The following is a 111,768-nucleotide window of genomic DNA, read 5'->3' as shown; positions in this document are numbered from 1 at the left end:
ATGGAACGGCGGGTGTACGAGCGGGCGCGCGATCTGCGGGCCGGACTCAACCACACGCTCGCCGGGGCCGCCGGCTCGGGTTCCACGGCCGACCTGGCGTCGGTCACCGCACCGACCCTGGTGGTGCACGGCACCGAGGACCCGATGTTCCCGCCCGCCCACGCCGAAGCAACCGCCGCCGCCATTCCCGGCGCCCACCTGGTCATGATCGAAGGCATGGGCCACACCTTGCCCAAGGCGCTGGACGACCACCTGGCCGACGAGATCCTGCACCACACGCCACGCGCATAGCACCGGGCCCGGACCGTCCGGCTCAGCGCCTTCCCGCGTAGCCGTACAGCGCCAGTGCCGACCAGGCCCAGCCGGTCATCGGGCGGCTGCCTCCTCGGCAGGGGCGCAGCAGGCACAGCCTGGAGCGCAGCCGCAGCCGTCCTGGCTCGTCGCCTCGTCTGTCGTCATCGTTCCCATGGGCACTGCGCAGCAGTTGTCGCCGCGCCATGCCTCACGTCCTTCCTTGACCGCTACGGCGGCGATCACCAGGGCCGCGATCGGGTCGGCCCAGCTCCAACCGAACAGGGAGTTGGCGAGCAGACCGACGAGGAGGACGGCCGAGAGGTAGGTGCAAAGGAGGGTCTGCTTGGAGTCGGCGACCGCGGAGGCGGAGCCGAGCTCGCGTCCGGCGCGGCGCTGGGCGGCGGACAGGAACGGCATGATCGCCAGGGACAGGGCGGCCAGAATGATGCCCGGAGTGGAGTGTTCGGCCTCACCCGGGCCTGCCAGCGCGCGGACGGAGTCGACGGCGACGTACGCGGCCAGGGCGAAGAACGAGAGCGCGATGATGCGCAGGGCCGTCTTCTCGCGTGCCTCGCGTACGGCGTGGTCGGAGGCTGAGAACTGCCAGGCCACGGCCGCCGCTGAGGAGACCTCGATCACCGAGTCCAGGCCGAAGCCGATCAAGGCGGTGGACGAGGCCATGGTGCCGGCGGTGAGTGCGACGATCGCCTCGATGACGTTGTAGGTGATCGTGGCGGCGACGAGCAGACGTATGCGGCGGGCCAGTTGGGTGCGCCTGCTCGGCGTGGCGCTGAGGGGAATCGGGGTCTCCATCAGCAGCAGCCCTTTTCGTCGGCCTCCACGCACGTGCGCTCGGCCTCGACGGCGAGGACGGCGTCGCGCAGGTCGTCCAAGGCGTGGCCGAGGCGGGCATCGGCCAGTTCGTAGCGCATGCGCCGGCCTTCCGGGACGGCGACGACGATGCCGCAGTCGCGCAGGCAGGCGAGGTGGTTCGACAGCCTTGTGCGGGAGATCTCCAGCCTGTCGGCCAGGTCGGCCGGGTGGGCCGGCGCCTCGCGGAGGGCGAGCAGGATGCGGCAGCGGATCGGATCGGCCAGCGCACGGCCGAAGCGCGCCAGGGCGTCGATGTCGGAGGCGATGCTCAGCATGGCCCCGACAGTACACAGAAGCGTGGATTCAGGAAAGCGTGGATTATCGCCCGGTGGACCAGTCAGGCGGCGTAGCTGAGCACCGCGGGGCCTGCCGGGGCCGTGGTGCGGGCCACGGCCGCTTGCACGGGACGGGCGGTGCGAACGGTGGGCGCGGACTGCGCGCGGTTCCGCGTGAAGACGACGAGGCGCAGCACCGTGAACCGTGCGACACCGGCGAGTGCGGAGGCGGACAGGTAGACCACCTGTTCCAGCACCGCACCGGGCGCCGCCACCATCTGCTGCAGGACAAGCATCGCCGCGCAGGTCACCGCGTATGCGGCCGCCGCGGACCCGGCCGATTGGGCATGCTGGCGCCAGGTCGCGCGCCTGCCCGCGCCGAAGGTGAAGCGGGCGTGCAGCTCGGTGGCGAGGAGCGTGGAGACCACGGTGATCAGGGCGTTGGCCAAAGCCCAGGGGATCCAGGAGGCGAGAACCGCCACGGCGAAGCTGGAGGTGATCCCCACCCCACCGCCGCAGAGCACGAAGCGGGTGAAGGCGGTGAAGGCGGCGGGCGCCGCCTGCTCCTGGCTCTGTGCTGTCTCCATGATCCGCCCCTTCTGATGGCTCACTCCGCGAAAACGCGCACCCCTCGGCCCTGTGCGGCCGACAAGTTCCTGCCGGTGACGCCACTATGGCACATAAGTGGTGTCACATCGAGCCTATATAGCGCCACGGAGTGGAAGTCGGTCGCGGCATGCAGGCCGGAAACTCGCAGCTGCTTCGAAGCGCGCCGCAGGCGCGGAGGGGGCCGTGGTGTGGGCCAGCGCCTCCGCGCGCCTGAACTCCTGTTGATGTCGGGCCATCCCCCATGCGCCGCAGCGGTCACAGCGGCCACAGCGGCGCCGGGTGGCGCGCTTTGGTGCCATTCCGTGCTCCCGGAAGTGCGTGAGTGCGCCTGGCGCCACGCTGACTCTGGGCGGCGCCAGGCCCTCGTTCTCGCAGCTCAGGGTGATTGCCATCCATCCCGCCCCACGTGAAGTGTCACTCGGCCTTGCATGTGGCGCCACTGCGGTGCCATGATGGCGTCATGGACCTCACCCCGTATGTCGACAAGCTCCGCCGCGAACTCGCGGTGGCCGCCGAAGCCGGCGGCGACGAAGCCCGAGAGCTGGCCGAGAGGCTCATCGCGCCCCTGGAGTCGGCGACCCGCCTGACCATGCTCAATGTGCTCTCCGCCGCGATGGACGAGATCACCCGCGATCTGGCCCCCGGCTCGGTCGACGTACGGCTGCGCGGGCTCGACCCCGACTTCGTGGTGACACCGCCGCCCACCGACGGCGGCGCCCCCGCGGAGCCGGCCGCGCCCGTCGAACCTCTCAGGGCCTCGGCTCCGGCCGACGGCGACGAGGGCGGCACAGCCCGCGTGAACCTGCGCCTGCCGGCCCACCTCAAGGCCCGCGCCGAGGAGGCCGCGAGCCGCGAGGGCCTGTCGGTCAACGCGTGGCTGGTGCGCGCCGTGTCGGCCGCGGTCGACGGCGGCACCCGGCCGCGTACGCCGGAGAAGACCCAGACGGTCGGACAGAGCTTCACAGGCTGGGTGCGCTAGCCGCGCCCCCACATCGGCACCACTTCACCCACACCACGTCCCACCAGCGGGGACGGCTCAAGGACTCAAGAGGACGGGACAGCCATGCCTTCTTTCGACACTCCCGACACGATCTCGGTCACGGCGCGCGTGGAGGCCGGTTCCCTCCAGCTCACCGCGGGGGACCGCCGCGACACGGTCGTCGATGTGCGGCCTCGCGACCCGAAGAAGGACCTGGACGTACGGGCGGCCGAGCAGACCGAGGTCACCTACGCGGGCGGCGTGCTGACGATCAGGACGCCCAAGGGCAATCTGCTCGGGCTCGGCCGCACCGGCACGGTCGACGTGACGGTCGAACTGCCCGCGGGCTCGCGCATCGACATGACCGGCGCCTGGGCCCAGGTGCTCGGCGAGGGCCGGCTCGGCGAGGTCAGTGTGAAGACCTCGTCCGGCGACGTCCGTCTCGACACGACGGGTCCACTTCAGCTGACCGCGTCGCACGGCTCGATCACCGTGGACCGGGTCGAGGGCAGGGCCGAGATCACCACCAGCTCCGGCAGTCTGCGCGTCGGCCGCGTCGACGGCCCCGCCGTCCTGAAGAACTCGCACGGCACCACGACCGTCGACGCCGCGCTCGGCGAGCTGCGGGTGAGCGGCGCCAACGGCGACATCGAGATCCGGCGCGCCGAGGACTCGGTCACCGCCACCACCGCCCACGGCACCCTGCGGGTGGGTGAAGTGGCCCGCGGCACCGTCCAGTTGGAGACCAATTACGGCGCCATCGAGGTCGGCGTCCGCGAGGGCACGGCCGCCTGGCTCGACGTCAGCTCGGGCTCCGGCCAGGTGCGCAACACGCTGACCGCGTCCGAGAGCCCGGAGCAGACCGAGGACACGGTCAAGGTCCGCGCCCGCACCAAGTACGGCAACATCGACGTCCGCCGCGCCCGGGCCTGAGCACCACATCGTCAGCCGGCCCCTCCCCCCCCTCACCATTCAGCCTTCGATCGGAGGGCCCCATGCCTTCTTCTGTCATGTCCACGTCCAGACGGGGTGACGGTCCGCAGTCGCCGGCCGCCGTCTCCACCGTCGGTCTGCGCAAGTCCTACGGCGACAAGACCGTCCTGGACGGCATCGATCTGCACATCCCTGCCGGGTCCGTGTACGCCCTGCTCGGGCCCAACGGCGCCGGCAAGACCACCGCCGTGAAGATCCTGTCCACGCTCATCACCGCCGACGGCGGCCAGGCTCAGGTCGCGGGCCACGACGTCGCGACCTCCCCGGACGGGGTGCGCGCCGCGATCGGTGTCACCGGGCAGTTCTCCGCCGTCGACGGTCTGATCACCGGCGAGGAGAACATGCTCCTCATGGCGGACCTGCACCACCTGTCCAAGAGCGAGGGGCGGCAGGTCGCCGCCGAGCTGCTGGAGCGGTTCGACCTCACCGAGGCCGCGAAGAAGCCCGCCTCCACCTACTCCGGCGGGATGAAGCGCCGCCTGGACATCGCCATGACCCTGGTCGGCCGGCCGCGGATCATCTTCCTGGACGAGCCGACCACCGGCCTCGACCCGCGCTCCCGCCACAACATGTGGCAGATCATCCGCGCACTCGTCTCCGACGGCGTCACCGTCTTCCTCACCACCCAGTACCTGGAAGAGGCCGACGAGCTCGCCGACCGCATCGCGGTGCTGAACGACGGCAGGATCGCCGCCGAGGGCACCGCCGACGAGCTGAAACGGCTGATCCCCGGAGGGCACGTCCGTCTGCGCTTCACCGACCCGTCCGCCTACCGGAGAGCCGTCTCCGCCCTGCGTGAGGTCACCCGGGACGACGAGGCGCTGGCGCTGCAGATCCCCAGCGACGGCAGCCAGCGCGAGCTGCGTTCCATCCTCGACCGGCTGGACTCCGCCGGCGTCGAGGCCGACGAGCTGACCATGCACACCCCCGACCTCGACGACGTGTTCTTCGCCCTGACCGGCGGCACCGACCAGCCCAAGGAGGCCGTCCGATGAGCACCCCCCTGGCTACTGCCCGCCCGGCCCGGCTCTCCCTCGCCCTGCGCGACTCTTCCACGATGCTGCGCCGCAACCTCCTGCACGCGCGACGCTACCCGTCCCTCACCCTGAACCTGCTGCTCACGCCGATCGTCCTGCTGCTGTTGTTCGTCTACGTCTTCGGCGACGTGATGAGCGCGGGCATCGGCGGTGGCGGCGCCGACCGCTCGGAGTACATCGCCTATCTCGTCCCGGGCATCCTGCTGATGACCATCGGCGGCACCCTGGTCGGCACCGCGGTGTCCGTCTCCATGGACATGACCGAGGGCATCATCGCCCGTTTCCGCACGATGGCGATCCACCGCGGTTCCGTGCTCATCGGACACGTCATCAGCAGCGTGGTGCAGTCGGTCATCAGCGTGACTCTTGTCGGCGCCGTCGGCGTCGCCATCGGCTTCCGGTCCACGGATGCCACGGCCCTGGAGTGGATCGCGGCATTCGGGCTGCTCGCGCTGTTCGCCCTGGCGTTCACCTGGATCGCGGTCGGGATGGGCATGGTCAGCCCCAGCGCCGAGGCAGCCAGCAACAACGCGCTGCCGCTGGTCTTCCTGCCGCTCATCTCCAGCGCCTTCGTCCCGGTCGACGCGATGCCGGGCTGGTTCCAGCCGATCGCCCAGTACCAGCCGTTCACGCCCGCCATCGAGACCTTGCGCGGACTGTTGCTCGGCACCGAGATCGGCAACAACTGGTGGATCACCATCGTCTGGTGCGTGGGCCTGGCGGCGCTCGGCTACCGCTGGTCGAAGGCGGTGTTCAACCGCGACCCGAAGTGACCGCGCGCACTGCCTCTCCGGCAGTTCGTCCCGCTCGGGGGCGGCATGCTCCGACACCACGTCGGCGTATGCCGCCCCCGCGGCCCTGGTCCACACCGGGTGCGGCGCCGAGGGAGATCCGGAGCTTGCCGCGTGCCATGTCATCCCTCGAAGCGGTAGCCCATGCCCGCTCCTTCAGCTCGTCAGCCTTTGGCCACGAGGTCCTTGAGCGCGATGTTGAGTTCGAGCACGTTGACCCGGGGCTCGCCGATGAAGCCGAGGGTGCGGCCCTCGGTGTGGTCGTCGACGATCGTCTGCACCTGGGCGACGGTGAGGCCGTTGCGCTCGGCGACGCGGTGGACCTGGAGGTCGGCGTAGGCCGGGGAGATGTCCGGGTCGAGGCCGGAAGCGGAGGAGGTGACCGCGTCCGCGGGGACGTCCTCCGGCTTGACGGTGTAGCCGGGCACGGAGTTGTCCTTGACCACCGTGGCCTTGGCGTCCTCGACCTGCTTGACGAGCTCCTTGTTGTCGGCGGCCAGGTTGGTGGCGCCCGACAGAAGCAGCTTGTACTGCGTGTTGACCGAGTTCTCGCCGAGCCCGTTCGCCGGGCGCGGCTGGAAATACTCCAGGCTGTAGCCCTGCTGCCCGATGAGGGACGAGCCGACGACCTTGCCGCCCGCCTCGGCCTCGGAGCCGTTCGCCTTGCCGGGGAACAGCCCTTGGGCGATGCCGGTGACGACCAGCGGATAGATGACGCCGGTGACCAGGGTCAGCACGAGGAGGGCGCGCAGGCCCGCTCCGAGCAACCGGGCGGTGTTCACAACGGAGTTGTTCATGGTCCTTCACCACGCTTTCGAGGAATTACAGCCCGGGGATCAGAGAGATGAGCAGGTCGATGAGCTTGATGCCGATGAACGGGGCGATCAGCCCGCCCAGTCCGTAGATCGTGAGGTTCCGCCGCAGCATGCGGTCCGCGCTGACCGGCCGGTACCGCACGCCCTTCAGGGACAGCGGCACCAGCGCGATGATGATCAGCGCGTTGAAGACGACGGCCGACAGGATCGCGGAGTCCGGCGAGGACAGGCCCATGATGTTGAGCTTGTCCAGGCCCGGGTAGACCGCGGCGAACAGTGCCGGGATGATCGCGAAGTACTTGGCGACGTCGTTGGCGATGGAGAACGTCGTCAACGCGCCCCGGGTGATGAGGAGTTGTTTGCCGATCTCGACGATCTCGATGAGCTTGGTCGGATTCGAGTCGAGGTCGACCATGTTGCCGGCCTCCTTCGCGGCCGACGTGCCCGTGTTCATCGCCACGCCGACGTCGGCCTGGGCGAGGGCCGGGGCGTCGTTGGTGCCGTCGCCGGTCATCGCGACGAGCTTGCCGCCCGCCTGCTCGCGCCTGATGAGGGCCATCTTGTCCTCGGGGGTGGCCTCGGCGAGGAAGTCGTCGACACCGGCCTCCTCGGCGATCGCCTTCGCGGTCAGCGGGTTGTCGCCGGTGATCATGATGGTCTTGATGCCCATGCGGCGCAGTTCCTCGAAGCGCTCCCGCATGCCGTCCTTGACCACGTCCTTGAGATGGATGACGCCCAGGACGCGGGCGCCCCGCTCGTCGTCCACGGCGACCAGCAGCGGGGTCCCGCCCGCCTCGGAGATGCGGTCGGCGATCTCGTCCGCGTCCTTCGCGACCGTGCCGCCCTGCTCCTCGACCCAGGCGATGACCGAGGCCGTGGCGCCCTTGCGGATCTTGCGGCCGTCGACGTCGACACCCGACATGCGGGTCTGAGCGGTGAACTCGATCCATTCGGCTGGTGCCAGCTCGCCCTGGTGGCGCTCGCGCAGCCCGTACTTCTCTTTCGCCAGGACGACGACCGAGCGGCCCTCGGGTGTCTCGTCGGCCAGCGACGACAGCTGGGCCGCATCCGCGACCTCCGCTTCCGTCGCCCCGCACACCGGCACGAACTCGGCGGCCTGCCGGTTGCCGAGGGTGATGGTGCCGGTCTTGTCGAGCAGCAGCGTGGAGACGTCACCGGCGGCCTCGACCGCCCGGCCCGACATGGCCAGCACGTTGCGCTGCACCAGGCGGTCCATGCCGGCGATACCGATCGCGGACAGCAGCGCGCCGATGGTGGTCGGTATCAGGCAGACCAGCAGCGCGATCAGCACCACCATCGTCAGGTGCGTACCGGCGTAGTCCGCGAACGGCGGGAGCGTGGCGCACGCGAGGAGGAAGACGATGGTCAGCGAGGCGAGGAGGATGTTCAGCGCGATCTCGTTGGGCGTCTTCTGCCGTGCCGCGCCCTCGACGAGGCTGATCATCCGGTCGATGAAGGTCTCGCCCGGCCTCGTCGTGATCTTGATGACGATCCGGTCGGACAGCACCTTCGTACCGCCGGTGACGGCCGAGCGGTCGCCGCCCGACTCACGGATGACCGGGGCCGATTCACCGGTGATCGCCGACTCGTCGACCGACGCGACGCCCTCGACGACGTCGCCGTCACCGGGGATGACGTCCCCGGCCTCGCACACCACGACGTCGCCGATGGTCAGCTCGGTACCGGGGATCCGCTCTTCCGAGCCGTCGGTGAGCAGTCGGCGGGCGATCGTGTCGGTCTTGGCCTGCCGCAGGGTGTCGGCCTGCGCCTTGCCGCGGCCCTCGGCGACCGCCTCGGCCAGGTTGGCGAAGACCACGGTCAGCCACAGCCAGACGCTGATCGTCCAGCCGAACCAGTCGCCCGGGTCCTGGAAGGAGAAGACGGTCGTCAGGACCGAGCCGATCCACACCACGAACATCACGGGCGACTTGACCATCACCCGCGGGTCGAGCTTGCGGAAGGCGTCCGGCAGGGACCTGACCAGTTGCCTCGGGTCGAAGAGGCCCGCACCTGCACGGCCCGCGGCGGGCTCGGGCCCGGTGGGAGCGTCGCTGTGCGGCGCCCGGGTGGGAGTGGCTGTGGACATGGAGTCCTCTGACTTCTCTGTACGGGTGGTCATCACGCCAGCCCCTCGGCGAGCGGGCCCAGTGCGAGGGCGGGGAAGTACGTGAGACCGGTGATGATGAGGATCGCGCCCACCAGCAGTCCGGTGAACAGCGGCTTCTCGGTGCGCAGGGTGCCCGCGGTCACGGGCACCGGCTTCTGCCCGGCGAGCGAGCCGGCCAGCGCCAGGACGAACACCATCGGCAGGAAGCGGCCCAGCAGCATCGCGAGTCCGGTCATGGTGTTGAACCAGTCGGTGTTGGCGTTCAGTCCGGCGAAGGCCGAGCCGTTGTTGTTCGACGCGGACGTGAAGGCGTAGAGCACCTCGGAGAAGCCGTGCGCGCCGGAATTCAGCATCGAGTGCGGCGGGGTCGGCAGGGCCATGGAGACGGCGGTGAAGACGAGCACCAGTGCCGGGGTGATGAGGATGTAGCAGGCGGCCAGCTTGATCTCGCGGGTGCCGATCTTCTTCCCCAGGTATTCCGGAGTCCGGCCGACCATCAGGCCGGCGATGAACACCGCGATGACCGCCATGATCAGCATGCCGTAGAGGCCGGAGCCGACCCCGCCGGGCGCTATCTCGCCCAGCATCATGCCGAGCATGGTGATGCCGCCGCCCAGACCGGTGAACGAGGAGTGGAAGGAGTCCACCGCTCCGGTCGAGGTGAGCGTGGTCGACACCGCGAAGATCGAGGACGCCCCGACACCGAAGCGGACCTCCTTGCCCTCGTAGGCCCCGCCCGCGGCTTGGAGCGCCGGGCCGTGGTGGGCGAACTCGGTCCACATCATCAGGGCCACGAAGCCCAGCCAGATCGTGAACATCGTGGCGAGGATCGCGTATCCCTGCCTGACCGAGCCGACCATGACCCCGAAGGTGCGGGTCAGCGCGAACGGGATCACCAGGATCAGGAAGATCTCGAACAGGTTGGTGAAGGGCGTCGGGTTCTCGAAGGGATGCGCGGAGTTGGCGTTGAAGTAGCCGCCGCCGTTGGTGCCGATCTCCTTGATGGCCTCCTGCGAGGCGACCGCGCCGCCGTTCCACTGCTGGGATCCGCCCATGAACTGGCCGACCTCGTGGATGCCGGAGAAGTTCTGGATGACACCGCAGGCCACCAGCACGATCGCGGCGATCGCCGCCGCCGGCAGCAGAATCCGCAGGGTGCCGCGCACCAGGTCGGCCCAGAAGTTGCCGAGCTCACCGGTACGGGACCGCGCGAACCCGCGTACGAGAGCGACCGCGACGGCCATGCCGACGGCCGCGGAGACGAAGTTCTGCACGGCGAGACCGGCGGTCTGCACGACGTGCCCCATGGTCTGCTCGCCGTAGTACGACTGCCAGTCGGTGTTGGTCACGAACGACACGGCCGTGTTGAACGACTGCGCCGGATCGACCGAGGAGAACCCCAGCGAGCCGGGCAGAACGCCCTGGAGCCGCATCAGCAGATAGAGGAAGAGGACGCCGACGGCCGAGAAGGCGAGGACGCCGCGCAGGTACGCGGACCAGGTCATCTCGGCGTCGGGGTCGGCACCGATGGCCTTGTAGACCCACTTCTCGACCCGCCAGTGCTTGTCGGACGAGTAGACCCTGGCCATGTAGGTGCCCAGGGGGATGTAGGCGAGAGCCAACGCGGCTGTGAGCGCGAGCAGCTGGAGCACGCCGGCGAGGACGGGACCCATCGGGCTCAGAACCTCTCCGGGAAGATCAGGGCGAGGACGAGATAGCCCAGCAGGGAGACGGCCACCACCAGGCCGACGACGTTCTCGGTGGTCACAGCTTCGTCACCCCCTTGGCGACGAGAGCCACCAGCGCGAACGCAGCGAACACGGCGACGACGAAGGCCAGATCGGCCATCGCGAACTCCTGGAGTGAGGTTCGGTGAAACGGACGATTCGAGGAAAACGCCTCTTCGGCCGGTTCGGGTCCGCCCTTGACGGCTCTCATACGGCGGGGCCCACGCCCTTGACGGAACTCTGACGCCGCCGGCTCGGGCAGCCGCTGCCGCTGCCGCTGCCGCTGCCGCAGCCGCTGCCGCTGCCGCAGCCGCAGCCGCAGCCGCTCCGGCTCGGTCTCCGCGATCAGAACGGTGACGCGCGTGCCCGGCCCGGCGGCGGCCACCCCACGGACGTACGCGGCGATCGGACGCCCCAGACTGCGCCGCTCACTCGACAGCCGGACCAGACGCACACCGGGATCCCAGTCCGCCCACTTCCGGTCGACGGCCCGCCGCGTTTCCCAGGCGGAGGTGACGGGCTCAGCCGCCGACGTGGATACCGGGGCGGCGGTCGGGGTCGGGTTCGTTGCTGCGGATGATCTCGCGGGTGACCGGGGCGGTGTCACCGCGGCCGAGGAGGAAATAACGGATCATGTGGACCAGGGGGCTGCCCTCGGCCCAGGCGAAGTAGCAGTGCGGCCGCACGCCGGTGGCGTCGCGCAGGGCGAGCAGGATGGCGGCGATGGCGTTGGGGGCGGCCGGCGCCTCGGCGCGCAGGATGCGGTAGCCGTCGACTTCGACGCCGTGGACGGTGAGGGTTTCGCTGAAGTCGGACGGGTCGACCACGTCGATCTCCAGGAAGATCACGTCAGCCGGGCCCGGTACCGGGTTGGTGCCGCGCTGTTCGCGTTCCTTGGCGCTGTACTCGGCGAAGTCGCCGGCCTGACGGCGGTTGGCGATGATGTTGATGGACTCGTCGTGGGCGAGGGTGTCGGCGATGAACCGGCGGGCGGCCTCGTCGAAGAGGATGCGGTCGGCGCGCAGTTCGGTGGTGCGCGAGACGCGGGAGATCAGCGACACGACGATGATGCCCAGGATGAAGAAGCCGGAGATGGCGATGCCGTCGGGCTTGTCGACGATGTTGGCCACCAGCGCGTAGAACAGGACCGCGGTGAGCAGGGCGAAACCGACGGTAGTCGTGCGTCGGCGGTTGCGCGCGACGAAGACGGTCACGGCGAAGGCGCCGGAGACCATCATCGCCAGGATCCCCGTCGCGTAGGCACCGGCCTGGGCGTCGACGTCGGCGTCGAAGGCGATGGTGATCAGGATGCACAGAGCCGTGTAGACGATGACGACCGGACGCACCGCGCGTCCCCACTCGGGGGCCATGCCGTAGTCGGGCAGATAGCGGGGAACGATGTTGATCAACCCCGCCATGGCGGACGCACCGGCGAACCACAGGATGAGGATGGTGCTGATGTCGTAGGCGGTGCCGAATGCCTCGCTGACATGCTCGTGCGCCAGCCAGGCCAGTGCCCGGCCGTTGGCCGCACCGCCGGGCTCGAACTCCTTCTCCGGAATGAGAACGGTGGTCACGAAGCTGGCGGCCAGCAGATAAACGCTCATGATCACAGCGGCCGTCGTCAGAAGACGCCGGGCGTTGCGGATCCGCGAGCGCAGCCGCTGCTCGGCGTCGGCACCGTCGGCCGCCACGAGCGGCATCATGCTCACTCCCGTCTCGAAGCCGGACAGACCCAGCACCAGCAGCGGGAAGGCCAGCAGTGCCGGACCGGCGAGGTCACCGAAGCCGCCTCCGCCCTCGAGCAGCGCGTCGGTCCAGGCCGTCAGCGCGCCGTCCGTCGTGAACACATGGACCATGCCCACACCGATGACCACCGCGTTGAGCGCGAGGAAGACGGCGACCAGCGGGATGGCGACACTGACCGCCTCACTGAACCCGAGCAGGAAGACACCTCCCAGCACCAGCAGCAGCCCCACGGTCAGGGCGACCTCGTGGCCATGGAGCACGGAGGGGAAGAAGGGGTTCTCCATCACGTGTACGGAAGCGTCCGCCGTGGACAAGGTGATGGTGATGATCCACGAGGTGGCCACGAAGCCGAGCAGGACCAGCACGAACAGCTTGCCCCACCAGAACGGCAGCAGGTCCTCCAGCATGGCGACCGATCCCGCGCCGTTGGGGCTCTCCTTCGCGACCTTGCGGTACATGGGCAGCATCCCCAGCAACGTCAACGCCACGATCAGCAGCGTCGCCAGAGGGGAGACGGCCCCGGCGGCCAGAGCGGCGATCGCCGGCACGTAGGCCAGACTGGAGAAGTAGTCGACCCCGGTCAGGCACATCACCTTCCACCAGGCGTGCTGCTCGGCGTGACTCTCACCGGCCGCCGGCCCGACCGGCTGCACCTGGTGACGCAGCAGCCACCGCGCCGCCTTGCCTGTCGGCTGTGTCCGCAGAGCCGGACTGTCCACCGACTCCGGCATTATCGGCCGGTCGCCACCACTCATGTCCGCCATGCCCTTCCTTGTCTGACCACCCATCGACGCAGCAGCCACCGCCCTGACGGCACCGCAACGATCACCGAGTATGCGGCCTCCCGGCCCGCCACCCAGTACCGAGGCACGTATGAGCCGGCCGAGGGCGGGACTTACGTGCGGGACGACCCCGCATCAGCGCCGGCGATCCGGATGCCGCGGTCGGAGCGGGCTTGACCTTGACGCTGGGTCAACCCTCCATCCTTCCGGCAGGAGCTTCCGCGCAGTCGCCTGGAGCAGCTCCTCGAAGGAGGCAGATGACCATGACGGCCCGATCCATCGCCCATCCGGCGATTCGCGTGCAGGGTCTGGAGAAGTCGTACGGGAAGCTCGAAGTACTGCGCGGCGTGGACTTCGACGTCGCGCGGGGCACTGTCTTCGCCCTGCTCGGCTCCAACGGGGCGGGCAAGACCACGACCGTGAGAATCCTCGCCACGCTCCTGAAGTCCGACGCGGGGACAGCCAGCGTCCATGGCTTCGACGTCGCCACGCAACCGACGAATGTGCGGGAGTCCATCAGCCTCACCGGGCAGTTCGCGGCCGTCGACGAGATCCTCAGCGGGTGGGAGAACCTCGTGCTCGTCGCCAGGCTGCGCCACCTCAAGGACCCGGGCGCGATCGCGGATGACCTGCTGAGGCGTTTCTCGCTGACCGACGCCGGCCCGCGGAAGGTGTCCACGTATTCGGGCGGTATGCGCCGTCGGCTGGACATCGCGATGAGCCTCATCGGAAATCCGTCCGTGATCTTCCTGGACGAGCCGACGACCGGACTCGACCCCGAGGCGCGCATCGAGGTGTGGCACGCCGTCAAGGAGCTCGCCGAGTACGGCACGACGGTGCTGCTCACCACGCAGTACCTGGACGAGGCTGAGCAGCTCGCCGACCGGATTGCGATCCTCCACCAGGGTCGGATCATCGTGAACGGAACCCTTGCCGAGCTCAAGCAGCTCTTCCCGCCCGCCAAGGTCGAGTACGTCGAGAAGCAGCCGAGCCTGGAGGAGATCTTCCTCGCGGTCATCGGCGGCGCCGGAAAGAGCGACGCCACCGGCACGACAACCGGGGGACAAGGATGACCTCGTACTTCTTCAGCGACACTGCCGCACTCACGGGGCGGACCCTGCGCCATGTCACACGCAGCATGGACACCATCATCACGACCGTCATCACGCCGGTCGCCATGATGCTGATGTTCGTCTACGTGTTCGGCGGCGCCATTGACACCGGGCCGGTTTCGTACGTGAACTACATGCTGCCCGGCATCCTTCTCATGACCATCGCATCGGGCATCTCCTACACGGCATACCGGCTGTTCACCGACGTGAAGAGCGGGATCTTCGAGCGATTCCAGTCCATGCCGATCGCGCGCTCAGGTGTGCTGTGGGCGCATGTCGTCACCTCGCTGGTCGCCAACCTGATCGCGCTCGTGCTCGTCGTGGGCGTCGCTCTGCTCATGGGCTTCCGCTCAGGGGCAGGAGTGTCGGCATGGCTCGCGGTCGCCGGCATCCTGCTCCTGTTCACCCTGGCGCTGACCTGGCTCGCCGTCATCCCAGGGCTCTCCGCGTCGTCGGTCGAGGGAGCGGGCGCGTTCGCCTACCCGCTCATCTTCCTGCCGTTCGTCAGCTCGGCGTTCGTGCCCACAGAGACGATGCCCGGCCCGGTGCGCTGGTTCGCCGAGAACCAGCCGGTGACGTCGATCGTCAATACGATCCGTGCCCTTTTCACAGGGCGGCCGGTCGGCGACGACATCTGGACCGCTCTCGCCTGGTGCGTCGGCATCCTCGTCGTGGCGTACGTCTTCGCGATGGCCGCCTATCGTCGGAAGATCGCCTGAGGCAGTCTGAGACCCATGCTCACCATCAGCCAGATCGCGGCGTACGCCGGGGTGACGGTGCGGGCGGTACGTCACTACCACCGAATCGGGTTGCTGCCGGAGCCCGAGCGGGACCGGTCCGGATACCGGACCTACGACGCTGCCGCGGTCGTGCGACTGATCCGGATCCGCACCCTCGCAGACGCCGGCGTGCCGCTGGCCCGGGTGCAGGAACTCCTCGACGCCGGCCCGGAGGAGTTCGCCGGCGGCGTCCACGAGATCGACAAGGCCCTGCGCGCCGAGATCCGGCGGCTGCAGGACACTCGCAGCCGACTCGCCAGGCTCGCCGCCGGAGAGCACCTGGCGCTCCCTCAGAGCGTCGTGGACTACCTCGACCGGGTGCGCGGTCTCGGCGTTGAGGAGCGGTACATCGAGATGGAGCGGGATGCCTGGATCATGATCGCTGCCCAGGTGCCGCATTCGATCGATTCCGTGATCGCCAAGAAGCACGAGGAGCTGGACGACCCCGACATGGTGAAGCTCTACAGCCTTCTCAGCGGGGCACTCGACTGGCCGGCCGAGGACCCGCGGATCGTCGAGGTCGCCGACATCATGGAGCGCCTGATGATTCGCGCTGTGGAGGCCGGCGAGGTGGGTGCCGACGACGGCATCGACGACCAGTTCGTCGACCTGCTGGACTCAACCATGGTCGAGTCGTCACCGCACGCCGCGCGGCTGTTGGCGATCCTGGAGGAGCGGGGCTGGAGGGGCTGGACCCGCATCGAACGCGTGCCTGCCGACAGACTCAACACCCAGCTGCCGCCATCATGAAGCCACGTCAGGGGCCGGAATCCACGCTCGAGGCCGCCTGGCGGCAATTTCATCTGCACGTAGGGCATGCGGTGAGCATGCCCGCACCCAAACTGGACTAGACGACAAACAAACCCCAGGCCCGTGACCTGGGGGCTTCAACCTGGAGCGGGTGGCGAGCATCGAACTCGCGCTCTCAGCTTGGGAAGCGACGGCGCTTGCGCGGGCTCCATGGCTCTGACCAGCACAGATAGCTGTACCCTGGGGTGGTCGCGTGGGCCGGCCAGATGCGGATCACGCGCCGAACCTCGATCCGCTCGCGCCATGCCGGGGTCCGGCGGCTCGGTGTCCACGGCGCCCAGTTGCTCGCGACGACAGTCGTACGTCGGGCCAGGCCCCGGTGGGCTGCTCTCCGTCGGCGAGGAAGGCGCTCCTTGCTGTCGCGAAGGCGGTGTGCGCGCTGCGCCCGCACACCGTCATGCCCTGGGACGCGGCCATCGCCACAGCGTTGTACGGCGTTGGTCCGGACGTGTGCCTGATGTTGCTGCATCTGAGCTGACGTCAAAGGCTGGTGTCGATCAGGATCTGCTGGGCCTGCTTGGGGTTGCCGGATCGGACCGCTTCGGTCATCGCGGCTCGCGCCGCCTCGGGGGGCGTGTCGGGTGGGACCACGAGCAGGGAGAAGTGGTCCTGGTCCCCTCGGGTCACGAGCGCGGTGTCGTCGCCCACGGAGAAGACGTCGATATGCACCACACGGTCGTCGACGGTCATCCGCGTCGGTAGTTCGTCCCAGGCCGCGGAGTCCAGGCCGATCCGTGTGATCGGCCCGAGACGCTCGGTCAGTGCGCTGATCAGCCCGGGCAGTTCGGAGTCGAGACTCCTTGAACGGGGCCACCACGCGCCGTCGAGGATGCTCTGGCGTTCGTGAGTGGTGGTGAGCCGCAGAAGCGCCGTTCCGGGACGCACGGATTCGTGCGCACCGTCCGCCAGCAAACCTGCCGGAGGCGGGGAATCGGGGTCTGGCATCGTGCTCACCTGCCTGTTCGGGGCCTCCTCGCGTCCACGCTACTCCTGGGGTGTCAGGCGTGGTCGCCGAGCACGGCGGTCATGATCGGTTCGGCCGCCTCCTCGGTGGTGTCGGGCGGCACGACCAGCAGGTCCCAGCGGCCATGGCCGGGGGCGAGCAGGACGACGGTGTCCGGGGCGTGCGCTGCGACCGCCTTCCGCAGTCGTACGACCTGGTTGGCGACGAGCATCCGGCCAGGTGCCGCGGACCAGGCCGCTCCGTTCACCGTGACGCCGGCGATGTGTCCCCAGGCGCGCGGCAGTGCGGCGAGCAGCTGCGGAAGCTCCGCCAGGAGATCGTACGAACGTGGCCACCACACCCCGTCGAGGCGACGCGGCAGCGCGCTGTGGGGCGCGAGCCGCAGGCGGAGGAGAGGGCGGATGGACGGTACGGGAGGTGCCGGCGGTGCGGGTGTCGCTGTGGTGGTCATGGTGTTTCCTTCGACGGATGGCGGCCGAGGGGTCGATCTGGCCCCTGTCGACGCCGCGCCGGGCGTTGGTGGGGCCGACGTGGTGCAGGTCATCCGCGTCGAAGTCGGGCGGCAAAAGGCTGCCGTGATGCGGAACCTGTCCCGGCGATGAACCGCCCGGAGCCGTGGTGCGCCGGGAGCGAAGCCGGTCCGTCGCCGGTGTGCGTCGCGCCCTCGGTTCCTTCAGCGCACCTGGCGGGAAGCGAGAAGGGGGTCACGGACCGTAACAGTCGCGGGAGCGGAGAGGGGGGTCCAGGGGCGTCTCGGTGCTCCGCCCTCGTCTTCCCACTGCTCCATCTGCCCCTGCTCGCGTACGGCCTCGTCGTCGGCGTGGAGGCGTCGCTCGGCCGCCAGGAGCTCGCTCGCGGTGAGGTGGAGCGCGGGGTCGGCCGCCGCGGCCATGAGCCGCGCGGCCGTTGCTGTCTCCGTCCGGGGCGGGACGACGAGCAGGTCCCAGCGTCCGACGCCGTACGAGAAGAGCCGGATCATGTGCGGGTCGAAGCCGGAAGCGAACCACGCGGCCTTCACCGTGTGCCCGGGCACGGGCAGGTCGCAGGGCGCCGTCGGCCAGGTGTCGCGGTGGGACGCCATGCGCGACACGCGTCCTCGCGTCGCGTCGAACGCCTCGGTGAGCGCGGGTAGTTCGGCCATCAGGTCATCGGTGCGGGGCCACCAGGCGCCGCAGAGGGGGCCGGGCGGGAAGGTCGGCGGGCGCAGGGCGAGCCGGGCAGGGCGCGGTGGCGTGCGTACCGGGCGGCTGGGGGCGCGGTCGCCGGTCCTCGGCGGTGGGCCCGTGCCGGTGTGGCGGTTCATGGTCTCGGTTCCTGTCCTCGGGCGGCCGTCCTGCGACTGCCGGTGCTGCTGGGCCGGCGTCAGCCAGGCTCGTCGGTGTGGGCGCGCCGTGCGTGGGTGTGGCTGGTGGCCGGCCAAGGCGACGGGGCAAAGGTCTCTTCGCCGGCATGCCCGGTGTCGACGGTGAGATGGAGCAGGGTGCCCTGCCCGTCGGGGCCCGCGGGGTAGCTTCGGGGCTCGTCGCAGCGGAGGTACAGGCGCAGCAGCTGCGCCACTCGTTGGGCGATGTCGGGGCTGGCGGCGATGATGCGGACCTCCGCGAGGTCGCCCAAGGAGAGATCGCCATCGGCGGTCCCGTACGCCGGCGGATCTTCGCTTGTGCCGTGACTGGTGCTGGTGCTGGTGCTGGTGCTGGTGCTGGTGCCGGTGCCGGTGCCGGTGCCGGTGTCGGTACCGGTACCGGTGCTGTGGCTGCGGCCGCGGCGGGGCGCCGCGGGCATGGACGTGACCTCTGTTGTGTCGGCCATTTCGGTCTCAACGCCCCCCGGTGTTCCGCTGGTTGTGCGTCGTCCGTTCCCGGTGGCGGCGCGGCCGGAAGCGCCCCCGCCCGCCGTCGCGATGGTCGCGACGCTCGTGACCGGCGGAGGGGGTGGAGTGCGGTGCAGGCGGCGGGGTGGTGCCGGCGGCTCGGTCGGCGGCGGTTGGGGGGCCGGGCAGGAAGCGGCTGTAGGAACGCAAGGCGATCCTCTCGCTGTGTGCGGAGTTGAGCCGGTGGATCACGTACGCTCCCCCGGCGATGAGCACGAGGAGCGCGGCAATGGTGAGGGGGATGTCCATGGCCGTCACGACCTGACGGTCGGTCGAACGCGAGTAGAGCTTGGGAGCAGCGGGCCCGCCGTCCCTCGGGCGCGTGGTGGCGCACTGGTGCCGGTGGTGCCGTTCGTGCTCGTGGCGCCCGTGGTGAAGAGCTGCAGTACGGCCCTGCGCGGGTCGGGCTCCGGCCACGCTTGGGCGGCGGAGAAGGAATCGAAGGCCGGGGCCATCGTGCTGACCTGTCTCCGGAAGCTCCTGCGCTGCGCGAGGCTTCCGGCGAAGTGTCTCGCCGAGGACGAGACCAGCGCGGAAGCCGGTGTGCGACATGCCCTCGGTACCTCCACCGTACTCCCGCGCGTCCCCAGCTGTCGGGAAGCGGACGGAACCGCCGTACCCGCCGCGGCGTTCTCGTCCACCGTCGGTCCCGAAGGGGGGCACGGCCGCGGGAGTACGGTTGAAGACACCGAGGGCGTCGCGCGCCGACTCCGACACCGGTGCCGCTCTCGGCGACCGACGACGCCGGGCCGGATCCGTCCGTGCCCGAGCAGGGCTTGCCTCATGACCGTGAACGTGCCGGCTGCGCCGACGACCACTGAACTCCTCGGGCGTCCCGTCGGTTCGCACCCGCCCGCGACGCGGAAGCCCGGCCCGAGGCCGGAACGGGGCTCCTCGCCGAAGGAAGGGCAACGCGTCCGTCCGCTGACCCGGCGTCAGATCGAGGACCATCTGCAGGAACTGGGTGATCTGTACGCGGAGACGTCCGGCGGCGGCCCCTGGGCATGGAACCAGGCCCGCGGTGCCTTCCTGCGGCGGCTCGCGGCCGACGCACGGCGACCGGGGTTCGAGCTGCTGATCGCGGAGACCACCGAGCTGACCGGATGCGCCTACGGCTTCCCCGTACGCGGCGACGGCCCCTGGTGGGAGGGCTTCGACGGATACCTTCCGGGGCGGCTGCTCCGGCTTGCCGCGTCCGGACGCCTCTTCGTGATCTCCGGGATCCACGTCCCCTCCCGGGTACGCCGACAGAACCAGGACCGTGCCTGGAACCTCGCCCGGCGCCTGCAGAAACGGCTGCTCACCGACCACGGTGCCGCCGTCGCCGTCACGCTGGTGAAGCGCTCCGACCACAGGACCGTCGAGGCGCTGCGGTCCTGGGGATGGCGGTACATCGAAGGCGACACACCTCGGACGGCCCCGCTCGGCCCGTTCCGCGTCCTGGTCCTCGAGACCTGAGCACCACGTCCCGCGCCACGGCGGTCACGGCGACGGCAGGCGCAGGGCCAGGAGGGCCACGTCGTCGGTGCTGCCGGGCGGCATGCGGGCGGGCAGCTGGTCGCACAGCGTGTCCAGCGGTTCGTGGGCGAGCGCGAGGGCGTGGTGGCGCAGACGGGCGAGGCCGGTGTCCAGGTCGCTGCCGGGGACCTCGATCAGGCCGTCGGTGTAGAGCAGGAGAGTGGAACCCGGTGGAAGGGACTGCGCGGCGCTCGGCCTGCTGCCGCCGGTGCCCGGAGGGGCACCGAGGAGGAGTCCCTGTCCCGCTTCGAGGTACTGCGCCTGTCCGTCCCGGGTCAGCAGGAGGGGCGGCGGATGCCCCGCGCTGGTCCACCGCAGCGTCCACGGACCGGTGTGCGGGTCGCCTTCGAGCAGGGCGAGGACGAGGGTGGCCATGGGGACGGTGGTGATGGCGGGCATGGCGTCGTCGAGGCGGTCGACGACGGCGCCGGGCGGGCCGCTGTGGTCCCAGGCCAGCGAGCGCAGGATGCCGTGCAGTTGCGCCATTCCGGCCGCCGCGGTCAGGTCGTGACCCACGACGTCGCCGATGACCAGCGCGAGCGTGCCGTCCTTCCGCTCGAACGCGTCGTACCAGTCGCCACCGACCTGGGAGCCGGCCGGAGCGGGCTGGTAGCGGGCGGCCAGCCGCAGGCGGCCGGGCTGGGGCAGTGGGGCGAGGAGGTTGCGCTGCATGGCCTCGGCGACGGCGCGCTGGCGGCCGAAGCGGCGGGCGTTGTCGATGACCAGGCCGACCCGCCGGCCGATGTCACTCACCACTGTCAGGTCGTCCGCGTCGAAGGGGTGGGACGGGTCCGTGCGCAGCAGCGTCAGGGCGCCGGTGACCTGCCGCCCGGAGCCCAGCGGCACCGTGACGGCGGACGTCGCACGAGCGGCCCGCAGGAAGCCGCTGTGGACGGCGGCCAGGGCGGAGGAGGCCGGTGCGGCCACGTCCGCCTCGTGCTGCAGGACGGGATCACCGCCGTTCAGCACCTGGACCAGAGGGGAGCCGGCCTCCTCCCCGGCTTCGGGTAGGCGCTCGCGCCAGTCCTCCTGGGCGGCGTCCCGGCCCTCGGGGCCCGTCACCGCCACTCGGTGGACCTGGCCGGAACCGACCCGGAGGTCCACCGCCGCCCAGTCGGCGAGGCGGGGCACCAGCAGGCGGCCCAGCCGGGCGAGGGCCTCATCGGTCTCCAGAGTCTGACCGAGCACGTCGGTGATCTCCGCGACCAGCGTCAGCCGCTCGGTGAGGTCCTCCAGGGCACGTGTGTAGGCAGCACGCTCCCGACGCGCGCTGCGGTCGCCGGCGGCATCGGTCAACAGCACGGCCATGCCCATGAAGGCGCCGTCGTCCCTCAGGGGAGAAGCGGACCAGGAGATCGCGATCAGGCGACCGTCCCCGCGCAGACAGATGTGGCCCTCCCCGCGTGCCTCGGCCCTCTCGGCCACGGCCCGCAGCAGCGAGCACCGCTCCCGGGGGACCCTGCCGCCGTCCGCATCCCGGTGCAGCAGGTCGTGTGCGTCCTCCCCGCGCATCGCCGGGGCGGCGCGGCCGAGCAGCCGCTCGGCCGCCGGATTGACCGCGAGGATCCGTCCGGCGGGATCCACCACGACCAGGGCCGTGCCCAGTTGCCCGACGACCAGCTGCCAGAATCCCCTCTCGGCCGCCGGCCGGCTCCCCTCGTCTCCCGCACCTTTCACCGTGCCACCCCCTTCGTCAGGGAAACCCTCGCCGAAGCCCGCGGGCGCATCGGGGGACCGACACACCAGTGGATCGATATTCCCCCGACTCGGCACGGATCAGTTCGGCGACGTCGCGCGGCCATGTCGTTCCCCCGGCGCGAGACGCTGCGACCACCCTGCTGCGGCACGGGCTCAGGCTGCCGGAACAACTCCCCTCCGGAACGCATGGGAGCGTCCCTCCGTTGTCCGCAGGTCTGTCGGGCCTGTTCGAGGAGTACGCTGGATTTACCGAGGATATTTCGAACACCGGCTTCCAGGCTCGTGTCGTTTTCGGCGATTCAATATTCCGGGCCGACCCTGGTCGGCCCGGGGCAGGGTTCGCGTCATGACTGCGACCATTTCCCACCCGCCGACGACCGAAGCCGATGACCGGCTCCCCTCGCTCTCTCCGCGTCTGTCGCTCGCTCCCATCGGCTCAGCGCCGGCTCTGCTGGACGGCGCCTGGTGGCCCCGCTCCCGCGATCTCGAGGCGGAACTCCCGTCCCTGACCGCCGTGCTGGAACCGCTGTGGGGGCGGATCACCCGCGTCACGGTGAATCCCACCCAGTGGCCGGTCGTCCCACACAAGGTGCCCGTCGCCGGGCGCGTGGTGCACGTCGGCTGGTTCCGTGACGAGCAGGACCCGCATGAACTGCTGTTGCTCTCCTACCACGTGGGCCGCTGGAACCTCTTGGTCGTCCCGCCGCAGACGGCTCCCGACTCGGCCGCCTGGCTGATGGCCGCCGCGAGCGACCCGCGCGGTACGTCGAGCGCGAGCCGATTGATGGAGGAGGCGGCGCGTCTGCGGACGCTGCGCGACGCCGACCGGGCCGTGGAAGCGGTCTGGGACTCCGAAGGAGGGCACGGGTCCCGCGACGCGGCCGCACCTCCACGGGTGCCGGCCATGACCGGCACGGTGTGGCAGCAACCGAGGGGAAGGTGAGGACGGTGGAGACCTTCGTGACCGTGGCCGTGATCGTGGGACTCATCGTGGTCGGGGCGTTCCTCATCCGCCTGCTGAACTCGCAGCACGGCGACCGTATGGCCGGCGTCCATTACGGCCGCACCGGGATGCCTGTCGCGGGACCGGCTCCGTCGGCTCGGCGAAGGGCCCGCGGCAGGGCGACGACGAGCGGCACCCGCCGCCCCGACCGCCCCGGGCTCGGCGCACGCGGGCGACTCCGCCCCCGCGCCCGTGAAGGAGCGAGCCCGACCCTTCCGGCAGGCTCGTCCAACCCGTCACCCGACGGACGGAACTGACCGCACCGACAGCACAACCCGCAATCCGTGGCCCCGGCCGCAGCCGCACACACGACAGGCCGGGGTCCATCCGCGTCCGATGTCCGCAGGCCGGGGCAGCCGACCCTCCAGGACACGACGCCCGTCGGGCGCGGACCGTCTGTCCGGTTCGTCGCGCACCCCGGACGGCGGTCCACCACGATGCCCGCCCTGGGCTCGTGGAAGGGCCCTCCACCTCCCCCGACCCTGGGCCACCTCATCCGCGACGAGTGGGGCGATCAAGCCCGGCGGCAGCTCGTGGCACGGCCCAGCAGCACACCCAGCATCCGTTTTCGTCGAACCCCTCCGACCGGTCCACCCCGACCCTCACACAAAGCTTGGGCAGAAGGGGGACCTCCCGCCACCGTGGTTCTCATTGCACCATTTCGCCCTGGATTGTTTACAAAGCGGACGACGGGGAGCCAGAGTCGAGTGGGGGCAGGAGGCAGCCATGACCGTCCTCGCGGCGTTCCTTCTCGTCATCGGGACGATGTTGATCCTGGTGGGGTCGATGTTGATCCTGGTCGGGACGGTCCTGATCTTCCTCGGGGCACTGCTGATCCTCATCGGGATCGCCCTGGCCGCTGTTGCGGCCTTCTTGCTCATCCGGAGAGCGCTGAGGCGGGAGGAGTAGGGACGGCCGGACCGGAGCAGGGCCGGACCGGAGGTACGTCGAAGGCATCGGGCGCAGACATCGCGATGTCGCTCGCCTCGGGCGGAGCATGCATCCGCCTGAGCAGCGGCACTGGCACATCTGACACTGCTGCTTTGTCGACGTGACCTGTCCGCCTTTGCAGGGCACGCGGAGAGCGAGCCGCCCCGAACCCGTCTACACGACAAGCAACCCCAGGCCACTGGCCTGGGGTTTTCATCATGGAGCGGGTGACGAGAATCGAACTCGCGCTCTCAGCTTGGGAAGCTGCGAGCATCGGAGGCCGACTTGGAGGTTGACCTGGGCGGACGACTTCGAGGCCCCCGTCGTCCTCGCTTGCTTTCACCGTGCTTCCCCGCTGTTCCGCTCTATCTGGTGCGCTTGTGGTGCACGTGGACTCCATGCCTGGATCACGCCTGTGTCATCAAGTCGGTTCAGTTCCGCGTCGGTGGCCTCCGGCCGGAGATGAACGTCGAAATCACAGCCCTCGTCGCAGAACACCATGGCAGAGGGCGGGGGCGCGAGCAGGGCCGCAGGGCGGTTGCACGACGCGCCTGGCGGGCGATCCGGCGCAGGCGGTGCCCGTCGCTCCGGCGGGCGCGTCCCCGGCGATCCAGTGGACGCCCCGCCGGCGATCTAGCGGGTGGCCCGCCGGCGATCTAGCGGGTGGCCCCGGTGTGCTCCTGCACAGTCGCCGCCTCGCTCGCCGCCGTCCCGGCCCCCGGCTCGGCGCTCTTCCTCCCGAACCCGCGCCGGCCCGGCAGGACCGCGAGGACGATCAGTGTTCCGGCGGCCATGATGATCCCGCCGATGAGGCTGGTCTGGGCGACACCGTGGGCGAAGGCCTGGTGGACGGCGTCCACGGCGGCCTGGGCCTGCTGGGGCCCGGCGGAGGGATCCTGCGCGACCCGCTCCGCGACGGCCAGGCCACCACCGACCGAGTCCTTGGCGATCTCCATCGCCTCCGCCGGGAGCCGGTTGCCCACCAGGTCGGTCAGCTCATCGCGGTAGGCCGTGCCCAGCAGTGAGCCCAGCACCGCGATGCCCAGCGCCCCGCCCAGCTCGAGCGCGGTGTCGTTGACACCGCCGCCGACGCCCAGTTCGGACTCGGGGAAGGAGCCCATGATCGTGTCGGTCGCCGGGGATATGGCCAGTCCGAGCGCGAGGCCCAGCATCATCAGCGGCGCCAGGAAATCCCCGTACGTCGACCCCTTGTCGATCTGGGTGAGCAGGAACATGCCCGCCGTGCCGACGGCCAGGCCGGTCACGGCCATCACCCTCACCCCCAGCTTCGGGGCGAGCAACCCGGTCACCGCGGACCCGAGGAACACCGCACCGCCCAGCGGCAGCAGCCGTACACCCGTTTCCAGGGCGCCGTAGCCGAGGACGAACTGCAGGAACTGCGTCGAGTAGTAGATCACGGCGAACATACCGAAGAAGAAGAACAGCACCGCGAGCATCGAGCCGCTGAAGGGCCGCAGCGCGAACTTTCGGACGTCCAGCATCGGGTGCGGGTGCCGCAGCTCCCAGGCGACGAAGGCGACCAGACCGGCACCGGCGACCACGGCGGCGGTGACGGGGCCGGCGCCCCAGCCGGAGTGCGGGCCCTCGATGGCGGCGTAGATCAGGGAGCCGACGGTGACGATCGACAGCAGACCGCCGACGTAGTCGATCCGGCCCATGCCCTCCGCCTTGGACGGCGGTACCAGGGCGAGCGCGCCGAACACGGCGAGGACGGCGATCGGCACGTTGATCAGGAAGGTCGAGCCCCAGGCGTGGTCCTCGAGCAGCCAGCCGGAGACCAGCGGGCCGACGGCTACCGCCACCCCGGAGGTCGCGGCCCAGGCGGTGATGGCCTTGGCGCGCTCGCTCCGGGGGAAGGTCGCGACCACCAGGGAGAGCGTGGCCGGCATCACGACCGCGGCACCGACACCCATGATCGCTCGGGCCACGATGACCAGCGAGGTCTCGTCGACCATGCTCCCCATCACCGAACCGCCGGCGAAGATCAGCAGACCCAGCACCAGCGCGCCGCGCCGGCTGTACTTGTCGCCGATCGCGCCCAGCACCAGCATCAGCGCCGCGTACGGAACGGTGTAGCTGTCGACGACCCACTGCAGATCACTGCTGCTCAGGCCCAGGTCGGTGGTCATGTCGGGGGCGGCGACGATCAGCGACGTGTTCGCCATCACCGTGATCAGCAGGCTCAGGCACAGCACGAGCAGCGCCCACCAGCGCCGCGCGTAAGGCCCGGCCATTTTCTCCACGGGGGTGTTCGCAAGGAAGGACATCAGTAGCTCCTGAGAGGGACGGGGCGGACGAGCGGAATCACTTGATTGCCCGTGAGGGAAGCGGGCGACGGGCTGAGATCTCAGGGCTTCGAGATCATCCTGTGGCGCCTTTTGGGCTCCCCTCGGCGATCCCTTGGAGGGCCGCGTCGGTGTCCGCGACGGCCAGCATCCTGTTGATGTCGGCGCCGGCCAGTGCGCCGGCCGCTGCGGAGGCACCGACCTGGGCGACCAGATCGGTGGCGTTGCCGGCCACCCACACACCCGGCACCTCGGTGGTGCCGGCCGTGCCGGAGGCGAAACCGCGGCCCGTAGGCAGGTCCTGCACCGGCAGGCCCAGACCTTCCAGCCCCTGGGTGCGGGCCTGCATCGGCGCGGCGACCGCGAGGACGCGGCGGGCCACGACCTGGCCGTCGGCCAGGCGCACCCCGGCGAGGGCACCGTCCTCGTCGTTGACGACCTCGGTGACCGGGGTGTCGATGACGCGGATGCCGCGGGCGGCGAAGCGGGCGCGGCTGTCCTCGTCCAGGTCGGTGCCGTGGGTGAAGTAGGTCAGGTACTCGGTCAGCTGACGGAACAAAAACGCGTGGCCGATGGAGGCCGGGCCGGTGGCGAGGATGCCGATGGGCTCATCGCGCACCTCCCAGCCGTGGCAGTACGGGCAGTGCACCACACTGTGCCCCCAGTGCTCGGCGAGCCCGGGCACCTGTGGCAGCACATCCGTGAGGCCGGTGGCCACCAGGATGCGGCGGGCGGTGATGCGGCGGCCGTCGGCCAGGGTGACGGTGAACCGAAGGTCCCCGTCCGCCGACGGTGCGGCTGACTCGGCCGAGACCACCTCGCCGAACACGACGCGTCCGCCGTACTGGCGCACCTGCTCCCGGCCCCGTCGAAGGATCTCGGGCGGCGGGGTGCCGTCCAGGGCGATGAGGCCGTGCACGGCCTCCGCGGGCGCGTTGCGCGGGGAGCCGCTGTCGATCACGACGACCGAGCGGCGGGAGCGGGCGAGGATCAGTGCACCGTTCAGCCCCGCGGCGCCCCCGCCGATCACCACCGCGTCGACGGTCCCCTCGGCCAGTGCGTCGCTCACGTACGGAGGAGTCGTCACAGCCATGGCCTCCTGCCTTTCCTTGTCAGTCATGGTTCGGTCAACCCTTCGAGTTCTGGGTGGTTGGAGGGGGCAGCTGTTCAGGAAGCCCGGGATGTGGTCGGCGACCGTCCTGGGCTGTTCGAGGTGCAGGAAGTGCCCCGCGCCGAGGACAGCCCGACGTTCGTGATGTACAGATCCAGATCCAGTCCGGCGGTGAAACCCGCCGTCGCCAGGATCGCGAGGATCAGACCGGGCCTTGCCGGCCTGGAGGCGTCGCAGCGCCGGGCGGCGCGGAGGAGTTCAAAAGCATGGGTTGCTCTCCATCGCGCCAGGCGTACACACCCTGTCCGGTGAGCTCAGGACGGTTGTGTACTGAACAGTCAGAAACCTAGATGGTTCTGTACTGGGTTGTCAATAACGGTGGGTCGCTTTACCTTCGATGTATGGCGAGACCACGAAGCTTCGACCCCGACCACGTCCTCCACGCCGCCGAGCGGCAGTTCCGCACCTCGGGCTACAACGGCACGAGCGTCGACGACATCAGCGCCGCCACCGGCCTGGGCCGCGGCAGCCTCTACGCCGCGTTCGACGGCAAGCACGGCGTGCTGCTGCAGGCGATGGCCGGCTACTACGCCCGGCTGGGGCAGTTTGCGCCGAGGGCGCTCGCCGGACCGGACGAGGGCGCCATGGAACGGCTGCACGCGTACTTGCTCCGCGCCGTCCACGGGGTGCCACTCGCCGCCGACGTACCCCCCGCCCCCGACCGGGCGGCGGCGGCCTGCTTCGCCGCCAAGATGGCCCTGGAGATCGGCGCCTCCGACTCGGAGGTGAAACGCCTGGCCAACGACTGCTTCTCCGTGCTCGCGACGGCGGTGGCCGAGTGTGTGCGAGCGGCGCAGCGCAACGGCGACATCGACCCAGACGCGGATCCCGACGACCTTGCCTACCTTCTGCTGACCATCATCCGCGGGACCGATGTCGTAGGCGCGTACGGCCACAGCTCCGACCGCCTGACCTCGATCGCGGAAAGCGCGTTCGCCTTGCTGCCCCGCCCGCGCCACCACTGACAAGGACACGGCCGGCCTCGTTGCACAGGCATCTCATGCGGTCGGCCCACTTCGACGCCGCGGAGGCACGGCCCGTAGGTTTACGCGCCGCCGTGACCTCGTGTGTTGGCGCGTGCTGTGGGGTTCCGGGGGTTCCGGGGTATGCGGGGTGGGCACTGCTCGGCGCTTCGGACGTGAGGCGGTTCCATGGATGCCGCTGCCCCAAAATGAGGGCCAAGACCCGCTTGCCGACCGTCTGATCAGGGCGCATCCGCTGCCGGCGACTCACCACTGCCACCGTATGAGCTGCCCCCTTCCCCCTGGCGGTGCCGCTCACCGCACGGAGGAGCGGAGCGACGACGGATGCTTGACCACCTGGTGCGAGCCGAGCGTGCGAAGTGCCACACAGACGACCCCGCGCACCACAGTGAGGAGGCTGCCGAGAGCTAATGGTGCGGTTGTGGTGCGCGACCGGTCCGCCGGTCTGGACAACAAAGAACCCCCGGGTCTCTGACCTGGGGGTTTCACATGGAGCGGGTGACGAGAATCGAACTCGCGCTCTCAGCTTGGGAAGCTGATGTTCTACCATTAAACTACACCCGCGTAAGACGCCGACCGGAGTCGGTGTCGAATGCCCGCTCACTCTACCTCATGCCAGGCCCCCGGTGTTTGTGCCCGTGGGGCCTGAGGGCGTTTCAGGGATGGGATGCGGCTGCGGGGGAACGGAGTTGGGGCGTACGGTGGAGGGGCGTAAGAGGGCCCGGGCGGGACCGGAGTGCCGCCTGTAAGGCCGTCCCTTTGATCCCGTACTGTGGCTTTTGTCGTCAGGCAAGCAACAGCCAGACGCGGCTCTTGGGGAAGGGACTCTTGGACTTGATGGAGCGCACCGTCGTCCGTTGTGCCGATGGGCACGTGTTCAGCACCGCTTCGTTCCCGATGCAGCAGGCCGAGCGGCTCGGCCCCGGGCGGCTGCTTCGGTGCCCGCGATGTGCGCGGCTCCGGAGCGTGGTGCCCGTCAGCTACCAGAAGCGGTAGCGGCGGCAGCAGCTGCGGCGGCAGCAGCCGTAGCAGCAAGTGACGGACACAGCAGTCAGCAACAGGCGCAAGGCGCGCGGAGACGTCCGGTTGTGGTCGCTCCGCGCGCCTTGCGTATCCTCGGGGCGTGCTTCTCTCAGACAAGGACATCCGGGCCGAGATCGACGCCGGACGGGTGCGGATCGATCCGTATGACGACGCGATGGTGCAGCCGTCGAGCATCGATGTGCGGCTGGACCGCTACTTCCGGGTGTTCGAGAATCACCGGTACCCGCACATCGACCCCGCCATCGAGCAGGCCGATCTGACCCGGCTCGTGGAGCCGGAGGGGGACGAGCCGTTCATCCTGCACCCCGGGGAGTTCGTCCTCGCCAGCACGTACGAGGTCATCACTTTGCCCGACGATCTGGCCTCCCGGCTGGAGGGCAAGAGTTCGCTGGGGCGGCTGGGGCTGGTCACGCATTCGACGGCCGGCTTCATCGACCCCGGCTTCAGCGGGCACGTGACCCTGGAGCTGTCCAACCTCGCCACCCTGCCCATCAAGCTCTGGCCGGGCATGAAGATCGGCCAGCTGTGCATGTTCAAGCTGAGCTCGCCCGCCGACTTCCCGTACGGCAGCGAGCGGTACGGGTCCCGCTACCAGGGCCAGCGCGGGCCGACCGCCTCCCGGTCCTTCCTCAACTTCCACCGGACCCAGGTGTGAGCGACCCCAGCGACCCCAACATGAGTGACGCAGGCATGAGTGACGTGCGCGAGAACCTGACCTACGAGAAGTTCGGCGTCGCCGTGCGCGAGCTCGCGCAGGCCATCGCCGATGACGGCTACGAGCCGGACATAGTCCTCAGCATCGCCCGCGGCGGCGTCTTCGTGGCCGGAGGGCTCGCCTACGCCCTCGACTGCAAGAACATCCATCTGGTGAACGTCGAGTTCTACACCGGTGTGGGGACGACCCTCGAGATGCCGGTCATGCTCGCGCCCGTGCCGAACGTGATCGACTTCTCGCAGAAGAAGGTGCTGATCACCGACGACGTCGCCGACACCGGCAAGACGCTCAAGCTGGTCCGCGACTTCTGCCTGGACACCGTCGCCGAGGTGCGCAGCGCCGTCGTCTACGAGAAGTCCCAGTCGCTCGTGAAGTGCGAGTACGTGTGGAAGCGCACCGACGACTGGATCAACTTTCCCTGGAGTGTCTTGCCTCCAGTACATAAGTATGGTGAAGCCGCTAAGCCCAACAGGGAGGCTCTCTGAGCAGTTCGATGTTGGTGCTCTGCCGGAGACCCCGGGAGTGTCAGTGCCGACAGATATGCTTAGTGCCGTCCACTTCCGGTCCATCCCGAGCTTCGGACTCAAGGGCCGAAGACCCCAGTACGCCAGGGGTTAGCACGACCGGACTGGAAGTGTGACATGGCAGAACTGCGGAAGCCGGAAGAGCCGAGCGGTGATCAGGGGAGGGGCCCCACGAGGGCCGAGATACTGATCGCCGTACTCATGGCCATTACGGCGATCGCAGGCTGTGTGGAGCAGCTGGCGCGCTAGCGTGCCGACGTTGAGTGGTGCACCGGACGAAGGCAGGGCAAAGCAAAGCGAGCCCGGCCGTTGCTTAGTCGGCCGGACCCGCTTAACGACTCCGCGCATGAGCCCGGACCTGGCGGCAACCAGGGCCGGGCTCCTCTGCATGGAGCCAAACTCTGTGTGACCTTGTGTAACGGCATCCTCGCGGACGTGGTGTACATAAAGCCTTAGTGGACACCTCGACTATAGCTCGCTGGTCTCAGCCGTTCCTAGCTAGGGCGCAGTGGACCTCTACAAGGCTCACTCCCCATGGATCTGCCTGAGCAGGCACGTTCGGTAGGGACCTGCGAAGCTTCGGCGAGTGCCTGCCCCGTCTCCTCGCCCACCACTCACCCCAGCTCCCATCCCGTACGCCGTCGACCCACACACCGTGGAGCGGGCGTGGTTCATGGCGTCCAGGTGGAGCGCGCCACTGTACGAACGACCTGGACGCCATGGGCCGCGTCTGCTCGGCTCTGCCTGGGTCGATGGCGTACGGGATGGGAGCCTCTCGCGCATGCCACTACGGACTCGCAGTCGGGAGCGGCGCCCCCTCCATCCCGGTGCCGGCCGACCCCCCGCCGGAGGCACTGTTCTGACCCGCGGGCGTTGTGTGAGGTGATCGACTTATGGCTACCGGCCTTATCCACGCGTTGGCGCGCGTCGGCGCAGCCCGCCGGAGCGGGCCGAAGGCAGGAGCGGCGGCGGAGCGGAGCCGGGAAGCGCGCCCGGCGGAGCGGAGCGCAGCCGGGCGCCTTGATGAGGTAGAGAAACTCGTAACAGCTTCGCTCAGGCCTGGTCAGGCTGAAGGTGCATCTGTGGTCAGGAGTCGGCTCGTGAATCCGGCTCGGCAAAGGCGCTCGTACGCTTCGAGCACGTCGGCAGGTAGTGGCTGGTCGATCATGAATCCCTGCTCTGGGTAGATCATCAACCTCTGAAGCGCACCGACCAGCATGTCGATCACCAGACGGGCGTCACCGATCGAGTCGGCGTACTCGTCCAGCGTCATAGGGCTGGAGGCGCTGACGACCTCGACTCCGGGCCAGAGCTTCCGCGCGGTCGCGTATGCCCGCCGCTCCTCGTACGGCTTGCTGATCAGGAGCACCGAGGACACCTCAACCCCGGCCTCCTCCAACAACTCTCGTGAGAAGCGGATGTTCTCGCCCGTGTTGCGGGCACGAGGCTCGACCAGAACGTCACTGCTGGGGACCCCGAGTTCCACTGCCCGCTCTCGGTAGTGGACGGCCTCGCCGCGGGGCATGCGTTCCCGTGTCGTGGGGCTCGTGGCACCGGTGAAGAGGAGCAGAGGGGCCATGCCGTGCTTGTACAGGTCCACTGCCGTGTCAGCAACGCCCAGGTCGTGGCTGCCGAGCCCGATTGCCACCGAGCATGGCCGGGGCGAGTGACCCATCTGGTGGTAGTCCCACACGCGTCGGGCGTCTGCCCAATCCTGTGTCGAGATCACTGCTGCCCCTCCCTGTCCTTCGCTGAGTCGGGCACCTTGAAGTCGTACTCCCATGCGAAGCGCGACGCCGCGTGTACCCCAATGGCGAATTCCACGACGGTGCCCTCGGCCGTGTACGTCGTTCGGTGCAGTTCGACGACCGGTTCGCCCGGCGGTAGCTGCAACTGCTTCACCTCGTCCGGTGTAGCAGCACGGGCAAAGAGTCGCTCCGTCATGTGATCGACCTCCACCTGATGGGCTCGACCGTCACCCGCGACGTCACCACGGGGCAGGTTCTGCACTCGTACTCGACCGACACCGAGCCCGGCGGCCGGCTCCGGGTCGCCTGCGGCAACCGCCGCGCATCCCGATGCCCGGCCTGCGCCTGGACTTATGCGGGCGACACCTACCACTTGATCCGCGCCGGCCTCGTCGGCGACCCGGCCAAGGGCACCCCCGCACACGATCCGGGACCACCCCCGGGTCTTCACCACCCTCACCGCGCCCTCGTTCGGCCCGGTCCACAACCGCCCCGGCAACCGGACCTGCCGCTGCGGCACCCGCCACAGCGAGGACGCACCGAACTCGGCACCCCGCTCGACCCCACGACGTACGACTACGCCGGCGCCGTGCTGTGGAACAACCACGCCTCCGAGCTGTGGCGCTACTTCACGATCTACCTGCGCCGCGAGATCGCCAAGCGAGCCGGACTGACCCAGAAGGACGCCAAAGAACAGTCCCGCGTCTCCTTCGGCAAAGTCGCCGAGTACCAGAAGCGCGGAGCCGTCCACTTCCACGCCGTAATCCGCTTCGACGGCCCCGACGACCCGCCGCCGGCCTGGGCCACCCTCGACCTGCTCACCGACTCCATCCATGCCGCCGCTGCTCGAGTAGCGGTCGACGTGCCCGCCGCAGGGGACCAGCCCGCCCGCACGCTGCACTGGGGCAAGCAGCTCGACGTACGCCCCATCCGGGCCTTCGGCGACGGCGAGGACATCACCGAACAGGCCGTTGCCTCCTACGTCGCGAAGTACGCCACCAAGGCAGCCGAGACCACCGGCACCGTCGACCGCCGCATCGGCAACAAGGAAGCGCTGGTCCTGGTCGGCGTGCCCGACCACCCTGCCCGGCTCATCGAGGCCTGCCTCGACCTGCACCCGCTCTACCCGGACCGCAAGCTCCGGGACTGGGCTCACATGCTCGGCTTCCGCGGCCACTTCTCCACCAAGTCCCGCCACTACTCCACCACCCCCGGCGCCGTCCGCCAGACCCGCGCCGACTACCGCGCCACCCAGCAACGCGAAGCCCTCGGCCTGCCCGACCCCGACGAGGAAGCAACCACCCTCACCCTCGCCCACTGGACCTACGTCGGCCACGGCCACACCCCCGGCGAATCCTGGCTCGCCGCCAATATCCGCCGCGACATCCAGCACAACCGCGAGATCGCCCGCGAAGAACTGGCAGGAGGTGCCTTTGATGAGTCAGACCGATAGCTCGCAGTCCCGAAAGGCCACGTCCAAGCGTGAGGTGATGACCACGGACGAGTGGCTTCGAATGCACCTTCGCCGCGCTCCCGAGCGGGACGAGGAGTGGGTTCGTCGCGCCCTCGTTTTACACGGGTGGGCCTGATCGTCAGTGCCAGACAGGCTCGATCAGACTGGGGTCGAACTTCCGTCGACCGCGCCCCGCAGGATGGATGATCACGGCTGAGAGGCTGTGCAACACGATCTCCTGTTGGCGCTCGACAGGAAGCGCGAAGAACTTGTCGACGGAGAGCTCAGCCGCATCGTTCTTGGCCTCGGCCTGCTTCTGCTCCTTGTAGAAGCGGGCCCGCTCCAGTTTCAGCTCGTCGCGCAGTCGTTCCTTGGCCGGCAGGAGCTGCAAGAGAGTGGCAACTGTGATCTGCTTGGAGCGCTCAGCCTCGATGAGCTGGGCGATCTCCTGGGTGACCTGCTCCAACTCGGCCTCTTTAGGCCAACGTTGTTCGCCCTGGATCGCAGTGACCGATGCTCGTGCACGCTGCTCTTCCAGTACAAGCTGAGCGATCAGGGTGTCGACGGGTTCGCCCGTCCGGCCCACCTTGCCGCAACCGCCGTTCACCACCGAGCACTGATAGCTGAACCTCGCGGCATTGGAGCCCGTTTCCCACCGCTGGTTGATCTGCCCTCGGATCTTGGTCTTGCAAAGGCCGCAGCGAGCGATGCCAGAGAGCAGGTACTTGCGCGCGAGGGACTTGCCGGGGCGCTTCTGCTTCCGCTCAGCGATCGCGGCGCACACGGCCTCCCACTCTTCAAGGGTGTTGATCGGCTCCCAGTCGCCCTTGATCGGTCGGCCGTCGTCACCGTTCAGGATCTCGCCGTGGTACGTCCGGTAACCCACCAGTCTTGGGCTGGTCAGGATGTGTTCGACGTGGTGGTGGGCCATACGCTTCGTGCCCGCGCGGGGGTTGCCCAAGCCCTGTTCCTGCCATCGCGTTCGGATGGTTCCGATGCGGACGCCGGCCAGGATTTCGCGCTGAGCCTCGCGGATGGCCTCGGCGGCTTTGGAGTCGACCTTGCTGCGGTCCTCCCTCTGCCAGCCGTACGGCGCCGGCCCGCCGCTGTCCTTGCCCTGTTGCGCCAGCTCCAGGTGCTTGCGCTTGATCCGGCGTGAGGCGTCGTGCGACGACTTGTTGGCGAACGCCACCATGATGCGGGCCATCGTCCGGCCGTCGGGTGTCCCGAGGTTGATGTCGTTCGTGACGGTGGCGAACTCCAGGCGGGGGCGCTCGTCGAAGATCTCGATGAGTCGTTCCAGGTCCCGCGGCTGCCGTGCAAGGCGGTCCAGGTCGTAGGCCACAATGCCGTCGATCAGGCCGGCACGGAGGTCCTTCAGCATGAGCTCGAACTCGTCGCGGACGACGTTGCGCTTGAAGGCTGATACGTCGTTGTCCTCGTAGGCCTTCACAACCTGCCATGACCTGAGGTCTGCGAGACGCTCGCAGTCCCGCTGCTGGCGGGCGACTCCTAACGCCTCGCCCTCGTCGTCCCGCGAGATCCGGGTGTAGACCCCCACCTTGCGTGCCACGATCAGCCCCCTGCCTCTGAGCAGGTCAGACTACTACCGTCATTGAGTCAAGTCAGCCTGGTTCATGACCACCCATGGTGACAGTGGATCAAGCACTATGACATCAGTTGGACTGTGAGGGCGTGTTTTCCCCTCACTTATGCTCTGCGGCATGGCTCAAGACCGACCGGATGTTCCAGTGGCCATGAGGCGCGCTGTTCTTGTAGAAGCAGGTCATCGATGCGCTATCCCGACGTGCCGTCAAACGCCTGTTGAATTAGCTCATATTGTGCCGTGGGTGAAAGTGAAAGAGCACTCTTTCGCTAACCTCATTGCGCTGTGCCCTACATGTCATACGCGCTTTGATAGAGGCGACATTGACAGGCAGTCGATGTTGCAATACAAGGCGAACTTGGAGGTGCTCAACGGTAGATATACGGACGTCGAAAGGCAGATCCTAAAAGTTTACGCTAGGCGGTGGGTTGAGCTCGACGAGGATTGCGAAAACGAAGAGTCGTTCATCACCAAGTTCCGTAAGCTTGTGAGGGAGGGAGCTATCGGGTTCGGGGATATCGCCATTCATGAAGGGATGTGGTGGCTTTTGTCAAATTTGCTGGACGACGGGATCGTCGAGCTAGGTTACTCCACAGAGGAGATGCGGCGAGGGCGTTGGGTGCGAAATTCGGTGGCATTAACGGCGAAGGGTTTCGAACTGATCGAGCGTATGGCTCGCGCGGAGCCTCTTTAGCGTCCCCTGATGTAGCTAATTGCTGTTATGCCAAGGGTGACAACGGCTGCTACGGCGCCGAACATTGCGGCTACGCCGTCGGCGCTAGATGCACCTGACGCGAGAGCTACCGCTAGGACTGCCACGCCTACGGTAAGGGAAACGCTTAAAATCAGCACGATCAAAAGAATGATGCTGCGTTGAGGGTCACGCGCCATAGGTCTTCACTCCCGCTGCTACACAGGCAAAAAGAATGAGCAGGCCGACCGCATTCGATACGACCACGTGGATCCAGCTTTTAATGGCTCCACTGCCGTCGTAGCAGAGGATTCGAAAGGTAAAAGGCATGACCATCCCTCCGAGTACCAACGCTATTATTGCGGCAAACACGTACGATGTTCCAATTGGCTTACCTTCTTGTGCGGCGCCGAGTAGGAACAGGAAAAGTGCCGACACTGCAGTGACTACCCAGTCAATCCAGAAAACTGCATCGTCGAGCGTCAATGCATGTCTTCTGCCGGTAGTTGGTTCCCGTGAAACTAACTTGAACCAACTTTGCATACCCGACACCGCAAAGGCGAGCACGAGTGTGAGGAGCCAGGCTGGCAAGCAATCCCCCCGGAGGCAAGTATCCACCTGAACTCCCTCATGATGGCAGAAGGGCACAGGTTATTGCGGGGCATGTGAGTAAGACGTTGTTGCCGGGCTGGGGTTCGATCCAAAACAGTCATTGAGTCAAGATTGCCTGAGTGTCGAACCGCCCGTCGTGCGGCGGGCGGGGCAGGTGCTCGACGCCTGACCAGCAGGAAAAGGCAAAAAGAGGGGCTCCCACCGTGGGAGCCCCTCTCTCGTACCTGCGGAGATCTCAGACCGTGCCCAGCTTCACGATCGACAGCAGCGCGATCAGCTGGATCGCCGACGCGCCCAGCGCCTTCGGCCAGGGCAGGTCGTGGGAGCGGCCCACCATGAGGGTCAGCAGGACGCCGCCCGCGACCCACGTGGCCCAGCCGAGCAGCTGGACGAACATCGCGTCGCCGCCCGCGAACATCGCGAAGACCAGGCGGGGCGCGTCCGTGAGGGACATGATCAGCATGGACAGGCCGACCGTGGGCTGCCAGGCGCCGTCGCCGCCGAGCTGGCGGGCCAGGGTGTGGGTGACCACGCCCAGGACGAACGCGCTGAGCACCATCGCGACGGCCGTCGTCAGGACGATCGGCACCGCGTTCGACAGTGTGGCGTTTATCGCATCCTCGCGGGCGCCGTCGAAGCCGAAGACGGCGAGCAGGCCGTAGAGGAACGTGACGACGAGGGCCGGGCCCCACATCGAGTAGTCCCGCATCTGGAGGAACGTCTGGTTGGGGGCGAGGACGATCCCCCTGAGCAGGGCCTTCCAGTGCAGGCGCGGGCCGACCGGGCCGGGCGCCGGGGCCGCCGAGCCGGCGCGGTAGGTGTCGCCCTGGGTGTAGGGGTCGTCGCCGACCGAGAAGGCCTGGGTGTGGCCCGGGTTGTTCGCCGCGTACGGGTCGGCCGGACCCTGCGGGCCGGACGGGTACGCGCCGTCACCGAAGTACTCCGGCTCGCCCTGGCCGCCGTAGCCGCCGCCGTGTGCGGCGTTCGGCTGCGGCCACGTGGGGCCGCCGCCGTTGCCGTACGGCTGCTGCTGCGGGTACGGCTGCGGCGCCGGCGGGGAGCCGTACGACGGTCCCTGCGGCGTCTGCTGCCCGTACGGAGGGTTGTGCGGTCGCGTCTGAGGAGCGCCGTTGTTCCGGCCGCGTCCGATCCTGAATCCAGCCACGTCTTCGAACGTACCTGGTCCCCGGCGGTCGCGTGCCGGGCCCGGGCTTCCGGGCCCGGCTTTGCGGCCGAGCTGTGACATCCCTTAAGGGGAAGGGGCTTTGGGCATCCGTGGGGTGTCGGGGTTCGGCCGTACGGGCCTCGCCCCGGGGCCGCGGGAGTGAGCCCGGCGGATTCGCCCGGCCCCGCCAGAGGCCCCGGCGGATTCGCCCAGCCCCGGCGGAGGCCCGGCGGATTCGCCCAGCCCCGGCGGAGGCCCGGCGGATTCGTCCGGTCCCGGCGGAGGCCCCGGCGGGTTCGTCCGCCCCCGCCGGGCCCCGGCGGATTCGCCCGGGCACACTCCGCCGGTGTCAGTCGGGAAGGGTGCCGCCCAGTTCCGGCAGGGCGATCGCGCCGGTCTTCGTCGGGACCGTGCTCGTGCCGCGCATGAGCAGCGCGCCGCTCGCCGCGCCGATGGCCAGGTCTGCCTTGCCGTCGGCGGTCAGGTCGCGCAGGCGGAGGGTGTAGCCGAAGGCGGTGTGGGAGTCGGCCGGGCCGAGCACCGTCTGGGCGATCCACGAGGAGCGCGCGCCGCTGAGGCCGCCGGAGCCGCCGCGGAAGACGTGGACGCCGCCCTGGTCCTGGTCGCCCGCGACGTCCTCGTGCGGGACGCCGACCGCGAGGTCCGCGTAGCCGTCGCCGTTGGTGTCGGCGGCCGAGATCGCGTAGCCGAAGTCGTCGTCGGCCTCGGGGCTGCCGGAGACGCCGGAGGTGGCCTGGGTGAGGGTGACCGAGGTGCCCGGGCCCGACGACGTGCCGCGCCAGACGGTGACCGCGCCCTTGCCGTTGTCCTTGTCGGGCACGCCGAGGGCGATGTCGCCGTAGCCGTTCTTGTCGAAGTCGCCGATCACAGGGCTCGGGTAGAGGCCCTCCTGCCGGTCGCTGAGGGTCTTGGACGCGCCCGAGGCGAGGCCGGAGGAGGTGCCCTTCAGGTACCAGGCGCGTTCGCGGATCCGGCTGTCGTCGATCTCCGTGCCGATCACCACCAGGTCGGTCTTGCCGTCCCCGTCGACCTTTCCGGCCGCGAGGGCGGTGGAGTACCAGCCGCCGGATTCCTTGTCGATCTTGCTGACCTTGCCGGTGGTGCCCGACTTGGTGAAGGGGCCGCGGTACAGCCACGCCTCCTCGCCGCCGATCAGGGCCAGGTCGGGGGAGCCGTCGCCGGTGAAGTCGCCGGTGGCCAGGTCGCGGCCGAAGTGGCCGGCCGCGCCGCCGAGCGGGGTGATGGTGGTGCCGCCGGACAGGCCGGTCTTGGAGCCCCACAGGACGGTGACCGTGCCGCGGTAGTCGTCGCTGCCCACGTGCTCGAACGGGTTGCCGACGACGAGGTCCGCGTAGCCGTCCTTGTCGAGGTCGGCGCTCGCGAGGGACGCGCCGAACTGGTCGTCCTCCTCGCCGGAGCCGGGGACGCCGGCGCTGTCCTGGTGGAGGAACTTCGGGTGGGCGGTGTCGAGGCCGGTGGTGGTGCCGTGCACGACGGTGATCGTGCCGCCCTCGCGGTCGACGTCGTTGTAGCCGCCGTAGGCGAGGTCGCGGCGGCCGTCGCCGTTGAAGTCGTCGTAGTGCTTGGCCGGTGCCGCCAAGGCGGGGCCGGTGAGGAGCACGGGGGTGACGCCGGTCGCCAGCAGGGCGGCGACCAGGGCGGTCGTGGTGGATCTGCGCATGCCGTCTCCCTGGCCGGTCAGCCGATGAGGTTGGCGCCGAACGCGCCGTACGAGCGGGTCTGGCCGAGGCTGCCGGGGCCGAAGGTGCGGGCGCCGTCGGTGACCGGGCCGGTGGCCGAGCCGCGCAGGGCCGTGATCGCGCCGATTCCCTCGTCCTCGAAACCGGCGGTGATCGTGAACTCGGCGTGGCCGTCCTTGGTGACGTCGGCCAGCAGGGTCTCGGAGCCGAAGTAGTCCGTGGCCTCGGCGGTGCCGGGGACGCCGGCGGTGTTCTGGGTGACGGTGCGGGCGCCGGTGCGGGAGACGCCCGAGGCAGAGCCGTTCATGAGGATCGCGGCGCCGGCGTCCTCGGTGGTGCCGATGTCCTCGAAGCCGACGCCGATGGCGAGGTCGCCGTAGCCGTCGCCGTTGGTGTCGCCGATGGAGACGGAGCCGCCGAAGTTGTCGCGCTCCTCGTCGGCGCCGGGGACGCCCGGGGAGTCCTGGGTGAGGTCGGCCATGGGCGCGTCGCCGTTGACCGGGCCGCCCTCGGAGCCGCGGATGACGACGACCCGGCCGCCGAGGCTGCCGGTGTGGTCGCTGCCCTTGCTGAAGACGTTGCCGACGGCGATCTCGTCGTGGCCGTCGCCGTCGATGTCGCCGAGGGCCAGGGAGGTGCCGCCGTTCAGGGCCCGGGGGGCCGTGGTGTCCGGGCCGGTGGGGGAGCCGAGGTAGGCGACGCCCTTGGACCAGCTGCCCGTCTCGTCGTCGTCGGTGAAGACCCGGTAGGTGAGGACCAGGTCCGACCTGCCGTCGGCGTTGGTGTCGCCCGCCTTCATGGCGTCGACGATCCACGCCGGCTCGGGGGTGGAGATCTTCTGCGTGGTGCCCGTGGTGCCGGTGGTGGTGAACGGGCCGCGGACGATGTGGACGTCGTCGGTGTCGGTGGCGACGGCCAGGTCCTGCGCGCCGTCACCGTCGAAGTCGCCCGCGGTCAGCTGGTTGCCCCAGTTGTTGTGGGCGGAGACGGCCGGGTCCTTGACGGTCGTGCCGTTCCGCAGGCCGTTCGCCGAGCCCCACAGGACGGTGACGGTGCCGCCGTCGCCGTCGGTGCCGTCGCGGTCGCCGGGAGCGCCGACCGCGAGGTCGGTGTAGCCGTCGCCGTTGAGGTCGGCATGGGCGAGCGCGCCGCCGAAGGTGTCCTCGTTGCCGGCGTCACCGGGCACACCGGCGGTGTTCTGGCTGATCACGGTGCGCTTGGCCGGGTCGAGGCCGGTGGCGCCGCCGTAGATGACGGCGACGTAGCCGGCCATGCCCTTGTCGGCGACCTTGGCGTAGGGGGCGGCGAAGGCCACGTCGCCGTAGCCGTCGCCGTTGAAGTCGGCGGTCGGGCCGGCGGCGGGTGCGGCGGTGGCCGCCGTCGCGGGCAGGGCCGTGAGCAGGCCGGTGGTGAGGGCCGTGGCCAGGAGGAGGGTGCGCTTGCGCATCGGGATCCCGTCGGGTCGTCGGTCGTCGGTCGTCGGTCGTCGGTCGTCGGGTCGGAAGTGGTGGTGATCAGGAGGTGAGTGCGGTGCCGTAGCCCGGGGTGCCGGCCGTGGAGATGCCCGTGGTGCCGGGGCCGAAGCTCGTCGAGCCGGTGGCCGTCGGGCCGGTGGCCGTGGCGCGCAGGGACCAGATCGCGCCGTCGCCGGCGTTCTCGCCCGGCGCGGAGACGGTCAGGTCGGCGCGGTGGTCGCCGGTGTGGTCGGTGAGCGTGACGCGCTCGCCGAAGCGGTCGCCCTGCTCCGAGGCGCCGGGCACCCCGGCGGTGTTCTGGCTGTACGACGTGGCGCCCTTGGTGGTCAGGCCGGACGCCGAGCCGTACAGCACGGTGACGGCGCCGGCGGAGCCGTTCTCGCCCGCGGTGCCGATCGCCAGGTCCGCGTAGCCGTCGCCGTTGACGTCGCCGATCGAGACGCCGCTGCCGAAGCGGTCGCCCTTCTCGGCGGCGCCGGGCACCCCGGCGGTGTCCTGGGTGAGGACGAGCGGGGCGCGGCCGCTGTCGCGGCCGTCGGGTCCGCCGTAGACGACGGTGACCTTGCCGCCGAGGGCGCCCTCGGGGTCGGCGGAGGCCTCCCGGTCGTTTCCTACGGCGATGTCGTCGTGGCCGTCGCCGTCGATGTCGCCGACGGCGGAGACGAACCCGGCGGGCAGCTTCTGCAGCCAGTCGGTGTAGTTGCTGATCTTCATGTCGGCGAGGGAGGTGGTGGCGGCGCCGTCGTGCGCGGCGCGGCCGTGCAGGACCACGTGGGGGTGGCCGTCGCCGGTGACGTCGCCGGAGGCGAGGTGGGTGATGCCGTTCGAGGACGACCACCCGGCGCTGCCCGAGCCCGAACCGCCGTTGGAGCCACTCGTCCCGGTGATCGGGCCGTTCACGAGGGAGAGGGTGGTCGGGCCGGTGGAGCCGACCGCGACGTCCACGTCCCCGTCGCCGTCGAAGTCGCCCGCGTCCAGGGCCCGGCCGTAGCGGTCGTAGTCGGTGCTGAAGAAGCTGAACAGCGTACGGGCGCCGGACAGGCCGGACGCCGATCCCCAGACGATGGTGACGGTGCCGTCGTTGTTGTCGCTGTCGTCCTCGCCGGGCGTGCCGATCAGCAGGTCGGCGTAGCCGTCGGTGTTCAGGTCGGCGGAGGCCAGGGCGGAGCCGAACGCGTCGTCGGTCTCGGCGGCACCCGGCATGCCGGCGGTGTTCTGGGTCAGCAGGGTGCGCGTGGAGGTCTTCGGGCCGCTGGTGCTGCCGTAGACCACCGACACGGCACCGGCCTTCGCCTGCCCGGCGACGGTGGCGCCCGGCGCGCCGATCGCGAGATCGGTGCGGCCGTCGCCGTTGAAGTCGTAGGGGGCGGCGGCCGGCGCGGCGTGCGCGGCGGGGGCGGAGAGGGTGAGGGCGAGCGGGGTCAGGGCCGCTGCGAGGACGGCGGCGGTGATACGGGTGCGCATGGGTGCGGGTGCCTCACTGTGGGGAGTCGGCGGGACGTCACTGGGCCACGGCCGAGCCGAGGTTGACGATGCCCTTGAGGGAGAGGGCGCTCGTGGTGATGCCCTGGGCGCCGGTCGTGGTCAGGCCGGACGCGGAACCGCGCAGGGTCCACAGGCCGCCCGTGGAGTTCTCGCCGTGGACGCCGACGACCAGGTCCGCCTTGCCGTCCTTGGTCACGTCGGTCAGGCCGACGGCGGAACCGAAACGGTCGCCCGTCTCGGCGGAGCCGGGCACCCCGGCGGTGTCCTGGGTGTACGACTTCACGCCGCTGTCGGTCTTCAGGCCGGAGGCGGAGCCGAACAGCACGGTCACCGAGCCCGCGTCCGTCGCCGAGCCGACGTCCTCGCCCAGGGCGGAGACCACGACGTCGGCGTACCCGTCGCCGTTGATGTCGCCGGTGCTCACCGCGCTGCCGAAGCCGTCCTCGGCCTCGGCGGCGCCGGGCACGCCCGCGGTGTCCTGGTGGACGACGGTCGGCTGCTGCGCCGGGTCGGGGCCGTTCGGGCCGCCGTACCAGACGGTGATCTGGCCGCCCTTGTGGCCGCCGGGCTTGAGGTCGTACGGGTCGGCGGAGTCGCCGAGGACGAGGTCGCCGTAGCCGTCGCGGTTGATGTCGCCGATGGAGCCGGGATAGCCGTCGGCGTTCGGCAGCTCGGCCATCTTGTGTGTCGTTCCGGTCCAGCGGAAGTAGTTGATCTCGCCGCCGGTGTCGCCGTCCACGTTGAACGGGTAGACGCGCTCGGCCGCGCCGTCGCCGGTCATGTCACCGGCGAACACCTCGAAGGTGGTGCCGACCTCGCCGACGCGGAGGTTGTTCAGCGGGCCGCCGGTGCGGGTGAAGGGGCCGTTGTAGATGCGGGTGTGGCTCTGGCCGGTGAGCGTGACGTCCGTGTCCCCGTCGCCGTCGAAGTCGCCGGTGGCGATGCCCCGGGAGAAGTTGCCGTACTCGGAGAGAGTCGACGGCTGCGGCAGGCCCTTGCCACTGGTCAGGCCCGACTTGCCGCCCCACAGGACGGTGCCGGAGCCGACGCCGTCCCGGTCGCCGACGCTCTCGTTGGAGGCGCCGACGACGAGGTCGGAGTAGCCGTCCCGGTCCAGGTCGCCGGAGGCCAGGGCGGAGCCGAACAGGTCGCCGGACTCGGCGGTGCCGGGCACGCCGGCGGAGTTCTGGGTGATGACGGCCTTGCGGGCGGCCGAGACACCGGACGCCGAGCCGTACAGCACGACGACCGCGCCGGCGCAGGAGGCCGAGCCGACGTCCGCGCAGGCGGCGCCGGCCGCGAGGTCGCGGTATCCGTCGCCGTTGAAGTCCCCGGCGAGACCGGAGGGGGCGGCGGTGGCCGGGGCGGCGGAGAGCAGGCCGGTGGTGAGGGCGGCGGCCAGCAGGAGAGTGCGCTTGCGCAAGGTGGTGCTCCGGATGGGGAGGGGGCCGGGCCGGGAAGGCCCGGCCCCGGAAGGGGTTCGGGGCGGCTCGATCGGTGCGGGTGGCTCCGCCGCCGACCGTGGCTCGGCCGGCCGGGGGTGGTTCCACCTGCGGGGGTGGGGCGTCGGCCGGGGTGCTCCACCCGTGGGGGTGGGGCGTCGGCCGGGGTGCTCCACCCGTGGGGGTGGGGCGTCGGCCGGGGTGGTTCCGCCCACCGGGGGGTGGGGCGTCGGCCGGGGGTGGAGGCACCCGGGAGGCGTTTGCCGGGGGTGGCTCAGTCGGCGAAGTTCGCGCCGAAGTTCGGGTAGCCCGTCGTCGGGACGCCCGAGTCTCCGGGGGAGACGGTGCGCGAACCGGTGGCGGTGATCCTCGTGCCGTTGGACGGCAGGTAGAGGACCGCGCCGTCGCCGTCGTTCTCGAACGAGCCGGCCAGTACGTCGGCGCGGCCGTCACCGGTGACGTCGTCGAGCTTCACGTCGGTGCCGAGGAAGTCGCCCTTCTCGTCCGAGCCGGGGACGCCCGCGGTGCTCTGCGCGAAGGACTGGGCGCCGGTGGAGGTGTTGATGCCCGCGGCCGAGCCGTACAGCACGACGAGCTGGCCGGCGTCGGCGACGGAGCCGATGTCCTCGCCCGCCACCCCGACCACGAGGTCCTGGTAGCCGTCACCGTTCACGTCGCCGAGGTCCAGCTCGTAGCCGAAGTAGTCGTTCTTCTCCGAGCTGCCGGGGACGTTGCCGGTGTTCTGGGTGATGCCGGTGGTGGAGCCGACACCGTCCGCGGCGCCGTAGGTGATCCACACCTTGCCGCCGTCGGAGGCCCCGGGGAAGGTGACCCCGTCGTCGGCCTTGTTCCAGTGCATGCCGGTGACGATGTCGCCGTACCCGTCGCCGTTGACGTCGCCGACGCCGGTGATGACACCGGCCTTCAGCGGCCGGGCGTCGGCGGCGGACAGGCCGGAACTCGTGCCCGGGAGCAGGTAGTTGGTGTTCCAGTACTGGCCGGTGGCGGTCTCGAAGCCGTCGACGACCAGGTCGGTGCGGCGGTCGCCGTTGACATCGCCCGCGGTGATGTTGAGCGGCCCGGAGCCGTCGCCGGATGCCTGGACCGGCGCCTTGACGCTGTACCGCCCCTTGACCGCCGTGCCGGAGGCGCTGATGCCGCCCCTGAGCACGTGCACGACGTTGGAGGTGTTGCCGACGGCCAGGTCCGCCTTGCCGTCGCCGTCGAAGTCGCCGGCGGCCAGGTTCCTGCCCCAGCGGTCGTGCTTGGTGGGGGCCGCGTCCGCGATCGCGACGCCCTTGCCGGTGATGCCCTGGGCCGAGCCCCACAGGACCGCGACGGCGCCGCCGTCCTTGTCGCCGCCGACGTCCTCCATCGGGGAGGAGACGGCGAGGTCGTCGTAGCCGTCGCCGTTGAAGTCGGCGTAGGCGCTGTCGGCGCCGAAGACGTCACCGGTCTCGGCCGTGCCCGGGTTGCCGGCGGTGTCCTGGCTGATCGCGGACCGCTTCGCGGAGGACACTCCGGTCTTCGTGCCGTAGAGGACGACGAGCCGGCCGGCGTCCTTCTTGCCGCTCACGTGGGAGCCGGACGCGGAGAAGGCCACGTCGCCGATGCCGTCGCCGTTGAAGTCGGCCCGCGCGGCGTGCGTGCCGTCCGCGGCCGTCGCCGGGCCGGCCGCGGCCGACAGCAGTGTGCCGGTCAGCGCGGCCGCGGCGGCGGTCGCCAGGGCGAGCCGCACGCGGGGACGCCGGGACGGGTGTGCGGGCCGGCGCCCCGAGGGGCGCTGGTGCTGCTGCATGCGGGTCTCCTGCTGCATGCGGGGGATGCCTGGCGGACATCCACAGTCGATGGAGGGCCGGACCGTCCGCGTTCGCCGGGAGTTGCCCGGAGGTTCACGGCCGGTCGGCGATCAAGAGACCTGCGGGGGGACGTAAGGGTTGTACGTGAGTTCGGTTAATTTCCGGGTTGCCCCGGGCGGGGGCGCGGTGGTCACGCGGCAGCCCGCCCCTTCCGGTACGTCACGGCCACCTGCCTGCCTTTCTGTTCGCCACGGCTTCCTGGCCTTTGCGGTTCGTCACGGCTGTCGGGTAAGAAGGCTGTTCCGTTCGGGCGCCAGGCCTCACACTCGGCTGACGTGGGGGACATCGGACTGTGGATCGCAGGGCTGACAGGCGCCACGGCAGTACTCGCGAGCTGGGTGACCAGTCGCGGCCATACGCGGGCTGCACGGTTACAGGCTGAAGTTTCGGCGGCGGCTCAGGATGAGGCACGTCGGCGGGAAGTCAGGAGGGCGTCATATCTCGCCTTCCTCGAACAGGCTCACCTCATGGGGGTCGAGTATCGCCAGACCCCTTCGATCCTGAGAATCGAGGACCTGGGGTTGCGCCGAACGCGCATCGAAGAACACCGAGCGCGCCTGCGAGAGGTTTTCGGGCCTTTCCGCCACACCGGCCAAGTCGCCACCCTGCATGCCCGGAGCGGCGAGGTCGTAGAGGCGTGTGATCGCGTCTTCACCGCGTGCAGAACGGTCTATATGGCACTGGGCGACATAGCGGACGGTGTCACGGAGTCAGCAGTGTTCTACACGAGCCTCGCCCACTACTGGACCGCTGTCGACGACTTCGGGAAGGCCGTACGCCTCGAAGAGGCATGAACCCAGCGGGAAGCGGTCATCTGTAGTGCTCCGACACCCACTGCGAGTTTCGGCTACCTCACCTCCGACGCGGACAGCAGGCCCGTCACCGTGACCCACAGTCCCGTGGCGGACCGGCACGTTCGGAGTGGCCGTCACAGGTTCACCCTGTTCTCGGCTGCCCGCACCGGGGACGATGGCACGCCAACCGCGTATCGGTGCTGCCGGCAGTGCTTGATCACGTCCCTTCGGTGACCGGTACCTGCACGTTCACCTTGCGGGTGCCCCAGTGGGTGGTACGGGCCTGGGTGAGTGCCCAGTACATGGCAGGGCGGACTATGAGCAGGTTCAGCAAGGTGACGAGGGGCGTGAGGAAGATCCAGGCGACGATCTTCTGGCGAGCCGACAGCTCGGGGCGAAGTGCTGCGTACATTCCGGTCTGGGCGTAGGTCATGATCAGCCAGTAGCCGAGCCCCTGGAGGAACAGCAGTTCGTGGTCGGTGTGGTAGGGCAGCACGAACAGAACCCACACGTAGAGGATCGGCATCGTGGCGGTGACGACCAAACCGTAAAGCCGGAAGAACAAGGGAGCAGCCGAGAAGTTGGTGAGCTCCCAGCCGACGTAGCGCCAGTACGACTTGAACCATCGCACGCGCTGGGTGAACAGCTCGTTGAAGTCGGTGGGCATGCTGCTGTAGACCCACGCCTCGTTCACGGCGACCACCTGGCCCCGCTGGAGCGCGTAGTGAGTCAGACGCCGGTCGTCTCCCGCTGTCCCGGAGGCGACGTAGTCGTCCAGGTTCTCCAGGACGAGCTCCTTGCGGTAGACGGCGAGGATGCCGGAGGTGGGGGCGACCGCGCCCACCTGCGAGCGGGCCATCCTGGTGACCAGACACCAGGTGACGATTTCTAGGTCGATCACGCGGGTGAGCAGGTTGTGGGTGTAGTTGGATACCAGCGTCAGACCGGTGCAGGCCTGGACACGGACGTCCGACATGGCTTTCAGGCAGTGCCACAGCCCCATCCGGTGGACGACCGAATCGGAGTCCACGGTCATGATGAGGTCGTACGTCGACGGATCGACGGTGCGCAGCACGTTCGCCTGTGCCTCCCGTTTACCGGCGTTGTCCTGGCGGTGCCAGGTGACCAGCGGATGATCGAAGGGGACCACAGGGATCCTGGAACCGTCATCGACGACGTGAATCGCGTCGGGCGGGCGCACCTGGTTGATGAGCGCCCACACGGTCTTGTGCAGAGCCTCGGCCGGTTCGTTGTACGCAGGGACGATGGCCAGGACCCGGCCCTCATGGGCGGGCAGGTGGGTGAAGCTTCGGCCCTTGACCACCGCGGCCAGCGAGTAGATGAGGACGGCGGTGACGGCGCAGTAGAAGACCAGTGCGGTCCCCCAGGGCTGGGTACTCCAGTAGAAGTGGTAGATGAGGGTCCAGGCGGTGGCCGCCAGAGTGGCGGCCACACAGACCCAGGTCTGCCACGGTGCCCGACGGCCCCGCTTGGACGTGCGGTTGAGCATGTCAGGCACGCCCTCGCTGGCGTCGGGTGACAGCCCGGTAGGTGAAGGCGCCCACCAGGACGAGTGTCACCGCGACGGCCAGGATCCAGTTGAGCGAGACGCTGGCGCCGAACAGTGTGAAGGCTCCTACGCCGGTTCTGGCGAGTGCTCCGTCGTCGTAACCCATGTCGTTTTCCTTTCGGTGTTTCAGGCAGCACGAAGCAGCCCGGTGGGTGTGTGAGGTGAAGGCCGTACGTGCCCCGCGCGCCCGGCGCACGGCCGCAGGTGTGGCGGGTCGGCTGTGCCGGGTCCCTCAGAGGAGCTCGATGTGGGGGGACGCTGTCATCACGCCTCGGGTGTCCAGCACGTAGCTCGCCTCCGCCGCGAGCCGTTCGAGGTCGAACTCGCCGTGTGGGGTGAGCAGTACGACCGCGTCGAAGTCGGCGACGCACGTACCCGTCCCGAAGTCTTCTGCTTCTGCGGCGAAGGGGATGGTCCGGCTGCCGCCGTCGGGCAGATAGGGGTCCACGACGGTGACGTCCGCCCCCATCCGCCGCAGTCGGTCGGTGACTTCGACGGCCGGTGACTGACGGGCGTCCGAGGTGCCCGGCTTGTAGGCCGCCCCGAGCGCGAGGATCCGCGCCCCGTGCACGCTCCGCCGGAACCGCCGGCTCAGGGCGTCCTGGAGGCGGCGTACGACGTAGTCCGGCTGGCTCTCGTTGATGTCCTGGGCCAGCTCGATGAGCCGGAAGGTCTGCCCGTGCCGCGCCTTGACGTGGTGGCTGAGGTAGACCGGGTCGATGGGCAGGCAGTGCCCGCCGACCCCGGGACCGGGCAGGAACTTGGTGAACCCGAAGGGCTTGGTCGCGGCCAGTTCCAGCGTGTGCCAGACGTCCGCGCCCAGCGTGTGCGCCATCCGTGACAGCTCGTTGACCAGCGCGATGTTGACGTGCCGGTAGGTGTTCTCGAACACCTTGGCCAGCTCGGCCTCCTCGAGCCCCGAGGCGGGCACGGTGACGTCGGTGACGGTGTCGTAGAAGGCCTTCACGCGCTCCAGGCAGCCCTCGGTCAGCCCGGCGACGATCTTCGGCGTGTTCTCCAGGTGCCAGTCGGGGTTGCCGGGATCGATGCGCTCGGGGCTGAACCCGACGTGGAAGTCCCGTCCGGCGACGAGGCCGGAGCCCTCCTCCAGCAGCGGGACGAGGACGTCACGCGTGGTGCCGGGGTGGGTCGTCGACTCGAGTACGACGGTGGCCCCCGGCTCGACCCACCCGGCGAGCGCACGGCCGGCGGCCCGGACGCAACTCAGGTCCGGGGCACGGTCGGTGAGCGGCGTGGGCACGGTGATGACGGCGACGTCGAACCCCTTGAGGTCCTGCGGGTCGGAGGTCGCGTAGTAGGCGTCCGAGTCGAGCACCGCCCGGAGCCGCTCGTCGCCGATGTCCTCGACGTACGACGACCCGGCGGCCAGGGCCGCGCAACGCGCCCGGTCGGGCTCATAGCCGGTGACGGTGTGCCCGGCCTCGGCGGCCCTCACGGCGAGGGGCAGGCCGACATAGCCCTGCCCCAGCACACATACGTGCATGGTGGATTCCTCACCCCTGAAGTACGGCCGTCTGTTCCTGAGGCAGGCGGCCGTGGCGTGGTAGTGCGTGAGAAGCGGCGTGGGAACGGCATCACCGCCGCGTCACCGGTCTGCCGAGCCCCCTTGCCCGACCGTGCGCAAAGCGCAACCGGCGATCTTCACGAACCCCCCTCATTTGTGGACCTTCATGGTTCAACGAAAATTCGCTGAACGGAACCCTCTTTACTGTTTCGATACGTGTGAAGTGCGTGATGAGGGGCTGCTGTTGAGGGGTGACGCTCGGTCAATTGCCTGTCGGCAACCTTGAGCAGGGCTTTTTGATCTTCACATTCCGAACCGGCGTGGCTCCACGAACGGAGTCCGGCAAGTGCATTCGCGAATATCGCGCGCCCCCGAGTGCGCCCCCCGTACCACCGCATCGCACGGCTGAGGCGTGGTTGCCGCACGGCTACCGCACGGCTGCCAGTTACCCGCGGTCAGCCCAGGTGGCGGCACGGCCCCCTGGAGTCCGCCGCGCGTCGCATCAACCGCAGATGACCCGGGCTTCTGCCCGGGCGAAGTCGCCGGCTGCGAGTGCCTCGGCCGGGATGGTGAAGTACAGCGTTCCGGCGTCGCCCCAGCCCCACCCCAGCTCGGCGTCCTCGGCGAGCTGGAGCAGATGGACGGCCGCCGTGCCGTCGGCGTCCCTGGACGACACGGGCAGCGTGTGCGAGGTGTCGGGCCAGCCGAAGGCGCAGTGGCCGCCCGCGGTGTTGCCGTCGAGATCCGCCATCGCGGTGAGGAACAACGAGGCCACTCCCCAGTGCTCGTCCCGGTCGAACTCCAGGTCGCCGTCCTCGACGTCCCAGCAGTCCGGGAGCATGGTCACCTCGACCGCGTGGACGGGCATCACCGGGTAACTCCGAGCAGGCCGGGGGGCGGTGACGGCGACCGCCCGTGCCGGATCGGCGGGAATGACGCGCCACACCCCGGGCTGGTACACGTCCAGCTTGCGGTACTCCTCGTAGGGCAGGTCCGGATCCAGGTAGAAGAAGTTCAGCAGGCCCGGCCGCACGGGCAGTTCGGCGCCCAGCCAGGGAGCGAGGGCGTCCGTGTCCAGAACGGCGTGCAGGGACAGCGGAACGCCGCTCAGTTCGGGCCAGACGGCCCCGGGCTCGAGCAGAGCGGGACCGCCGAGCCGGCACCGGCCTGTCGCCTCGGCCCCGTCCTGAGCCGGGACCAGCCGGAAGCCGCGACGGGCCATGGCGGCGAACTGCCGACCGGCCTTCTCGCCGAGTCGCTGCGTGCACACGTCGTGGAGGCTGCCGGAATCGTCGAACTGCATACCGGGATCTTGCCAACCTCGCGACAGCCCCGCCACGGCTGAAGAAGGTCACTCCACCACGAACTCGTACTGCAACTCGTAGAGATGCCCGGCCTTCACCATCGATGTCGCCTCGATCGGGCGGCCGTCGGCGGTGTAGACGACGCGGAGCGTGCACAGGACCGGCAGGCTGCCGGGAAGGCGCAGGGCCTCGAACTGTTCCTGCGTGGGGACCCGGGCCGAGACCCGGTCCACGCAGTGGTGGGGTGTGTGGCCCGGTTGCCGGAGCAGGGTTGCGGGGCCGCCCTCGATGCGGTGATGCTCCGCCAGCGGCGTATCGAGGGCGATGTCCGACGGGTAGCCGGAGTGCACGAGTTCCGCCGGTTCGTCGTCGATCAGCAGCAGTCAGCTGCGGCTAGGAGCACGCATCCCCCGAGTGCACCCTCGCCACCCGATGACCCGGGCAGGGGGCGTGGACGTCCGACGAGCCCTGGTCCCAAGGCACCGGCTTATCCGTGTGCCTCATGACCGACTGACCTCTACCCTGCACCGGGGCGGCTGAGCAGGGGGGAGCGGCGATGAGCATGTACTTCGATATCGGTGACGAGACGCTGTAGAACCCCTCGAACGGTGCAGGCCGCCTCTTCCTGCGGCAGGTCGAGGTCTTCGAGGCGGAGCTCGAGGCGCTCTCCGAAGGGTTCGTGGCGACGGCGGTCGCGCTCGCGCGGTGCGCCGGAATCGAGGTGGAGATGCCGCCGCCGGGGATCGGCCCTGTGGCTGGCGCAGTTCAGACCGACATGCAGGTTCCCGGCCGTCCGCGGACCGCGTCAGCCGCTGTCCTCACCGCGCTGGACACCAGGGGGCGAGAGGTGGAGCGCTGGATGTCCCGCTGAGACGGGGAGGCACCGCAGTCTTCCGGACTCGTCGCCTTGCCGTCCTCCCCGCTGAACCGCAGGGAACGCCGAAGCCCCCCGCCCGATCATCGGGCAGGGGGCTTCGACAGGGTCGGACGACCAGCGGTGATCGCCTACTTCACCGGCTCCGGCTCCGGCGCGCTCGTAGAGTCCGACGTGCCCGCCGGCGGCTCGCCGCCGGCGTCGTTCGAGTCGTCGCTCTCGTCCTCCGCCGGGACCGGCGTCTTCACCGAGTCCAGCAGCAGCTGGGCCACGTCCACCACCTGGATGGACTCCTTCGCCTTGCCGTCGTTCTTCTTGCCGTTGACGGAGTCCGTGAGCATGACCAGGCAGAAGGGGCAGGCCGTCGAGACGATGTCGGGGTTGACGGAGAGGGCCTCGTCGACGCGCTCGTTGTTGATGCGCTTGCCGATGCGCTCCTCCATCCACATCCGCGCACCACCGGCGCCGCAGCAGAAGCCGCGCTCCTTGTGGCGGTGCATCTCCTCGTTGCGGATGCCGGGGACGCTGGCGATGATCTCGCGCGGCGGCGTGTAGATCTTGTTGTGGCGGCCCAGGTAGCACGGGTCGTGGTACGTGATGATGCCCTCGACCGGCGTGACCGGGATCAGCTTGCCCTCGTCGACGAGGTGCTGCAGCAGCTGCGTGTGGTGGATGACCTCGTAGTCGCCGCCGAGCTGCGGGTACTCGTTGCCGAGCGTGTTGAGGCAGTGCGGGCAGGTGGCGACGATCTTCTTGGCGGACTTGGGCTTCGCCGACTCGGCGACGACCTTGCCCTCGTCGTCCATCTCCTCGCCGAACGCCATGTTCAGCGCCATGACGTTCTCCATGCCGAGCTCCTGGAACAGGGGCTCGTTGCCGAGACGCCGGGCGGAGTCACCGGTGCACTTCTCGTCGCCGCCCATGATCGCGAACTTGACGCCCGCGATGTGCAGCAGCTCCGCGAAGGCCTTCGTGGTCTTCTTCGCGCGGTCCTCCAGGGCGCCGGCGCAGCCGACCCAGTAGAGGTACTCGACCTCGGACAGGTCCTCGATGTCCTTGCCGACGACCGGGACCTCGAAGTCGACCTCCTTGAGCCACTCCAGGCGCTGCTTCTTCGCCAGGCCCCAGGGGTTGCCCTTCTTCTCCAGGTTCTTGAGCATCGTGCCCGCCTCCGACGGGAACGACGACTCGATCATCACCTGGTAGCGGCGCATGTCGACGATGTGGTCGACGTGCTCGATGTCCACCGGGCACTGCTCGACGCAGGCGCCGCAGGTGGTGCAGGACCACAGGACGTCCGGGTCGATGACGCCGTTCTCCTCGGCCGTGCCGACCAGCGGGCGCTCGGCTTCCGCGAGGGCGGACGCGGGCACACCGGCCAGCTGCTCCTCCGACGCCTTCTCCTCGCCCTCCATCGTCTTGCCGCCGCCGGCCAGCAGGTACGGCGCCTTGGCGTGCGCGTGGTCCCGCAGGGACATGATCAGCAGCTTGGGGGAGAGGGGCTTGCCCGTGTTCCAGGCGGGGCACTGCGACTGGCAGCGGCCGCACTCGGTGCAGGTGGAGAAGTCCAGCAGGCCCTTCCACGAGTACTGCTCGACCTGGGAGACGCCGAAGACGTCGTCGTCGCCCGGGTCGGTGAAGTCGATCGGCTTGCCGCCCGAGGTCATCGGCTGGAGCGCGCCGAGGGCCGTGCCGCCGCTCGCCTCGCGCTTGAACCAGATGTTGGGGAAGGCGAGGAACCGGTGCCAGGCGACACCCATGTTGGTGTTGAGCGACACCACGATCATCCAGATGAACGAGGTGCCGATCTTGATCATCGCGACCAGGTAGACCAGGTTCTGCAGCGCCGTCACCGACAGGCCCTTGAAGGCCAGGACCAGCGGGTACGACGCGAAGTACGACGCCTCGTAGTGGTCGACGTGGTGCAGCGCGCCCTCAAGGCCCCGCAGCACGTAGATCGCCAGGCCGATGGTGAGGATGACGTACTCGACGAAGTAGGCCTGGCCGGCCTTGGAGCCGGCGAAGCGGGACTTGCGGCCCGGGCGGCTCGGCAGGTTCAGCAGGCGGATCGCGATGAGCACCGCGATGCCCAGGATCGTCATCACGCCGATGAACTCGATGTACAGCTCGAACGGCAGGAACGTACCGATGACCGGCAGCACCCAGTCGGCCTGGAACAGCTGGCCGAAGGCCTGGGCGAGGGTCGGCGGGAGCGTCAGGAAGCCGACGGCGACGAACCAGTGGGCGACACCGACGATGCCCCACCGGTTCATGCGCGTGTGGCCGAGGAACTCCTTCACCAGGGTCACGCTGCGCTGGTAGGGGTTGTCGGTCCGGGTGCCGGCCGGGACCGGCTGGCCCAGCTTGAAGTACCGGACGAACTGGCCGATCGCGCGTGCGAGCAGCGCGACGCCGACCACGGTCAGAACCAGCGACACGATGATCGCGGCGAGTTGCATGGGGGCTCCTCGGGCCTGCGAGGGGTTTCGTCGGGTGACCTGTCGTTTTCCAGGGTTCCCCGAAATTACTAAGCGGTAACTTATGCAGTCCGTCTGAGACTACCCTCATCCTCCGCCGCACTGTAGCCGGGTGGGCAGTGATCTGAATCGCTGAGGGTTGCCTCAGAAACCGACTGGATCCGGTCGCCGTCCCGTCGCGATCCCGACGCCATCTCCTCGTGTTATTCATACCGAATTGTCATAATCGCGCCTACCTTATATCCGTGCTCTACGGGATCACCGCCGCCGCCACCGCCCTAGTCCTCACCGCTGTGCTCGCCGCCGCCCTGCGGGCCCCCGCGCTGCGGCTGCGGCTGGTCGAGCGGCGCCGGCAGCGGGACGTGCCGCTGTCCGGGGGCCTGGCCGTCGTGCTCGTCACCGGGCTGGTCGTGGGGGGCGGTGACTGGCTGGGGGTCGCGCCCTCCGCCGGCGGGACGCGGGGGGTGCTCCTCGCCGCGGGCGCCGTCGCCCTGCTCGGGCTCGCCGGTGACGTGGTGCGGCTGCGGCGGCGGGTGCTGGCGGCCGGGACGGCCGTGGCGGCCGCGTGTGTCGTGCCGTACGGGGAGACGGGGGTGGGGACCGGGCTGCTGGCCGTCGTGTGGATCGTGGCGGTGGTGTTCGGGTTCCGGGGGCTCGATCACGCCGACGGGCTGGCGGGCACCGTCGGGGTGGTCGCCGCCTTCGGTGCGGCGGCCTGTGCGGCCGTCGAGGTGATGGACGGGATCGCGGGGCTGATGAGCGTGCTGGCCGCCGCGCTGACCGGCTTCCTTCTCCACAACTGGCATCCCGCGCGGGTGGCGCTGGGCGGTTGCGGGTCCATGGCCGCGGGGTTCGTGGTCGCCGTGGGGACCGTGTACGCCCGGGCAGGGTTCGGGGTCGGGGAGAGCGCGGGTGTCCTGTTCGCGCTGACCGCCGTGGTGGCCGCCGATGTCGTCCTCGTGCTGGCGTCGCGGCGGCTGGGCGGGCGGAGTGTCACGCGCAGCGGGCCCGACCATCTCGCGCACCGGCTGCGGCGGCTCGGGCTGACCGCGCCGGGGGCGAGTCTGCTGCTGGGAACCGGGGCGTTGTCCGGGATGCTCGTCGGGGTACTCGCGCATGCCGAATGGATCGGGGCGGGCGCCCTGTGGTGGGTGGCGGGAGGGGCGCTCGTGGTGGTGTTCACTCTCTCGCGTGTACCGGTGTACGACCCTCGACGCAGTGTATCGACGCAGGTCAGAGCGCCATTGCGTGTAAGGAACGGATAAGAGTTGAGCCTGCCCGACTCAGCTCTGTTGACCGGTGGGGAGCCGTCGTGCACACTTGAGTCCGTTCCACTCAAGTCAGCTGGAGGAATCAACCATGGCACGTGCGGTCGGCATCGACCTGGGCACGACTAACTCCGTCGTCAGCGTTCTGGAGGGCGGCGAGCCCACCGTCATCACCAACGCCGAGGGCGCCAGGACCACGCCGTCCGTCGTCGCCTTCGCCAAGAACGGTGAGGTGCTCGTCGGAGAGGTGGCCAAGCGCCAGGCGGTCACGAACGTGGACCGGACCATCCGCTCCGTGAAGCGTCACATGGGCACCGACTGGAAGATCGAGCTCGACGGGAAGCCCTTCAACCCGCAGCAGATCAGCGCCTTCGTGCTCCAGAAGCTGAAGCGTGACGCCGAGTCCTACCTGGGCGAGAAGGTGACCGACGCGGTCATCACCGTCCCGGCGTACTTCAACGACTCCGAGCGCCAGGCCACCAAGGAGGCCGGCGAGATCGCCGGTCTGAACGTCCTGCGCATCGTCAACGAGCCCACCGCGGCCGCCCTGGCGTACGGCCTCGACAAGGACGACCAGACCATCCTGGTCTTCGACCTCGGTGGCGGTACGTTCGACGTCTCGCTGCTGGAGATCGGCGACGGCGTCGTCGAGGTGAAGGCCACCAACGGTGACAACCACCTCGGTGGTGACGACTGGGACCAGCGCGTCGTCGACTACCTCGTCCAGCAGTTCCAGTCCGGCCACGGCGTGGACCTGGGCAAGGACAAGATGGCCCTGCAGCGTCTGCGCGAGGCCGCCGAGAAGGCGAAGATCGAGCTGTCCTCGTCCACCGAGACCTCGATCAACCTGCCCTACATCACCGCCTCCGCCGAGGGCCCCCTGCACCTCGACGAGAAGCTGACCCGCGCCCAGTTCCAGCAGCTGACCGCGGACCTCCTGGAGCGCTGCAAGACGCCGTTCCACAACGTCATCAAGGACGCCGGCATCTCCATCAGCGAGATCGACCACGTCGTCCTCGTCGGCGGCTCGACCCGTATGCCCGCCGTCGCCGAGCTCGTCAAGGAGCTGACCGGCGGCAAGGACGCCAACAAGGGCGTCAACCCGGACGAGGTCGTCGCCATCGGCGCCGCCCTGCAGGCCGGTGTCCTCAAGGGCGAGGTCAAGGACGTCCTGCTCCTCGACGTCACCCCGCTGTCCCTCGGCATCGAGACCAAGGGCGGCATCATGACCAAGCTCATCGAGCGGAACACGACGATCCCGACCAAGCGGTCCGAGATCTTCACCACCGCCGAGGACAACCAGCCCTCCGTGCAGATCCAGGTCTACCAGGGCGAGCGCGAGATCGCGGCGTACAACAAGAAGCTCGGGATGTTCGAGCTGACCGGTCTGCCCCCGGCGCCCCGCGGCGTCCCGCAGATCGAGGTGTCCTTCGACATCGACGCCAACGGCATCATGCACGTCACGGCGAAGGACCTCGGCACCGGCAAGGAGCAGAAGATGACCGTCACCGGCGGCTCCTCGCTGCCGAAGGACGAGGTCGACCGCATGCGCCAGGAGGCCGAGCAGTACGCGGAGGAGGACCACAAGCGCCGCGAGGCCGCCGAGTCCCGCAACCAGGGCGAGCAGCTCGTCTACCAGACCGAGAAGTTCCTCAAGGACAACGAGGACAAGGTCCCGGGCGACATCAAGACCGAGGTCGAGGAAGCCGTCGCCGAGCTGAAGGAGAAGCTCAAGGGCGAGGACTCCGCCGAGATCCGCACCGCCACGGAGAAGGTCGCGGCCGTCTCCCAGAAGCTCGGCCAGGCCATGTACGCGGACGCGGGCGCGGCCCAGGCCGCCGGTGGTCCCGCCGGTGACGCCGGTGCCGCCGGTGGTGCCAAGGCCGACGACGACGTCGTCGACGCCGAGATCGTCGACGAGGACCGGAAGGACGGTGCCGCGTGACGGAGGAGACCCCGGGCTTCGACGAGCAGCAGCCCGACGTCCCTTCCGGCGCCACCTCCGAAGACGCCGAGCCGAAGGCCGCCTCCTCCTCCGCGGAGGAGGAGGCGGCCCCGGCCGGGGACACGGGCCAGGACGTGGCTCTGGTGGCCCAGCTGGACCAGGCCCGCACGGCGCTCAGCGAGCGCACGGCGGACCTCCAGCGCCTCCAGGCCGAGTTCCAGAACTACCGCCGCCGGGTCGAGCGCGACCGGATCGCGGTCAAGGAGATCGCCATCGCGAACCTCCTGACCGAGCTCCTGCCCGTGCTCGACGACATCGGCCGCGCGCGGGAACACGGCGAGCTGGTCGGCGGCTTCAAGTCCGTCGCCGAGTCGCTGGAGAGCACCGCGGCGAAGATGGGCCTGCAGCAGTTCGGCAAGGAGGGCGAGCCCTTCGACCCGACGATCCACGAAGCCCTGATGCACAGCTACGCACCCGACGTCACCGAGACGACGTGCGTCGCGATCCTGCAGCCCGGGTACCGGATCGGCGAGCGCACCATCCGCCCCGCGCGGGTGGCCGTGGCCGAACCCCAGCCGGGGGCGCAGACGGTCAAGGCGGACGAGTCCGCCGACGCCGACGACAAGGAGAGCGGTGGCCCGGACGAGGGCTGACGTCATAGACGAAGGGAAGGAGGGGCGTCGAGGATGAGCACCAAGGACTTCATCGAGAAGGACTACTACAAGGTCCTCGGCGTCCCCAAGGACGCCACAGAGGCCGAGATCAAGAAGGCGTACCGGAAGCTCGCCCGCGAGTTCCACCCGGACGCCAACACCGGCAACGTCAAGGCGGAGGAGCGCTTCAAGGAGATCTCCGAGGCCAACGACATCCTCGGCGACCCCAAGAAGCGCAAGGAGTACGACGACGCGCGCGCCCTCTTCGGCAACGGCGGCTTCCGCCCGGGGCCGGGCGGCGCGGGCGGCTCCTTCAACTTCGACCTGGGCGACCTCTTCGGAGGCGGCGCCCAGGGCGGCGGCCAGGGAGCCGGCGGTTTCGGCGGCGGCCTCGGTGACGTTTTCGGGGGCCTGTTCAACCGCGGCGGCGCGGGCGGTCCGGGGACGCGTACGCACCCCCGGCGCGGCCAGGACATCGAGTCCGAGGTCACGCTCAGCTTCACCGAGGCGATCGAGGGCGCGACCGTCCCGCTGCGGATGTCGTCGCAGTCTCCCTGCAAGGCCTGTTCGGGCACCGGCGACAAGAACGGCACGCCCCGCGTGTGCCCGACCTGCGTCGGCACCGGGCAGGTCGCCCGGGGCAGCGGCGGCGGCTTCTCCCTCACCGACCCCTGCCCGGACTGCAAGGGCCGCGGCCTGATCGCGGAGCACGCCTGCGAGGTCTGCAAGGGCAGCGGCCGGGCCAAGTCCTCCCGGACCATGCAGGTGCGCATCCCCGCGGGCGTCAGCGACGGCCAGCGGATCCGGCTGCGCGGCAAGGGCGCGCCGGGCGAGCGCGGCGGGCCGGCGGGCGACCTCTACGTGGTCGTGCACGTCGACTCCCACCCGGTGTTCGGCCGCAAGGAGGACAACCTCACGGTCACCGTCCCGGTGACCTTCGCCGAGGCGGCCCTCGGCGGCGAGGTGCGGGTGCCCACCCTGGGCGGCCCGCCCGTCACGCTGAAGCTGCCGCCGGGCACGCCCAACGGGCGTACCATGCGCGCCCGGGGCAAGGGCGCGGTCCGCAAGGACGGCACCCGCGGCGACCTCCTGGTCACCGTCGAGGTGAGTGTTCCGAAGGACCTGACGGGGAAGGCTCGTGACGCACTCGAGGCGTACCGAGAGGCGACCGCGGATGAGGATCCGCGGGCGGATCTGTTCCAGGCCGCGAAGGGAGCATGAGTCAGATGGACGGTCGTCGGCGCAATCCGTATGAACTGACCGAGGAAACCCCGGTCTACGTCATCTCGGTGGCGGCCCAGCTGTCCGGCCTGCACCCCCAGACCCTGCGCCAGTACGACCGGCTGGGCCTGGTGTCCCCGGACCGCACCGCGGGCCGGGGCCGCCGCTACTCGGCCCGTGACATCGAACTGCTGCGCACCGTCCAGCAGTTGTCGCAGGACGAGGGCATCAACCTGGCCGGTATCAAGCGCATCATCGAACTGGAGAACCAGGTCGCCGCGCTCCAGGCGAGGGTGGCCGAGATGCAGGACGCGCTCGACGGCGCGGCGGCGGCGATGCGCCAGCGCGAGGCCGCGGTGCACGCGTCGTACCGCCGCGACCTGGTGCCGTACCAGGAGGTGCAGCAGACCAGCGCGCTGGTGGTGTGGCGGCCGAAGCGGCAGCAGCAGTCCGACTGACGCGCGTACGCATGTGAAGGGGCCGGGAGTTGACTCCCGGCCCTTTTCGCATGCTTGGCGGCTCTTGCCCTGGTTTCGCCGGGTCTCCTGTCGATGACCGAGTGGTGTACGCCACTTGAAGGTGATTCCGCAGAGTCTTCACAACGCTTGCGTAGCGTGGTGTTGTCATCTCGTTAAGTGGTTCCGCTTGACGCTGGGGGGCGCGTCCGCGTTGGCTTTTCAGTCACATGGGCCGCAAAGCTGTGCCCACGTCCGAATCACACGCGAAGTGAGCTCCCGCATGCGTCGTCGTACCTCCATATCCGTGGCCGCGGCCGCGATGTCCGTCACGCTCGCCGGCTGCGGCGTGCTCAACGCGACGGGGAGCAGTGACGACGCGAGCCCGGCCAAGGGCAACGACATCACCGTGGGACTGCTGCTGCCGGAGAAGGCGAACACGCGCTACGAGAACTTCGACTACCCGATCATCAAGCGGAAGGTCGAGTCGCTCACCAACGACAAGGGCCGCGTCGAGTACGCCAACGCCGAGGCGAGCGCGAACAAGCAGGCGGGCCAGCTGCAGCAGATGATCGACGACCGGGTCGACGTGATCCTGCTGGACGCCGTCGACGCGAAGGCCATCGCGAGCGGCGTGGAGAAGGCCAAGGAGGCCGGTATTCCGGTCATCGCCTACGACCGGCTGGCCGAGGGCCCGATCGACGCGTACATCTCCTTCGACAACGAGCTGGTCGGCGAGGTCCAGGGCCGCTCCCTGCTGGAGGCCATCGGTGAGAAGGCGAGCCTGTCCGACAAGATCGTCATGATGAACGGCTCGTCCACCGACCCGAACGCCAAGCAGTTCAAGGCGGGCGCGATGTCCGAGCTGAACGGCAAGGTGACGATCGCCCAGTCCTTCGACACCAAGGACTGGAAGCCGGAGAACGCCGAGGCCAACATGGCCGACGCGATCCAGAAGATCGGCAAGGACAACATCGCGGCGGTGTACTCCGCCAACGACGGCATGGCGGGCGGCATCGTCAAGGCGCTGGAGAACGCGGGCGTGACCGACCTGCCGCCGATCACCGGCCAGGACGCGGAGCTGCCCGCGGTGCAGCGGATCATCTCCGGTGACCAGTACATGAGCGTGTACAAGTCCTACCCGCAGGAGGCGGAGAACGCCGCGGAGATGGCGGTCGCCAAGGTCCAGGGCCGCGACATCCAGTTCGCCGCGCTCACCCGCGACAAGGTCGACAGCCCCACCGACAAGGGCATTCCCGCGCAGCTCGTGCCGGTGGTCGCGCTCACCAAGGAGAACATCAAGGACACGGTGGTCGCGGACGACATCTACAAGCTGTCGGACATCTGCACGGCCGAGTACAGGGCTGCGTGCCGGGCCATCGGCCTGAAGTAACCGCGCCACGAGCCGGGTTCACCACCCCTCCCAGGCCCTCCGCTGCGACCGGACCCGCGCCGGACCCGCGACCACACCCCCCACCGGACCCGCGCCGGACCTGTGACAGGAGGTGCGCCGGACCTGTGGCCGGAATTGTGACCGGGTGAACCGAGCCCTGAGATACCGGTGGTTTCCGGCGGTCGCCGCGCGGGGAGCCGTGTTGCGGAGCACGTCCGGGCCGCGCATAGTTGCGCTGCGGCAGGACGGCGGAACCGGGGGTGGGATGGGCGATGGCCGGGCACGGGGCGGATGAGCATCCCCATGGTGCCGACCGACTGTGCGAGGCCGGGGATCGCGTGTATTCCCGGGCCGTACGGCGCGGCCGGGTGCCGCGCCGGGACGCGGAGCCGGTGCCCTGCCTGCTGGAACTCGCCCTGCTGCACCCGGACCCCGACGACATGGACTGGCTGGTGCCGACCTCCCCGCAGGAGGTCATGACCCGGCTGCTGCGCGGGATGTACGACGAGGTCAGCGCGAGCCGGCGGCGGGTGGGTTCGGCCGTCGCGGCCGTCGAGTGGTACGCGGGGCTGGGCCAACGGGCGCGGCCGGCCGCGTCTGCGGCGGAGGGCCCGGCGATCCGGGTCCTGGACGGACTGGCCCGGATCCAGGCCGCGATGGACGAGGCGACCCAGGCGTGCACGGCCGAGGTCCTCACGGTGCAGCCCGGCGGCATCCGCCGCGAGGCGGAGCTCTCCGAGGGGCTGCACCGGGCGCTGGCGCTGCGCGGGCGGGGCGTGCGGATGCGGGACCTGTACACGCATGTCGCCCGGCACGGGCAGGGGTTGCTGAACTATCTGGAGCTGATGGGCGACGCGGTGGAGGCGCGCACGCTGGACGAGGTGATCGACCGGCTGATCCTCTTCGACCGGACGGTGGCGTTCATCCCCGCCAACTCCGACCGCACGATGGCCCTGGAGCTGCGGCACCCGGCGATCGTCGAGTACCTCGTCACGGTCTTCGAACGGCTGTGGCGCCTCGCCATTCCCCTCACGGCCCCGCTCCCCGACACGGGCATCGAGGGCATCTCCCACCGGGAGCAGTCGATCGCGGCGCTGCTGGCGGAGGGGCATCAGGACGCCGTCATCGCGGAACGGCTGGGCATAAGTGTCCGGACCTGCCGGGCGCACATCGCGCGGCTCTCGGAGACGCTGGGGGCGGCGAGCCGCACCCAACTCGGCGTGCGGATCGCCCAGGCGGGCCTCGACGGTCCGCCCCCCTCGGCCGCGACCCCGCCCCTCAGCGTCCCCGATCAAGGATCCCGGACTGCCCGATGAGAAACCCGAGCTGCGCCCTGCTCTGACTGCCCAGCGTCGCGGCGAGCTTGGCGATGTGCACGCGGGCGGTACGGATGTTCATCCCCAGCCGTTCCGCGATGACGGCGTCGGTGTGGCCCTCGACGAGGAGGGCGGCTATGGCGTGCTGGCGGGGGGTGATGCCGTTGGGGGAGGGCTGGGGGGCGGATGCCGGGTGCATGGGGGTGGCGAGGCGCCACAGGCGGTCGAACGTGGTGACCAGGTGGCCCACTAGGGCCGGGTGGCGGATCTCCAGGGCGAGTTGGCCGTCCTTGTCGGCCGGGATGAAGGCCACGGCGCGGTCTATGGCGATGAGGCGGTCGGGCACCTCGTCCAGTGAGCGCACCTCGATGTCGCCCTTCAGCCGCTCGCACCGGGCGGCGATGGTCGGGAAGTGGCGCAGCGTGTGCGGGTAGAGCGTGCGTATCCGGCAGCCCCGGTCCAGCGCGGCCTGGTCGCGGCCGAGCGAGGCGGCGTCGGCGGCCTGGCCGCGTGCCCCGGTGAGTCCGGCGCGGGGCTGGACGGTGACCAGTTCCGCGGAGGCTTCGGCCATGGCGTCGGTGATGGCCCGGTTGATCTGTTCCGTGCCGTTGTGCAGCCGGATCACGGGGCTCTCGGTCGCCGTGGGTCCTTGACCGGCGATCCGCATGAGGGAGCCGAACGTCTCGGCCAGCCGTGCCTCGCGCCGCCGTTCGGTCGCGATGCGCTCCCCGGAGCTGCGCAGCAGCCGGTGCAGTGCGACGACCGGGGCCACGGGCTCCAGACGGGCCGGGTCGTCGAGGGCCGGGAGCAGCAGGCCGAGGTCGACGAGGCAAGGGGCCGAGTGGGCTTCCGCGGCCGGTAATTGCCCCTCACGCAGTGCCCGTTCGTACAGGTCCGTGCCCGCGGAGCACAGGTCTTCCGTGCCGTGCTCCGGATGCGGTGCGCTCACTGGGGCGCACCCGCGCGTTCCAGGATGCCGGACTGCGCGATGAGATAGCCGAGCTGGGCGCGGCTCCCGCTGCCCAGAGCGTGCGCGAGCTTGGCGATGTGGGCGCGGCAGGTGCGGACGTTCATGCCCAGGCGGCGGGCGATGGCCTCGTCGACGTGGCCCTCGACCAGCAGCTTGGCGATGGAGTGCTGGAGCTCCGTGATGCCGTCGGGGGCGGTTTCGTAGGGGGCGCCGGCGCTCAGCGGGACGGCTCGGTCCCACATGAATTCGAACACCTTGATCAGGTAGCAGACGAGACCAGGATGACGGAGTTCCAGTGCGACCTTCTGGTCATCGCGCGTGGGGATGAACGCGACCGTCTCGTCGCAGATGATGAGCCGCTCCATCAGCCCGTCGATGGTCCGGTGTTCCACCTTGCCGTCGGAGAACTGGCCCGCGTAGGCCAGTCTTTCGGGGTTGTGCCGCGCCGTGTGGGGATACAGCGTCCGTATGCGCACACCACGTTCGATCAGCGGCCGGTCGCGTTCCAGCCCCTGGATCAGGCTGCGTTCGGGCCGGTGACCGCTCGGCTGGATCGTGAGCATCTCGGTCTGGCACTGGGCCGTGGCCAGGTTGAGCGCCGCGTTGATGCGCTCGCTGCCCTCCAGCACGGTGATGGAGTCGCTGGAGGTCGTGGCCTGTGCGCTGAGCGCCATGAAAGGGGCGAAGGTGTCGGACAGTTCGATCGACACGCGCCTGCGCTCGGTGATCTCGTTCTCGATGGGATTGAGCCGCTGCGCGAGTGCCACGGCCGGGGGGATGGGGCGCAGCCAGTCCGGGTCGTCAGGGTCCGGGTGGAGAAGGGCGAACTCCATCAGGCAGGGAGCCGCTTCCACGTCCGCTCGCAGAACGCGTCCCGCACGCAGGGCGTTCGCGTAAAGTCGGCCACCTTCCTCGCACATCTCGGTCACCACATGGGGATGTGTCACCTTGGTCCGATTCGTTGTCAAATCTCCACCCCCCAGGGTCCTGAACATGCAGGAACATGATGCATCGATTCTGTGGCCATGACGTGCCCGAATGAGCCATCGTCGTATTCGACGGGGGAAGAGGGGACCTTCAAGTGAGGACGAAGCCGACTATGCGTAACAGAATGCTTCGCTTGGGGCTTGTCGCCGCCTTCTCTGCCGTCGTGGCCTTCGGAACCGTGAGTGGCCTGTCGGGCGCGAACGGCGATGACCGGGCGGACAGTGTCTGGCCGGCGGCTGCCAAGAGTCATGTTCTGGCCGACAGTGTGTGGCCGGCGGCGGCCCGGTCCGCGGTGGCCACCGCAGACGGAGCCGGGAGCTGACGTGACCACTCCACCCGACGACCGCTCCTTCCGTCGTGAAATGGCCACCGCCTACCGATCCGGCTGGCACTTCATCGACCTGGTCACCGCCATCCCCCACAGCGGTGACTCGTTGATGGTGACCGTTTTCGGCGAGCCGGTGGTCGTCACGCGGGACGACGACGAGGACGTACGGGCTTACCGGTGTCTGCGGCGGCCTCGGGGGGCGCCGCAGCCAGTGCGATGTGCCGTACGGTACGGAATGATCTTTGTGAACCTGGACCAACGGGACCACCGGCAGGTGGAGGCCGACGCTCCCGCCCCGAGGACCATCTCTGCCACCCCCCGCAGTGCCTGACGCGATTCCCCCGTCGTAACAGATCGCTCAGGTGCTTCCCCCCGCAGCGGCGTCACCGTGACCTGAACACGGTGACGCCGCTGCAGTTTTCGGGGACATTTCCGGGTATCGGCATGATCCGGCGGTGGCCGGATCCTGTCGATCACCGGTGTGGATTTTCACTTCTGTCAACCTCGCCCCATCGCTCGCGTCAGGTGAATCTCGATCACCACGCGTGCCGGGTTCGGTGACGGGGTCCTGCCGTAGCGCTCCGCGTAGCGCCGCTCCGCCTCGGCCACCCGGTCCGGTTCGTCATGGACGAACGCCCGGCCCTCCAGCGTCGCCCAGCGGCGCCCCTCCAGCTGGCATACGGCGACGGCCGCCCCCTCCTCGCCCGCGGCCCGCACGTACCGGACCTTCGCGCTCGCCCGGTTCGTGATCACCCGAGCCAGACGGGCCTCGGGATCGTATGTGACCCCGACGGGTACCAGATGCGGTGTGCCGTCCGGGCGGGGAGTCGTCAGGGTGCACAGGTGCCGCTCCCGCCAGAAGTCGAGATACGACGGGTCCGGAGCGCCGGGGTCCACGGAGTACTTGGTCGCCATGTCCCGGAACTTAGACCCCCCGATTGTCCCGGAACCGCCCTTGAGTGCACTAGACTCAACTTTGTGCAAGCCGTTCGGGTCAGTGCGAGGAGGAGAACGCGAACGTGGACGCCGAGCTGACCAACCGGAGCCGGGACGCGATCAACGCTGCCAGCAACCGGGCCGTGACCGAGGGGCACCCCGACCTCACCCCTGCCCACCTGCTGCTGGCGCTGCTCCAGGGACAGGACAACGAGAACATCACCGACCTGCTCGCCGCGGTCGACGCCGACCAGGCCGCCGTGCGCGCCGGAGCCGAGCGCGTGCTCGCCGGGCTGCCCAGCGTCACCGGATCGACCGTCGCGCCGCCCCAGCCCAACCGCGAGATGCTCGCCGTCGTCGCCGACGCGCAGGCCCGCGCCAAGGACCTGGGAGACGAGTACCTCTCCACCGAGCACCTCCTGATCGCCCTCGCCGCGAAGGGCGGCGCGGCCGGCGAGGTGCTGTCCCAGCAGGGGGCCGACGCCAAGAAGCTCCAGGCCGCCTTCCAGAGGACGCGAGGCCAGCGACGCGTGACCACGGCCGACCCCGAGGGCCAGTACAAGGCCCTGGAGAAGTTCGGGACCGACTTCACCGCCGCCGCGCGGGAAGGCAGGCTCGACCCCGTCATCGGGCGGGACCAGGAGATCCGGCGCGTGGTGCAGGTGCTGTCGCGGCGGACCAAGAACAACCCCGTGCTGATCGGCGAGCCCGGCGTCGGCAAGACCGCCGTCGTCGAGGGCCTCGCACAGCGGATCGTGAAGGGCGACGTGCCCGAGTCGCTGAAGGACAAGCGGCTCGTCGCGCTCGACCTCGGCGCCATGGTCGCGGGCGCGAAGTACCGGGGCGAGTTCGAGGAGCGGCTGAAGACCGTCCTCGCCGAGATCAAGGACTCCGACGGGCAGATCATCACCTTCATCGACGAGCTGCACACCGTCGTGGGGGCCGGGGCCGGCGGCGACTCCGCCATGGACGCCGGGAACATGCTGAAGCCGATGCTCGCGCGCGGTGAGCTGCGCATGGTCGGGGCGACGACCCTCGACGAGTACCGCGAGCGGATCGAGAAGGACCCCGCGCTGGAGCGGCGCTTCCAGCAGGTGCTGGTCGCCGAGCCGACCGTCGAGGACTCCATCGCGATCCTGCGCGGGCTGAAGGGCCGCTACGAGGCCCACCACAAGGTGCAGATCGCCGACAGCGCGCTGGTCGCCGCCGCGTCGCTCTCCGACCGGTACATCACCTCCCGCTTCCTGCCGGACAAGGCCATCGACCTGGTCGACGAGGCCGCCTCGCGGCTGCGCATGGAGATCGACTCCTCGCCCGTCGAGATCGACGAGCTCCAGCGGGCCGTCGACCGGCTCAAGATGGAGGAGCTGGCCCTCGTCAAGGAGACCGACGCGGCCTCCCGCGAGCGGCTGGAGAAGCTGCGCCGCGACCTCGCCGACAAGGAGGAGGAGCTGCGCGGCCTCACCGCCCGCTGGGAGAAGGAGAAGCAGTCCCTCAACCGCGTCGGTGAGCTGAAGGAGCGCCTCGACGAGGTCCGCGGCCAGGCCGAACGCGCCCAGCGCGACGGCGACTTCGACACCGCCTCCAAGCTTCTCTACGGCGAGATCCCCGCCCTGGAGAAGGAGCTGGAGGCCGCCTCCGAGGCCGAGGAGGAGGTCGCCAAGGACACCATGGTCAAGGAGGAGGTCGGCGCGGACGACATCGCCGACGTCGTCGCCTCCTGGACCGGTATCCCCGCCGGGCGGCTGATGGAGGGGGAGACGCAGAAGCTGCTGCGCATGGAGGACGAGATCGGCAAGCGGCTCATCGGCCAGACCGAGGCCGTACGGGCGGTGTCCGACGCCGTGCGCCGCTCACGGGCCGGGATCTCCGACCCGGACCGGCCCACCGGCTCCTTCCTCTTCCTCGGCCCGACCGGCGTCGGCAAGACGGAACTGGCCAAGGCCCTGGCCGACTTCCTCTTCGACGACGAGCGGGCGATGGTCCGCATCGACATGTCGGAGTACAGCGAGAAGCACAGCGTGGCCCGGCTGGTCGGCGCCCCGCCCGGATACGTCGGCTACGAGGAGGGCGGCCAGCTCACCGAGGCCGTGCGCCGCCGCCCGTACTCCGTCGTCCTGCTGGACGAGGTGGAGAAGGCCCACCCCGAGGTCTTCGACATCCTGCTCCAGGTGCTGGACGACGGGCGCCTGACGGACGGCCAGGGCCGCACGGTCGACTTCCGCAACACGATCCTCGTGCTGACGTCGAACCTGGGCAGCCAGTACCTGGTCGACCCGGTGACCAGCGAGCAGGAGAAGAAGGAGCAGGTTCTGGAGGTGGTCCGCACCTCCTTCAAGCCGGAGTTCCTCAACCGCCTGGACGACCTGGTCGTCTTCGCCGCGCTGACCAAGCCCGAGCTGGAGCGCATCGCGAAGCTCCAGCTGGAGCGCCTGGCCAAGCGGCTCGCCGAGCGGCGCCTGACCCTGGACATCACGCCCGAGGCGCTGGCATGGCTCGCGGAGGAGGGCATGGACCCGGCGTACGGGGCGCGGCCGCTGCGGCGGCTCGTGCAGTCCGCCATCGGCGACCGGCTCGCCAAGGAGATCCTGTCCGGGGAGATCAAGGACGGGGACACGGTCCGGGTGGACCGCTTCGAGGACGGGCTGCTGGTGGGCCCGGCCACGGGCAAGACGCTGTAGGACGTCACGTCAAGACGCCGTAGGGCGTCATATCAGGGCGCCGTAGGACGTCACATCGTGAACGCCGAGAAGCGCACCAGCGCGGTCTCGGCGTTCTCGTGCTCCACCCTCACCTGCACCACATGCGCCTCCGCCGTGCCGGGGAGGCCGTTCTCGTGGGTCACGTCGAGGCAGAGTGCCCCGCAGGCGCCACCGCCCGTGCGGGGCTCCGGGGCGTCCGGGTACGTCTCGCGCAGCCAGTCGCGGACGTCCTCGCCCGGCATCCGCAGCACCGCCGAGTACGAGGTGTCGATGCCCCGCTGCACGGTGCAGTCGTGGGCCCGGGCGTGCGCGGGCCGCTCGGCGGCGCCGAAGGCCAGGGCCTCGGTGCAGGGGACCGTCGCCGCCGCGCCCTTACGGGCGTCGTCGCGAGGCCCGTCGTCGTCCGACCAGGCCCACAGGAACAGGCCGATGATCAGGACGCCGAGCACCACCACCGGCAGTGCCAGAAACGGCAGGACGATCCCCCACCGGGTATGACCTCTGCCCGCTGCCTGCATGTGTACGGCCCCCTCCGTCGGCTGCTCAGGAGGACGATCCGGGGTACCCGGAGGTTGCAGTTGACCGGATCGTGTCAGCCCAGGGCTGACAGGGTCTGTCGGGGCTTGCCACCCCCCTCCCCGCATGGGGGAGGATGGCGGAATCCGTACGAAGGGAAATTCACGGTGACCATCGACCCGTCCTCGATTCCGAACTTCGGGGGCCAGCCCGAGCCGCAGCCCGGCGGCCCGGCCGGCCCCGTCGTCCCGGATCAGGACCTCGTGAAGCAGCTCCTCGACCAGATGGAGCTCAAGTACGTCGTCGACGACGAGGGAGACCTCGCGGCGCCGTGGGAGCAGTTCCGCACCTACTTCATGTTCCGGGGAGAGGGAGACCAGCAGGTCTTCTCCGTGCGGACGTTCTACGACCGGCCCCACCAGATCGAGGCCAAGCCGCAGCTCCTGGAGTCGATCGACGACTGGAACCGCCGGACCCTGTGGCCCAAGGTCTACAGCCACACCCACGACGACGGCACGGTCCGCCTGATCGGCGAGGCCCAGATGCTGATCGGCATGGGCGTCAGCCTGGAGCACTTCGTCTCCTCGACGGTCAGCTGGGTGCGCGCGGCGATCGAGTTCGACAAGTGGCTCGTCGAGCAGCTCGGCCTGGAGCAGGAGATCGACGAGGCGGAGAAGCCCGAGGACGACGAGTAGGCCCCCGCCGGGGCCCCTGCGGCGCGTCGGCGCGTACCAACGGGTACGCGCTGTACGCGCCGTCTGCTTTTTCTAGCTCAGCCAGCCCTTCTCGTGCGCGAGCAGCGCGGCCTCCACTCTGTTCGCGGCGCCGAGGCGGCGCATGATGACGGCCAGGTGCTTGCGGTAGGTGCGCACGGACACCCCGAGGCGGCGCGCCGCCGTCTCGTCCTTGTCGGCTTCCCTGAGCATGGTGAGGATCTCGCGTTCGATGTCGGACGGCATGTCCGCGTCCTCACCCGGGAGTTCCTCCGCGGCCTCCCACATGCGCTCGAAGAGCGTGACCAGCGTGGCCACCAGGCCCGGTTCCCGCACCAGCAGTGCCCCCACCGAGGTGTGGGCGGGGTTGATGGGGGTCAGCGCGGCCGACCGGTCGACGATGATCACGCGCTCGATGGGGTGGTGGGAGATCCGCACCTCGGCTCCGTGCGAGACCAGGTCCCGCATGTAGGTGAGGGTGGTGTCGTCCTGCATGATCGCCGACCCCATGATCATGCGCAGTCGCACGCCACGGCGCAGCAGCCGCATGTTGATCGGGTGCGAGACGGCGATCGACTCCTCGGTCAGGACGCCGGTCGGCTCCGTGCTCAGGTCCTCGGTCCGGGCGAAGAAGGTCAGCTCGTCGATGGCTTCCCGGACCGCCTCGATCCCGTGCAGCTGCGTGATCATCCGGCCGGGGTCGTCGGTGCCCGTGCGCGGCGAGGAGGGGGCGGTCAGGCGCTCCATGAACAGGGACTCGATGACCGAGTGCCGCGCGGCCTCGCTCTCCAGCTCCTCCCGAAGGCGGCGCAGACGGCCGTCGATCAGGGCGTCCACGGCCCGGGGCGGAGGGACGGGGCGTGCCGCGCCCTGGGTGTTCCTGGTGGCGAGCCCCAACGCCACCAGCCGGTCCAGTGCCGCCTCCTCGAACGACGTGTGCGCGTCCGCGTCGGGCTCCTGGGGGCCGGAGGCGGGCCCGGACGAGCCACGTCTCAGGAGGGCGCGGTACAACCGCTCCTCTTCCTCGTTCACGCCAAGGAAAGCAAGCGGATTGCCCATGTGTTTCCCCCTGTTGATGATCGATCACACATGCGGTCCCTGGAATCCTCAGACGCCCCTACGCGGCTGTCAATGACGAATTGTCAATATATGTCCGCTAGTTCAGATATCGGACATCCGATTTGGCGACGGTGGGCGGGCGGGGCGTGAGGGTCGCTGCAGCTTGAGGAATCCGAGGGTGCAGCAAGCTGCGCGCAGATGGTCTCGTGGCGGCCCTCGCCACACGGCAGAGTCGTTCTCGCAAGGAAGCAACAGCGCAGAACGAGAAAACGCCGCATCGAGCATCGAGGAGACATCGGTGAACCGCTCCACGTCCCGCAGCACGCTGTCGTCCCGTCGTCGTGGACACGTCGTCGTCGGTCTGGTGACCGCGGGGATGATCGCCCTGGCCGGCCAGGGAACGGCCCGCGCCGCGGAGCAGCCGGCGGAGAGCCGGACGGCGACGGCGGCGGTGACGGCGTCCGCGTCCGCGACGGGTGCGGAGCGCGGGACCGGGAACGGGACGGTGTCCGCCCGGGGGCTCGACCCCCTCGCGTTGCTCGACCTCATCCGCGATGTGCTGCCCGTCCCGGCCCCGCTGCCGAAGAACAACAACGACTGGAAGTAGTCGGCCGCCGCCGCCGGCCCGACATCACGACCCAGGAGACCCCGACGCCATGACCGACTACTCCGTGCTCCTCCCTTGCGTTCCCCGCCGTCTGGAGCAGGCGCTCCCCTTCGCCGGACTCGTCCGGTGGACCGGGGCGACCCGCCTCTGGCAAGGACAGGCCATGGTGATGGAGCCCCACCAGACCTTCACCGGTCTGGCCGGGGCCGGGTTCCGGGTCCCGACCGGCTTCGGTGTCACGCTGATGCCCCTGCGCCACCCGTACGAGGCGGCTCTGCAGGCGCGGTCCGTGGCCCTGGCCACCGGGGAACCGGTGATCGCGGGCTTCGGTCCGGGGTCCAGGGCCTTCCAGGAGAACATCCTCGGAGCGCCGTACGAGAAGCCGCTCCAGGTGGCGCGCCAGTACGTGACGGCGGTGCGCCGGCTGCTCGACGGCGAGACGGTCGTCATGGACGGCCCGCACCTCACCTTCCGGGGCCAGCTGGCTCCGGCGGCGGCACCCAGGGTCGACGTGGGCCTGGGGGTGCTGCGGCCGGGTATGGCCCGGCTGGCGGGCGAGGTGGCGGACGTCGTGATCACCTGGCTGACGCCGCCCGGCTACCTGCGGGACGTGATCCTGCCCGCGGTGGCCGAGGGTGCCGCACGGGCGGGGCGGACCTCGCTGCCCCGTGTCGTCGCCATGGTGCCCGCGGGACTGGAGAAGGAGGGGCGCGAGGGTGCCGGGCCCGAGCGGCTGGCTCTGGCCGGCAACGCGCCGCACATGCAGGCCCCGCACTACCTGGACATGCTCGGCCGGGCGGGTGTGGACGTCGGCTCCGGGCGGATCGAGGACGTGGCGCGCGGTGTCGTGGAGACCGGTGCGTTCGCGGGTGGCGATCTGCCGCAGGCGGTCAAGGCCCTCCGGGCCTACGAAGAGGTGGGGGTGGACGAGATCGTCCTGAACACCACCGCCGTTCACAAGCTCTTCGGCGCCCAGGAGTCGCTCGCGGACCTGTCGGCGATCCTGCGGTCGGTGACGGCACCGCACTGACCGACCGCTCGTCGCCCGCGGTGTGACCGACCGCTCGGCGCCCGCGGTGTGACAGACCGCTCGTCGCCCACGGTGTGACCGACCGCTCGTACCGCCGTGTGACCGACCGCTCGGCGCCCGCTCCCGACGCCGGCCGCGGTCGCGTCGCGCGCCGTAGCCGGGCGCACCTCCGTCGAACCCGTTCCCTGCTGCCCAAACGCAGAGGGGGAAGCAGACCAGTAAAGGAATGTCTGGCATGGACATGGCAGATCGTGGACGTCTGAAGCAACACCTCATCTCCTGGGCCACCGCAGCCCCGCTCGCCGGGCCCACCGGCCCCGGCGTCGGCACGCTCGTACTGGCCGACGCGGCGCACATCCCCGCCGTCACGGCCGCCGGGCTCGTCGGCCCCCGCACCCTCCTGCTGGCACCCGACGACGGCACCGGCGACCACGCCCCCGCCGTCGGCTACCAGGGCAGCCTCACGGAGCCCGGCGACGAGTTCTCCAACGGCCAGGACTTCTTCCTGCAGACCCATGCCTACGCCGCCAGCCCCTTCATGACCGTCTTCGGCCCGACCGTCATCCGCGTCTTCGACCGACACGACTTCGAGGCCTTCCTCGCCGACGCCGACCGGGCGCTCACCGAGGGCGTCTTCCCCGAGTTCCTCATCACCTCCTCGGTGCTGCTGGCCGACCCGGCCGCCCTCAGCGGCGCTCACGACCCGGCGGACGGCCCGGCCCTGCGCCTGTACGCCGACCGGAACGGGCAGCTGTCCACCAGCCCCACGGGGGCGGTGCTCGGCACGGTCGACGACAGCCTCGACACCCTCACCGAACGCTTCGCCCGGACCGGGTCCGGCGCCGCCGCACTGAACGCGGCACTGCCGGCCGGGACACGGGCCGAGGCCCTGCGCGCACGCCCCTTCCTGGCCCGCTACCTCGAAGCCGTCGGCGCGCTGCGCAGCCTCATGGCGCGCGGAGCCACCGGCCTGCGGGTGTCCGGGTTCGGCTTCCGGCTGACGCCCGGGCTCGCCGAGTCCGGCGCCGACGCCGACCTGGCGGACCCGACTCTGCCGATCGTGCTGTACGGCGAGGGGGACGAGCAGGCGTACGTCGTGACCGGCAGCCGCCTGTTCGCCGTCGACCGGCGGGCCGCACAGGCCCTGGAGTGCCTGCTCGCGACCTCCGGAGAGGTGGGCGACCTCGTCCCCGCCGCCGAGGTGGACCAGCTGGCCGAGCTGTTCTCCCGGCACGGCCTGGCGCTGCCCGTGGCGGCGCGTATCCCGGCGGCCGCCCGATGAGCGCCCCGGCCATGCCTCTGACGACGACGGAAGCGACGAAGCCCGGAGCGACGAAGCCCGGAGCGACGACGATCGAAGCGACGACGATCGAAGCGACGACGATCGAAGCGACGACGATCGAAGCGACGACGACCGGAGCGATGTCGGGCCGCGGGGCGGCGAACGGACATGACGGGACCACGACGGCCGGCACACCCGCCCTCGCCGCCCGCCGGATCGCCGAGCTCGGCGACAGGGCCCGCGTCTGCGGTCTGTACGACGCCCTGGGGGCCCCGCTCTACCACGACCTCGCCACCTACGACGACCCGGAGACCCGGGCCCTGCTGACCGCCGTGCGGACGACGCCCGGCCCCGTGCTCGACCTCGCGGCCGGCTCGGGACGGTTCACCCTGCCGCTGCTCGCCACGGGCCGGCAGGTCACCGCCCTCGACCTGTCCGCCGACATGCTGGCGCTGCTGCGGACCGCACTGGACCGGGCTCCGGTGTCGATGCGAGAGCGCTGCACCGTGGTGCGGGGCGACATGTCCCGCTTCGCACTCGGACGGAAATTCCCGCACATCCTGCTCGGCACCACCTCGCTCTCGCTCCTGGACGAGGACGGCCGCGCGGGCCTGTACCGCAGCGTCCTCGCGCACCTCGCCGAAGGCGGCCGGTTCCTGCTGACCGTCCTGGAGCGGGGCGACTGCGACGGTCCCGACGAGACGGCCGTACGGGTCACCGGAGCCGGCGGCACCGTCTACGAGCTGTACGAGCACTGGCCCGCCGGCGCCGACAGCCGCACGGTCACCCTGCTCCCCGCGGACCCGCCGCGCGACGACAGCCCCGTCACGGTCTGCACGGACCGCGTGGCCGTCCTCGACCTGCCGCGCCTGGAGCGAGAACTCACCGCGTCCGGCCTGACCATCACCTCCCGCCGGCTCCTCTCCCCGCCCGGCGAGCGTCACCGCGTGACGCTCCTGACCACGGAAGCTGCCCGATGACCGCGCTCTGGCCTTACCTCATACCGCCCTCCAGCCACGGCGACGACAGCCTCTGCGCCGTCGGCGCCGCCGGACACCGCGTCACCTTCGCGGACGGCAGCACCGCCCTCGACGCCGACAGCGGGCTCTGGAACGTGAACCTCGGCTACGGCAACCCGCGCATCGCCGAGGCCATCGCCGAGGCCGCCGAACACGCCTCCTACCTCGGGGCCTTCCGCTTCGAGAACAGCTACGCCCGGCGCGCGGCCGAGGACCTGCTGCGGGTCTGCGGGCCCGACCACTACGCCCGGGTGCTCTTCTCCACCGGCGGCGGCGTCGCCAACGACGCGGTCATGAAGCTGGCGCGGATCTACCACGCGGTGCAGGGCCGGCCCGGACGCAACCTGGTGGTCGCCCTGCGGGGCAGCTTCCACGGACTCACCTTCGGCGGATTCGCCCTGACCGGTGAGGACCTGGGACAGCGGGTCTACGGAGTGGACCAGCGGCTGATCCGCCACGTCACCCCGAACGACACGGCCGAACTCGGCCGGCTGATGGCCGCCCTCGGCGGCCAGGTCGCCGCGGTCGTCGTGGAACCCGTCGTCGGCACCGGCACCCTTCCGCTCGACGCGTCGTTCGTGGCCGAACTGGGCCGCCTGCGCGACGAGTACGGCTTCCTCCTGGTCGCCGACGAGGTCGCCACCGGCTTCGGCCGTACCGGAAGCTGGTTCGCCTCCGAGAGCTGGCCGGGCCTGCCCGACGTACTCGTCACCTCCAAGGGCCTGACCAACGGGGCCTGCCCCGCCGCCGCCCTGGTGATGTCCCACCGGGTGACCCGGGCTCTCGTCGAGCACGACACGATGTTCGCCCACGCCGAGACCCAGGGCGCGACCGCCCTCGCCTGCGCCGCCATCAGCGCCACCATCGCCGAGATGGAGCGGCTCGACGCGGTCACCGCGGGCCGGAACGTCGCCGCCTGGCTCCAGCAGGGGCTCGCGGAACTGGTCGAGCGGCACCCGCTCGCCACGCACGCCACCGGCGTCGGCTGCTTCCGCACCCTGCACCTGACCCACCCCGACGGCCGCGCCCTGGCCGGGACGGACGTCGCCGACCTCGTCACCCGGATCCGGCACGCGGGCGCCATCGTCCACCCCGGTCCCTCCGGCATCCAGCTCGTGCCCTCCCTGACCTACCGCCGCGCCGAGGTGGCCGAGCTCATGACCTGTGTCGAGGAGGGACTCGACAGCCTGCTGCCGGCGACCTCCCTGGCCGCGAGGAGCTGACCTCATGCCCGTCTCCCTCGACACCTACGACCGGATTCCCGAACTGCTGCGGGAACTGAACCCCACCGGCGTGACCGTGCTGGCCGACCCGGCCGTGGCCGACCACGCCGTCACCCGGAAGATCCTCGCCGAGATCGCCCACGCCGGGTTCACGCCCGACCGGGCGGTCACCCCGGCGGATGGCGGGATGCCGGCCGTCGAGGCCGCCGCCTCCCGGCTCTCTCCCGGTGAGCTGGTCGTCGGTGTCGGCGGGGGCAGCACCCTCGACTTCGCGAAGCTCGTCGCCGCTGTCGGCCGCCACCCCGACCTCCTGCGCTACCTGACCTCCGGGCAGCGCAGCGGCCTGGTGGCGCTCCCGCTGCCGTGGGGGGAACACGCCGAGGTCCTCGCGGTCCCCACCACCCTGGGCACGGGGAGCGAGGCCGGACCCGTGGCCTGCTTCCCCCACGGGGACGGCAAACGCATCGCGATGGGGGAGTGCCTGCGCCCCCGAGCCGCCCTCCGGGTGCCCGAGGCCACCGAGACCCTCCCGGGGCGACTCGTCATGGACGGCGTACTCGAAGCGCTCTTCAGGACCGTCATCCCGTACAGCAGCGACACCCTCGACCTTCCCGAACAGGACGCCGCCGTGGAGGACTTGGCGGGCCGGCTGCTCAACGTCGGCGACCGGCTGGCCCGGCACACCGCCACCGGCCTGCCCGCCCCCGCGCCCGAGCGGCTGCTGGCCGCCCGGCTCAGCGCCGAGAGCCAGCGCGGAGCCATCAACATCGGCCGCAATCCGTACGCCGTGAAGTGCTGGGCCGTCGCCAACGAGCTCTCCACCACGCTGGGCCTGGCCAAGATGCGGGCCGTCTCCGCTCTGTGGCCGGTCGTGTGGCGGCAGGCCCTGCGGGGAGACACCCGCTTCGGCAGCGCCGACCGCGTCCACCGGCTGTGGGAGAGCCTGAGGCAGCGGGCCCCCTGGCTCGCGCCGGGGCCCGACGACGGTCTCGAACAGCTGATGCTGCGCTGGCGGATCGACCGCACCGTGCACCTCGCCCCGGACCTGCGCCACCACATCGCCCTGCGCAGCGTGCGCGCCTGGGGCGCCGGACTTCCCACCCTCGCCGGGTTGAGCGCCGACGACGTCGCCGCGCTCCTCGCCGAGGCCACCGAGCCGACCGCCTCCGTGGCCGGCTCCCCCGAACCCCTCCCGGCGGCCTGAGCGCCGACCCGGAGGAGCACCAGCACCACCCGCACCACCGCACAGTCCGCATCACCGAACCGACAACACGAGGAGAACACCATGGCGCACAACAACCCGGTCGAGCAGGAGCTGCAGGAGTTCGGCACCGAGCTGGAGATGCAGGAGCTGGAGAGCATCGAGGCTCCGGGCTGGGCCACCAGCGCCGGCGTCAGCGTCGGCATCTCGATCGTCTCCGTCGCCTGGAGCCTCACCTGATCGAGTCGGCTCCCGCCGCTCCGATCCACCGCACCGTGCCCCGCGCACGGCCGGACCTCCCCGACGGCTGCCGCCCGGCCCCCCGTGGTCCGCGCGGCAGCCGGGGGACCCCCGGAACCGCACCACCCCATCCACCGAACCCCTCAGAAAGGCAACCGACATGAGCGAGAACCCGGGCACCGTCGAGAACATCGAGAGCGCCGAGTTCGTCGAGCTGGAGATGCAGGAACTGGAGGCCCTGGAGGCCCCGGGCTGGGGAACCATCAGCGTCGCGTTCTCCACCGGCGTCTCGGTCGGCGTCTCCGTCACCCTGACCTGATCAGCCCTCGGTCACACCTCCGCAGAACCCCTCGTAAATCCCTCAGAGAGGCAACCGACATGAGCCAGAACCTGGGCACAGTCGAGAACATCGAGCACGCCGAGCCCGTCGAGCTGGAGATGCAGGAACTGGAGGCCCTGGAGGCCCCGGGCTGGGGCACGTTCAGCGTCGCCTTCTCCGCCGGCGTCTCGGTCGGCGTCTCGGTCACCCTGACCTGATCAGCCCGGCAGCGCGATCCCGCACCACCGGCACCACCCGCACCACCGCATGACCCGCACCACCCGCACCACCGCATGACCCGCACCACCGGCACTTCCGTGCCACACCAATCCGTAGAACCCCTCAGAGAGGCAACCGACATGAGCGAGAACCTGGGCACCGTCGAGAACATCGAGCACGCCGAGCTCGGCGAGCTGGAGATGCAGGAGCTGGAGGCCCTGGAGGCCCCGGGCTTCTGGACCGGCGTCTCCGTCGGCACGGCCATCAGCGCCTCCGTCGCCACCTCCATCACCCTCACCTGAGAGCGACACCGGCGAGCGCACTGACGCGACGGGAGACGGAGTAACCGGCTCCCCTGCGCACCCTGGAGCCCCCTCGGGCGACACCGAGGATCTGCGGTGGTCCGGCCGGCCCGTCCGGCCGGACCCCCGCAAGGGTGCAAACGCGCTCTCCCACTCCCCGCCGCCGTCCCGTTAAGGAAACTTTATGAGCGCTGTCACGAGTCCACCGCCGCCCACCGTCCCGGCCCATGCGCGGCGCCCCCGCCTCGCTCCGAGCGCCGAGGTCCACTCGCCGGCCGACGGCCAGGGCGACTGGGTCCTCCAGCACGGCGCCCGCTACGTACGGATCAACGAAAAGGTCGCGGATCTCGTCCGGGTGCTGGACGGAGAGCGCGACCACGAGGCCCTCGCCGCCCGGCTGGGCGGTGCCTGGAACGCCGATCGGGTGGGCAGCGCGATCTCGCGGCTCGACTCCCTCAAGCTGCTCGACGACGGTGAGACCCCGGCGCCCGCCGTCGCCCCCCGCTTCCAGATCGTCCCGCCGATGACGCTCCAGCTCACGCTGCTGCGGCCGGGACGCACGATGCAGGCCATGGGCCCGCTGTTCGCCCGCCTCTTCTCCCGGGGCGCGGTGGCGGCCGGGATGCTCTGTGTCCTGCTCGGTGTCGTCGCCCTCGCCGCCCAGTGGGACGCGGTCGCGGTGACGCTGAACAGCCCCCTGTCCGCGGGCACGTTCGCCGGAGTGCTCTTCGCCCTGCTGCTCGGCGTGTCCATCCACGAGCTGGGCCACGCCGCCGTGCTCATCCGTTACGGGGGCCGCCCCTCGCGCATCGGCGTCATGCTCTTCTACCTGATGCCGGCGTTCTTCTGCGACGTGTCGGACGCCTGGCGCCTCCCGGCCCGCCGGCAGCGCGTCCACACGGCCCTCGCCGGGCCCGCGGTCCAGACGTCCCTGGCCGCCGCCTCGGCCCTCGCGGCCTGGCCCCTGCCGGACGGCACCGCCAAGACCTGCCTGCTCTTCTTCGCGGTCACCAGCTACGGAACGGCCCTGCTCAACCTGACGCCGTTCATCAAGCTCGACGGCTACATCGCCCTCATGAGCCACGTGGACATCCCGTATCTGCGCGACCGTGCCATGGCCGACGCCCGCCGAACGCTCGCCCGGTTCCTGTTCGGCGGCACCTACCAGCGCGAACTGCCCACCCGCTGGACCCTGGTGTACGGCTTCGCCTGCCTCGCCTTCCCCGTGTACTTCCTGAGCGCCGCCCTCCACACCTGGCTCGGCACCCTCCAGCGGGTCGGCTGGGTGGGGCTCCTGCTGGCCGCCTGCGGACTCTCGTACCTCGCGTGGATCCTGATCCGCGGTGCCGTCCGGCTCTCCACCGAGGTGAAGGCCGCCGGCGTCCGCCCGGTCCGGGTCGCAGCCGTCTGCGCCCTGCTGGCCGCTCTCGCGGGCGCGGCACTGTTCCTGCCGGTCCGTCAGACGGTGGCCGCCGCCTATGTCACCGACGCCGCAGGTACCCGCCTGGTCCTGCCGCAGGGCTCCCCGGACGAGCGGATACGCCCGGGGCAGCGCGTGACGCTGCGGACGAACGGCCTGGTGCTGAACGACACCGTCGCCACCGCCCAGGTGGGAGCCGCCCGGTCCGCCAAGGCCGAGGTCCCGGTCTCCGCCTACTTCCCCGTCGACGTGGGAGACACCGTGGTCATGGACTCGACCGCCTACCCCCTGGACCTCGCCCGCACCCCCACGCCGGCCGCCGGCACCGCCGAGGTCGAGCTCGGCGACGTGCCCCTGTGGAAGTCCCTCCACCGCACCTACGTGCTTCCGTTCCTGCCCTTCTGACCCTGGAGACACCGTGCTCGACACCCGGTTCATCAACTTCTGCCGCGCGGACTCGCTCTTCTACGACGCCCCCGCCACCGAGTCCGTCGGCGCGGACTTCCACGAGGGCCGGAACCTGCCCGAGGGCTGGACGGCCACCCGGGGGCGGGAATGGACGGTCTGCGTCCCACCCGACTCCCGCGTCCCCGACCAGGGGTGGAAGATCCACGTCGCGGCGTCCCCCGACAACGCGGCCGGACTCCTCGACACGGTCGCACCGTACTGCGTCGAGCACGGGCTGATGTACAAGTACATATCCGACCCGGAGACGCTCGCCCGCCGGGGCAGCAAGTACGGGGACCGCAGCGCCAGCGGCAAGTTCATCACCATCTACCCCGCCGACGAGACGGAGCTGAAGCAGGCCCTGGACGGCCTGGAGGAGCTCGTCGGCGGCACCCGCGCCCCGTCGATCCTGAGCGACCTGCGCTGGCGGGAGGGCCCGCTCCACGTGCGGTACGGGGGCTTCGTCCTGAAGACCACCCGGCTCAAGGACGGGACCCTCACCCCCGCGATCACCGCCCCCGACGGCGAACTCGTGCCCGACGAGCGGCGCCCCGGGTTCCACACCCCCTCCTGGGTCGCGATGCCGTCCTTCCTGCAGGAGGCACTCGCCGAACGGCGCGCCCGCACCCTCGGCGACTTCCCCTTCCGCGTCTACAAGGCCCTGCACTTCTCCAACGGCGGCGGCGTCTACCGCGCCGTCGACAAGCGGGACGGGAGCGAGGTCCTGCTCAAGGAGGCCCGCCCGTTCGCCGGCCTCGACGCGGCCGGGGACGACGCCGTCGCCCGCCTCGACCGCGAGCAGTGGGCGCTGTCCCGGCTCGCCGGGCTCGCGGCCGTGCCCGCGCTGAGAGACGTACGCAAGGGAAACGAACACCACTTCCTGGCCCGTGACTTCGTCGACGGCACCCCGCTCACGGAGCTCGTACGCCTCCGCCACCCCTACGGCACCACGGACAACACACCGCAGGCCAGGGCGGCGTACGCGGACTGGGCGCTGAACATCATCGGCCAGGTCGCCGAGGCCGTGGACGCCATGCACGAACGCGGTGTGGTCTTCGGAGACCTGCACCCGGGCAACATCCTGGTGTGCCCCGACGACACCGTCGCCTTCATCGACATGGAGACCGCCACCCCGGCCGAGGAGATGCGCCCCCAGGCCATGGGCTCCCTCGGCTTCCGGGCCCCCGACCACCTCCGGGGCCCCGCCGTCGACCTGTTCGCGCTCGACGTGCTCCGGCTGACGATGTTCGTCCCCATGCCGCACGTCGTGCCGTGGGGCACGCAGAAGATCCGCACCCTGATCGACGCGGCGGTCCGTGACTTTCCCCTCCCCGAGTCCTTCACCCGGCAGATCGAACGCGGCCTCGGCGACGATGTCCTGGGCGCCCGCACGGAGTTCGGCGTACGCTGGCCCGCCGCCGGGGAGGAGACCGGGAACCTGATCGCGAACATCGCCACGTCCATCGTCGAGGCGGCCACCCCCGAGCGGACCGACCGCCTCTACCCGGGCGACGTCTCGCAGTTCATCGTGGCCGACGGCGGCGTGACCTTCGCGTACGGGGCGGCCGGCGTGCTCTGGGCGCTCCACCGCGCCGGCGCCGAGGTGCCCGCCGAGCACGTCGAGTGGCTGCTCGCCCAGGCCGGGCAGGTCACCGGCGACGGCCCCGGCTTCTTCACCGGCCTCGCCGGCATCGCGTACACCCTGGACGAACTCGGCCACCGCGACGCCGCCGACGCGGTCATGGAGCGTGCCTTCGCCGGGTGCGACGCCAACGTGACGACGACTCTGGCGACCGGCCTCTCGGGCCTCGGACTGACGGCGCTGCACCTGGCCGCCCGGCGGGGGGACGACCAGGGCCTGCGCCGGGCGCTCCAGCTCGCCGACCGGCTGCCCGACGCGCCGGCGCCCCAGCGCATCGGCCTGCTGCACGGCCGCTGCGGCAGCGCGCTCCTCCTGCTGCGCCTGTACGAACACACCGGCCGCACTGAATTGTTGGACCGGGCCGTGGCCGAACTGCACGCGGAACTGGAGCTCATCGAGCGCACCGACTTCGACGACCGTCTCCTCAGCCCTGGGCTCGAGGGTTCCGCCGGCATCGTGCTGGCCCTGCGGGCCGCGCTGCGGCACACCCCCGACGACGAGCGGCTGCGCACCGCGGTGAACCGGCTCGTGGACCTTCGGCGGGGCGGCTTCGCCACGTCCTGCAGCCTGCTGCACGGACGTGCGGGCGAGATCCTCGCCCTGGAGGACGGCGGCAGCGCCTCCGAGCGGGACGTCCTGCGCTTCCACCTCGAAGCCCTCGGCTGGGAGGCGATCGCCGCCGAACCCGGTCGCGTCGACTTCCTCGGCAACTACGGCTACCGCCTCTCCACGGACCTGGGCACCGGCTCGGCGGGTGTCCTCCTGGCCCTCGCGGCCCTGCGGGACGGTTCCCCGGCCCTGCCCTTCCTCGCCCCCACGGCCGTCGAGGTGCGGCGGTGATCGACATCCCCACCACCCTCGCCCCCGCGTCGGGCATCGCCCTGCGCTACGCGGTGACGCCCCCGCACGGCGACGATCCGCTGTGGAGCAGCGCGGTCGAACTCCACGCGGTGGAGGACTTCACGGGCACGGTGGGCTCCGCGGTTTCCCGGACCTCGGCGGGAGCTTCGACCGGGTCGGCCAGGACCTCGGCCGGGGCTTCGACCCGGCCGGCCGGGGCGTCGGCCAGGACCTCGGCAGGGGTGCCGGGTTCGGCCGGGTCCGCCGGGGCCGCGGCCCCCGCCGGTCCGGGTGCCGCTCTCCTTGATCTCCCGCTGTCCGCCCGGTTCGCCGGGGCCAGCGGGACCTCACGGGCCGACGCCCTGCTGCGCGGAGCGGGCGAGGCCGTCGAGCGGCGCGCCCTGCACCCCTCGGCCGCCCACCCCGCCCGCTCGGGCACCGCGGCCCGCCCGGACGGCACGACGCTGTACGCGCACCACCCGGGCCACGCCCTGTCCCACCCCGACGCCGAGGCGTGCGACCTGTCCTGGTACGAGGCCCGTGCCCTGGACTCGGACACCCCCGTCCTGGTCCCCGCCGACCTCGTCGACTGGCCCGCCCGCCGGGCCGACCTGTTCGACCCGAGCCCGTCCGGTGCGGCGGCCGGCGCCAGCCACGAGACCGCCCTGGCCGCCGCGATGACCGAGGTGACGGAGCGGGACGCCCTCACCGTCGCCTGGGGCAGGCAGCTGCGCCTGCCGACGTACACCCCCTCGCCCGCCGACACCAAGCTCCGGGCGGTGTGGGAGAGGGCACGCGCGGCGGGGCTCACCCCCGTCCTCGCCGGCATCCCCACGGCCGTACCCGGGCTCTGGTGCATGACCGCCTGCCTGATCGAACCGGAGGGCCGGGGCGCCCTGGCCGCCGTCGGCATGAAGGCGTCGACCCGGCCGGCCGAAGCCGCCGCCAAGGCGTTCCAGGAGGCGTGGCAGGTGCGGGCCGCGCTGCGGGCGCTGCGCACACAGGGCGAGAGCGGGCACCGCGGCCCGATCGTCACGGAGCACGACCGGCTCAGCCACATGCTGACCGGCCCCGCCTACGCGTCCGTACGCGACTGGGTCGCGGGCTTCCAGGAGCCGAGCACGCTTCCGGCTCCCACGCCCGCGCGGGACCTGGGGGCGGAAGAGATCCGGCGGGCCCTGAACGCCGACGGCGCGGGCCTGCTCGCCGTCGACCTCACCCCGCGCCTGCCTTCGGCCGTCACCGCCATGGGCTGGCACGTCGTCAAGGTGCTGGCCCCCGGCTACCAGAACCTGCGGATGGACGAGACCCATGCGTGGAGCTGGCACCTGCCCCGGCTGGCGTCGGCGGCCGAACGGACCGGCTGCCCCGCCCGCCTGGACGACCCACGGGAAGCGGCCCCGCACCCCTTGCCCTGACCCCGCGGTGGTCCGCCGCCGCTCGTTCCCCCCCACCGTGAACCACCGATCAACCGAGCTGAGAGAAGACACAGATGCTGGAACTGGAAGAACTCGTACGAGACTTCGGCGATCACCGTGCCGTCGACCGGGTGTCCTTCCGCGTGTCCGGAGGCCGGCTGACCGGGTTCGTCGGAGGGAACGGCGCGGGCAAGACCACCACCATGCGCGTGATCATGGGTGTCCTGGCCACGAACGGCGGCGAGATCCGCTGGGACGGCGCCCCCGCCACGGCCGCCGACCGCAGGGACTTCGGCTACATGCCGGAGGAGCGGGGCCTCTACCCCAAGCAGACCGTCCTCGGTCAGCTCGTCTATCTGGCCCGGCTCCGTGGCCAGGGCAACGCCGAGGCCCGCCGTCACACCCTCGAACTGCTCGAACGCCTCGGGCTCGCCGAGAAGAGCCAGGCCCGGCTGGAGTCCCTGTCCCTGGGGAACCAGCAGCGCGTGCAGATCGCGGCCGCCCTGCTCGGCTCCCCCAAGCTGCTCGTCCTCGACGAGCCCTTCTCCGGACTCGACCCGCACGCCGTCGACACGATGGCCGAGCTGCTGCGCGAGTACGCCGCCGCCGGCATCCCGGTGCTGTTCTCCTCCCACCAGCTCGACCTGGTCGAGCGGCTCTGCGACGACCTGGTGATCATGGCCTCCGGCCACGTCGTCGCCAAGGGCACCGCGGACGAGCTCCGGCACCGCGACAGGCCCCGGTACCACCTGGTCACCGGCGCGCCCGCCGGCTGGGCCCGCGCCGTACCCGGCGTGACCGACGTCGAGGAACTCCCCGACGGAGCCCGCGTCGAGCTGGCCGCCGACGCCGACCCCGGCGCGCTCCTGACCCAGGCCCTGAGCCGGGGAGACGTGCACGCCTTCACCCCCCTCGTCCCCAGCATCGCCGACGTCTACCGGGAGATGACCTCCGCATGAGCACCGTGACCTCGAACCCCGCCGACCGGGCCGAGACGTCGCCCGCCCCGAAGGGCACGCCCGCGGCTTCCGGTGGCCCCTCCCGTGCGGCCACGCCCGCCTCCTGGCGCATCGTCGCCGCCCGCGAGATCTCGGTGAAGCTCACCAACCGCGGCTTCCTTGTGTCGACGCTGGTCACACTCGCCCTGATCGTGGGCGCGATCGGACTCCAGCTCTACCTGGCCGACTCGATGGGGAAGATCACCGTCGCGGTGGCCGACCGGCAGGCGGGCGTGATCGCCGGCCAGGCCGAGCAGCTGGCCGTCCGCGCGGACCAGGACGTCGAGATCACCGTCCGGCAGAAGTCGTCAGCCGAGCAGGTGCGCGAGGCCGTGCGGTCCGGTGACGCCGAGGCCGGGCTGCTGTCCGAGGGCGGCCGCTGGGTCCTGCTCGGCGACACCGGGCAGAACGACATCGCCGCCACCTGGATCGGCGCCGCGGTGCAGACCGACGCCCTCGACCGGAACGCGCAGGCCGCGGGCACCAGCCTGGGGGCTCTGAGCGAGGGGGCGCAGGTCAAGCACGTCCTGCTGTCGGCCGACAAGACGCCCGAGGGCGCGGTCCGGATGACGACGTACTTCTTCGGCTTCCTCTTCTACCTGGCCGCGGTCCTGCTCGGCGCGGCGCTCGCGACCAGCGTCGTGGAGGAGAAGCAGAACCGCATCGTCGAGCTGATCGCCAGCTCCGTGCCGCTGCGGTCCCTGCTCGTCGGCAAGATCGTCGGCTCCACCCTCCTGGCCCTGGCCCAGATGGCGCTGTTCTGCCTGGTCGGCGTCGGCGGCCTGATGTTCACGGGCGAGCAGGAGTTCCTCGCCGACATCAGCACCGGCCTGGGCTGGTTCCTCGTGTTCTACGTCGTGGGCATCGCGGTCCTGGCCTGCCTGTTCGCCGCAGCGGGCGCGCTCGCCACCAGGAGCGAGGACATCCAGTCCACCACGACGCCGGTGAACGCGGTCACCGCGCTCGTGTTCATCCTCGGCGTCACCGTGTCCGGCGGCGTGCGGGAGATCCTCTCGTTCCTCCCGCTGACCTCTACCGTCACCATGCCGGCGCGCGTCCTGGCGGGAGAGACCACCTGGTGGGAGCCGGTCGTCGCGCTCGTCCTGTCCATCGCCGCGGCGGTGTTCATCGTCGGGGTCAGCAGCCGCGTGTACCGCCGGGCGCTCCTGCAGACCGACCGCAAGCTCTCGTTCCGCCAGGCCATGAAGCTGACGGACTGACGTTCCCGTACCAGCAGAACCGCCGGTCGCACACGCCGGCACAGCAGAAAACCCGACCCCCCACCGGAAGGAAATCCGATGACCGCCTCCCGTTCCACCACCTCCCTCGCCGCCCTTCTGGCCGTGCTCGCCTGCGTGGAGGTGGTGCTGTTCGCCAGCGACGCCGCCGACGGCGTCCGCTACGGCGTCGGCGCGGCCGTCGCCGTAGCGATCCTCGTGCTGGTCGCCCGGCTCGCCAAGGGCGGCTCCTCCGACTGACCGGCCCGCTCCGTGTCCGGGGCCGGCCCTGCCGCGCCGGCCCCGGGCAGGGGCACGGGCTCCCCATCGGCCCATGGTTCCCACGTGCGTGGGAAGACGGCCTGCCTCACCGACATCCGTCCTCTTCCTCTGCGGAGCTGTCCATGAACTCCCCCCATCAGGTGTCGATCACCGGCCCGTCCGGGGCGCCGCCGGAGACGGCAGCGATCCGTTTCGTCTCCCTCCTCCCGGCCGGATGGCATGCCGAGGTCGGCGGGTTCGAGGAGAATCTCGCCCGCCTCCACCTGACGGCCCCGCCGGGCACCACCAGGTCCGAAGCCACCCGTACCGCCACGGACATCCTGTCCCAGCCCGGCCTCCAGGGCTGGCACCTGACCGACGAGTGACCCCGGGCCGGTCGCCGGGCCCCTTCCGCGACTGACGAGGGCCGATCACCACCCCGGATGCCGCCCACACCGAAGGATGGTCCGCGGTACCGTGCAGCGAGTGCGGTCGGCCCGGAATTTTCCGGAGGTGGGAATTCCGGAGGGGCGTTGATATCAACGGCGCTGGAATCGTGCAGGGCCTCGCTGAGGAGAATCGTTGAGCGCGCGCATCCTGATCGCCGAAGATGACGAAAAACAATCTCGTCTCATCCGGATTTACCTGGAACGGGAAGGCAACGCGGTGCAGGTCGTGGCCGACGGCCGGGCAGCGCTGGAACGGGCGCGTTCGACGGGTCCGGATCTCATCGTTCTCGATGTGATGCTGCCGCTCGTCGACGGACTCGACGTCTGCCGCATTCTGCGTGCCGAGGGCCACGAGGTGCCGATTCTGCTGCTGACCGCGCGCAGTACCGAGGAGGACATGCTCCTCGGTCTCGACCTGGGGGCCGACGACTACCTCACCAAGCCGTACAGTCCCCGCGAACTCACCGCGCGCGTACGGGCGCTGTTGCGGCGCTCCAGGAAAGGCGGCGCGGCCGGGAGCGAGGTGCTGCGGGTCGGCGCGGTCGAACTGGACACCGCCCGCTTCGAGGTCCGGGTGGCAGGCCGTCCGGTGGCGCTGACCTCCAAGGAGTTCTCGATACTGGAGGCTCTGGCCCGCGAGCCGGGCCGGGTGTTCACCCGGGCCCGGATCATCGAGCGCGCCTTCGGCTTCGACAGCGACGTACTCGAGCGCACGGTGGACGCCCATGTGCGCAACCTGCGCCGGAAGCTGGGGGACGACCCCGCCCGGCCGCGTCATCTGGAGACCGTGTACGGCCGGGGGTACCGCCTGGTGGACGGCTCGGCGCCCGGCCAGGCGCACGCGGGGTCCTGACCGGGTCGATCAGCCGGCGTCGGCCGACGGCCCGGTCGCGGCGAGCGTGACGGTGAAGGTCGTGCCGACGCCGACGGTGCTCTCCACGGCGATCGTCCCCTGGTGGTCGGTCACGATCTGGCGGGCGATGGACAGCCCCAGGCCGCTTCCTCCGGTGGCGCGGCCCCGTGCCGCGTCCGCCCGCCAGAAGCGGTCGAAGAGATGCGGCAGGTCCTCGGCGGGTATGCCCTTTCCGGTGTCCCGCACCTGAAGGAACGCGAGATCGCCGTGCCGGCCCAGGGCCAGTGTCACCGTGCCGCCCGGTGCCGTGGCCCTCAGCGCGTTGCCGACCAGATTGCCGACGACCTGGCGCAGTCGGTCGGCGTCGGCGACGACGTCCACCGGCCGCGGCGCATCCAGCCGCAGCGCGACACCTGCCGCGTCGGCCTGGGCACGGTGAGCCGTGCCGGCGGCTTCGAGGAGCTCGCGCAGGTCGACGCCCACCCGGTGGTAGGTGAGCGCACCGGCCTCGGCCAGCGCGAGATCCTGCAGGTCGTCGACGATCCGCTGCTGCAGCAGTGCCTCCTCGTGGAGGGAATCGAGCAGCTCCGGGGTCGGCTCGACGACGCCGTCCCGCAGGGCCTCCAGATAGCCGCGCAGATTGGCCAGCGGAGTGCGCAGCTCGTGGGCGATGTCACCGGTGAGGCGGCGCTGGCGTTCCTCGCCGGCCTGTATGGATTCCGCCATCCGGTTGAAGGCACGGCCGAGTTGGGCGATCTCGTCCCGGCCGGAGACGGGCACCCGCCGCCCCAGGTCTCCCTCGCCCAGCCCCCCGGCGGCCAGGGTCATGGCACGGACCGGGCGCAGCACCGCCCGGCTCAGGAGCAGGGCGCCGAGCACGGCTGCGAGGGCGACGCCGCCCGCGACGGCCATCGTGGGGGCCGCGGCCAGGGTGGGCGGCGACTCGTCCCGGACGCCGAGACGGATCACCAGGCGTGGCGGGGCGGCGGAGCCCACGCGCTCGTTGAACACCCGCTGCAGACAGGTGGTGAACTGCTGCTCCGACTCGCATGTCCGGATCACCTCGAGGTCCTGCGGAGTCTGCGGGTCCGGTTCGCCTTTCGGTTCCTCGCACCGTTCCGGCCGGCGCTCTGTGCTGATCCGCGGCACGCCGGTGTCGTCCGGCCGGGCCGTCACCTCGGCCCCCGCCCGGGTCAGACAGGCCGCGTACACCGCTTCGGCGCGGTACTGGGCGATCGCGGTCGCCGTCAGCTTCATCGAGGTCCGCGGCAGCTGGCGCGCGGGGATCCGCAGGAGGGGACGCGGATCGACCAGCACGGGCGGCTGGTTGCTCACCGGGCGGGGGGCACGGCCCTCGAGCGCGTCGGAATCGGCGAGCAGAACGTCGTTCTCGGTGGCGACCCGGATGCGCTGGCCGGTGTCCTTGGCCAGGCGGCTCACCGTCGGCGAGAGGCCTTCCCAGGTGCTGTGCGCTAACCCGTACGCGCGGAGGTCGCCGGTGATCCGGGAGACCTCCTGCCGTCCCGCGGTGACACTCTCCTGGACCTGGCGGTTCGCCTGACGCAGGGTCAGCCAGCCGGTGGCGGCGGTGGCAGCCATCGCGACCAGCATCAGCAGGCCGAGCACCCGAAGCCGGAAGCTCATCGCGTGCCACCCCGCCCCTCTGCCGGGACGTGTGTGCTCAACGGGACTCCGATATTCGTCAAGGGGGCGCTTCCGGCCGAAAGGACTGTGGAATGGCGCATTTCCTCTTCCGGTGTTTTCGGTCTCTCATGGGCAGTAATTGGACGGTTGAGGACGGAATGATTTCTTCAGCAGCTTTGTGACTGTGATCGTACTGACGCCACTTGCATACCGATTGATGCAGTGGTCGCTGTTTCGCTCAGGTGCCGTCCAACGGCCCGGGGAAGCAGTGCCGACGGAGAACGCATTCATGGGGGTTCACAAGTGAAGCGTCGAATCGCGGCTGTCGTACCCGCCCTGGCGGCGGTGGCCATGGCCGTCCCGCTCGCCCTCTCCACCCCGGCCACCGCGGCCGCATCCTGCGGCAGGACCGCCTCCGACATGGACAGCAGCGCCTGGAACAGGACGGCCAACGGCGCCAACGAGAGAAGCGGATCCAGCACCAACTGCGCCAGCAACGGCATCGCCTACAACACCCACCGCCTCGACTACCACTGTTACACGCGCATCGGCAACACCAACGAGACCTGGACGTACCTCCGGAACGACACCACCGGTACGTCCGGCTGGGTCCGCGACGACCTGCTGAGCGACGGCGGCAGCCTCGTCTACTGCGGCTTCTAGTGAGCTTCCCGGCACTCCCGCAGGAGTGCCGGGCAAGCAGGACTGATGGTGCGTCAGGGGCGGTCTCGCCGAGGCCGCCCCTGACCCGTACGACGGACGGGCCGCTCAGGAGCCGGACAGGGCCTCCGTCGGTGACAGCCGGCTCGCCCGTACCGCCGGATACAGTCCGGCGATCATGCCGATGACCAGAGTGCAGCCGATCCCCGCCGCACTCGCCCACACCGGGACCACCGTCGGCCAGTCGCGGCTGAGGGCGTAGGCCGCCGTGATCACCGTCCCCAGCACCGTCCCGCCGAGGCCGCCGATGAGCGACAGCAGCAGCGACTCCGTCACGAACTGGGTCCGGATCTGGCCGCGGGTCGCCCCCAGTGCCCGGCGCAGGCCGATCTCGGGGCGCCGCTCCAGCACCGAGATGACCATCGTGTTGCCGACCCCGACGCCACCGACGAGCAGCGCCACGCCACCGAGGCCGAGCAGCAGCCCGGTGAGCGCCGACTCGGTGGCCTCGCGGGCGGCGAGCGCGTCGGAGGGCCGGGAGATGCGGACCTGTCCCGGCTTCTCGGGGTACGCCGTGGCCGGCAGCACGGACCGTACCTCCGCGATCTGGCTGTCCTCGGCGCGGACGTAGACCGTCGACGGATGGCCGTCGAAGCGCAGATACGTCCGGGCCGCCGGCCAGCCGACCAGCGCCGCGCTGTCGAGCTCCGGCGCGAGCGGTACGGGATCGAGGACGCCGACGAGGGAGAACCAGCGGTCGCCGAGCCAGACCCGGGTCCCCGGCGTGTACACGTCGAGCCGGCCCGCGGCCGTGGAGCCGAGCACGACCGCCGGGTACCGCTCGGTCGCGGAATCCAGCCAGCGGCCCCGGCGGACGTGGCCGCCGACGGCCGGGAGCAGGCGCCTGTCGGCCGCGAGGACCTCGAGGGAGCCGGTGCGCCCGATGGCGATGTGCTCATTGCGGTAGACGTGCGCGTCGGTCGCGCCGGTGGCGGCGACCTGCTGCACGGGCGGGATGCGGCCGATCATCGGGACGGCCTCGTGGGGCAGCTTGGCTTCGGTGCCGTCGAGTGAGTCGCCGGGGGCGACCCGCAGCAGGTTGGTGCCGAGCGCGTCGAGTCGGCGGTCCACCTCCGCCCGGCCGGAGCCGGAGATGCCGACCACCGCGATCATGGCGGCGACGCCGATCGCGATCCCGAGCGCGGAGAGGAAGATCCGCAGGGGACGAGTCCGCAGCCCGGTCCCGCCGAGCCGCACGATGTCCTGAGGACCGAGGCGGGCGGCCCGCAGCCGGCCGCCCTTGCCACCGACGTCATCGCTCCCTCGTCCGCGGCCACGTCCGCCGCCCCTGCGGGCGCCGGACGGCAGGGTCGGCGGGGCGCCGTCCATGGGCGGGTCGTTCGTCGTGACGTCGGTCATCGGACCGCCTCGTTCGGCGCGGCGTCGGTCGCGGTGTGGGTCGCGGTGTGGGTCGCGGTGTCCGCCACCACGCGGCCGTCGCGCATCTCGATACGGCGGGGCAGCTCGGCCGCGATCTCCCGGTCGTGGGTGATGATCACGACCGTGGTCCCGGCGGCGTTCAGCTCGCGCAGCAGACCGAGTACGGCCTCCCCGGAAGCGGAGTCCAGGTTGCCGGTCGGCTCGTCCGCCAGCAGGACCGCCGGTTCGCCGATCACCGCCCGGGCCACCGCCACCCGCTGGCGCTCGCCGCCGGACAACTGGTGCGGGAGGTGGTGGACGCGGTGGCTGAGGCCGACCCGTTCCAGCGCCACCGCCGCCGCGGCCCGGCGGCGGCGCGGCGGTACTCCGGCGTACAGCAGCCCGTCGGCCACGGAGTCCAGGACCGGAACCCCTACCGCCAGATGGAACTGCTGGAAGACGAAGCCGATCCGGGTGGCCCGCAGCGCTGACACCTCACGGTCCGTCAGCTTCGCCACGTCGTGGCCGTCGACCAGCACCCGCCCGGCGGAGGGCCGGTCGAGGCTGCCCATGAGGTTCAGCATGCTGGACTTGCCCGAGCCCGACGGGCCGACGACCGCGACGAGTTCGCCGCGCCCGATGCGCAAGGTCACGTCCCGTACCGCCGCCACACCACCGGGGTACGTCTTGGAGACCCCGTCGAACTCCACGACCGCCGACGCTCCGCTCACTCCGGGATCCTCACCTTCATGCCCTCGCGAACCGCGCTCCCGCTCACTTCCACCCGGCCGTCCGCGAAGAGCCCGGTCCTCACCGCGACGAACCGGCCGTCCGCGGTCTCCAGGCCGTGGCCGCCCTCGGCCAGGGCGACCAGCGCGGCGACCGGGACGGTGAGGACGTCCGCCCGTTCCCGCCCCACGTACTCGACGGTGACCGGCGCGCTCTCCAGCCGTCCCACGGATTTCTGGTCCTCGATGGTGATGGTCACCGGAACCGTCGGTGCCGCGGAGCCACCCTCCTCCCCGCCTCCTCCCTCGGGCGCGGTCGCGCTCTTCCCCACCGAGGCCACCTCGCCCTTCACCGATTTCCCGTCGGGCAGCCCGATCGTGACGGTGGCACCGCGCACGGCCCAGGAGTCCTCCGCCGCCGAGGCGTTGACGACGACCTTCCGAGACGTACCGGTGTACGTGAGGACGTCGTCGGTGGCCGGCGAACCGAGCCGGACACCCGCGTGGCCGATCCGTACCTTGCCGGCGGAGTAGACGACGTCCCCGATGCCGACCGTGCCGGTCTGGGGAAGTCCGAGGGATTTCTGCCAGCGCTTGACCGCGCGGGCGGTGAGGCCGGTGAACTCCTCGTCGACGGTGAAGCCGGTGTAGCCGAGAGCGGCGAGATTGCTCTCGAACTGCAGGACGTCCATCCCACGCAGCGTGCCCCCTGTCCCTCCGGCCCCGGCCCCGGCGCCGCCCGACGTCGGCGATCCGGAGGGGTCCGGAGCCCCGGGGGGCTCGTCCGTGCGGCCCTGGTCACCGGAGTCCCGGGCGTCCCCCTCGGCCCCGGTCTCCTGCTGGGCGTCCTGCCGGATGCCTTGCCGGGCGCCCGCGGTCAGGCCCAGCTCCCGGTACATCGGCAGCGTCCCGTACAGCAGCACCACCGGCCGGTCGTCGACGCGCAGCAGAATGCCGCCGCGCTTCACGGTCGTGCCCTCCGCGGGCAGCCAGGTCACGGTGCCCGTCGCCTTGACCGGCAGCGGTATCTCGGTGCCGTAGCCCAACTGGCCGTCAACCGTGGTGCGTTCGGTCAGTGTGGTCCGGCTGACCGGGACGGTGGAGCCCGAGCGGGGCGGGGCGGAGGAGCCCTCCTCCGCCCCGCCCCCGCCGAGGCCGAGCGCACCGACCACGGCGACCGCCGCCACGACGACCAGAGCCGACGCCACCAGGACCGTTCGCCGTCCGCGCCGACCGCGCGGCGGCGGCGCGGGAGCCGCCCCGTGCTCGTGATCGGTCTGCACGACCGTCTCCGCCGTCATCAGCCCTTGCCCGCGGGCTGGTCCGCCGGGTCACCGATGATCGGAGCGCAGACACGGGTGGCACGCTTGGCTCCCGCCGACGTCTGGTTCCACTCGGAGCCCTGCGCGGTCCCGTCGGGGCCGGGATCGGGGAAGTCGGGGGCGCCGTTCTTCTGCATGCAGTCGGCGTAGTCGCGCTTGACCTTGATCTGCTCTGGGGTGAGCTTGGGCTGGTTGGCGTTCTCGAGGCCCTCGGGGACGGCCGCCTTGAGCGAGGCGCACTTCTCGGAGGCGTCCAGGAACTTCGTGTTCTTCTTCAGCGCCGCGTTGTCGCCGAAGTCGACCTGCCCCTTGGCGTCCGGGTCGGGGGCGTCGACCCCGTTCTTCCGCAGACAGTTCACCCACTCGCGCTGGGCGTTCACATACGCGGCCACGTCGTCGCCGCCACTCGGCGCGGTCGTCTTGCCGGACGCCTTGTCGCCGCCCGCGGTCGGGACCTTCGGGGTGTCGCCCTCGCCCCCGCAGCCGGCCAGGGTGATCGCCATGACCGACGCCGTCACCACGGCCATCAGCACCCGGTTCGTCCTCATCGGTTCTCCCGCCTCCGTCGCGCCCGACCACGGGCGCGGCGGGCCTTGCGACCGTAGGCCGGAGGTGATGAAGAACCTTTGAAGAACCTGTCATCCGATCATGCGGCGCGCTTCGGACGGGACACCACGGCAGCCGGCGACTTCCGCACGAGGTCCCAGCATGTCGGCGCGGAAGTCCGTGAAGTACGACTCGGGCAGCGAGAGCGCCTCGGCGATCGCGTACCGGAACGGACCGGCCGAGACGTACGTCGGGTACTGCTTCGCCGAGCGCACCGCCGTGACCAGCTCCGGGGCCGCCGTCACCCAGCCGACGCCGTGTTCACACACTCACTCGTGATGATCACCGTGTGATACCGGGACCGGCAGGGTCTGTGCTCGGTCCTTGAGTCCTGTCAGCTTTCGTAGTGGTAGCGGCACTGTGCGATCAGGACACCGTCCTCGGTGGCCTTGTAGATCAGCCGGTGCTCGTCGTTGACACGGCGCGACCAGTAGCCCTGGAATCCGTGCTTGAGCGGTTCCGGTTTGCCGATCCCCTCGTTGCCGTTACGGGCGATGTCCGCGATGAGCGTGTTGATGCGCTTCAGGATCTTCCGGTCCTGAAGCTGCCACCACAGATAGTCCTCCCAGGCACGGGAGGAGAAGGTGATCTTCAACTTGCGGCCCTACTCGTCGGTCGCCAGCTCACGTACGGTGCCGCCGCCGCTCTCCAGCTCGTCGATGGATGCGAGCAGGCGTCGCGCGTTGGCCGGGCTCCGCAGCAGGTACGCCGTCTCCTTCAGGGACTCGTAGTCCTCGAGGGAGACTATGACGACCGGCTCGTGTCCGGCCCGGGTGATGACGACCTCTTCGCGGTCGTCGGTGACGGAGTTGAGCACCTCGGCGTACCGCGCGCGCGACTCGGAATAGCTCATGGTCTTCACGATCAACCCTCCTTGACGTACAAGAAACTGTACGTCGATGCCTGTGGTGTGGCAAGCGGCAGAATGACGGCCGTCACGCGCGGTTCCCGGCACGAGAGTTCCGTGGCGGGACAGCAGGCAAAGAGGGACGTGCTGCGGCGGTCAGCGAGTGAACGCCTCGCGGAGCCGTTCCGTCGCCTCCTCCAGCACCCCCGTGCGTTTGCAGAAGGCGAACCGGACGAAGGGGGCGCCCTCCTGGCGGTGGTCGTAGAAGACGGCGTTGGGGATGGCGACCAGGCCCGTGCGCTGGGGCAGGGCGCGGCAGAAGGCGAAGCCGTCCGTTTCGCCGAGGGGGCGGATGTCGGTGGTGATGAAGTACGTGCCCGAGGGCCGGAAGACCCGGAAGCCGGCCTCCTCCAGGCCCGCCGCCAGCAGGTTCCGCTTGGCCAGCATGTCGGCGCGGAAGTCCGTGAAGTACGACTCGGGCAGCGAGAGCGCCTCGGCGATCGCGTACTGGAACGGACCGGCCGAGACGTACGTCAGGTACTGCTTCGCCGAGCGCACGGCCGTGACCAGCTCCGGGGCCGCCGTCAGCCAGCCGACCTTCCAGCCCGTGAACGAGAAGGTCTTCCCGCTGCTCGAAATGGTGACCGTGCGCTCCCGCATCCCCGGGAACGTCGCCAGCGGCACGTGCTCGGCGTCGTCGAAGACCAGGTGCTCGTACACCTCGTCCGTCACCACCAGCAGATCGCGCTCCACGGCCAGCTGGGCGATCGCGGCCAGCTCCTCGCGGGTGAGGACCGTGCCGGTCGGGTTGTGCGGGGTGTTGATCAGCAGCAGGCGGGTGCGGTCGGTGACGGCGTCGCGCAGCTCGTCGAGGTCGAGCCGGAACCGGCCCTCGTCCTCCTGCGCCCGCAGGGTGACCGGCACCCGGAGCCCGCCGGCCATCGCGATGCACGCCGCGTAGGAGTCGTAGTACGGCTCGAAGGCGATCACCTCGTCGCCGGGCTCCACCAGGGCCAGCAGGGCGGCGGCGATGGCCTCCGTGGCACCCGCGGTGACCAGGACCTCCGTGTCGGGGTCGTAGGACAGTCCGTAGCGGCGCTGCTGGTGGGCGGTGATCGCGGTGCGCAGCTCGGGGACGCCCGGGCCCGGCGGGTACTGGTTACCGCGGCCGTCCCGCAGGGCCCGTACGGCGGCCTCCCGGATCTCCTCGGGGCCGTCGGTGTCGGGGAAGCCCTGCCCGAGGTTGATGGCGCCGGTGCTCAGGGCCAGGGCGGACATCTCGGCGAAGATCGTCGTCCCGAACTCGGCGAGCCGACGGTTCAGGAGGGGGCGCGCGCTGGAGGTCATGGCGGTCATCCTGCGCCGAAGCTCTGGAGTTCCTCAACTCTGTGTTGGGCCGGGAGCGGGGAGGGCATCACCGCCTCACGCAAGAGCGAGGCGCCCACGGGGGGCCGCTTCGGGGGACATGGAAGGAGGGTGACGCCATGATCGTCGGCATCATCCTGGCGGTGGTCGGAGTCGTCCTGGTCGGGGCGCTGGTCTCCAAGGCCCGTAGGGGCGGTTCCCGGGGGACGACGCGTCGGGGGGCGTGGGCGTCCACCGGTTCGAGCAGCAACAACAACAGCTGGTGGGCGGGCGGGGGAGACTCCGGCTCGTCCGGCGGCGGACACCACGGGGGACACTCCTGCGGCGGCGGCTCGTCCTGCGGAGGCGGGTCGTCCTGCGGGGGTGGTGGCGGTGGCTGCGGTGGCGGAGGCAGCTGACTGACGTCGGCCGTCTCACGACGGGGGAGCCGCGACCACCGAACGCGGGGTCCGCACTGGGGCGGGCCCCGCGTTGTCATGCCAGGGGCCAGGGGCCAGGGGCCAGGGGCCAGGGGCCAGGGGCCAGGGGCCAGGGGTCAGGGGGAAAGAGGGACAGGGGGACAGGGGGCAGAGGGTCCCGGACGGACGACCCGTCGAATGACTGTCGGGGGACTTCGGGCGGCCGACCGCGACGTCCCATGTCTGTAGGACAACTCGCGCCCGGCCCGGTGCGGCTCGGGCAACTGCGGGTCATGAACGGCCATTTCGGGATCTCCCGGAATCCCGGGCACCCCCTGCGCCCGGCCGCGGGCGTGTGCCACGGCGCACCGGCGCACGCCTCCCCGGCACCGGCGCACGCCGTGGTTGAACAGTTGAGCTGTGGAGCCCTCTGAGGGATGGAAACCCTACGAACTTGGGTAAAAACGCTGTGACGGCGCCACTGTTCATGATTCCCTCTAAGCCACCGACGCAGCCCCTCGGGCGATCTGCGGACACCTTCCTTGAACCGGCCGACCGGGCTGCCTCGGGCCGACATCCCCCGGTGCCGTGCCACCGGGGCGCAGCGGACCCCTCTCCCTCTCCTTGTGTGCTTGCGGAGCCGATCCATGCTCACGACCCTGAACACCTCCTACACCGACACGCGCGCGGCCGATCTCGCGTGGGCCCTGGGGCGTGAGCCGCTTCCCGCACTGGCCGCGCTCGACCTCGAACTGGCGGACACCAAACTGCAGTTGCGGCTCCTCGGCGCGTCCCACCAGGTCCTGCTGGAGGAGGAGCGGGGCATCTGCTCGGAGACGGTGGCGTGCATCGCGGGCAGCAGCACCCCGCTTCCGCTCGGCGTCGCCAAGCGGGTGGACGACTGGGAGTACGAGTTCGCGGCGCGCGTCGAGGTCCTCTCGCCCGGCTCCTTCGCGGGCCGTGCCCAGGAGTTGCTGGCCCTCGTCTCCGACCATCCGCACGGCCTCGCAGGTGTCTTCCCCGGCAGCCCCTACGCCTTCACGGCCCTGCTCGCCCAGTACCACGAGGGCCAGGTGCACTGGCGGACGTGGCACGCCTACCCCCAGGACGGGCAGTTGGTGGCGACCCGCACGAAGGTGGGCGTCCGCGTACCGGCGGCGGTGCTCGTCGACTGACCCCGACGCGACGGCGACCCCGACGCGGCGGTGACCCCGGCGCGACGGCGACCTCGGCGCCACGGCGACCCCGGCGCGACGGCGACCCCGGCACCCGGCGGCCGACCGGCACCCGGCCCGCCGAACCGCATGCGGCGAACCGAATCCCGTGCCGATGCCCGGCCCCTGCAAACCAGCACCACACGTGTGGGTGACGAACCGCAGTCGAGACGTGACGTAACGTCGCAGCGTGATCGAGCCGCACGCGCCCGCCCCGCCCGGTTGCCCGCCGCCCTGGAGCGCCCCGGGCGGCCCCGCCGCCCCGGCGCGACTGCCCGTGCGGCCCGGCACCGGACGGTTCCTGGTCCTCGCGGGCGTGTTCGTCTGCGCGGCCTGCGGACTCGTGTACGAACTGGAACTCGTCGCGCTGGCCTCGTACTTGATGGGCGACTCCGTCACCCAGGCGTCCGTCGTGCTCTCCGTCATGGTCTTCGCCATGGGCATCGGCTCCCTCGCCGCGAAACGGCTGCGCCCGCTCGCCGCGGCCGGTTTCGGTGCCGTCGAGGCCGCCCTCGCGCTCGTCGGCGGGTGCAGCGCGATGGCCCTGTACGCCGTGTTCGCCTGGACCGGCGACTGGGGCGGGATGTGGGCCAACGGGCCGCGCTGTCTGCTGGTCGCCTTCTCCCTGGCCACCGGACTGCTCATCGGCGCCGAAGTCCCGTTGCTGATGGAGCTGATCCAGCGGATCCGCCGCCAGGACGCGGGCGGCGCGGTCGCCGACCTGTCCGCCGCCGACTACGTCGGCGCCCTCGTCGGCGGCCTCGCCTTTCCCTTCCTTCTGCTGCCGTTCCTCGGGCAGTTGACCGGCGCGCTGCTCACCGGCGCGGTCAACGCGGTCGTCGGCGGCGCGCTGGTGCTCGGCCTGTTCCGCCGTGACCTGACCCGGCGCGCCCGCTGGCTGCTGCTGGTCGGCAACGCCCTCGTCCTCGCGGTCCTCGCCGCGGCCGCCGTCCTCGTCGACGACTTCGAACGGGCCGCGCGGCAGGCCGTCTACGGCGACGACGTCCGCGTGGCGCTCCGGACCGAGGTGCAGGAGGTCGTCCTCACCGGCGGCACGCACGGGCGGCCCCTGGACCTGTTCCTCGACGGCCGCCTGCGGGTCAGCGGACGCGACGAGCTGCGCTACCACGAGGCCCTCGTCCACCCCGCGATGAGCGGGCCGCACGCGCGCGTGCTGGTCCTCGGCGGCGGGGACGGTCTGGCCACCCGCGAGGTGCTGCACCATCCCGGAGTGGACCGGGTCGACGTCGTCGAGATCGACGCCGAGGTGATCCGCCTGGCCCGCACCGACCCGGCCCTGTCCGCGCTCAACCGGCACGCGTTCGGCGACCCACGGGTGCACGTGACGACCGAGGACGCCTTCGGCTGGCTGCGCGGAGCGCCTCGGGCGACGTACGACGTGGTCGTCTCGGACCTGCCGGACCCGGGGATCACGGCGAGCACGAAGCTGTACTCGCAGGAGTTCTACGGCCTCGCGCGGCGTGTGCTGGCCCCCGGCGGACGGCTCGTGGTGCACGCCGGGCCGGTCGCGGCCGGCCCCCGGGTGTACTGGACGGTCGAGGCGACCCTGCGCGCGGCCGGTTTCCGCACCGCCCCGTACGGCACGGGCGGCCGCCACGCCGGTTTCGCCGCCGGGCCCGACCGCACCCCCGCCGACCGGTCCCGGGCGCCCCGCGACTGGGGTTTCGTCCTGGCCGCCCGCACGGACCCGCGGCTGCGGCTCGACCCGGACGGCCCGCGGCCCCGCGTCCTCACGGAGGCGTCCCTGACCGCGGGGGAACGGGCGGCGCGCAGGACGCGGATCGCGGGCCTGCCGGCGTCGACGCTGGTGCACCCGCGTTACTGAGGGGGGGGCCGTCCGCGCAGGGCCCCCCGGCGGGACCCGTCCGGCGGACCGGGAGGATACGCCTGGCGGGTGTGGATCGGGGGGCGAATCCCTCAGCCGGGGGTGCGTTCCGCGCCGTGCTGGGTAGAGTCCGTCGACATGGAGCACGAGGTGTTCGTTCCGGTTCCGGCCGAGCGGCTGAGGGAGGTGCTGGACGACCCGGCGCGGGTCGCCCGGGCCGTTCCAGGGCTCCAGCAGGACGCAGGCGCCGAGCCCGTCGCCGGGCGGTTGAAGATCCGCGTCGGCAGCCACTCCGTCACCTACCGCGGTGCCCTGCGGGTGTCCCGGCGCGAGGGCGCGTACGCCGTCGAGGGCGAGGCGGAGGAGTCGCGCGGCAGCGGCTCGGTCACGCTCGCCCTGCGGATCACCCTGCGCGAGGCGGAGGACGGCTGCACCGTCGTGTACGACGGCACGGCCACCGCGGACGGACGGATCAACGACCTCCCGGCGGACGCGGTGGAGGGAGCGGTCACCCGGCTGCTGAACCGTTTCGCGGAGCAGCTGGCCGCAGCGGCGCCGGAGACCACCACGTCCCCCGCCGCACAGGACTTCGAACCGCGGGCGACGACGGACCGCGAGACGACGCCCGACGCGGACGACGAGGCACCACCCCCGTCCGGGGCCGACGGGAGCGCGGAGGCGCCCTCCGACCCTGGGCTCACCGAGGAACCCCCGGCCCCCGGGCGTCCCTCCGGCTTCGGCGCCGACGCCCCGCCCTCCTCTCTGGGACCCGTGGACGACGAGGACGACGAGGACGACGACATCGACGAGGACGACGACATCGCCGAGGCGGCGCACGCGCGACGGACCATGATCGGACGCAGTGCCGAGGAGGTCGACCACGCCCCGCCGCGCGGCCGGTACGCCCCCGTGCCCGCGCCCCAGACCGTGACGGCCCCGGCCCCGCTGCGCTGGGCGGCCCCCGCGGCGGCTCTCGCCCTGGCGTCGGCCATCGTGGCGGTCCGGGCCCTGCGCAGACGACGCTGAATCACGCGGCGGCCGGACCGGACCGCCCTGCCCCGGGCACAGGGGGGCCGAAGCGGCGCGCGACCGGTGAGGCCCTCTTGATCACCGCAGTAGGGTCGTCCCGTGAGTGACGAAGACATCACGCTGACCGCGGGTGACGCGGAGGTGACCGTGCAGCCGGGCAACGGCGGCCGGGTCGGAGGACTGCGGATCGGTGGCGTCGAACTGCTGCGCCAGGGTGAGCGCTTCGGCTGCTTCCCGATGGTGCCCTGGTGCGGCCGGATCCGGGACGGACGGTTCCTGGACGGCGCCGAGGTGCGGCAGCTGCCGCTGAACGCCCCGCCCCACGCCATCCACGGCACCGTCCGCGACAGGGTCTGGCGCACCGCCCGGACCAGCGCCGACGAGGCCGTCCTCACCTGCGAGCTCGTCGACCCCTGGCCCCACAAGGGCCTCGTCACGCAGATCGTCGCCCTCACCGAGGACACGCTGACGCTGACCATGTCCGTCGAGACGTACGACTCGTCCTTCCCGGCGCAGATCGGCTGGCACCCCTGGTTCAACCGGAACCTCGGCGGCCAGGACGTCACCCTCGACTTCGACCCCGCCTGGCAGGAGGAGCGCGGCGACGACCATCTGCCCACCGGCAACCGCCTCGCCCCCGAGCCCGGCCCCTGGGACGACTGCTTCGGCATGCCCGGCGGCGTCGAGGCGACCCTGACGTGGCCCGGTCAGCTGGAGCTGAAGGTGACCAGCGGCGAGGAGTGGGTCGTCGTCTACGACGAGCAGCAGGAGGCCGTGTGCGTGGAGCCGCAGACCGGCCCGCCCAACGGTCTCAACACCCTGCCGCACCTGGTCACGCCCCTGGAGCCGCTGGAGGCCGCCACGACCTGGAGCTGGCGCCGCCTCTAAGCTGGGCGGCATGACGGACACTCGCGGCGCGCTGCTGCAGCAGATCAAGGACAAGGCCGTGGTGCACGGCAAGGTGACCCTGTCGTCGGGTCTCGAGGCCGACTACTACGTCGACCTCCGGCGCGTCACCCTCGACGGGGAGGCCGCCCCGCTGGTCGGGCAGGTGCTGCTGGACCTGACCGCCGAGCTGGAGTTCGACGCGGTCGGCGGGCTCACCATGGGCGCCGACCCGGTCGCCGCCGCCATGCTGCATGCGGCCGCCGCGCGCGGGAAGCGCCTGGACGCCTTCGTCGTGCGCAAGGCCGCCAAGGCGCACGGCCTGCAGCGCCGCGTCGAGGGCCCGGACATCGCGGGCCGCCGCGTGCTGGTCGTCGAGGACACCTCCACCACCGGCGGCTCCCCGCTGACCGCCGTCGAGGCCGTGCGCGAGGCCGGGGCCGAGGTCGTCGCCGTCGCGACCATCGTCGACCGGGCGACCGGCGCCGCGGAGAAGATCCAGGAGGGCGCGGGGGTGCCGTATCTCTTCGCCTTCTCGAAGGACGAGCTGGGCCTCGACTGACCGGGGACCGACCAGGGCGTGGACGGTGGCCTGGACCTTCCGGCCAAGTCTGGAAAGATGGGGCCGACGATGACGTCGCACCCCAAGGTCTAGGTCAGGGCCGTTAGACACAGCAGTACGTCAACCCGCAGATACAAGGAGCGGACGCATGCCCATCGCAACTCCCGAGGTCTACAACGAGATGCTGGACCGGGCGAAGGCAGGAAAGTTCGCCTACCCGGCCATCAACGTGACCTCCACCCAGACCCTGCACGCGGCCCTGCGCGGTTTCGCTGAGGCGGAGAGCGACGGCATCGTCCAGATCTCCACGGGTGGCGCCGAGTTCCTGGGCGGTCAGTACAGCAAGGACATGGTCACCGGCGCCGTCGCCCTGGCCGAGTTCGCGCACATCGTCGCCGAGAAGTACCCGGTGAACATCGCGCTGCACACCGACCACTGCCCCAAGGACAAGCTCGACGGGTACGTACGTCCGCTCCTGGCGCTCTCCCAGAAGCGCGTCGAGGCAGGTCTGAACCCGCTGTTCCAGTCGCACATGTGGGACGGCTCCGCCGAGACCCTCGCCGACAACCTCTCCATCGCGCAGGAGCTGCTGGAGCAGGCCCGCGCCGCGAAGATCATCCTCGAGGTGGAGATCACCCCGACCGGTGGCGAGGAGGACGGCGTCTCCCACGAGATCAACGACTCCCTCTACACCACGGTCGACGACGCGATCCGCACCGCCGAGGCCCTCGGCCTGGGCGAGAAGGGCCGCTACCTGCTCGCCGCGTCCTTCGGCAACGTGCACGGCGTGTACAAGCCGGGCAACGTCGTCCTGCGCCCCGAGCTGCTGAAGGAGCTGAACGAGGGCGTCGCCGCCAAGTTCGGCAAGGGCTCCCCGTTCGACTTCGTCTTCCACGGCGGCTCCGGCTCCACGGAGGAGGAGATCCGCACCGCGCTGGAGAACGGCGTCGTGAAGATGAACATCGACACCGACACCCAGTACGCGTTCACGCGGCCGGTCGCGGACCACATGTTCCGCAACTACGACGGTGTCCTGAAGGTCGACGGCGAGGTCGGCAACAAGAAGACCTACGACCCGCGCACCTGGGGCAAGCTGGCCGAGGCCTCCATGTCCGCGCGTGTCGTCGAGGCCTGCGGCAACCTCCGCTCGACCGGCACGAAGATCAAGTAGGTCCCGGTTCCGCTCGCGTCGAGCCCGGCACCTCCTGAGGTGCCGGGCTCTTCCGTATGCTCCCTGCATGCCCGATGTCCGGTTGGCCTCACCGCAGGGCAAGTGGGTCCTGCTCACCACCGTCCTCGGCTCCAGCATGGCGATGCTGGACTCGACCGTCGTCAACGTCGCCCTGCCGCGCATCGGCCGCGACCTCGAAGCGAACCTGTCCGCGTTGCAGTGGACCGTCAACGCCTACATGGTCACGCTGGCCGGGCTGATCCTGCTGGGCGGGGCGCTCGGGGACCGCTTCGGGCGGCGGAAGGTGTTCGTCATCGGTGTGGTGTGGTTCGCGGCGGCGTCGCTGCTGTGCGGGATCGCGCCGAACGCGGGCGTGCTGATCGCCGCGCGGGCCCTGCAAGGGGTGGGCGGCGCGCTGCTGACGCCCGGCTCGCTGGCGCTGATCCAGGCGTCCTTCCACCCCGACGACCGGGGGCGGGCGGTGGGCCTGTGGTCCGGCTTCGGCGGGATCGGGGCGGCGGTCGGGCCGTTCGTCGGCGGCTGGCTGGTGGACGGCCCCGGCTGGCGGTGGGTGTTCCTGCTGAACGTGCCGGTGGCCCTGGTGTGCGTGCCGGTCGCGCTGCGGCACGTTCCCGAGTCGGGTGGGGGAGAGCGGGCGCACGGGCGGTTCGACGTGCTCGGGGCCGTGCTGGGGGCGCTGGCGCTCGCGCTGGTCACGTACGCGCTGATCGAGGCCGGCGGGGGCGGGGTGGTGGTGGCGGTCTCGGCGGTGGCCGGGCTGGCCGCGGCCGTCGCGTTCGTCGTCGTCGAGCGGCGCCGGCCCGACCCGATGATGCCGCCGGACATCTTCGCGTCCCGGCAGTTCACGGCCGTCAACCTCGTCACGCTGTGCGTGTACGCGGCCCTCGGCGGGTTCTTCTTCCTCGCCGCGCTCCAGCTCCAGGTGGTCGTGGGCTACTCCGCCCTCGGCGCCGGTACGGCACTGCTGCCGACGACCGTGCTGATGCTGCTGCTGTCCGCGCGCTCCGGGGAACTGGCCGACCGGATCGGGCCGCGGATCCCGCTGACCGTGGGGCCGCTGCTGTGCGCGGCCGGGATGCTGCTGATGCTGCGGGTGGGGCCGGACGCGTCGTACGTGGCCGATGTGCTGCCGGCGCTGCTGGTGCTCGGTCTTGGCATGGTCACGTTGGTGGCCCCGCTGACGGCGACGGTGCTGGGCTCGGTCAGCGTGGTGCGGGCGGGGCTGGCCAGCGGCATCAACAACGCGGCGGCCCGGGCGGCGGGCCTGATGGCGGTGGCGGCGCTGCCGCTGCTGGCGGGGATGGGGGAGGAGGCGTACCGGGAGCCGGCCGCCTTCGACACGGCGTTCGACAAGGCGATGGGCTGGTGCGCGGGGGCGCTGGTGGCGGGGGCGGTGATCGCGGCCGCGGTGGTGCGCAGGCCGCCGCCGGACTGCAAGCGGCCGGAGTGCCTGCGGCACGGAGGTGTGGCGGCGCCGCCGCTGGAGGGGGAGCCGGTGCGGAAGCGGCTGGGGTGAGTCGGGGTGCCGGTGCCCGGGCCGATCCTCGGCGGGACCGGTGCCCGCGGCCGAGCGGTATGGCGCAGACTTGGGGCATGTCCATTCACGAGAACCTTCTCGGGGGCCCGCCCCCGACCCACCTCCCCGACGACCCCGGGCCGCGGGAAATGCTCGCGTCGGGTGCCGCGCCCGCCGAGGTCGCCGGTGCTCACCCCACCTCCTCGCTCGCCTGGGCGCAGCTCGCCGACGAGGCGTTCGAGCGGGGCGCGGCCGTGGAGTCCTACGCGTACGCCCGCACCGGCTACCACCGCGGCCTGGACGCGCTGCGCCGCAACGGCTGGAAGGGCCACGGCCCCGTCCCGTGGGAGCACGAGCCGAACCGCGGCTTCCTGCGTGCCCTGCACGCCCTCGCCCGCGCCGCGCAGGCGATCGGCGAGCAGGAGGAGTACGAGCGCTGCTCCCAGTTCCTCAAGGACTCCTCGCCGACGGCGGCGCAGGTCCTCGGCTGAGGCACGGTCCGTGCACGCGAGGCCCGTCCGCGAAAGGCGGGCCTTGCGGTTTCGGGGGACGATTGCGTTTCGCAGGACGATTGCGCAAGATGCCCCCTGGGGACCGGGGCCCCCGTGTCGGATTCGGCAGGGGCGGACCGCTACCCGGAGTTATACGCAGGAGACAGCGATGTCCCACGAGGCTCACGAGCCCGAGACCCCGCATCTCGACTTCCACGGCACGACGCCGTACGAGGACTACGTCAAGGCGGACGTACTCACCCACCTCCAGCACACCCTCTCCGACGACCCCGGAGAGATGGTCTTCCTGGTGACGACCCAGGTGATGGAGCTGTGGTTCACCGTCATCGTCCACGAGTGGGAGACGGCGGCCGGCGCGCTCCGGGGTGACGACATCCCGACCGCCGTCCACGCGCTCAAGAGGTCCGTCCGCGAGCTGGAGGCGCTCAACCACTCCTGGAAGCCGCTCGCCCAGCTCACGCCGGCCCAGTTCAACTCGTACCGCAGCGCCCTCGGCGAGGGCTCCGGCTTCCAGTCGGCGATGTACCGGCGCATGGAGTTCCTGCTCGGTGACAAGTCCGCGTCGATGCTCGTCCCGCACCGGGGCGCACCGCGCGTGCACGCCGAGCTGGAGAAGGCGCTGCACGAGCCGAGCCTGTACGACGAGGTCGTGCGGCTGCTGGCGCGGCGCGGGCACGACATCCCGGAGGCCGTGCTGCGGCGCGACGTCTCGAAGCGCTACGAGCCGTCGCCGGAGGTGGAGGCGGCCTGGACGGCTGTCTACTCGGGCGACGAGAGCGACGAGGTCGCCCGGCTGGGCGAGGCGCTGAGCGACGTAGCCGAGCTGGTGTGGCGCTGGCGCAACGACCACCTGGTCGCCACCCGCCGCGCGATGGGCGCCAAGACCGGCACGGGCGGCTCCGCCGGGGTGGCCTGGCTGGAGAAGCGCGCGCAGAAGAACGTGTTCCCCGAGCTGTGGACGGCGCGGTCCTATGTCTGAGCCGGCGGAACGCGCGCAGAAGCTGGACGCCGTCGACGAACTGGCCGGCAAGCGCGCCGAGTTCGTCCTCGACGACGTGGTCTACCTCGACGGCAACTCACTCGGAGCGCTGCCCGCCGTCGTCCCCGGCCGGGTGGAGGACGTCGTACGCCGCCAGTGGGGCGAGCTGCGCATCCGGTCCTGGGAGGAGAGCGGCTGGTGGACGGCGCCCGAGCGGATCGGCGACCGGATCGCCCCGCTGGTGGGGGCGGCGCCCGGGCAGATCGTCGTGGGCGACTCCACCAGCGTCAACGTCTTCAAGGCACTCGTGGGCGCGGTGCGGATGGCCGGGGAGGGCCGTGACGAGCTGCTCGTCGACGCGACGACCTTCCCCACCGACGGGTACATCGCCGAGTCCGCCGCCCGCATGACCGGCTGCACCGTGCGGCCCGTGGCACCCGCGGACGTGCCGGGCGCGCTGGGCGAGCGCACCGTCGCCGTCCTGCTCAACCACGTCGACTACCGCACCGGCCGGCTGCACGACCTGCCCGGACTGACGGCCGCCGCGCACGAGGCCGGGGCGGTCGCCGTCTGGGACCTGTGCCACAGCGCGGGCGCCCTGCCGGTCGGGCTGGACGAGCACGGCGTGGACCTCGCGGTCGGCTGCACCTACAAGTACCTGAACGGCGGGCCCGGTTCACCGGCGTACCTGTATGTGCGGCGGGAGGTGCAGGACCGCTTCGACTCGCCGCTGCCCGGCTGGAACTCGCACGCCGAGCCGTTCGGGATGCGGAGCGACTTCGAGGCGGCCCCCGGCGCGCTGCGCGGCCGGGTCGGCACACCGGACATCCTCTCCATGCTCGCCCTGGAGGCGGCCCTGGAGGTCTGGGACGGGGTGTCGGTCGAGGCGGTGCGGGCCAAGTCCCTGGCGCTGACGGACTTCTTCCTGGAGTGCGTGGCGGCGTACGTGCCCGAGGGCCGGGTCGAGTGCGTGACGCCGGTGGCGCACGCGGAGCGGGGCAGCCAGATCGCGCTGCGCTGCGACGACGCGGGTGACGTGATGAAGCGGCTGATCGAGCGGGGTGTGGTCGGTGACTTCCGGGCCCCCGACGTGCTGCGCTTCGGCTTCACGCCGCTGTACGTCGGGTTCGCCGACGTGGAGCGGGCGGCGCGGGTGCTGGCGCAGACGCTGGCCTGAGCGGCGAGCGGGCCGGGACTCCCCTGAGACGTCCCGGCCCCGCGGCGCCCTCCGGTCTTCACCGAGCGTCACATCCCCGTGTCACCGCACGTCACCCGCCTGGTACCGTCCCGGCCAACGGCCGGTCCCCTCAACAGGGCCGCCGCGTACGGTTCATCGCTGGAGGGTTGGAGCATGACGGATGACGTCGCAGCAGCACGGGCCGCTGCCGAGGAGGAGTCGGTCTTCTCCCACGCGCCCGTCGACCCCGACGCCACCGCGGCCTACGGCGACCACCCGGACCAGGTGATCGACTTCTTCGCGCCGCGCCGGGCGGGCGGCCCCGGGCCGGCCCCGGTCGTCGTCGTGCTGCACGGCGGTGCCTGGCGGGCGCCGTACGACCGGCGTCACATCAGCCCCTTCGCGGACTTCCTCGCCCGCCGCGGGTTCGCCGTGGCCAGCGCCGAGTACCGGCGTGGCGGGGACGGCGACTCCCTCGCGGGCCGGTGGCCCGACACCTTCGACGACGTCGCGGCGGCGCTGGACGCCCTTCCCGCGCTGGTACGGCAGTTGCTGCCGCAGGCCGACCCGCGCCGTACGGTCCTCACCGGCCACTCGGCGGGCGGGCATCTCGCCCTGTGGGGTGCCGCCCGGCACGTCCTGCCGGCCGACTCGCCCTGGCGCGGCGGCAGCCCGGTGTCGCTGCGCGGCGTCGTCGCCCTCGCCCCGATCGCGGACCTCGCGGTCGCCGACAAGCTGGACGTCTGCGGCGGTGCCGCGCGCCAACTCCTGGGCAGGGACGAGCACTTCGCCGAGCGGCAGCCGTACGCCGACCCGGCGCTGCTGCTGCCCACCGGGATCGCCACCACCCTCGTCCAGGGCCGTGCGGATCTGGACGTGCCGCACGCGGTCGCCGAGTCGTACGCGGAAGCGGCGGCGAAGGCCGGGGAGATGGTGGGGGTGACGCTGCTGGAGGACGTGGGGCACTTCCCGCTGATCGACCCGGCGGCGGACGCGTGCGCGGTCGTCGTGGAGGAGATCGCGCAGCTGGCGTGGTGAGCGGTGCGCCGAGCGGCTTCGTGGCAGCGTCCCGCGACAGCCCGCAGGACCCGTAGGACCCGTAGGTCCCGAAGGACCCGTAGGTCCCGTAGGTCCCGCAGGTTCCCAGGTCCCGCAGGTCCCCAGGTCCCGCAGGTCCCGCAGGTCCCGCAGGACTCGCAGGACTCGCAGGACCCGTAGGTCCCGCAGGTCCCGCAGGACTCGCAGGACTCGCAGGTCCCGCAGGAGCGGTCCCCGCGTCGTACCCGTAGGAGCGGTCCCCCCCCGTCGTACCCGTAGTACCTGAGAGCTACGCCGCAGGTGAGTTCCCGGGCGGGACGCGGGCGAGGTCGCCCGCTCCGTAACTTCCCTTTCACGCAGACCCGATGGCCGGGTGCGCTGGAGGGGACGACCATGGGGCCCGCACCGAAGTACCGCCGTGCCGGCGGCCGTGGTGACGGCAGACGCCGCGCCGCCGGATGGCTCCACGCCGGCGGATGGATTCACGCCGGCGGATGGCGGGGTGCCGGCCGATGGTGCCGCGCCACGCTCGCCGTGCTTGTGACGGGTGCGGTGGTGCTCCCCCTCTCCGCGGCCGTACGGCCGCAGACCCCCGCTCCGGCCCCCGCCCGCCTCGCACCCCTCCACGCGTCGACGCTCGGCGAGGCCTACGCCGCCAACCGGGCCAACGCCGTCGAGGCGGCCCGAACGGCGGCAGCCCATCACGACCGGGGCCGCGCTGCGACGGACCGTCAGCTGGCTTCGCCGAAGCGGCACTTGCTGCACTTCGACGGCCGCGGCTCCGGCCGGGTGACGGAGGTCCTCGGCGACCTGGCCCGGGCCGACCGCATCGCCGTCCTGGTCCCCGGCTCCGACACGAGCCTCGACACCTACGGCCGGTTCCACGCGGCGGCCGCCGCCCTGCACCGGCAGCTCGCCCGGCAGGCTCCGGCCGGCACCCGCACCTCGGTCGTGGCCTGGCTGGGCTACGAGACGCCGGGCACGGTCAGCACGACGGTCACCACGACCGGCAGGGCGGAGCAGGCGGCCCCGCACCTGCGGGCACTCGTCGCCGACCTGCGGGCCATAGCGGGCCCCGGACCGCGCATCTCGCTGCTGTGCCACTCGTACGGCTCGGTCGTCTGCGGCCGTTCCGCCGCCGGGCTCGCCGTCGACGACATCGCGCTCGTCGGCAGCCCCGGCACCGGCGCGGACTCCGCCGCCGGCCTGCACACGCGGGCCCGTGTCTGGGCGGCCCGGGGCGGTGACGACTGGGTGGAGCACGTACCGCACCTCAGCGTGGACCTGTTCGGCACCAGCGTCGGCTTCGGCACCGACCCCGTCACCCCGGCCTTCGGCGCCCGGGTGTTCGCGGCGGGTGCCGCCGGCCACAGCACGTACTTCGAGCTCGGCTCGACCTCCCTGACCAACCTGGCCCGGATCGTCCTGGGCGAGACCGAGGCGGTGACCCATGACTGACATCGGCGTAGGCGCCGTCCGGCAGCGAGTGCGCCGAGGCGCCGACCGCGTCGGCGCGGCCACCCCGCCCGGCCGCGACCGGGCCGTGGACGCCCTGCGGGCCGCCGCCGTCCTCGGTGTCGTCCTCGGGCACTGGCTCGTCACGGCCCTGGTGTCCGACGGCCGCACCCTGCGCACGGCGAGCCCGCTGCAGCACATGCCGTGGCTGGCACCCGTCTCCTGGACGTTCCAGACACTCGCCGTGTTCTTCCTGGTCGGCGGTCATGTCGCCACCCGTAGTCATGCCTCGGCCCGGGCCCGTGGAGTCCCGTACCGCCAGTGGCTGACGGCCCGGCTGTCCCGGCTGTTCAAGCCGGTCGCCGCCGTCCTCACCCTGTGGACGGTGGCCGCCGTCGCGCTGCTGCTGTCGGGCACCGAGTACGGCACGGTCCGCACGCTGGTGAAACTGGCTCTCTCCCCCCTGTGGTTCCTCGTGGTGTTCGCCGGCCTGACGGCGGCCACCCCGCTGCTCGCCCGGCTCAACCCGCTCTGGCCACTGGCCGTCGTACTGCACGTGGACCTTGTGCGCTTCGGCCTCGGCGGCCCCGCCTGGCTCGGCTGGGTGAACGTGGCGGCCGGCTGGATGGTGCCCTACACCCTGGGCGCGGCCTGGACCCGGGGTGAGCTGGAGCGCCGCCGCGCGGGCTGGATCCTGCTCGTCGGCGGTGCGGCGGCGACCGCGGGACTGGTCGCGTGGTCGGGGTATCCGGCCTCGATGGTCGGCGTCCCGGGCCAGGGCATCTCCAACCTGTATCCGCCGACCCTGGCCGTCGTCACGTTCGGCCTGGCCCAGTGCGGTGGCGCCCTGCTGCTGCGTGAGCGGCTGCGGCACGCGATGCGCCGGCCCGTGGCGTGGGCGGCGGTGGCGTTCGTCAACCTCACGGCGATGACCGTCTTCCTCTGGCACCAGACGGCCTTGATGGCGACGACGGCCACCGGCCTCCTCGCGGGCCGGTTGCCCGGGCTGCACACGCCGCCCGACGGTCTCGGCTGGGTCGGGGTCCGGCTGCTGTGGCTGCCCGTGTTCGTGCTCGCCCTCTGGGTCTGCTGGGCCGCCTTCCGCTCCTTCGAGGTCAACGGCGGCAGCGGCGGCGAGCGGAGCGGCGAGGGGCTGAGCGGCGAGGGCCGGGGCCGCGGGTCGCGGGTGGTGCGGGCACACCGTCCGTCCGACCGGGGCGCGGCGAAGGAGGCGCGTCATGTCTAGGCTGGGCCGCGTGACGGACACGGGGGTGGGCCGCGCGCTGCGGGCGCGCGTCGGGGGCTGGCTGCGGGTGCTGCGTGACGACCTGTGGACCTTCCGGGCAGATCCGATGCCGGCCTCCACGTGGCTGCGCTGGCTACCCCACGGGCTGGTGTGCCTGGCCGCGTTCGGCGTCACCTTCGGCGCGGTGGGGCAGCTTGTCGACAACGGCGGGGTGGGCCAGCAACTCGCCTTCCTCATCGGGCTGGCACAGGGCGGTGCCATGGTGCTCGCGCTGTGGCGGCCCCTACCGGCGTGGTGGCTCTCGACGACGGCCATGCTGCTGGGCGCCCTGGAGGTGCGCCGCCAGTTGCTGGCCGGCGACGCCTCAGACTTCACCTGGCCGTGGACGTCGGCGGGGAT

At 70.8% G+C, this 111,768-nt stretch carries 106 protein-coding genes, 1 tRNA gene and 3 pseudogenes (2 of these 110 cut by a window edge); 62 read left to right on the top strand and 48 right to left on the bottom strand.

Annotation, left to right across the window (positions count from 1 at the left end; genetic code table 11):
* Nucleotides 1-291, top strand: partial view of an alpha/beta fold hydrolase gene (locus ACFY5B_RS00920; RefSeq protein WP_389962628.1) — the 3' portion only. 642 nt of this gene lie to the left of the window's left edge; only the last 291 of its 933 coding nucleotides appear in the window; its start codon lies off the left edge, out of view; the stop codon is at nt 289-291.
* A 75-nt stretch (nt 292-366) separates the two neighbouring features.
* On the opposite strand, the gene ACFY5B_RS00915 is transcribed toward ACFY5B_RS00920, so the two are convergent.
* From ACFY5B_RS00915 to ACFY5B_RS00905, 3 genes are all read right to left on the bottom strand, one after another.
* Nucleotides 367-1,107 carry a cation transporter gene (locus ACFY5B_RS00915; protein ID WP_389962625.1) on the bottom strand — a complete coding sequence of 247 codons (741 nt, stop codon included), beginning with the start codon at nt 1,105-1,107 and terminating at the stop codon, nt 367-369.
* Nucleotides 1,107-1,442, bottom strand: a complete 336-nt coding sequence (locus ACFY5B_RS00910; protein ID WP_389962622.1) for an ArsR/SmtB family transcription factor — start codon at nt 1,440-1,442, stop codon at nt 1,107-1,109. The genes ACFY5B_RS00915 and ACFY5B_RS00910 overlap by 1 nt, the downstream gene beginning before the upstream one ends.
* Before the next feature lie 62 nt (nt 1,443-1,504).
* Nucleotides 1,505-2,029 carry a GtrA family protein gene (locus ACFY5B_RS00905; RefSeq protein ID WP_389962619.1) on the bottom strand — a complete coding sequence of 175 codons (525 nt, stop codon included), beginning with the start codon at nt 2,027-2,029 and terminating at the stop codon, nt 1,505-1,507.
* 482 nt (nt 2,030-2,511) lie between these two features.
* Between ACFY5B_RS00905 and ACFY5B_RS00900 the strand changes: the two genes are divergently transcribed.
* The 4 genes from ACFY5B_RS00900 to ACFY5B_RS00885 all read left to right on the top strand — a co-directional run bounded on the left by ACFY5B_RS00900 (nt 2,512) and on the right by ACFY5B_RS00885 (nt 5,833).
* Nucleotides 2,512-3,030, top strand: coding sequence for a hypothetical protein (locus ACFY5B_RS00900; protein ID WP_389962616.1), 519 nt, complete (start codon nt 2,512-2,514; stop codon nt 3,028-3,030).
* An 84-nt stretch (nt 3,031-3,114) separates the two neighbouring features.
* Nucleotides 3,115-3,963 (top strand): DUF4097 domain-containing protein, encoded by an 849-nt coding sequence (locus tag ACFY5B_RS00895; protein ID WP_389962613.1) that lies wholly within the window; start codon nt 3,115-3,117, stop codon nt 3,961-3,963.
* Between the two features lie 77 nt (nt 3,964-4,040).
* Nucleotides 4,041-5,018 (top strand): ATP-binding cassette domain-containing protein, encoded by a 978-nt coding sequence (locus tag ACFY5B_RS00890; protein WP_389962610.1) that lies wholly within the window; start codon nt 4,041-4,043, stop codon nt 5,016-5,018.
* Complete coding sequence (locus tag ACFY5B_RS00885) at nt 5,015-5,833, top strand: ABC transporter permease (RefSeq protein WP_389962607.1); 819 nt, start codon at nt 5,015-5,017, stop codon at nt 5,831-5,833. The genes ACFY5B_RS00890 and ACFY5B_RS00885 overlap by 4 nt, the downstream gene beginning before the upstream one ends.
* Before the next feature lie 182 nt (nt 5,834-6,015).
* Here ACFY5B_RS00885 and ACFY5B_RS00880 read toward each other — a convergent pair whose 3' ends face one another.
* From ACFY5B_RS00880 to ACFY5B_RS00855, 6 genes are all read right to left on the bottom strand, one after another.
* Nucleotides 6,016-6,648 carry a potassium-transporting ATPase subunit C gene (locus tag ACFY5B_RS00880; RefSeq protein ID WP_389962604.1) on the bottom strand — a complete coding sequence of 211 codons (633 nt, stop codon included), beginning with the start codon at nt 6,646-6,648 and terminating at the stop codon, nt 6,016-6,018.
* 25 nt (nt 6,649-6,673) lie between these two features.
* Nucleotides 6,674-8,773, bottom strand: coding sequence for a potassium-transporting ATPase subunit KdpB (gene kdpB, locus ACFY5B_RS00875; protein WP_389962601.1), 2,100 nt, complete (start codon nt 8,771-8,773; stop codon nt 6,674-6,676).
* A gap of 32 nt (nt 8,774-8,805) precedes the next feature.
* The gene (gene kdpA / locus ACFY5B_RS00870; RefSeq protein ID WP_389962598.1) at nt 8,806-10,467 is read right to left on the bottom strand and encodes a potassium-transporting ATPase subunit KdpA; all 1,662 of its coding nucleotides are present in this window, start codon (nt 10,465-10,467) and stop codon (nt 8,806-8,808) included.
* A gap of 5 nt (nt 10,468-10,472) precedes the next feature.
* The gene (kdpF, locus tag ACFY5B_RS00865; protein ID WP_033314594.1) at nt 10,473-10,562 is read right to left on the bottom strand and encodes a K(+)-transporting ATPase subunit F; all 90 of its coding nucleotides are present in this window, start codon (nt 10,560-10,562) and stop codon (nt 10,473-10,475) included.
* Nucleotides 10,559-10,975: a hypothetical protein gene (locus ACFY5B_RS00860; protein WP_389962594.1), complete on the bottom strand. Its 417-nt coding sequence runs from the start codon at nt 10,973-10,975 to the stop codon at nt 10,559-10,561. The genes kdpF and ACFY5B_RS00860 overlap by 4 nt, the downstream gene beginning before the upstream one ends.
* Before the next feature lie 67 nt (nt 10,976-11,042).
* Entirely contained in the window at nt 11,043-13,001 is a 1,959-nt protein-coding gene (locus tag ACFY5B_RS00855) for an amino acid transporter (RefSeq protein WP_389963655.1), read from the bottom strand.
* Between the two features lie 314 nt (nt 13,002-13,315).
* Between ACFY5B_RS00855 and ACFY5B_RS00850 the strand changes: the two genes are divergently transcribed.
* The 3 genes from ACFY5B_RS00850 to ACFY5B_RS00840 are packed head-to-tail and all read left to right on the top strand — an operon-like array spanning nt 13,316 to nt 15,693.
* Entirely contained in the window at nt 13,316-14,125 is an 810-nt protein-coding gene (locus ACFY5B_RS00850; protein ID WP_389962591.1) for an ABC transporter ATP-binding protein, read from the top strand.
* Nucleotides 14,122-14,883, top strand: a complete 762-nt coding sequence (locus ACFY5B_RS00845; RefSeq protein ID WP_389962588.1) for an ABC transporter permease — start codon at nt 14,122-14,124, stop codon at nt 14,881-14,883. Before ACFY5B_RS00850 ends, ACFY5B_RS00845 begins: the two co-directional genes overlap by 4 nt.
* A 15-nt stretch (nt 14,884-14,898) precedes the next feature.
* Nucleotides 14,899-15,693, top strand: a complete 795-nt coding sequence (locus ACFY5B_RS00840; RefSeq protein WP_389962585.1) for a MerR family transcriptional regulator — start codon at nt 14,899-14,901, stop codon at nt 15,691-15,693.
* 540 nt (nt 15,694-16,233) lie between these two features.
* Here the strand turns inward: ACFY5B_RS00840 and ACFY5B_RS00835 are convergent.
* The 5 genes from ACFY5B_RS00835 to ACFY5B_RS00815 all read right to left on the bottom strand — a co-directional run bounded on the left by ACFY5B_RS00835 (nt 16,234) and on the right by ACFY5B_RS00815 (nt 18,836).
* The gene (locus ACFY5B_RS00835) at nt 16,234-16,698 is read right to left on the bottom strand and encodes a DUF5994 family protein (RefSeq protein ID WP_389962582.1); all 465 of its coding nucleotides are present in this window, start codon (nt 16,696-16,698) and stop codon (nt 16,234-16,236) included.
* A gap of 53 nt (nt 16,699-16,751) precedes the next feature.
* Nucleotides 16,752-17,168, bottom strand: coding sequence for a DUF5994 family protein (locus tag ACFY5B_RS00830; protein WP_389962579.1), 417 nt, complete (start codon nt 17,166-17,168; stop codon nt 16,752-16,754).
* A gap of 222 nt (nt 17,169-17,390) precedes the next feature.
* A complete protein-coding gene (locus tag ACFY5B_RS00825; protein WP_389962576.1) occupies nt 17,391-18,020 on the bottom strand; it encodes a DUF5994 family protein in 630 nt (209 codons plus the stop codon).
* Between the two features lie 59 nt (nt 18,021-18,079).
* On the bottom strand, nt 18,080-18,526 hold the full coding sequence (locus ACFY5B_RS00820) for a hypothetical protein (RefSeq protein WP_389962573.1): 447 nt from the start codon (nt 18,524-18,526) through the stop codon (nt 18,080-18,082).
* A gap of 7 nt (nt 18,527-18,533) precedes the next feature.
* On the bottom strand, nt 18,534-18,836 hold the full coding sequence (locus ACFY5B_RS00815; RefSeq protein ID WP_389963652.1) for a hypothetical protein: 303 nt from the start codon (nt 18,834-18,836) through the stop codon (nt 18,534-18,536).
* Nucleotides 18,837-19,370: 534 nt separating this feature from the next.
* Here ACFY5B_RS00815 and ACFY5B_RS00810 point away from each other — a divergent pair.
* Nucleotides 19,371-20,045: a hypothetical protein gene (locus ACFY5B_RS00810; protein WP_389962570.1), complete on the top strand. Its 675-nt coding sequence runs from the start codon at nt 19,371-19,373 to the stop codon at nt 20,043-20,045.
* Nucleotides 20,046-20,069: 24 nt separating this feature from the next.
* Here ACFY5B_RS00810 and ACFY5B_RS00805 read toward each other — a convergent pair whose 3' ends face one another.
* Nucleotides 20,070-21,782: a SpoIIE family protein phosphatase gene (locus ACFY5B_RS00805; RefSeq protein ID WP_389962567.1), complete on the bottom strand. Its 1,713-nt coding sequence runs from the start codon at nt 21,780-21,782 to the stop codon at nt 20,070-20,072.
* Between the two features lie 367 nt (nt 21,783-22,149).
* On the opposite strand from ACFY5B_RS00805, the gene ACFY5B_RS00800 reads away from it, so the two are divergent.
* The 3 genes from ACFY5B_RS00800 (at nt 22,150) to ACFY5B_RS00790 (ending at nt 23,715) form a co-directional block, all read left to right on the top strand.
* Nucleotides 22,150-22,746, top strand: coding sequence for a DUF5994 family protein (locus ACFY5B_RS00800; protein WP_389962564.1), 597 nt, complete (start codon nt 22,150-22,152; stop codon nt 22,744-22,746).
* 5 nt (nt 22,747-22,751) lie between these two features.
* Nucleotides 22,752-23,063: a hypothetical protein gene (locus ACFY5B_RS00795; RefSeq protein ID WP_389962561.1), complete on the top strand. Its 312-nt coding sequence runs from the start codon at nt 22,752-22,754 to the stop codon at nt 23,061-23,063.
* Between the two features lie 469 nt (nt 23,064-23,532).
* The gene (locus tag ACFY5B_RS00790; protein WP_388255378.1) at nt 23,533-23,715 is read left to right on the top strand and encodes a hypothetical protein; all 183 of its coding nucleotides are present in this window, start codon (nt 23,533-23,535) and stop codon (nt 23,713-23,715) included.
* A gap of 677 nt (nt 23,716-24,392) precedes the next feature.
* Here the strand turns inward: ACFY5B_RS00790 and ACFY5B_RS00785 are convergent.
* Nucleotides 24,393-26,024: an MFS transporter gene (locus ACFY5B_RS00785; RefSeq protein WP_389962558.1), complete on the bottom strand. Its 1,632-nt coding sequence runs from the start codon at nt 26,022-26,024 to the stop codon at nt 24,393-24,395.
* Nucleotides 26,025-26,118: 94 nt separating this feature from the next.
* Complete coding sequence (locus ACFY5B_RS00780; protein ID WP_389963649.1) at nt 26,119-27,135, bottom strand: NAD(P)/FAD-dependent oxidoreductase; 1,017 nt, start codon at nt 27,133-27,135, stop codon at nt 26,119-26,121.
* A 419-nt stretch (nt 27,136-27,554) separates the two neighbouring features.
* Here ACFY5B_RS00780 and ACFY5B_RS00775 point away from each other — a divergent pair, with 419 nt between their 5' ends.
* Nucleotides 27,555-28,178, top strand: a complete 624-nt coding sequence (locus ACFY5B_RS00775) for a TetR/AcrR family transcriptional regulator (RefSeq protein ID WP_389962555.1) — start codon at nt 27,555-27,557, stop codon at nt 28,176-28,178.
* A gap of 508 nt (nt 28,179-28,686) precedes the next feature.
* Here the strand turns inward: ACFY5B_RS00775 and ACFY5B_RS00770 are convergent.
* A tRNA-Gly gene (locus ACFY5B_RS00770) sits at nt 28,687-28,760 on the bottom strand.
* 559 nt (nt 28,761-29,319) lie between these two features.
* Between ACFY5B_RS00770 and dcd the strand changes: the two genes are divergently transcribed.
* Both dcd and ACFY5B_RS00760 read left to right on the top strand, forming a co-directional pair.
* Nucleotides 29,320-29,895: a dCTP deaminase gene (gene dcd, locus ACFY5B_RS00765; protein ID WP_053670409.1), complete on the top strand. Its 576-nt coding sequence runs from the start codon at nt 29,320-29,322 to the stop codon at nt 29,893-29,895.
* Nucleotides 29,896-29,930: 35 nt separating this feature from the next.
* The gene (locus tag ACFY5B_RS00760) at nt 29,931-30,440 is read left to right on the top strand and encodes a phosphoribosyltransferase (protein WP_389962552.1); all 510 of its coding nucleotides are present in this window, start codon (nt 29,931-29,933) and stop codon (nt 30,438-30,440) included.
* Nucleotides 30,441-31,542: 1,102 nt separating this feature from the next.
* Here the strand turns inward: ACFY5B_RS00760 and ACFY5B_RS00755 are convergent.
* Together ACFY5B_RS00755 and ACFY5B_RS00750 are read right to left on the bottom strand one after the other, a co-directional pair.
* Complete coding sequence (locus tag ACFY5B_RS00755) at nt 31,543-32,208, bottom strand: YdcF family protein (RefSeq protein ID WP_389962549.1); 666 nt, start codon at nt 32,206-32,208, stop codon at nt 31,543-31,545.
* Nucleotides 32,205-32,435: pseudogene (locus tag ACFY5B_RS00750) on the bottom strand (UTRA domain-containing protein); the annotation flags it as partial. The gene ACFY5B_RS00755 and the pseudogene ACFY5B_RS00750, both read right to left, overlap by 4 nt.
* Before the next feature lie 6 nt (nt 32,436-32,441).
* On the opposite strand from ACFY5B_RS00750, the gene ACFY5B_RS00745 reads away from it, so the two are divergent.
* Nucleotides 32,442-33,680: a replication initiator gene (locus ACFY5B_RS00745; RefSeq protein WP_389963647.1), complete on the top strand. Its 1,239-nt coding sequence runs from the start codon at nt 32,442-32,444 to the stop codon at nt 33,678-33,680.
* Between the two features lie 139 nt (nt 33,681-33,819).
* Here ACFY5B_RS00745 and ACFY5B_RS00740 read toward each other — a convergent pair whose 3' ends face one another.
* Nucleotides 33,820-35,253: a recombinase family protein gene (locus ACFY5B_RS00740; protein ID WP_389962546.1), complete on the bottom strand. Its 1,434-nt coding sequence runs from the start codon at nt 35,251-35,253 to the stop codon at nt 33,820-33,822.
* 151 nt (nt 35,254-35,404) lie between these two features.
* Here ACFY5B_RS00740 and ACFY5B_RS00735 point away from each other — a divergent pair, with 151 nt between their 5' ends.
* A complete protein-coding gene (locus tag ACFY5B_RS00735) occupies nt 35,405-35,980 on the top strand; it encodes an HNH endonuclease (protein WP_389962543.1) in 576 nt (191 codons plus the stop codon).
* A gap of 186 nt (nt 35,981-36,166) precedes the next feature.
* On the opposite strand, the gene ACFY5B_RS00730 is transcribed toward ACFY5B_RS00735, so the two are convergent.
* From ACFY5B_RS00730 to ACFY5B_RS00700, 7 genes are all read right to left on the bottom strand, one after another.
* The gene (locus tag ACFY5B_RS00730; RefSeq protein WP_389962541.1) at nt 36,167-36,463 is read right to left on the bottom strand and encodes a hypothetical protein; all 297 of its coding nucleotides are present in this window, start codon (nt 36,461-36,463) and stop codon (nt 36,167-36,169) included.
* Between the two features lie 361 nt (nt 36,464-36,824).
* Nucleotides 36,825-37,835, bottom strand: a complete 1,011-nt coding sequence (locus tag ACFY5B_RS00725) for a Yip1 family protein (RefSeq protein WP_389962538.1) — start codon at nt 37,833-37,835, stop codon at nt 36,825-36,827.
* Between the two features lie 268 nt (nt 37,836-38,103).
* On the bottom strand, nt 38,104-39,456 hold the full coding sequence (locus tag ACFY5B_RS00720; protein WP_389962535.1) for an FG-GAP-like repeat-containing protein: 1,353 nt from the start codon (nt 39,454-39,456) through the stop codon (nt 38,104-38,106).
* 17 nt (nt 39,457-39,473) lie between these two features.
* Nucleotides 39,474-40,922, bottom strand: a complete 1,449-nt coding sequence (locus ACFY5B_RS00715; protein ID WP_389962532.1) for an FG-GAP repeat protein — start codon at nt 40,920-40,922, stop codon at nt 39,474-39,476.
* 67 nt (nt 40,923-40,989) lie between these two features.
* Nucleotides 40,990-42,414, bottom strand: a complete 1,425-nt coding sequence (locus tag ACFY5B_RS00710; RefSeq protein ID WP_389962529.1) for a hypothetical protein — start codon at nt 42,412-42,414, stop codon at nt 40,990-40,992.
* A 37-nt stretch (nt 42,415-42,451) separates the two neighbouring features.
* The gene (locus ACFY5B_RS00705) at nt 42,452-43,858 is read right to left on the bottom strand and encodes an FG-GAP repeat protein (protein ID WP_389962526.1); all 1,407 of its coding nucleotides are present in this window, start codon (nt 43,856-43,858) and stop codon (nt 42,452-42,454) included.
* A 293-nt stretch (nt 43,859-44,151) separates the two neighbouring features.
* Nucleotides 44,152-45,675, bottom strand: a complete 1,524-nt coding sequence (locus tag ACFY5B_RS00700) for a VCBS repeat-containing protein (RefSeq protein WP_389962524.1) — start codon at nt 45,673-45,675, stop codon at nt 44,152-44,154.
* Nucleotides 45,676-46,011: 336 nt separating this feature from the next.
* On the opposite strand from ACFY5B_RS00700, the gene ACFY5B_RS00695 reads away from it, so the two are divergent.
* Nucleotides 46,012-46,530 (top strand): hypothetical protein, encoded by a 519-nt coding sequence (locus ACFY5B_RS00695; RefSeq protein ID WP_389962521.1) that lies wholly within the window; start codon nt 46,012-46,014, stop codon nt 46,528-46,530.
* A 217-nt stretch (nt 46,531-46,747) separates the two neighbouring features.
* On the opposite strand, the gene ACFY5B_RS00690 is transcribed toward ACFY5B_RS00695, so the two are convergent.
* From ACFY5B_RS00690 to ACFY5B_RS00665, 6 genes and pseudogenes are all read right to left on the bottom strand, one after another.
* Complete coding sequence (locus ACFY5B_RS00690) at nt 46,748-48,040, bottom strand: glycosyltransferase (RefSeq protein WP_389962518.1); 1,293 nt, start codon at nt 48,038-48,040, stop codon at nt 46,748-46,750.
* A gap of 1 nt (nt 48,041) precedes the next feature.
* A complete protein-coding gene (locus ACFY5B_RS00685) occupies nt 48,042-48,206 on the bottom strand; it encodes a hypothetical protein (protein WP_389962515.1) in 165 nt (54 codons plus the stop codon).
* A 126-nt stretch (nt 48,207-48,332) separates the two neighbouring features.
* Complete coding sequence (locus ACFY5B_RS00680; RefSeq protein WP_389962512.1) at nt 48,333-49,604, bottom strand: nucleotide sugar dehydrogenase; 1,272 nt, start codon at nt 49,602-49,604, stop codon at nt 48,333-48,335.
* A gap of 523 nt (nt 49,605-50,127) precedes the next feature.
* Nucleotides 50,128-50,928 carry a DUF1963 domain-containing protein gene (locus tag ACFY5B_RS00675; protein ID WP_389962508.1) on the bottom strand — a complete coding sequence of 267 codons (801 nt, stop codon included), beginning with the start codon at nt 50,926-50,928 and terminating at the stop codon, nt 50,128-50,130.
* A 48-nt stretch (nt 50,929-50,976) separates the two neighbouring features.
* A pseudogene (locus ACFY5B_RS00670) lies at nt 50,977-51,312 on the bottom strand (UTRA domain-containing protein); the annotation flags it as partial.
* A gap of 622 nt (nt 51,313-51,934) precedes the next feature.
* A complete protein-coding gene (locus tag ACFY5B_RS00665; protein WP_389962505.1) occupies nt 51,935-54,262 on the bottom strand; it encodes a (Fe-S)-binding protein in 2,328 nt (775 codons plus the stop codon).
* Nucleotides 54,263-54,525: 263 nt separating this feature from the next.
* Between ACFY5B_RS00665 and ACFY5B_RS00660 the strand changes: the two genes are divergently transcribed.
* The 7 genes from ACFY5B_RS00660 (at nt 54,526) to ACFY5B_RS00630 (ending at nt 62,531) form a co-directional block, all read left to right on the top strand.
* Nucleotides 54,526-55,545: an undecaprenyl/decaprenyl-phosphate alpha-N-acetylglucosaminyl 1-phosphate transferase gene (locus ACFY5B_RS00660; RefSeq protein WP_389962502.1), complete on the top strand. Its 1,020-nt coding sequence runs from the start codon at nt 54,526-54,528 to the stop codon at nt 55,543-55,545.
* Between the two features lie 94 nt (nt 55,546-55,639).
* Nucleotides 55,640-57,493: a molecular chaperone DnaK gene (dnaK, locus tag ACFY5B_RS00655; protein WP_361930579.1), complete on the top strand. Its 1,854-nt coding sequence runs from the start codon at nt 55,640-55,642 to the stop codon at nt 57,491-57,493.
* A complete protein-coding gene (gene grpE, locus ACFY5B_RS00650; RefSeq protein ID WP_389962498.1) occupies nt 57,490-58,146 on the top strand; it encodes a nucleotide exchange factor GrpE in 657 nt (218 codons plus the stop codon). Before dnaK ends, grpE begins: the two co-directional genes overlap by 4 nt.
* A gap of 33 nt (nt 58,147-58,179) precedes the next feature.
* On the top strand, nt 58,180-59,367 hold the full coding sequence (dnaJ, locus tag ACFY5B_RS00645) for a molecular chaperone DnaJ (RefSeq protein WP_389962495.1): 1,188 nt from the start codon (nt 58,180-58,182) through the stop codon (nt 59,365-59,367).
* Nucleotides 59,368-59,372: 5 nt separating this feature from the next.
* Nucleotides 59,373-59,825, top strand: a complete 453-nt coding sequence (locus tag ACFY5B_RS00640; RefSeq protein ID WP_033310108.1) for a heat shock protein transcriptional repressor HspR — start codon at nt 59,373-59,375, stop codon at nt 59,823-59,825.
* Between the two features lie 280 nt (nt 59,826-60,105).
* A complete protein-coding gene (locus tag ACFY5B_RS00635; RefSeq protein WP_389962492.1) occupies nt 60,106-61,215 on the top strand; it encodes a substrate-binding domain-containing protein in 1,110 nt (369 codons plus the stop codon).
* 272 nt (nt 61,216-61,487) lie between these two features.
* Complete coding sequence (locus tag ACFY5B_RS00630; RefSeq protein ID WP_389962489.1) at nt 61,488-62,531, top strand: LuxR C-terminal-related transcriptional regulator; 1,044 nt, start codon at nt 61,488-61,490, stop codon at nt 62,529-62,531.
* Here the strand turns inward: ACFY5B_RS00630 and ACFY5B_RS00625 are convergent.
* Nucleotides 62,494-63,480: a helix-turn-helix transcriptional regulator gene (locus tag ACFY5B_RS00625; protein WP_389962486.1), complete on the bottom strand. Its 987-nt coding sequence runs from the start codon at nt 63,478-63,480 to the stop codon at nt 62,494-62,496. The genes ACFY5B_RS00630 and ACFY5B_RS00625 overlap by 38 nt on opposite strands.
* Nucleotides 63,477-64,496 carry a helix-turn-helix transcriptional regulator gene (locus ACFY5B_RS00620; RefSeq protein WP_389962483.1) on the bottom strand — a complete coding sequence of 340 codons (1,020 nt, stop codon included), beginning with the start codon at nt 64,494-64,496 and terminating at the stop codon, nt 63,477-63,479. The genes ACFY5B_RS00625 and ACFY5B_RS00620 overlap by 4 nt, the downstream gene beginning before the upstream one ends.
* A 354-nt stretch (nt 64,497-64,850) precedes the next feature.
* Here ACFY5B_RS00620 and ACFY5B_RS00615 point away from each other — a divergent pair, with 354 nt between their 5' ends.
* Nucleotides 64,851-65,147: a (2Fe-2S)-binding protein gene (locus tag ACFY5B_RS00615; protein ID WP_078955969.1), complete on the top strand. Its 297-nt coding sequence runs from the start codon at nt 64,851-64,853 to the stop codon at nt 65,145-65,147.
* 167 nt (nt 65,148-65,314) lie between these two features.
* On the opposite strand, the gene ACFY5B_RS00610 is transcribed toward ACFY5B_RS00615, so the two are convergent.
* Nucleotides 65,315-65,731, bottom strand: coding sequence for a TIGR03618 family F420-dependent PPOX class oxidoreductase (locus ACFY5B_RS00610; RefSeq protein ID WP_097218367.1), 417 nt, complete (start codon nt 65,729-65,731; stop codon nt 65,315-65,317).
* Nucleotides 65,732-65,835: 104 nt separating this feature from the next.
* Between ACFY5B_RS00610 and clpB the strand changes: the two genes are divergently transcribed.
* Nucleotides 65,836-68,433, top strand: a complete 2,598-nt coding sequence (clpB, locus tag ACFY5B_RS00605; protein WP_389962480.1) for an ATP-dependent chaperone ClpB — start codon at nt 65,836-65,838, stop codon at nt 68,431-68,433.
* A 50-nt stretch (nt 68,434-68,483) separates the two neighbouring features.
* Here clpB and ACFY5B_RS00600 read toward each other — a convergent pair whose 3' ends face one another.
* Nucleotides 68,484-68,972, bottom strand: a complete 489-nt coding sequence (locus ACFY5B_RS00600; RefSeq protein ID WP_389962477.1) for a hypothetical protein — start codon at nt 68,970-68,972, stop codon at nt 68,484-68,486.
* Nucleotides 68,973-69,137: 165 nt separating this feature from the next.
* On the opposite strand from ACFY5B_RS00600, the gene ACFY5B_RS00595 reads away from it, so the two are divergent.
* Nucleotides 69,138-69,665 (top strand): YbjN domain-containing protein, encoded by a 528-nt coding sequence (locus ACFY5B_RS00595; protein ID WP_389962474.1) that lies wholly within the window; start codon nt 69,138-69,140, stop codon nt 69,663-69,665.
* A 72-nt stretch (nt 69,666-69,737) separates the two neighbouring features.
* On the opposite strand, the gene ACFY5B_RS00590 is transcribed toward ACFY5B_RS00595, so the two are convergent.
* Nucleotides 69,738-70,715, bottom strand: a complete 978-nt coding sequence (locus tag ACFY5B_RS00590; protein WP_389962471.1) for a LuxR C-terminal-related transcriptional regulator — start codon at nt 70,713-70,715, stop codon at nt 69,738-69,740.
* Nucleotides 70,716-71,040: 325 nt separating this feature from the next.
* On the opposite strand from ACFY5B_RS00590, the gene ACFY5B_RS00585 reads away from it, so the two are divergent.
* From ACFY5B_RS00585 to ACFY5B_RS00500, 18 genes are all read left to right on the top strand, one after another.
* Entirely contained in the window at nt 71,041-71,349 is a 309-nt protein-coding gene (locus ACFY5B_RS00585; RefSeq protein WP_389962468.1) for a hypothetical protein, read from the top strand.
* Nucleotides 71,350-71,398: 49 nt separating this feature from the next.
* The gene (locus ACFY5B_RS00580) at nt 71,399-72,379 is read left to right on the top strand and encodes an LLM class flavin-dependent oxidoreductase (protein ID WP_389962465.1); all 981 of its coding nucleotides are present in this window, start codon (nt 71,399-71,401) and stop codon (nt 72,377-72,379) included.
* A 241-nt stretch (nt 72,380-72,620) separates the two neighbouring features.
* Nucleotides 72,621-73,661, top strand: a complete 1,041-nt coding sequence (mpaB, locus tag ACFY5B_RS00575; protein WP_389962462.1) for a daptide biosynthesis RiPP recognition protein — start codon at nt 72,621-72,623, stop codon at nt 73,659-73,661.
* An 11-nt stretch (nt 73,662-73,672) separates the two neighbouring features.
* Nucleotides 73,673-74,641, top strand: a complete 969-nt coding sequence (gene mpaM / locus ACFY5B_RS00570; protein ID WP_389962459.1) for a daptide-type RiPP biosynthesis methyltransferase — start codon at nt 73,673-73,675, stop codon at nt 74,639-74,641.
* A complete protein-coding gene (mpaD, locus tag ACFY5B_RS00565) occupies nt 74,638-75,903 on the top strand; it encodes a daptide-type RiPP biosynthesis aminotransferase (protein ID WP_389962456.1) in 1,266 nt (421 codons plus the stop codon). The genes mpaM and mpaD overlap by 4 nt, the downstream gene beginning before the upstream one ends.
* A 4-nt stretch (nt 75,904-75,907) precedes the next feature.
* The gene (gene mpaC / locus ACFY5B_RS00560; protein ID WP_389962454.1) at nt 75,908-77,107 is read left to right on the top strand and encodes a daptide-type RiPP biosynthesis dehydogenase; all 1,200 of its coding nucleotides are present in this window, start codon (nt 75,908-75,910) and stop codon (nt 77,105-77,107) included.
* 81 nt (nt 77,108-77,188) lie between these two features.
* Nucleotides 77,189-77,344: a daptide-type RiPP gene (locus ACFY5B_RS00555; protein WP_389962451.1), complete on the top strand. Its 156-nt coding sequence runs from the start codon at nt 77,189-77,191 to the stop codon at nt 77,342-77,344.
* A 160-nt stretch (nt 77,345-77,504) separates the two neighbouring features.
* Nucleotides 77,505-77,663 (top strand): daptide-type RiPP, encoded by a 159-nt coding sequence (locus tag ACFY5B_RS00550; protein ID WP_389962449.1) that lies wholly within the window; start codon nt 77,505-77,507, stop codon nt 77,661-77,663.
* Between the two features lie 59 nt (nt 77,664-77,722).
* On the top strand, nt 77,723-77,881 hold the full coding sequence (locus ACFY5B_RS00545) for a daptide-type RiPP (protein WP_389962446.1): 159 nt from the start codon (nt 77,723-77,725) through the stop codon (nt 77,879-77,881).
* A gap of 141 nt (nt 77,882-78,022) precedes the next feature.
* Entirely contained in the window at nt 78,023-78,184 is a 162-nt protein-coding gene (locus ACFY5B_RS00540) for a daptide-type RiPP (protein WP_389962443.1), read from the top strand.
* A 184-nt stretch (nt 78,185-78,368) separates the two neighbouring features.
* Nucleotides 78,369-80,009, top strand: coding sequence for a daptide biosynthesis intramembrane metalloprotease (mpaP, locus tag ACFY5B_RS00535; RefSeq protein WP_389962440.1), 1,641 nt, complete (start codon nt 78,369-78,371; stop codon nt 80,007-80,009).
* A 13-nt stretch (nt 80,010-80,022) separates the two neighbouring features.
* Complete coding sequence (gene lanKC / locus ACFY5B_RS00530) at nt 80,023-82,533, top strand: class III lanthionine synthetase LanKC (RefSeq protein ID WP_389962437.1); 2,511 nt, start codon at nt 80,023-80,025, stop codon at nt 82,531-82,533.
* Nucleotides 82,530-83,951, top strand: coding sequence for a YcaO-like family protein (locus ACFY5B_RS00525; RefSeq protein WP_389962434.1), 1,422 nt, complete (start codon nt 82,530-82,532; stop codon nt 83,949-83,951). The genes lanKC and ACFY5B_RS00525 overlap by 4 nt, the downstream gene beginning before the upstream one ends.
* 74 nt (nt 83,952-84,025) lie before the next feature.
* On the top strand, nt 84,026-84,910 hold the full coding sequence (locus ACFY5B_RS00520) for an ABC transporter ATP-binding protein (protein ID WP_389962431.1): 885 nt from the start codon (nt 84,026-84,028) through the stop codon (nt 84,908-84,910).
* A complete protein-coding gene (locus tag ACFY5B_RS00515; RefSeq protein WP_389962428.1) occupies nt 84,907-86,169 on the top strand; it encodes an ABC transporter permease in 1,263 nt (420 codons plus the stop codon). Before ACFY5B_RS00520 ends, ACFY5B_RS00515 begins: the two co-directional genes overlap by 4 nt.
* A 78-nt stretch (nt 86,170-86,247) precedes the next feature.
* Nucleotides 86,248-86,427: a hypothetical protein gene (locus ACFY5B_RS00510; protein ID WP_351629776.1), complete on the top strand. Its 180-nt coding sequence runs from the start codon at nt 86,248-86,250 to the stop codon at nt 86,425-86,427.
* Between the two features lie 143 nt (nt 86,428-86,570).
* A complete protein-coding gene (locus tag ACFY5B_RS00505) occupies nt 86,571-86,813 on the top strand; it encodes a hypothetical protein (RefSeq protein WP_351629777.1) in 243 nt (80 codons plus the stop codon).
* A gap of 196 nt (nt 86,814-87,009) precedes the next feature.
* Nucleotides 87,010-87,729, top strand: a complete 720-nt coding sequence (locus ACFY5B_RS00500; RefSeq protein WP_389962423.1) for a response regulator transcription factor — start codon at nt 87,010-87,012, stop codon at nt 87,727-87,729.
* A gap of 9 nt (nt 87,730-87,738) precedes the next feature.
* On the opposite strand, the gene ACFY5B_RS00495 is transcribed toward ACFY5B_RS00500, so the two are convergent.
* Nucleotides 87,739-89,373 carry a sensor histidine kinase gene (locus ACFY5B_RS00495; RefSeq protein ID WP_389962420.1) on the bottom strand — a complete coding sequence of 545 codons (1,635 nt, stop codon included), beginning with the start codon at nt 89,371-89,373 and terminating at the stop codon, nt 87,739-87,741.
* A 303-nt stretch (nt 89,374-89,676) separates the two neighbouring features.
* On the opposite strand from ACFY5B_RS00495, the gene ACFY5B_RS00490 reads away from it, so the two are divergent.
* Complete coding sequence (locus ACFY5B_RS00490; RefSeq protein ID WP_389962417.1) at nt 89,677-90,036, top strand: SH3 domain-containing protein; 360 nt, start codon at nt 89,677-89,679, stop codon at nt 90,034-90,036.
* Nucleotides 90,037-90,141: 105 nt separating this feature from the next.
* Here the strand turns inward: ACFY5B_RS00490 and ACFY5B_RS00485 are convergent, their stop codons facing one another.
* From ACFY5B_RS00485 to ACFY5B_RS00450, 8 genes and pseudogenes are all read right to left on the bottom strand, one after another.
* Entirely contained in the window at nt 90,142-91,452 is a 1,311-nt protein-coding gene (locus ACFY5B_RS00485) for an ABC transporter permease (RefSeq protein WP_389962414.1), read from the bottom strand.
* Nucleotides 91,449-92,183, bottom strand: coding sequence for an ABC transporter ATP-binding protein (locus tag ACFY5B_RS00480; protein ID WP_389962411.1), 735 nt, complete (start codon nt 92,181-92,183; stop codon nt 91,449-91,451). Before ACFY5B_RS00480 ends, ACFY5B_RS00485 begins: the two co-directional genes overlap by 4 nt.
* Nucleotides 92,180-93,463, bottom strand: coding sequence for a peptidoglycan-binding protein (locus tag ACFY5B_RS00475; RefSeq protein ID WP_389962409.1), 1,284 nt, complete (start codon nt 93,461-93,463; stop codon nt 92,180-92,182). The genes ACFY5B_RS00480 and ACFY5B_RS00475 overlap by 4 nt, the downstream gene beginning before the upstream one ends.
* A 17-nt stretch (nt 93,464-93,480) precedes the next feature.
* Nucleotides 93,481-94,050, bottom strand: coding sequence for a hypothetical protein (locus ACFY5B_RS00470; RefSeq protein ID WP_389962407.1), 570 nt, complete (start codon nt 94,048-94,050; stop codon nt 93,481-93,483).
* Nucleotides 94,051-94,197: 147 nt separating this feature from the next.
* Nucleotides 94,198-94,362: pseudogene (locus tag ACFY5B_RS00465) on the bottom strand (aminotransferase); the annotation flags it as partial.
* Nucleotides 94,363-94,442: 80 nt separating this feature from the next.
* Nucleotides 94,443-94,703 (bottom strand): Txe/YoeB family addiction module toxin, encoded by a 261-nt coding sequence (locus tag ACFY5B_RS00460; RefSeq protein ID WP_389962404.1) that lies wholly within the window; start codon nt 94,701-94,703, stop codon nt 94,443-94,445.
* 9 nt (nt 94,704-94,712) lie between these two features.
* Nucleotides 94,713-94,970: a type II toxin-antitoxin system Phd/YefM family antitoxin gene (locus tag ACFY5B_RS00455; protein WP_389962401.1), complete on the bottom strand. Its 258-nt coding sequence runs from the start codon at nt 94,968-94,970 to the stop codon at nt 94,713-94,715.
* A 141-nt stretch (nt 94,971-95,111) separates the two neighbouring features.
* A complete protein-coding gene (locus tag ACFY5B_RS00450; RefSeq protein ID WP_389962398.1) occupies nt 95,112-96,311 on the bottom strand; it encodes a pyridoxal phosphate-dependent aminotransferase in 1,200 nt (399 codons plus the stop codon).
* Nucleotides 96,312-96,439: 128 nt separating this feature from the next.
* Between ACFY5B_RS00450 and ACFY5B_RS00445 the strand changes: the two genes are divergently transcribed.
* The 15 genes from ACFY5B_RS00445 to ACFY5B_RS00375 form a co-directional block, all read left to right on the top strand.
* On the top strand, nt 96,440-96,718 hold the full coding sequence (locus ACFY5B_RS00445; protein ID WP_389962395.1) for a hypothetical protein: 279 nt from the start codon (nt 96,440-96,442) through the stop codon (nt 96,716-96,718).
* A gap of 647 nt (nt 96,719-97,365) precedes the next feature.
* Nucleotides 97,366-97,893, top strand: coding sequence for a DUF2617 family protein (locus tag ACFY5B_RS00440; RefSeq protein WP_344461307.1), 528 nt, complete (start codon nt 97,366-97,368; stop codon nt 97,891-97,893).
* A gap of 229 nt (nt 97,894-98,122) precedes the next feature.
* Nucleotides 98,123-99,778, top strand: a complete 1,656-nt coding sequence (locus ACFY5B_RS00435) for a polyamine aminopropyltransferase (protein WP_389962392.1) — start codon at nt 98,123-98,125, stop codon at nt 99,776-99,778.
* A gap of 138 nt (nt 99,779-99,916) precedes the next feature.
* Entirely contained in the window at nt 99,917-100,804 is an 888-nt protein-coding gene (locus ACFY5B_RS00430) for an SRPBCC family protein (protein WP_389962390.1), read from the top strand.
* A 102-nt stretch (nt 100,805-100,906) separates the two neighbouring features.
* Entirely contained in the window at nt 100,907-101,695 is a 789-nt protein-coding gene (locus ACFY5B_RS00425; RefSeq protein WP_389962387.1) for an aldose 1-epimerase, read from the top strand.
* Nucleotides 101,696-101,705: 10 nt separating this feature from the next.
* Nucleotides 101,706-102,254 carry an orotate phosphoribosyltransferase gene (gene pyrE, locus ACFY5B_RS00420; protein ID WP_161361521.1) on the top strand — a complete coding sequence of 183 codons (549 nt, stop codon included), beginning with the start codon at nt 101,706-101,708 and terminating at the stop codon, nt 102,252-102,254.
* Nucleotides 102,255-102,402: 148 nt separating this feature from the next.
* Complete coding sequence (gene fbaA / locus ACFY5B_RS00415; protein WP_033310132.1) at nt 102,403-103,425, top strand: class II fructose-bisphosphate aldolase; 1,023 nt, start codon at nt 102,403-102,405, stop codon at nt 103,423-103,425.
* A 67-nt stretch (nt 103,426-103,492) separates the two neighbouring features.
* Nucleotides 103,493-104,962 carry an MFS transporter gene (locus ACFY5B_RS00410; RefSeq protein ID WP_389962382.1) on the top strand — a complete coding sequence of 490 codons (1,470 nt, stop codon included), beginning with the start codon at nt 103,493-103,495 and terminating at the stop codon, nt 104,960-104,962.
* 77 nt (nt 104,963-105,039) lie between these two features.
* On the top strand, nt 105,040-105,453 hold the full coding sequence (locus tag ACFY5B_RS00405; RefSeq protein WP_033310134.1) for a DUF3151 domain-containing protein: 414 nt from the start codon (nt 105,040-105,042) through the stop codon (nt 105,451-105,453).
* Nucleotides 105,454-105,622: 169 nt separating this feature from the next.
* Nucleotides 105,623-106,453, top strand: a complete 831-nt coding sequence (locus ACFY5B_RS00400) for a tryptophan 2,3-dioxygenase family protein (RefSeq protein ID WP_184848203.1) — start codon at nt 105,623-105,625, stop codon at nt 106,451-106,453.
* Nucleotides 106,446-107,630, top strand: a complete 1,185-nt coding sequence (gene kynU / locus ACFY5B_RS00395; RefSeq protein ID WP_389962378.1) for a kynureninase — start codon at nt 106,446-106,448, stop codon at nt 107,628-107,630. The genes ACFY5B_RS00400 and kynU overlap by 8 nt, the downstream gene beginning before the upstream one ends.
* Nucleotides 107,631-107,804: 174 nt before the next feature.
* Nucleotides 107,805-108,668 carry an alpha/beta hydrolase gene (locus tag ACFY5B_RS00390; RefSeq protein WP_389962375.1) on the top strand — a complete coding sequence of 288 codons (864 nt, stop codon included), beginning with the start codon at nt 107,805-107,807 and terminating at the stop codon, nt 108,666-108,668.
* Nucleotides 108,669-109,223: 555 nt separating this feature from the next.
* Nucleotides 109,224-110,126 (top strand): alpha/beta hydrolase, encoded by a 903-nt coding sequence (locus tag ACFY5B_RS00385; protein ID WP_389962372.1) that lies wholly within the window; start codon nt 109,224-109,226, stop codon nt 110,124-110,126.
* A complete protein-coding gene (locus tag ACFY5B_RS00380) occupies nt 110,119-111,369 on the top strand; it encodes an acyltransferase (RefSeq protein ID WP_389962369.1) in 1,251 nt (416 codons plus the stop codon). Before ACFY5B_RS00385 ends, ACFY5B_RS00380 begins: the two co-directional genes overlap by 8 nt.
* A protein-coding gene (locus ACFY5B_RS00375; protein ID WP_389962366.1) for a sensor histidine kinase crosses the window boundary here: on the top strand, nt 111,362-111,768 show its start. Its footprint extends 973 nt past the window's final position; only the first 407 of its 1,380 coding nucleotides appear in the window; it begins with the start codon at nt 111,362-111,364; its stop codon lies off the right edge, out of view. Before ACFY5B_RS00380 ends, ACFY5B_RS00375 begins: the two co-directional genes overlap by 8 nt.

It is taken from the genome of Streptomyces sp. NPDC013187, from assembly GCF_042899705.1.
Lineage (GTDB): Bacteria > Actinomycetota > Actinomycetes > Streptomycetales > Streptomycetaceae > Streptomyces > Streptomyces hawaiiensis_A.
Note: the sequence above shows the minus strand (reverse complement) of the source record. Positions and strands in the feature narration are given on the sequence as shown.

What these genes read in the sequence shown, in the direction of transcription:
- ACFY5B_RS00685 (WP_389962515.1), bottom strand. Translation starts at nt 48,206, where the DNA reads ATGGGTTACGACGACGGAGCACTCGCCAGAACCGGCGTAGGAGCCTTC.
- ACFY5B_RS00735 (WP_389962543.1), top strand. Translation starts at nt 35,405, where the DNA reads ATGGCTCAAGACCGACCGGATGTTCCAGTGGCCATGAGGCGCGCTGTT.
- ACFY5B_RS00470 (WP_389962407.1), bottom strand. Translation starts at nt 94,050, where the DNA reads ATGAGGACGAACCGGGTGCTGATGGCCGTGGTGACGGCGTCGGTCATG.
- kdpA (WP_389962598.1), bottom strand. Translation starts at nt 10,467, where the DNA reads ATGGGTCCCGTCCTCGCCGGCGTGCTCCAGCTGCTCGCGCTCACAGCC.
- ACFY5B_RS00630 (WP_389962489.1), top strand. Translation starts at nt 61,488, where the DNA reads ATGGCCGGGCACGGGGCGGATGAGCATCCCCATGGTGCCGACCGACTG.
- ACFY5B_RS00665 (WP_389962505.1), bottom strand. Translation starts at nt 54,262, where the DNA reads ATGCAACTCGCCGCGATCATCGTGTCGCTGGTTCTGACCGTGGTCGGC.
- ACFY5B_RS00830 (WP_389962579.1), bottom strand. Translation starts at nt 17,168, where the DNA reads ATGACCACCACAGCGACACCCGCACCGCCGGCACCTCCCGTACCGTCC.
- ACFY5B_RS00835 (WP_389962582.1), bottom strand. Translation starts at nt 16,698, where the DNA reads ATGCCAGACCCCGATTCCCCGCCTCCGGCAGGTTTGCTGGCGGACGGT.
- kynU (WP_389962378.1), top strand. Translation starts at nt 106,446, where the DNA reads ATGTCTGAGCCGGCGGAACGCGCGCAGAAGCTGGACGCCGTCGACGAA.
- ACFY5B_RS00725 (WP_389962538.1), bottom strand. Translation starts at nt 37,835, where the DNA reads ATGTCACAGCTCGGCCGCAAAGCCGGGCCCGGAAGCCCGGGCCCGGCA.
- ACFY5B_RS00905 (WP_389962619.1), bottom strand. Translation starts at nt 2,029, where the DNA reads ATGGAGACAGCACAGAGCCAGGAGCAGGCGGCGCCCGCCGCCTTCACC.
- ACFY5B_RS00555 (WP_389962451.1), top strand. Translation starts at nt 77,189, where the DNA reads ATGGCGCACAACAACCCGGTCGAGCAGGAGCTGCAGGAGTTCGGCACC.
- ACFY5B_RS00485 (WP_389962414.1), bottom strand. Translation starts at nt 91,452, where the DNA reads ATGACCGACGTCACGACGAACGACCCGCCCATGGACGGCGCCCCGCCG.
- mpaP (WP_389962440.1), top strand. Translation starts at nt 78,369, where the DNA reads ATGAGCGCTGTCACGAGTCCACCGCCGCCCACCGTCCCGGCCCATGCG.
- ACFY5B_RS00400 (WP_184848203.1), top strand. Translation starts at nt 105,623, where the DNA reads ATGTCCCACGAGGCTCACGAGCCCGAGACCCCGCATCTCGACTTCCAC.
- ACFY5B_RS00855 (WP_389963655.1), bottom strand. Translation starts at nt 13,001, where the DNA reads ATGCCGGAGTCGGTGGACAGTCCGGCTCTGCGGACACAGCCGACAGGC.
- ACFY5B_RS00620 (WP_389962483.1), bottom strand. Translation starts at nt 64,496, where the DNA reads ATGTTCAGGACCCTGGGGGGTGGAGATTTGACAACGAATCGGACCAAG.
- ACFY5B_RS00840 (WP_389962585.1), top strand. Translation starts at nt 14,899, where the DNA reads ATGCTCACCATCAGCCAGATCGCGGCGTACGCCGGGGTGACGGTGCGG.
- ACFY5B_RS00410 (WP_389962382.1), top strand. Translation starts at nt 103,493, where the DNA reads ATGCCCGATGTCCGGTTGGCCTCACCGCAGGGCAAGTGGGTCCTGCTC.
- ACFY5B_RS00780 (WP_389963649.1), bottom strand. Translation starts at nt 27,135, where the DNA reads ATGGCTGTGACGACTCCTCCGTACGTGAGCGACGCACTGGCCGAGGGG.
- ACFY5B_RS00890 (WP_389962610.1), top strand. Translation starts at nt 4,041, where the DNA reads ATGTCCACGTCCAGACGGGGTGACGGTCCGCAGTCGCCGGCCGCCGTC.
- ACFY5B_RS00550 (WP_389962449.1), top strand. Translation starts at nt 77,505, where the DNA reads ATGAGCGAGAACCCGGGCACCGTCGAGAACATCGAGAGCGCCGAGTTC.
- ACFY5B_RS00745 (WP_389963647.1), top strand. Translation starts at nt 32,442, where the DNA reads ATGGGCTCGACCGTCACCCGCGACGTCACCACGGGGCAGGTTCTGCAC.
- ACFY5B_RS00390 (WP_389962375.1), top strand. Translation starts at nt 107,805, where the DNA reads ATGACGGATGACGTCGCAGCAGCACGGGCCGCTGCCGAGGAGGAGTCG.
- ACFY5B_RS00700 (WP_389962524.1), bottom strand. Translation starts at nt 45,675, where the DNA reads ATGCAGCAGCACCAGCGCCCCTCGGGGCGCCGGCCCGCACACCCGTCC.
- ACFY5B_RS00900 (WP_389962616.1), top strand. Translation starts at nt 2,512, where the DNA reads ATGGACCTCACCCCGTATGTCGACAAGCTCCGCCGCGAACTCGCGGTG.
- ACFY5B_RS00775 (WP_389962555.1), top strand. Translation starts at nt 27,555, where the DNA reads ATGGCGAGACCACGAAGCTTCGACCCCGACCACGTCCTCCACGCCGCC.
- ACFY5B_RS00520 (WP_389962431.1), top strand. Translation starts at nt 84,026, where the DNA reads ATGCTGGAACTGGAAGAACTCGTACGAGACTTCGGCGATCACCGTGCC.
- ACFY5B_RS00510 (WP_351629776.1), top strand. Translation starts at nt 86,248, where the DNA reads ATGACCGCCTCCCGTTCCACCACCTCCCTCGCCGCCCTTCTGGCCGTG.
- ACFY5B_RS00505 (WP_351629777.1), top strand. Translation starts at nt 86,571, where the DNA reads ATGAACTCCCCCCATCAGGTGTCGATCACCGGCCCGTCCGGGGCGCCG.
- ACFY5B_RS00635 (WP_389962492.1), top strand. Translation starts at nt 60,106, where the DNA reads ATGCGTCGTCGTACCTCCATATCCGTGGCCGCGGCCGCGATGTCCGTC.
- ACFY5B_RS00515 (WP_389962428.1), top strand. Translation starts at nt 84,907, where the DNA reads ATGAGCACCGTGACCTCGAACCCCGCCGACCGGGCCGAGACGTCGCCC.
- ACFY5B_RS00895 (WP_389962613.1), top strand. Translation starts at nt 3,115, where the DNA reads ATGCCTTCTTTCGACACTCCCGACACGATCTCGGTCACGGCGCGCGTG.
- mpaC (WP_389962454.1), top strand. Translation starts at nt 75,908, where the DNA reads ATGCCCGTCTCCCTCGACACCTACGACCGGATTCCCGAACTGCTGCGG.
- ACFY5B_RS00545 (WP_389962446.1), top strand. Translation starts at nt 77,723, where the DNA reads ATGAGCCAGAACCTGGGCACAGTCGAGAACATCGAGCACGCCGAGCCC.
- dnaK (WP_361930579.1), top strand. Translation starts at nt 55,640, where the DNA reads ATGGCACGTGCGGTCGGCATCGACCTGGGCACGACTAACTCCGTCGTC.
- ACFY5B_RS00815 (WP_389963652.1), bottom strand. Translation starts at nt 18,836, where the DNA reads ATGGACATCCCCCTCACCATTGCCGCGCTCCTCGTGCTCATCGCCGGG.
- ACFY5B_RS00600 (WP_389962477.1), bottom strand. Translation starts at nt 68,972, where the DNA reads ATGCAGGCAGCGGGCAGAGGTCATACCCGGTGGGGGATCGTCCTGCCG.
- ACFY5B_RS00640 (WP_033310108.1), top strand. Translation starts at nt 59,373, where the DNA reads ATGGACGGTCGTCGGCGCAATCCGTATGAACTGACCGAGGAAACCCCG.
- ACFY5B_RS00445 (WP_389962395.1), top strand. Translation starts at nt 96,440, where the DNA reads ATGATCGTCGGCATCATCCTGGCGGTGGTCGGAGTCGTCCTGGTCGGG.
- ACFY5B_RS00715 (WP_389962532.1), bottom strand. Translation starts at nt 40,922, where the DNA reads ATGCGCAAGCGCACCCTCCTCCTGGCCACGGCCCTCACCACCGGCCTG.
- fbaA (WP_033310132.1), top strand. Translation starts at nt 102,403, where the DNA reads ATGCCCATCGCAACTCCCGAGGTCTACAACGAGATGCTGGACCGGGCG.
- ACFY5B_RS00845 (WP_389962588.1), top strand. Translation starts at nt 14,122, where the DNA reads ATGACCTCGTACTTCTTCAGCGACACTGCCGCACTCACGGGGCGGACC.
- ACFY5B_RS00885 (WP_389962607.1), top strand. Translation starts at nt 5,015, where the DNA reads ATGAGCACCCCCCTGGCTACTGCCCGCCCGGCCCGGCTCTCCCTCGCC.
- dnaJ (WP_389962495.1), top strand. Translation starts at nt 58,180, where the DNA reads ATGAGCACCAAGGACTTCATCGAGAAGGACTACTACAAGGTCCTCGGC.
- pyrE (WP_161361521.1), top strand. Translation starts at nt 101,706, where the DNA reads ATGACGGACACTCGCGGCGCGCTGCTGCAGCAGATCAAGGACAAGGCC.
- mpaD (WP_389962456.1), top strand. Translation starts at nt 74,638, where the DNA reads ATGACCGCGCTCTGGCCTTACCTCATACCGCCCTCCAGCCACGGCGAC.
- ACFY5B_RS00495 (WP_389962420.1), bottom strand. Translation starts at nt 89,373, where the DNA reads ATGAGCTTCCGGCTTCGGGTGCTCGGCCTGCTGATGCTGGTCGCGATG.
- ACFY5B_RS00820 (WP_389962573.1), bottom strand. Translation starts at nt 18,526, where the DNA reads ATGGCCGACACAACAGAGGTCACGTCCATGCCCGCGGCGCCCCGCCGC.
- ACFY5B_RS00710 (WP_389962529.1), bottom strand. Translation starts at nt 42,414, where the DNA reads ATGCGCACCCGTATCACCGCCGCCGTCCTCGCAGCGGCCCTGACCCCG.
- ACFY5B_RS00825 (WP_389962576.1), bottom strand. Translation starts at nt 18,020, where the DNA reads ATGAACCGCCACACCGGCACGGGCCCACCGCCGAGGACCGGCGACCGC.
- ACFY5B_RS00440 (WP_344461307.1), top strand. Translation starts at nt 97,366, where the DNA reads ATGCTCACGACCCTGAACACCTCCTACACCGACACGCGCGCGGCCGAT.
- ACFY5B_RS00785 (WP_389962558.1), bottom strand. Translation starts at nt 26,024, where the DNA reads ATGTCCTTCCTTGCGAACACCCCCGTGGAGAAAATGGCCGGGCCTTAC.
- ACFY5B_RS00760 (WP_389962552.1), top strand. Translation starts at nt 29,931, where the DNA reads ATGAGTGACGTGCGCGAGAACCTGACCTACGAGAAGTTCGGCGTCGCC.
- ACFY5B_RS00540 (WP_389962443.1), top strand. Translation starts at nt 78,023, where the DNA reads ATGAGCGAGAACCTGGGCACCGTCGAGAACATCGAGCACGCCGAGCTC.
- ACFY5B_RS00580 (WP_389962465.1), top strand. Translation starts at nt 71,399, where the DNA reads ATGACCGACTACTCCGTGCTCCTCCCTTGCGTTCCCCGCCGTCTGGAG.
- ACFY5B_RS00880 (WP_389962604.1), bottom strand. Translation starts at nt 6,648, where the DNA reads ATGAACAACTCCGTTGTGAACACCGCCCGGTTGCTCGGAGCGGGCCTG.
- ACFY5B_RS00430 (WP_389962390.1), top strand. Translation starts at nt 99,917, where the DNA reads ATGGAGCACGAGGTGTTCGTTCCGGTTCCGGCCGAGCGGCTGAGGGAG.
- ACFY5B_RS00680 (WP_389962512.1), bottom strand. Translation starts at nt 49,604, where the DNA reads ATGCACGTATGTGTGCTGGGGCAGGGCTATGTCGGCCTGCCCCTCGCC.
- kdpB (WP_389962601.1), bottom strand. Translation starts at nt 8,773, where the DNA reads ATGTCCACAGCCACTCCCACCCGGGCGCCGCACAGCGACGCTCCCACC.
- ACFY5B_RS00850 (WP_389962591.1), top strand. Translation starts at nt 13,316, where the DNA reads ATGACGGCCCGATCCATCGCCCATCCGGCGATTCGCGTGCAGGGTCTG.
- ACFY5B_RS00380 (WP_389962369.1), top strand. Translation starts at nt 110,119, where the DNA reads ATGACTGACATCGGCGTAGGCGCCGTCCGGCAGCGAGTGCGCCGAGGC.
- ACFY5B_RS00615 (WP_078955969.1), top strand. Translation starts at nt 64,851, where the DNA reads ATGGCCACCGCCTACCGATCCGGCTGGCACTTCATCGACCTGGTCACC.
- ACFY5B_RS00610 (WP_097218367.1), bottom strand. Translation starts at nt 65,731, where the DNA reads ATGGCGACCAAGTACTCCGTGGACCCCGGCGCTCCGGACCCGTCGTAT.
- ACFY5B_RS00810 (WP_389962570.1), top strand. Translation starts at nt 19,371, where the DNA reads ATGACCGTGAACGTGCCGGCTGCGCCGACGACCACTGAACTCCTCGGG.
- mpaM (WP_389962459.1), top strand. Translation starts at nt 73,673, where the DNA reads ATGCCTCTGACGACGACGGAAGCGACGAAGCCCGGAGCGACGAAGCCC.
- ACFY5B_RS00450 (WP_389962398.1), bottom strand. Translation starts at nt 96,311, where the DNA reads ATGACCGCCATGACCTCCAGCGCGCGCCCCCTCCTGAACCGTCGGCTC.
- mpaB (WP_389962462.1), top strand. Translation starts at nt 72,621, where the DNA reads ATGGCAGATCGTGGACGTCTGAAGCAACACCTCATCTCCTGGGCCACC.
- ACFY5B_RS00910 (WP_389962622.1), bottom strand. Translation starts at nt 1,442, where the DNA reads ATGCTGAGCATCGCCTCCGACATCGACGCCCTGGCGCGCTTCGGCCGT.
- ACFY5B_RS00800 (WP_389962564.1), top strand. Translation starts at nt 22,150, where the DNA reads ATGACTGCGACCATTTCCCACCCGCCGACGACCGAAGCCGATGACCGG.
- ACFY5B_RS00690 (WP_389962518.1), bottom strand. Translation starts at nt 48,040, where the DNA reads ATGCTCAACCGCACGTCCAAGCGGGGCCGTCGGGCACCGTGGCAGACC.
- ACFY5B_RS00720 (WP_389962535.1), bottom strand. Translation starts at nt 39,456, where the DNA reads ATGCGCAGATCCACCACGACCGCCCTGGTCGCCGCCCTGCTGGCGACC.
- ACFY5B_RS00790 (WP_388255378.1), top strand. Translation starts at nt 23,533, where the DNA reads ATGACCGTCCTCGCGGCGTTCCTTCTCGTCATCGGGACGATGTTGATC.
- ACFY5B_RS00915 (WP_389962625.1), bottom strand. Translation starts at nt 1,107, where the DNA reads ATGGAGACCCCGATTCCCCTCAGCGCCACGCCGAGCAGGCGCACCCAA.
- ACFY5B_RS00405 (WP_033310134.1), top strand. Translation starts at nt 105,040, where the DNA reads ATGTCCATTCACGAGAACCTTCTCGGGGGCCCGCCCCCGACCCACCTC.
- ACFY5B_RS00675 (WP_389962508.1), bottom strand. Translation starts at nt 50,928, where the DNA reads ATGCAGTTCGACGATTCCGGCAGCCTCCACGACGTGTGCACGCAGCGA.